Source organism: Aminobacter ciceronei (assembly GCF_014138625.1).
Lineage (GTDB): Bacteria > Pseudomonadota > Alphaproteobacteria > Rhizobiales > Rhizobiaceae > Aminobacter > Aminobacter ciceronei.
The window spans coordinates 1-101,651 of sequence record NZ_JACJHY010000019.1; the positions used below are offsets into that span (position 1 = coordinate 1).

General features: G+C 63.1%; 97 protein-coding genes and 1 pseudogene. 50 read left to right on the forward strand and 48 right to left on the reverse strand.

All coding sequences use genetic code 11. The features are described from left to right. Both HNQ95_RS19000 and HNQ95_RS19005 read left to right on the forward strand, forming a co-directional pair. The coding region (locus HNQ95_RS19000; RefSeq protein WP_182575092.1) for a glycine cleavage T C-terminal barrel domain-containing protein at positions 1-2,202 on the forward strand (2,202 nt) is incomplete at its 5' end. Then, complete coding sequence (locus HNQ95_RS19005) at positions 2,195-2,827, forward strand: sarcosine oxidase subunit gamma (protein ID WP_067967934.1); 633 nt, start codon at positions 2,195-2,197, stop codon at positions 2,825-2,827. The genes HNQ95_RS19000 and HNQ95_RS19005, both read left to right, overlap by 8 nt. A gap of 163 nt (positions 2,828-2,990) precedes the next feature. On the opposite strand, the gene HNQ95_RS19010 is transcribed toward HNQ95_RS19005, so the two are convergent. Next, positions 2,991-3,362: a BRA0787 family protein gene (locus tag HNQ95_RS19010; protein WP_067967937.1), complete on the reverse strand. Its 372-nt coding sequence runs from the start codon at positions 3,360-3,362 to the stop codon at positions 2,991-2,993. Positions 3,363-3,744: 382 nt separating this feature from the next. On the opposite strand from HNQ95_RS19010, the gene HNQ95_RS19015 reads away from it, so the two are divergent. From HNQ95_RS19015 to HNQ95_RS19025, 3 genes are all read left to right on the forward strand, one after another. After that, complete coding sequence (locus tag HNQ95_RS19015) at positions 3,745-6,438, forward strand: phosphoenolpyruvate carboxylase (protein ID WP_182575091.1); 2,694 nt, start codon at positions 3,745-3,747, stop codon at positions 6,436-6,438. Between the two features lie 40 nt (positions 6,439-6,478). Continuing rightward, positions 6,479-7,783, forward strand: coding sequence for a serine hydroxymethyltransferase (gene glyA, locus HNQ95_RS19020; protein ID WP_154384347.1), 1,305 nt, complete (start codon positions 6,479-6,481; stop codon positions 7,781-7,783). Between the two features lie 77 nt (positions 7,784-7,860). After that, a complete protein-coding gene (locus HNQ95_RS19025) occupies positions 7,861-8,508 on the forward strand; it encodes a LuxR C-terminal-related transcriptional regulator (protein WP_182575090.1) in 648 nt (215 codons plus the stop codon). Between the two features lie 6 nt (positions 8,509-8,514). On the opposite strand, the gene HNQ95_RS19030 is transcribed toward HNQ95_RS19025, so the two are convergent. Next, on the reverse strand, positions 8,515-9,300 hold the full coding sequence (locus HNQ95_RS19030; RefSeq protein WP_182575089.1) for an anti-sigma factor family protein: 786 nt from the start codon (positions 9,298-9,300) through the stop codon (positions 8,515-8,517). After that, positions 9,297-9,836 carry an RNA polymerase sigma factor gene (locus tag HNQ95_RS19035; protein ID WP_067967951.1) on the reverse strand — a complete coding sequence of 180 codons (540 nt, stop codon included), beginning with the start codon at positions 9,834-9,836 and terminating at the stop codon, positions 9,297-9,299. Before HNQ95_RS19035 ends, HNQ95_RS19030 begins: the two co-directional genes overlap by 4 nt. A 176-nt stretch (positions 9,837-10,012) precedes the next feature. On the opposite strand from HNQ95_RS19035, the gene HNQ95_RS19040 reads away from it, so the two are divergent. From HNQ95_RS19040 to HNQ95_RS19085, 10 genes are all read left to right on the forward strand, one after another. Continuing rightward, complete coding sequence (locus HNQ95_RS19040; RefSeq protein WP_083948836.1) at positions 10,013-11,374, forward strand: S8 family serine peptidase; 1,362 nt, start codon at positions 10,013-10,015, stop codon at positions 11,372-11,374. Positions 11,375-11,603: 229 nt separating this feature from the next. Beyond that, positions 11,604-12,188, forward strand: coding sequence for a DUF4956 domain-containing protein (locus tag HNQ95_RS19045; RefSeq protein ID WP_154384349.1), 585 nt, complete (start codon positions 11,604-11,606; stop codon positions 12,186-12,188). Continuing rightward, positions 12,166-12,978, forward strand: coding sequence for a polyphosphate polymerase domain-containing protein (locus HNQ95_RS19050; RefSeq protein ID WP_067967954.1), 813 nt, complete (start codon positions 12,166-12,168; stop codon positions 12,976-12,978). Before HNQ95_RS19045 ends, HNQ95_RS19050 begins: the two co-directional genes overlap by 23 nt. 11 nt (positions 12,979-12,989) lie before the next feature. Then, positions 12,990-13,916 (forward strand): esterase-like activity of phytase family protein, encoded by a 927-nt coding sequence (locus HNQ95_RS19055; protein ID WP_182575088.1) that lies wholly within the window; start codon positions 12,990-12,992, stop codon positions 13,914-13,916. Positions 13,917-14,299: 383 nt separating this feature from the next. Further along, entirely contained in the window at positions 14,300-14,617 is a 318-nt protein-coding gene (locus HNQ95_RS19060; protein WP_067967959.1) for a hypothetical protein, read from the forward strand. A gap of 10 nt (positions 14,618-14,627) precedes the next feature. After that, on the forward strand, positions 14,628-15,011 hold the full coding sequence (locus HNQ95_RS19065) for a hypothetical protein (RefSeq protein ID WP_067967963.1): 384 nt from the start codon (positions 14,628-14,630) through the stop codon (positions 15,009-15,011). 11 nt (positions 15,012-15,022) lie between these two features. Continuing rightward, positions 15,023-15,190, forward strand: a complete 168-nt coding sequence (locus HNQ95_RS19070; protein ID WP_154384350.1) for a hypothetical protein — start codon at positions 15,023-15,025, stop codon at positions 15,188-15,190. A gap of 10 nt (positions 15,191-15,200) precedes the next feature. Continuing rightward, positions 15,201-16,598 (forward strand): APC family permease, encoded by a 1,398-nt coding sequence (locus HNQ95_RS19075; protein ID WP_067967966.1) that lies wholly within the window; start codon positions 15,201-15,203, stop codon positions 16,596-16,598. Positions 16,599-16,656: 58 nt separating this feature from the next. Next, complete coding sequence (locus HNQ95_RS19080) at positions 16,657-17,355, forward strand: hypothetical protein (protein WP_067967970.1); 699 nt, start codon at positions 16,657-16,659, stop codon at positions 17,353-17,355. A 7-nt stretch (positions 17,356-17,362) separates the two neighbouring features. Then, positions 17,363-17,626: a hypothetical protein gene (locus tag HNQ95_RS19085; RefSeq protein WP_067967972.1), complete on the forward strand. Its 264-nt coding sequence runs from the start codon at positions 17,363-17,365 to the stop codon at positions 17,624-17,626. A 4-nt stretch (positions 17,627-17,630) separates the two neighbouring features. Here the strand turns inward: HNQ95_RS19085 and HNQ95_RS19090 are convergent, their stop codons facing one another. Both HNQ95_RS19090 and hppD read right to left on the reverse strand, forming a co-directional pair. After that, positions 17,631-18,053 (reverse strand): hypothetical protein, encoded by a 423-nt coding sequence (locus HNQ95_RS19090; RefSeq protein WP_067967975.1) that lies wholly within the window; start codon positions 18,051-18,053, stop codon positions 17,631-17,633. Between the two features lie 159 nt (positions 18,054-18,212). Beyond that, positions 18,213-19,322 carry a 4-hydroxyphenylpyruvate dioxygenase gene (hppD, locus tag HNQ95_RS19095; RefSeq protein WP_067967978.1) on the reverse strand — a complete coding sequence of 370 codons (1,110 nt, stop codon included), beginning with the start codon at positions 19,320-19,322 and terminating at the stop codon, positions 18,213-18,215. A 124-nt stretch (positions 19,323-19,446) separates the two neighbouring features. Between hppD and HNQ95_RS19100 the strand changes: the two genes are divergently transcribed. Continuing rightward, positions 19,447-19,914, forward strand: coding sequence for an Lrp/AsnC family transcriptional regulator (locus HNQ95_RS19100; protein ID WP_067968504.1), 468 nt, complete (start codon positions 19,447-19,449; stop codon positions 19,912-19,914). A 51-nt stretch (positions 19,915-19,965) separates the two neighbouring features. Here HNQ95_RS19100 and HNQ95_RS19105 read toward each other — a convergent pair whose 3' ends face one another. Then, positions 19,966-20,412: a MarR family winged helix-turn-helix transcriptional regulator gene (locus tag HNQ95_RS19105; RefSeq protein WP_067967980.1), complete on the reverse strand. Its 447-nt coding sequence runs from the start codon at positions 20,410-20,412 to the stop codon at positions 19,966-19,968. A gap of 83 nt (positions 20,413-20,495) precedes the next feature. Here HNQ95_RS19105 and hmgA point away from each other — a divergent pair, with 83 nt between their 5' ends. Genes hmgA through maiA form a run of 3 tightly spaced genes read left to right on the forward strand, consistent with a single transcriptional unit; the run spans position 20,496 to position 23,523 of the window. Continuing rightward, the gene (hmgA, locus tag HNQ95_RS19110) at positions 20,496-21,845 is read left to right on the forward strand and encodes a homogentisate 1,2-dioxygenase (protein WP_182575087.1); all 1,350 of its coding nucleotides are present in this window, start codon (positions 20,496-20,498) and stop codon (positions 21,843-21,845) included. A 20-nt stretch (positions 21,846-21,865) separates the two neighbouring features. Continuing rightward, on the forward strand, positions 21,866-22,882 hold the full coding sequence (locus HNQ95_RS19115) for a fumarylacetoacetate hydrolase family protein (protein WP_154384351.1): 1,017 nt from the start codon (positions 21,866-21,868) through the stop codon (positions 22,880-22,882). A gap of 5 nt (positions 22,883-22,887) precedes the next feature. Next, complete coding sequence (gene maiA / locus HNQ95_RS19120; protein ID WP_182575086.1) at positions 22,888-23,523, forward strand: maleylacetoacetate isomerase; 636 nt, start codon at positions 22,888-22,890, stop codon at positions 23,521-23,523. 3 nt (positions 23,524-23,526) lie between these two features. Here maiA and HNQ95_RS19125 read toward each other — a convergent pair whose 3' ends face one another. From HNQ95_RS19125 to HNQ95_RS19200, 16 genes and pseudogenes are all read right to left on the reverse strand, one after another. After that, positions 23,527-25,539, reverse strand: a complete 2,013-nt coding sequence (locus HNQ95_RS19125; protein ID WP_067967991.1) for a putative 2-aminoethylphosphonate ABC transporter permease subunit — start codon at positions 25,537-25,539, stop codon at positions 23,527-23,529. A 1-nt stretch (position 25,540) separates the two neighbouring features. Further along, on the reverse strand, positions 25,541-26,701 hold the full coding sequence (locus tag HNQ95_RS19130; protein WP_182575085.1) for a putative 2-aminoethylphosphonate ABC transporter ATP-binding protein: 1,161 nt from the start codon (positions 26,699-26,701) through the stop codon (positions 25,541-25,543). Positions 26,702-26,778: 77 nt separating this feature from the next. Continuing rightward, a complete protein-coding gene (locus HNQ95_RS19135; RefSeq protein ID WP_182575084.1) occupies positions 26,779-27,801 on the reverse strand; it encodes a putative 2-aminoethylphosphonate ABC transporter substrate-binding protein in 1,023 nt (340 codons plus the stop codon). A gap of 262 nt (positions 27,802-28,063) precedes the next feature. Next, positions 28,064-28,903 carry an EamA family transporter gene (locus tag HNQ95_RS19140; RefSeq protein ID WP_182575083.1) on the reverse strand — a complete coding sequence of 280 codons (840 nt, stop codon included), beginning with the start codon at positions 28,901-28,903 and terminating at the stop codon, positions 28,064-28,066. 151 nt (positions 28,904-29,054) lie between these two features. Beyond that, positions 29,055-29,285 (reverse strand): annotated as a pseudogene (locus tag HNQ95_RS19145) (aldehyde dehydrogenase family protein); the annotation flags it as partial. 220 nt (positions 29,286-29,505) lie between these two features. Next, complete coding sequence (locus HNQ95_RS19150) at positions 29,506-30,309, reverse strand: ABC transporter permease (protein ID WP_067968004.1); 804 nt, start codon at positions 30,307-30,309, stop codon at positions 29,506-29,508. Beyond that, positions 30,303-31,160 (reverse strand): ABC transporter permease, encoded by an 858-nt coding sequence (locus tag HNQ95_RS19155; RefSeq protein ID WP_182575082.1) that lies wholly within the window; start codon positions 31,158-31,160, stop codon positions 30,303-30,305. Before HNQ95_RS19155 ends, HNQ95_RS19150 begins: the two co-directional genes overlap by 7 nt. Before the next feature lie 57 nt (positions 31,161-31,217). Then, positions 31,218-32,378 carry an ABC transporter substrate-binding protein gene (locus tag HNQ95_RS19160; protein ID WP_246340893.1) on the reverse strand — a complete coding sequence of 387 codons (1,161 nt, stop codon included), beginning with the start codon at positions 32,376-32,378 and terminating at the stop codon, positions 31,218-31,220. A gap of 76 nt (positions 32,379-32,454) precedes the next feature. Continuing rightward, positions 32,455-33,525: an ABC transporter ATP-binding protein gene (locus HNQ95_RS19165; RefSeq protein ID WP_067968013.1), complete on the reverse strand. Its 1,071-nt coding sequence runs from the start codon at positions 33,523-33,525 to the stop codon at positions 32,455-32,457. A 3-nt stretch (positions 33,526-33,528) separates the two neighbouring features. Continuing rightward, entirely contained in the window at positions 33,529-35,583 is a 2,055-nt protein-coding gene (locus HNQ95_RS19170; RefSeq protein WP_182575080.1) for a hydantoinase/oxoprolinase family protein, read from the reverse strand. Then, positions 35,580-37,274, reverse strand: a complete 1,695-nt coding sequence (locus HNQ95_RS19175) for a hydantoinase B/oxoprolinase family protein (protein ID WP_182575079.1) — start codon at positions 37,272-37,274, stop codon at positions 35,580-35,582. The genes HNQ95_RS19170 and HNQ95_RS19175 overlap by 4 nt, the downstream gene beginning before the upstream one ends. A 123-nt stretch (positions 37,275-37,397) precedes the next feature. Continuing rightward, positions 37,398-40,097, reverse strand: coding sequence for a LuxR C-terminal-related transcriptional regulator (locus HNQ95_RS19180; protein ID WP_182575078.1), 2,700 nt, complete (start codon positions 40,095-40,097; stop codon positions 37,398-37,400). Positions 40,098-40,419: 322 nt separating this feature from the next. Continuing rightward, a complete protein-coding gene (gene phnY / locus HNQ95_RS19185; protein ID WP_182575077.1) occupies positions 40,420-41,874 on the reverse strand; it encodes a phosphonoacetaldehyde dehydrogenase in 1,455 nt (484 codons plus the stop codon). A gap of 13 nt (positions 41,875-41,887) precedes the next feature. Next, positions 41,888-43,144 (reverse strand): phosphonoacetate hydrolase, encoded by a 1,257-nt coding sequence (gene phnA, locus HNQ95_RS19190; RefSeq protein WP_182575076.1) that lies wholly within the window; start codon positions 43,142-43,144, stop codon positions 41,888-41,890. 30 nt (positions 43,145-43,174) lie between these two features. Continuing rightward, positions 43,175-44,395 (reverse strand): 2-aminoethylphosphonate--pyruvate transaminase, encoded by a 1,221-nt coding sequence (locus tag HNQ95_RS19195; protein ID WP_067968033.1) that lies wholly within the window; start codon positions 44,393-44,395, stop codon positions 43,175-43,177. Positions 44,396-44,528: 133 nt separating this feature from the next. Continuing rightward, positions 44,529-46,196, reverse strand: coding sequence for a Na/Pi cotransporter family protein (locus HNQ95_RS19200; RefSeq protein WP_182575075.1), 1,668 nt, complete (start codon positions 46,194-46,196; stop codon positions 44,529-44,531). A 142-nt stretch (positions 46,197-46,338) separates the two neighbouring features. On the opposite strand from HNQ95_RS19200, the gene HNQ95_RS19205 reads away from it, so the two are divergent. The 3 genes from HNQ95_RS19205 to HNQ95_RS19215 all read left to right on the forward strand — a co-directional run bounded on the left by HNQ95_RS19205 (position 46,339) and on the right by HNQ95_RS19215 (position 48,532). Then, complete coding sequence (locus tag HNQ95_RS19205; RefSeq protein WP_182575074.1) at positions 46,339-47,208, forward strand: LysR substrate-binding domain-containing protein; 870 nt, start codon at positions 46,339-46,341, stop codon at positions 47,206-47,208. Between the two features lie 59 nt (positions 47,209-47,267). Next, complete coding sequence (locus tag HNQ95_RS19210) at positions 47,268-48,251, forward strand: YeeE/YedE thiosulfate transporter family protein (RefSeq protein ID WP_182575073.1); 984 nt, start codon at positions 47,268-47,270, stop codon at positions 48,249-48,251. 113 nt (positions 48,252-48,364) lie between these two features. Further along, on the forward strand, positions 48,365-48,532 hold the full coding sequence (locus HNQ95_RS19215; RefSeq protein WP_169808396.1) for a hypothetical protein: 168 nt from the start codon (positions 48,365-48,367) through the stop codon (positions 48,530-48,532). Positions 48,533-48,556: 24 nt separating this feature from the next. On the opposite strand, the gene HNQ95_RS19220 is transcribed toward HNQ95_RS19215, so the two are convergent. Further along, positions 48,557-48,934, reverse strand: coding sequence for a YciI family protein (locus HNQ95_RS19220; protein WP_067968045.1), 378 nt, complete (start codon positions 48,932-48,934; stop codon positions 48,557-48,559). A 114-nt stretch (positions 48,935-49,048) separates the two neighbouring features. Next, positions 49,049-49,957 carry a LysR family transcriptional regulator gene (locus HNQ95_RS19225; protein WP_182575072.1) on the reverse strand — a complete coding sequence of 303 codons (909 nt, stop codon included), beginning with the start codon at positions 49,955-49,957 and terminating at the stop codon, positions 49,049-49,051. A 137-nt stretch (positions 49,958-50,094) separates the two neighbouring features. Between HNQ95_RS19225 and gstA the strand changes: the two genes are divergently transcribed. Both gstA and HNQ95_RS19235 read left to right on the forward strand, forming a co-directional pair. Further along, a complete protein-coding gene (gene gstA / locus HNQ95_RS19230; protein WP_154384357.1) occupies positions 50,095-50,721 on the forward strand; it encodes a glutathione transferase GstA in 627 nt (208 codons plus the stop codon). A gap of 2 nt (positions 50,722-50,723) precedes the next feature. Continuing rightward, the gene (locus HNQ95_RS19235; RefSeq protein WP_182575071.1) at positions 50,724-51,053 is read left to right on the forward strand and encodes a DMT family transporter; all 330 of its coding nucleotides are present in this window, start codon (positions 50,724-50,726) and stop codon (positions 51,051-51,053) included. Between the two features lie 60 nt (positions 51,054-51,113). Here HNQ95_RS19235 and HNQ95_RS19240 read toward each other — a convergent pair whose 3' ends face one another. After that, positions 51,114-53,591 (reverse strand): GcvT family protein, encoded by a 2,478-nt coding sequence (locus HNQ95_RS19240; RefSeq protein WP_182575070.1) that lies wholly within the window; start codon positions 53,589-53,591, stop codon positions 51,114-51,116. 218 nt (positions 53,592-53,809) lie between these two features. Between HNQ95_RS19240 and HNQ95_RS19245 the strand changes: the two genes are divergently transcribed. Continuing rightward, on the forward strand, positions 53,810-54,469 hold the full coding sequence (locus HNQ95_RS19245) for a dihydrofolate reductase family protein (protein ID WP_182575069.1): 660 nt from the start codon (positions 53,810-53,812) through the stop codon (positions 54,467-54,469). Between the two features lie 44 nt (positions 54,470-54,513). On the opposite strand, the gene HNQ95_RS19250 is transcribed toward HNQ95_RS19245, so the two are convergent. After that, positions 54,514-55,296 carry a DeoR/GlpR family DNA-binding transcription regulator gene (locus tag HNQ95_RS19250; protein WP_182575068.1) on the reverse strand — a complete coding sequence of 261 codons (783 nt, stop codon included), beginning with the start codon at positions 55,294-55,296 and terminating at the stop codon, positions 54,514-54,516. A gap of 119 nt (positions 55,297-55,415) precedes the next feature. Further along, positions 55,416-55,649 (reverse strand): hypothetical protein, encoded by a 234-nt coding sequence (locus HNQ95_RS19255; RefSeq protein ID WP_182575067.1) that lies wholly within the window; start codon positions 55,647-55,649, stop codon positions 55,416-55,418. A 107-nt stretch (positions 55,650-55,756) separates the two neighbouring features. Between HNQ95_RS19255 and HNQ95_RS19260 the strand changes: the two genes are divergently transcribed. The 4 genes from HNQ95_RS19260 (at position 55,757) to HNQ95_RS19275 (ending at position 59,578) form a co-directional block, all read left to right on the forward strand. After that, complete coding sequence (locus tag HNQ95_RS19260) at positions 55,757-56,815, forward strand: GlxA family transcriptional regulator (RefSeq protein ID WP_182575066.1); 1,059 nt, start codon at positions 55,757-55,759, stop codon at positions 56,813-56,815. Positions 56,816-57,105: 290 nt separating this feature from the next. Further along, positions 57,106-58,641 (forward strand): FAD-dependent oxidoreductase, encoded by a 1,536-nt coding sequence (locus HNQ95_RS19265; protein WP_182575065.1) that lies wholly within the window; start codon positions 57,106-57,108, stop codon positions 58,639-58,641. After that, positions 58,629-58,835, forward strand: coding sequence for a tautomerase family protein (locus HNQ95_RS19270; RefSeq protein WP_067968066.1), 207 nt, complete (start codon positions 58,629-58,631; stop codon positions 58,833-58,835). Before HNQ95_RS19265 ends, HNQ95_RS19270 begins: the two co-directional genes overlap by 13 nt. Before the next feature lie 53 nt (positions 58,836-58,888). Then, the gene (locus HNQ95_RS19275; protein ID WP_246340892.1) at positions 58,889-59,578 is read left to right on the forward strand and encodes an RraA family protein; all 690 of its coding nucleotides are present in this window, start codon (positions 58,889-58,891) and stop codon (positions 59,576-59,578) included. 31 nt (positions 59,579-59,609) lie between these two features. Here the strand turns inward: HNQ95_RS19275 and HNQ95_RS19280 are convergent, their stop codons facing one another. Further along, positions 59,610-60,575: a LysR family transcriptional regulator gene (locus HNQ95_RS19280; RefSeq protein WP_246340891.1), complete on the reverse strand. Its 966-nt coding sequence runs from the start codon at positions 60,573-60,575 to the stop codon at positions 59,610-59,612. Positions 60,576-60,778: 203 nt separating this feature from the next. On the opposite strand from HNQ95_RS19280, the gene HNQ95_RS19285 reads away from it, so the two are divergent. The 11 genes from HNQ95_RS19285 (at position 60,779) to dapA (ending at position 72,647) form a co-directional block, all read left to right on the forward strand. After that, positions 60,779-62,377 (forward strand): ABC transporter substrate-binding protein, encoded by a 1,599-nt coding sequence (locus HNQ95_RS19285; RefSeq protein ID WP_154384361.1) that lies wholly within the window; start codon positions 60,779-60,781, stop codon positions 62,375-62,377. A gap of 168 nt (positions 62,378-62,545) precedes the next feature. After that, positions 62,546-63,235: a maleate cis-trans isomerase family protein gene (locus HNQ95_RS19290; RefSeq protein ID WP_210283827.1), complete on the forward strand. Its 690-nt coding sequence runs from the start codon at positions 62,546-62,548 to the stop codon at positions 63,233-63,235. A gap of 22 nt (positions 63,236-63,257) precedes the next feature. Further along, positions 63,258-64,139 (forward strand): ABC transporter permease, encoded by an 882-nt coding sequence (locus HNQ95_RS19295; RefSeq protein WP_154384362.1) that lies wholly within the window; start codon positions 63,258-63,260, stop codon positions 64,137-64,139. A 15-nt stretch (positions 64,140-64,154) separates the two neighbouring features. Continuing rightward, a complete protein-coding gene (locus HNQ95_RS19300) occupies positions 64,155-65,099 on the forward strand; it encodes an ABC transporter permease (RefSeq protein ID WP_154384363.1) in 945 nt (314 codons plus the stop codon). 4 nt (positions 65,100-65,103) lie between these two features. Then, on the forward strand, positions 65,104-66,168 hold the full coding sequence (locus tag HNQ95_RS19305; protein ID WP_067968081.1) for an ABC transporter ATP-binding protein: 1,065 nt from the start codon (positions 65,104-65,106) through the stop codon (positions 66,166-66,168). Continuing rightward, positions 66,165-67,199, forward strand: a complete 1,035-nt coding sequence (locus tag HNQ95_RS19310; protein ID WP_154384364.1) for an ABC transporter ATP-binding protein — start codon at positions 66,165-66,167, stop codon at positions 67,197-67,199. The genes HNQ95_RS19305 and HNQ95_RS19310 overlap by 4 nt, the downstream gene beginning before the upstream one ends. Then, the gene (locus HNQ95_RS19315; protein WP_067968086.1) at positions 67,199-68,710 is read left to right on the forward strand and encodes an aldehyde dehydrogenase family protein; all 1,512 of its coding nucleotides are present in this window, start codon (positions 67,199-67,201) and stop codon (positions 68,708-68,710) included. Before HNQ95_RS19310 ends, HNQ95_RS19315 begins: the two co-directional genes overlap by 1 nt. A gap of 26 nt (positions 68,711-68,736) precedes the next feature. Beyond that, positions 68,737-69,747 (forward strand): membrane dipeptidase, encoded by a 1,011-nt coding sequence (locus HNQ95_RS19320; RefSeq protein ID WP_083948840.1) that lies wholly within the window; start codon positions 68,737-68,739, stop codon positions 69,745-69,747. Between the two features lie 4 nt (positions 69,748-69,751). Next, positions 69,752-71,392 carry a phytoene desaturase family protein gene (locus HNQ95_RS19325; protein ID WP_281381258.1) on the forward strand — a complete coding sequence of 547 codons (1,641 nt, stop codon included), beginning with the start codon at positions 69,752-69,754 and terminating at the stop codon, positions 71,390-71,392. Next, entirely contained in the window at positions 71,380-71,676 is a 297-nt protein-coding gene (locus HNQ95_RS19330) for a muconolactone Delta-isomerase (protein WP_067968089.1), read from the forward strand. The genes HNQ95_RS19325 and HNQ95_RS19330 overlap by 13 nt, the downstream gene beginning before the upstream one ends. Positions 71,677-71,744: 68 nt before the next feature. Further along, positions 71,745-72,647, forward strand: a complete 903-nt coding sequence (gene dapA / locus HNQ95_RS19335; protein WP_067968092.1) for a 4-hydroxy-tetrahydrodipicolinate synthase — start codon at positions 71,745-71,747, stop codon at positions 72,645-72,647. A gap of 29 nt (positions 72,648-72,676) precedes the next feature. Here dapA and HNQ95_RS19340 read toward each other — a convergent pair whose 3' ends face one another. Then, positions 72,677-73,423: an IclR family transcriptional regulator gene (locus HNQ95_RS19340; RefSeq protein ID WP_182575062.1), complete on the reverse strand. Its 747-nt coding sequence runs from the start codon at positions 73,421-73,423 to the stop codon at positions 72,677-72,679. A 149-nt stretch (positions 73,424-73,572) separates the two neighbouring features. Between HNQ95_RS19340 and HNQ95_RS19345 the strand changes: the two genes are divergently transcribed. The 7 genes from HNQ95_RS19345 to HNQ95_RS19375 all read left to right on the forward strand — a co-directional run bounded on the left by HNQ95_RS19345 (position 73,573) and on the right by HNQ95_RS19375 (position 81,114). After that, entirely contained in the window at positions 73,573-75,318 is a 1,746-nt protein-coding gene (locus HNQ95_RS19345; protein ID WP_182575061.1) for an ABC transporter substrate-binding protein, read from the forward strand. A gap of 67 nt (positions 75,319-75,385) precedes the next feature. Then, positions 75,386-76,345 (forward strand): aldo/keto reductase, encoded by a 960-nt coding sequence (locus HNQ95_RS19350; RefSeq protein ID WP_182575060.1) that lies wholly within the window; start codon positions 75,386-75,388, stop codon positions 76,343-76,345. Positions 76,346-76,381: 36 nt separating this feature from the next. Continuing rightward, positions 76,382-77,299 carry an ABC transporter permease gene (locus tag HNQ95_RS19355; protein WP_154384368.1) on the forward strand — a complete coding sequence of 306 codons (918 nt, stop codon included), beginning with the start codon at positions 76,382-76,384 and terminating at the stop codon, positions 77,297-77,299. Between the two features lie 8 nt (positions 77,300-77,307). Next, positions 77,308-78,270 carry an ABC transporter permease gene (locus tag HNQ95_RS19360; RefSeq protein ID WP_182575059.1) on the forward strand — a complete coding sequence of 321 codons (963 nt, stop codon included), beginning with the start codon at positions 77,308-77,310 and terminating at the stop codon, positions 78,268-78,270. A 65-nt stretch (positions 78,271-78,335) separates the two neighbouring features. Then, the gene (locus tag HNQ95_RS19365) at positions 78,336-79,058 is read left to right on the forward strand and encodes an arylmalonate decarboxylase (protein WP_210252503.1); all 723 of its coding nucleotides are present in this window, start codon (positions 78,336-78,338) and stop codon (positions 79,056-79,058) included. Between the two features lie 8 nt (positions 79,059-79,066). Next, on the forward strand, positions 79,067-80,092 hold the full coding sequence (locus HNQ95_RS19370; protein WP_154384369.1) for an ABC transporter ATP-binding protein: 1,026 nt from the start codon (positions 79,067-79,069) through the stop codon (positions 80,090-80,092). Continuing rightward, positions 80,089-81,114: an ABC transporter ATP-binding protein gene (locus HNQ95_RS19375; protein ID WP_154384370.1), complete on the forward strand. Its 1,026-nt coding sequence runs from the start codon at positions 80,089-80,091 to the stop codon at positions 81,112-81,114. Before HNQ95_RS19370 ends, HNQ95_RS19375 begins: the two co-directional genes overlap by 4 nt. A gap of 71 nt (positions 81,115-81,185) precedes the next feature. Here HNQ95_RS19375 and HNQ95_RS19380 read toward each other — a convergent pair whose 3' ends face one another. Continuing rightward, positions 81,186-81,698: a flavin reductase gene (locus HNQ95_RS19380; protein ID WP_067968116.1), complete on the reverse strand. Its 513-nt coding sequence runs from the start codon at positions 81,696-81,698 to the stop codon at positions 81,186-81,188. A gap of 22 nt (positions 81,699-81,720) precedes the next feature. Then, positions 81,721-83,256 (reverse strand): 4-hydroxyphenylacetate 3-hydroxylase family protein, encoded by a 1,536-nt coding sequence (locus HNQ95_RS19385; RefSeq protein ID WP_182575058.1) that lies wholly within the window; start codon positions 83,254-83,256, stop codon positions 81,721-81,723. Between the two features lie 90 nt (positions 83,257-83,346). Here HNQ95_RS19385 and HNQ95_RS19390 point away from each other — a divergent pair, with 90 nt between their 5' ends. Continuing rightward, a complete protein-coding gene (locus tag HNQ95_RS19390) occupies positions 83,347-84,219 on the forward strand; it encodes a helix-turn-helix domain-containing protein (protein ID WP_182575057.1) in 873 nt (290 codons plus the stop codon). A 153-nt stretch (positions 84,220-84,372) separates the two neighbouring features. Here the strand turns inward: HNQ95_RS19390 and HNQ95_RS19395 are convergent, their stop codons facing one another. The 11 genes from HNQ95_RS19395 to HNQ95_RS19445 form a co-directional block, all read right to left on the reverse strand. After that, positions 84,373-85,149: a ferredoxin--NADP reductase gene (locus HNQ95_RS19395; RefSeq protein WP_067968126.1), complete on the reverse strand. Its 777-nt coding sequence runs from the start codon at positions 85,147-85,149 to the stop codon at positions 84,373-84,375. A gap of 64 nt (positions 85,150-85,213) precedes the next feature. After that, positions 85,214-85,918 carry an ABC transporter ATP-binding protein gene (locus HNQ95_RS19400; protein ID WP_182575056.1) on the reverse strand — a complete coding sequence of 235 codons (705 nt, stop codon included), beginning with the start codon at positions 85,916-85,918 and terminating at the stop codon, positions 85,214-85,216. Then, positions 85,911-86,675, reverse strand: coding sequence for an ABC transporter ATP-binding protein (locus HNQ95_RS19405; protein WP_067968134.1), 765 nt, complete (start codon positions 86,673-86,675; stop codon positions 85,911-85,913). Before HNQ95_RS19405 ends, HNQ95_RS19400 begins: the two co-directional genes overlap by 8 nt. A gap of 5 nt (positions 86,676-86,680) precedes the next feature. Beyond that, entirely contained in the window at positions 86,681-87,688 is a 1,008-nt protein-coding gene (locus HNQ95_RS19410) for a branched-chain amino acid ABC transporter permease (RefSeq protein WP_182575055.1), read from the reverse strand. Further along, entirely contained in the window at positions 87,685-88,548 is an 864-nt protein-coding gene (locus HNQ95_RS19415; protein WP_067968139.1) for a branched-chain amino acid ABC transporter permease, read from the reverse strand. The genes HNQ95_RS19410 and HNQ95_RS19415 overlap by 4 nt, the downstream gene beginning before the upstream one ends. 14 nt (positions 88,549-88,562) lie before the next feature. After that, entirely contained in the window at positions 88,563-89,801 is a 1,239-nt protein-coding gene (locus HNQ95_RS19420) for an ABC transporter substrate-binding protein (protein ID WP_182575054.1), read from the reverse strand. Positions 89,802-89,855: 54 nt separating this feature from the next. Next, a complete protein-coding gene (locus HNQ95_RS19425; RefSeq protein ID WP_067968146.1) occupies positions 89,856-91,352 on the reverse strand; it encodes a class I adenylate-forming enzyme family protein in 1,497 nt (498 codons plus the stop codon). Then, positions 91,349-92,143, reverse strand: coding sequence for a thiamine pyrophosphate-dependent enzyme (locus HNQ95_RS19430; RefSeq protein WP_067968149.1), 795 nt, complete (start codon positions 92,141-92,143; stop codon positions 91,349-91,351). Before HNQ95_RS19430 ends, HNQ95_RS19425 begins: the two co-directional genes overlap by 4 nt. Beyond that, on the reverse strand, positions 92,140-93,216 hold the full coding sequence (locus HNQ95_RS19435; RefSeq protein ID WP_067968152.1) for a hypothetical protein: 1,077 nt from the start codon (positions 93,214-93,216) through the stop codon (positions 92,140-92,142). Before HNQ95_RS19435 ends, HNQ95_RS19430 begins: the two co-directional genes overlap by 4 nt. Continuing rightward, positions 93,216-93,473 carry a 4Fe-4S dicluster domain-containing protein gene (locus tag HNQ95_RS19440; RefSeq protein ID WP_067968154.1) on the reverse strand — a complete coding sequence of 86 codons (258 nt, stop codon included), beginning with the start codon at positions 93,471-93,473 and terminating at the stop codon, positions 93,216-93,218. The genes HNQ95_RS19435 and HNQ95_RS19440 overlap by 1 nt, the downstream gene beginning before the upstream one ends. Further along, positions 93,470-94,051, reverse strand: a complete 582-nt coding sequence (locus HNQ95_RS19445; RefSeq protein ID WP_182575053.1) for a 2-oxoacid:ferredoxin oxidoreductase subunit gamma family protein — start codon at positions 94,049-94,051, stop codon at positions 93,470-93,472. The genes HNQ95_RS19440 and HNQ95_RS19445 overlap by 4 nt, the downstream gene beginning before the upstream one ends. A 146-nt stretch (positions 94,052-94,197) precedes the next feature. Between HNQ95_RS19445 and fdxA the strand changes: the two genes are divergently transcribed. Next, positions 94,198-94,533 (forward strand): ferredoxin FdxA, encoded by a 336-nt coding sequence (fdxA, locus tag HNQ95_RS19450; protein WP_182575052.1) that lies wholly within the window; start codon positions 94,198-94,200, stop codon positions 94,531-94,533. 9 nt (positions 94,534-94,542) lie between these two features. Here fdxA and HNQ95_RS19455 read toward each other — a convergent pair whose 3' ends face one another. Beyond that, the gene (locus HNQ95_RS19455) at positions 94,543-95,229 is read right to left on the reverse strand and encodes a TetR/AcrR family transcriptional regulator (protein ID WP_182575051.1); all 687 of its coding nucleotides are present in this window, start codon (positions 95,227-95,229) and stop codon (positions 94,543-94,545) included. 144 nt (positions 95,230-95,373) lie between these two features. Here HNQ95_RS19455 and HNQ95_RS19460 point away from each other — a divergent pair, with 144 nt between their 5' ends. After that, positions 95,374-96,264, forward strand: coding sequence for an SDR family NAD(P)-dependent oxidoreductase (locus HNQ95_RS19460; protein WP_312870954.1), 891 nt, complete (start codon positions 95,374-95,376; stop codon positions 96,262-96,264). A 27-nt stretch (positions 96,265-96,291) separates the two neighbouring features. Here HNQ95_RS19460 and HNQ95_RS19465 read toward each other — a convergent pair whose 3' ends face one another. From HNQ95_RS19465 to HNQ95_RS19485, 5 genes are all read right to left on the reverse strand, one after another. Continuing rightward, a complete protein-coding gene (locus HNQ95_RS19465; RefSeq protein WP_182575097.1) occupies positions 96,292-97,500 on the reverse strand; it encodes an ABC transporter substrate-binding protein in 1,209 nt (402 codons plus the stop codon). 226 nt (positions 97,501-97,726) lie between these two features. After that, on the reverse strand, positions 97,727-98,473 hold the full coding sequence (locus HNQ95_RS19470; protein ID WP_182575050.1) for a lytic transglycosylase domain-containing protein: 747 nt from the start codon (positions 98,471-98,473) through the stop codon (positions 97,727-97,729). A gap of 57 nt (positions 98,474-98,530) precedes the next feature. Then, positions 98,531-98,902, reverse strand: coding sequence for a hypothetical protein (locus HNQ95_RS19475; RefSeq protein ID WP_067968175.1), 372 nt, complete (start codon positions 98,900-98,902; stop codon positions 98,531-98,533). 78 nt (positions 98,903-98,980) lie between these two features. Next, positions 98,981-99,355 (reverse strand): hypothetical protein, encoded by a 375-nt coding sequence (locus HNQ95_RS19480; protein ID WP_182585820.1) that lies wholly within the window; start codon positions 99,353-99,355, stop codon positions 98,981-98,983. Between the two features lie 48 nt (positions 99,356-99,403). Then, positions 99,404-101,651: beta strand repeat-containing protein (locus tag HNQ95_RS19485; protein ID WP_182585821.1), on the reverse strand; the 2,248-nt coding region annotated here is incomplete at its 5' end.

Here is a 101,651-nt window from a genome sequence, read left to right on the forward strand (position 1 = left end):
CGTGTCAACGACCATGTTCCGGTGCCGGGTCCGTATCAGGTCCGCCAGCGTGTCTGGCGCATCGTCGCCAAGCGTTCTGTGGTGACGGCAGGCGCCATCGAGCGGCCGATCGTTTTCCCGGGCAACGACCGTCCGGGCGTGATGATGGCATCCGCCGTGCGCACCTATGTCCACCGTTTCGCGGCGATGCCGGGTCGCAAGGTGGCGCTGTTCACCAACAATGACGACGGCTGGCGCACGGTCGAGGCAATCCAGCAGGCCGGCGGCGACATCGCTGCCGTGATCGATCCGCGCGGCAAGGTGCCGGCGGAATACCAGGCGCTTGCCGAGCTTTCTGACCTGCGCGTGCTTTCGGGCGGTGTCTCAGACGTCAAGGGTGGCGTCGACGGCGTGCGCGGTGTCGTCGTCACCGACGGCAATGGCCGTACGCAGCAGATCGACGCCGACTGCCTCGCCGTCTCCGGCGGCTGGAACCCGAATGTCGGGCTGTCCTGCTTCCATCGTGGCCGGCCGGTCTGGCGCGACGACATCGCCGCCTTCGTTCCCGGCGATTCGCCGAAGGGCATGACCACTGCCGGTGCCGCCAATGGCGAGTTCTCGCTCGGTGCCTGCCTGCGTGATGGTCATGCGGCAGGTGCAGCCGCCGCCGCCGAATGCGGCGCATCCGGCAATGCCGGCGAGGCGTCGGAAGCCGGCGACGAAGTCTATGCGATCTCGCCGCTCTGGCAGGTCAAGGCCAAGGGCAAGGCCTTCGTCGACTTCCAGCACGACGTCACCGCGTCGGACGTGACGCTGGCGCAGCGCGAAGGTTTCGAAAGCGTCGAGCATCTCAAGCGCTATACCACGCTCGGCATGGCGACCGACCAGGGCAAGACGTCGAACATCACCGGCCTCGCCATCATGGCCGAAGCCACCGGCCGCACCATCCCGCAGACCGGCACGACGATCTACCGTCCGCCCTATGCGCCGGTGGCGATCGGCGCGCTCGCCGGCCATCACCGTGACGAAAACTTCCATGCCTGGCGCCTGACGCCGTCGCATCACTGGGCTGCTGCCCGGGGCGCGGTTTTCGTCGACACCGGCCTTTGGAAGCGCGCGCAGTGGTATCCGCAGCCGGGCGAAAAGGACTGGCTGGAGTCGGTGACCCGCGAAGTGCTGGCCGTGCGCAACGGCGTCGGCTTCTGCGACGTCTCCACCCTCGGCAAGGTCGATGTCCGCGGTGCGGACGCCGGCACCTTCCTCGACCGCGTCTATATCAATGCCTTTTCGTCGCTTGCCGTGGGCAAGGCGCGTTACGGCCTGATGCTGCGCGAGGACGGCATTGTCATGGACGACGGCACGACCTCGCGTATCGCCGAAGACCACTACTTCCTAACCACGACCACGGCCAAGGCCGGCCCTGTGATGGCGCATCTCGAATTTTGCCGCCAGGTGCTCTGGCCTGAACTCGACGTGCAACTGTCGTCGGCTTCGGACCAGTGGGCGCAGTTCTCGATTGCTGGGCCCAACACCCGCAAGCTGCTCCAGGAACTTGTCGATCCGTCCGAGGACATGTCCAACGAAGGTTTCCCCTTCATGGGCGCCCGCGAGGTCAAGCTGCGCGGCGGCGTCACTGCCCGCTTGTTCCGCATCTCGTTCTCAGGTGAAATCGCCTTCGAAATTTCGGTCCCGGCTCGTTATGGCGCTGCCATGGCGCAGAACCTGATGATCGCCGGCCGCGACCTGGGCGTCACGCCCTACGGTACCGAAGCCCTGGGTGTGATGCGCATCGAAAAGGGCCACGTCGCCGGCCCCGAGCTCAACGGCACCACGACCGCCGACGATCTCGGCCTCGGCAAGATGATGTCGAAGAAGAAGGACTTCATCGGCCGCGTCATGGCCGGTCGCGAAGCACTGACGGCACCTGACCGCCAGGTCGTCGTCGGCATCAAGCCGCTCGACCAGAAGCGTCGCCTGCGCTCCGGCGCCCATGTCGTTCCCAAGGGCGCGATCCCCGGTCCGGAAACCGACCAGGGCTACGTCACCTCGGTCTGCTATTCGCCGATGCTGGAACAGTGGATCGGCCTTGGCCTGGTCGAACGCGGCCGCGAGCGTTTCGGCGAAGTCGTGCGCATCCACGACCCGTTGCGCAGCGAAGACTACGAAGCCGAAATCTGCAACCCAGTCTTCTACGATCCAGAAGGAGCGCGCCAGCGTGGTTGATTATCTCTGGAACACCCAATCGCCGTTGCAGAAGGCGCTTGTTCCCGGCCGCCATGGCGCCGCCGGCGCACATGCCGGCGTGACGCTCAATGAAGTGCGCGATATCGTGCTGGTGCAGGTCATGGCCCGGCGCGGCAAGGCAGCAGAGACGGCCAAAGCCGCCAAGAAGCTGTTCGGCATCGAGGCGCCGGCTACGCCCAAGGCTGTCACCGGCAAGACGGCGACGCTGATCTGGTCGGGCCCCGATCAGTTCACGGTCATTGCGCCCCGGACCGACGAGGCGTCGCAGCTTGCGGCCATGGTGCAGGTCTTTGCCGGATCAGCATCTTTGTCCGACCAGTCGGATGGCCGCTGCTTGATCCGGGTTTCAGGCCCACGTGGCCGCGACGCCATCGCCAAATTCTCGTCGCTCGATCTGCATGACCTGGCCTTTCCGGTCGGCGCAGCAGCGAACACGTCGGTCGACCACACGGCAGTCAACTTGTGGCGCGACGCAAATGGCGCTGACGGGCATCCTGTCTACAACATGCTGGTGTTCACCAGCTTTGCCGACAGCCTGTGGCACACCATCGTGGACTCGTCGCTGGAATATGGCGTCGAGGCGGCGAGCGCCCGGGCGGCCTGACGCGCCAAACGTTCCAGGAGATACAAAGCCCTGTTCCAGCGAGCGGGGCTTTTTTCGCTTGGCTCGCTGGTTCGCGAGGGCAGGCTGTAACTCAGTCGCGAAAAATGATGTTGCCGCAAACGCTGGAGCGTTCGCGGCAAAAGGTCGTTCGGAGAGGATTGGATCAGGCCTCGCAGGCCTTGCGCAGCTCGATCAACGAGGCTGTCGGACGCAGCAGCGACAGTGTCAGCCGCTCGACGCAGATCGGCATCACCAGCTTGGCGCCATCGGCATAAAGCGAGCCTCCCGAAGCGCGGAACGAACCCTTGTCGACGATGGTTTCGAGCACGTCGCGGGTGCGAAGCGGCAACAGGTCGGTGCACGCGCTCATGCGCGCGAAGATGTGGCTGATGGGGACGTTGTAGCCGTCGACGGCTACGAGAGGCTCTTCATTGCCTTCCTTCCATTCCTCAAGCGCTTCGAGCGCGTCATGGAACGCGTTGTGGAGGGTGATGGGCGCGTGGCCTTCATACAGTTCCGGCAGCACTTTCTGCATGTGCATGTTCCTCTTCAAGCTCTGTTGGATCGTGCTGCGGCGATGCGGATCAGGGTAGTGGACCTCACTTTCACGCGCCTCCCGTACTTGCCTTATATGCAACATATTTGCACATGAGTTAAATCGCGTCCACTGCAAAACGCGCTGGACCAATCCACGCCAACATCCTGATCGTGTGCTTGCGGCGATAGTCCAATCTGGGCTTGGAGATCATCGTTCGGCCAGTTTCGGCACCACCCGAACGAATGGGAAATCTACCCGTCCGGGGCGTTTTCAAGCCGGCACAAAAACTGTCTGCTGTCAGTTAGGAAAACTGCATCTTTCCCGACAGCCGGCTCAACGAAACGGCACGGGGAAACAACTCGAGATGAATGGGTGTCGCTTGGAGGAGAGCAGACCACTCAGCTTTCGCGAAGACGTGCGCAGCCTGCTGTTCAGGGTGCTGCTTTCAGTCGTCAGCGAACGCGAGCCCGATATGGCGGAGGTTCTTACCGGCCGCGTGAGCCTTGATGCGCTCGAAAGCGGGCAGCGCATTGCCGCGCTGCAGGCCACCGCCATCTGGTTCCAGCTTGTTGCCATCGCCAATGAACTTCTGGCGATGCGCTCGCGTCGCGAACTCGAACAGATGGGCGGGGCCGACGAGGTCATCGGCTCTTTTGCCAATGTGATGGGCGAAATAGCAGCCGGCGGCTACCCGGCCGAGCAGATCCAGACTACCCTCGAAGAGCTCTGCGTCGGCCCGACGATGACGGCGCATCCGACCGAGGCCAAGCGCGTCACGGTTCTCGAAATCCACCGCCGCATCTACCGCAAGCTGACCGAGCTCGAGCAGCAACGTTGGGCGCCGCGTGAACGCGAACAGCTGATCGACGATCTCAAGAGTGAGATCGAGCTGTTGTGGATGTCGGGCGAGCTGCGGCTCGAGCGCCCGTCGGTCGAGCGCGAGATCGCCTGGGGCCTGCACTTCTTCCGCGAAGTGATCTTCGAAGCGACGCCCAAGCTCTATGACAGCGTCGAAGAGGCGCTGGCCCGTCACTATCCCGAATACGATATCAAGGTGCCGTCCTTCATGCGGTACGCCTCGTGGATCGGTGGCGACCGCGACGGCAATCCGAACGTCACGGCAAAGATCACGGCCTATGCGCTCAACGAGTGCCGCCAGGCGATCGTCGGCTGGTACATCGGCCAGGTGCGCAAGCTGGTCACCGTGCTCAGCATCAGCGCCAATGTCGTCGACATTCCCGATACCTTCATCAAGGCGCTTGGGCATGCGCTGCATCGCTCCGGCAATGCCTCGGAGATCGTGGCGCGCAATCCCGACGAGCCGCTGCGCCAGTTCGCCGGTGCCATGCTCGACCGGCTGGAGGCAATGCGCGGCGCAGCCTCTGCCAAGCCTTATACCCGATCGGAAGGCTTCAAGACCGACCTGCGTGAGCTTGAAAACGTGCTGACCCAGCTTGGCGGCAAGCTGATTGCCAGACGCTTCGTCCGACCGCTGCGCCAGCAGGTGGAGACTTTCGGCTTCCGTACCGTTTCGCTCGACATCCGCCAGAATTCGACGGTGGTGAACCGTGTGCTGGCAGAGCTGTTCAAGCTCGCCGACCCGGCCGCGGCACCGGCACCCGACACGCCGCAATGGACGCAGCGTATCAGGGCGGCGCTCAACTCCGGCGAGCAGCTGGAGGTTGACAGGCTGGCGCTGTCGGAGGAAGCGCAGGAGCTGCTCGATCTGTTCGACGTCATCCGCAAGGCTTCGGCCGGCTTGAATGGTGGCGCTGTCGGTGCCTTCATCCTGTCGATGACCCGGTCGAGCGACGATCTGCTCGCCGTCTATCTGCTGGCACAATATTCCGGCCTTGCAACGGCCATGGATGGCAGTGGCACCATCGCGCTGCGTGTCGTTCCGCTGTTCGAAACCATCGCCGATCTGCGTGCCGCGCCAGACATTCTCGATCAGCTGTTCGGCGTCTCGATCGTTCGCCGGTCGGTTCGTGACTTCGGCAACCGCCAGGAGGTGATGCTCGGCTATTCCGACTCAAACAAGGACGGCGGGTTCCTCGCTTCCAACTGGGAGCTCAACAAGGCACAGCGGCGCATCACGGCACTTGGCATCAAGCGCAAGGTCAAGATCAGCTTCTTCCATGGCCGCGGCGGTTCGGTCAGCCGCGGCGGTGCGCCGACGGGCAGGGCGATCGCCGCCCAGCCGGCGGGGACCATTGGCGGCGCGATGCGCGTCACCGAGCAGGGCGAGGTGGTGTCGTCCAAGTTCGCCAATCGCGGCACCGGGCTCTATCAGCTCGAGATCCTCGCCGCGAGCGTCTTCGCCCACAGCGTCAAGTCGCAGAACGAGGCCGAACTTAAGGACATTCCGGAGTTCAGCGAGGCTCTGGAAGCGCTTACCGGCATGTCCCAGGCGTCCTATTCGGGGCTGATCAACGAGCCGGGCTTCATCGACTACTTCAATCAGGCGAGCCCGGTCGAGGAGCTGGCGCTGCTCAAGATCGGCTCGCGTCCAGCCCGCCGCTTCGGCGCCCGCGACATCTCCGATCTTCGCGCCATCCCTTGGGTGTTCGCCTGGAGCCAGAACCGCCACCTGCTGACCAACTGGTATGGCATCGGCAGTGCGCTGAACTCCTTCGTCAATGTCCGCGGCGATGCCGGCCTGGATCTGCTCAGGCAGATGTTCGAGCGCTCGCGCTTCTTCAGGCTGGTCATCGACGAGGTCGACAAGGGTCTCTACCAATCCGACATGGACATCGGAAAGCTCTATGCCGGGCTGGTCCAGGACCGCGAGGTCGGCGAGCGCATCTACGCCAAGATCTCGGCTGAGTATGCGCTGACTAGGCGGATGATCTCCGAGGTCAATGGCGGCCTGAAATTGTCTGAGCGCTTTCCGGCCTTCAAGCGCCATTTCGACCGCATCCGCCCGCAGATGGACTCGATCCATCGGCTGCAGGTGCAACTGCTGCGCGAGGTGCGCGCCCAGGACGACGCGACCGTCAACCCGAAGCGGGCCGTCAATGCGCTTCTGCTTTCCATCAATTGCATTTCCGCCGGTCTCGGCTGGACCGGATGACCCAGATTTCAGGCGTCTCAGGCGCCGCTAGGAGGAGCCCATGAATATCCCGACAAGACCCGGCATCGGCAGTGCCCGCAACTTCTTCCGCACGGGCGTCGCCCAGGCAGACCCCGCTGTCAGCGATGCGATGGGGCGCGAGCTTCAGCGCCAGCGCGACGAGATCGAACTGATCGCCTCGGAGAACATCGTCTCCAGGGCGGTGCTCGAAGCACAAGGCTCGGTGTTGACCAACAAATATGCCGAGGGTTATCCGGGCCGCCGCTACTATGGCGGCTGCCAGTATGTCGACGAGGTCGAGGATCTGGCGCGCGAACGCGCCAAGGCGATGTTCAACTGCAGTTTCGCCAACGTACAGCCCAACTCCGGCAGCCAGGCAAACCAGTCGGTGTTCATGGCCCTGATGCAGCCGGGCGATACATTCCTCGGCCTGAACCTCGCCGCTGGCGGTCACTTGACCCATGGCGCGCCGGTCAATCAGTCGGGCAAGTGGTTCAATGTCGTCTCCTATGGCGTTAAGACCGACACCCATCGCATCGACATGGATGAGGTCCGTGATCTCGCCAAGAAGCATCAGCCCAAGGTGATCCTCGCCGGCGGTTCTGCCTATCCGCGCATCATCGACTTCAAGGCATTCCGCGAGATCGCTGACGAGGTCGGCGCCAAGCTGTTCGTCGACATGGCGCATTTCGCTGGCCTGGTGGCCGGTGGCGTGCATCCCAACCCGCTCGAACACGCCCATGTCGTGACGACGACCACGCACAAGACGCTGCGCGGTCCGCGCGGCGGCATGGTGTTGTCCAATGACGAAGAGATCGGCAAGAAGATCAATTCGGCGGTGTTCCCGGGTCTCCAGGGCGGTCCGCTGATGCATGTCATCGCTGCCAAGGCGGTCGCCTTCGGCGAAGCGCTGACGCCTGATTTCAAGGTCTATGCCGCAAATGTCGTCTCGAACGCCAAGGCGCTGGCCGAAACGCTCCAGGACGGTGGCGTCGACATCGTCTCCGGTGGCACCGACACGCATCTGATGCTCGTCGATCTCAGGCGCAAGAACCTCACCGGCAAAGCGGTGGAAGCTGCTCTGGGTCGCGCCCACATCACCTGCAACAAGAACGGCATCCCGTTCGATCCGCAGGGGCCGATGGTCACGTCAGGCGTTCGCCTGGGCACACCGGCATGCACGACGCGCGGCTTCCTCAATGAGGAGTTCCGCCAGGTCGGCCGCATGACGATGGCCGTCATCGACGGGCTTGCGGCCAATGGCGAGGAAGGCAACGCCAAGATCGAAGCTGCCGTTCGTGAGGAAACGCACGATTTGGTCAGCCGATTCCGAATCTACGACTGAAATCTGTCGCTGCAGAGCGGGCGCACCTTGGCGAATTCGATTGGAATGCGCCAAGGTACGATGTCGATGGCTGGCTGATGGCGCAACACAAGAAGCTCAAAGTCCTGATCGCCGAGCGCAACCCGCTGGTGATTTCGGCTTTGCGCGACATGATCAGCCGCGACGAGCGCTTCGCCTTCGTCGAGGGGGTGCAGAGCGGCGATGCCTTCATCAGGGCGGTGGCCTCGGCTGAGCCGGCATTCGATGTCGCGATCGTTGCCTGGAAGCTGTCCGACATGGATGCCAGCGAGGTTCTCACCGAGTTGCAGCGCCGACAGCTCACCGCGCGCATGGTGATCTTTTCCAACGACCACGACGTCGGCATCCTGAAGCAATGTGTGCGCCTGGGCGTGCAGGGTTTCTGCTATCAGTTCGACGATCCCTGCATCCTGTTCGACACGCTGCTTGCGGTCGCCAATGGCCGCATCTGTATCCCCTACATCGATGTCGCCAAGATCAACGAGACGCCGCTGTCGCGACTGACGACGCGCGAACTCGAGCTGCTCGGCGTGCTGGCCGACGGCTGGACCAACCTGCAGATCGCGACGCGGACCGGAATCTCCGAGAACACGGTCAAGTATCACCTGAAGAATCTCTACGACAAGCTGGGCGTGCGCAACCGCGCCATGGCAGTCGCGCTTTATGCCAGCGAACGCAAGCGCGGCCCGCTGACGGGCACCCGATAGAGCCGTTCAGGGCAAGCCGAGGGCCTGTTTTTCTTCAGCCTCCGAGAGCGGCGCCCCGGCCTGGGTCGTGGACAGATAGGCATCGACAGTTTCCGAAGCCCCGGCCGGAGCATAGTCCTGTCCGGCAGCCGGTGCCGCCACGGCAAGCCTTACGTCCCACTGCTGGCCGGCGCGGCAAACGACCGAAACGAGGGACGAGCCTGACGCGCGGTGAAGCTCGAACTCGCGGCAGAGCGCGCCGGCGCCATCACGGAAACTGGAAACGAGCCGTACAGTCGTGTCGCCGACAGTCACATCGCTACCTGACGGCGTTGCATTGAGCGTTCTGATCATCGCCGGGTCGGTAATCCCAGCAAGGACAAGGCCGTCCGCAACTGGCATGCCTGCCTTGCCGGCGAGATAGCCGCCGGCGCCGACGATGACGGCGGCAAGCGATGCCGCGAGCGGCAGCGTCCAGCTCGAGCCGACCTTGCTCGGTGTTGCCTTCGGCTGGAAGGTCACGACGTTGTCTGTCGCAGGCTGCTGGATTGGTTCAGCAGTTGCGTTTTCGCGCACGCGCGCCTCATCGATCATCTTCTGCACCGACTGCGTCAGCGCCTCGGGAACCGGCTCGTCGATCAGCGGCTTCAGCGCCGCTGACGCTTTGGCGCGGCTTTCCAGGAAGGTGGCGATGCGGACAATGAGCGCATCGTCGCTGCCCATAGCCTCCTCGATCGCCGCCGTGGTTTCGGCGTCGAGTTCGCCGTCGGCGAAGGCCATCAGTGTTTCGTCGTCGAAATCGCGCCTGTTCATGCCTTCCCACCTTTACCCGGTGAACGGTCGGTTGCGGCGTTTATTCCAGCCGCCTCTGCAAGATTCTTGCGGGCCCGGGCAAGCCTGCTCATCACTGTACCAATGGGGATGCCCAGCACCTCGGCCGCCTCCTTGTAGGACAGGTCTTCGACGCAGACGAGCAGCAAGACCTCGCGCTGATCGTCAACAAGCTCGTCGATTGCCGCGGCCACGCTTTGCAGCGTCAGCCGGGCTTCGGCGTCATGCTCGCCGCTTACGCCGACGATGTCGTTGCGGTCGTCGATATCCTCGCGCGGGCCGGCGGTCTTGGTCCGGCGCACCTGGTCGATCCACAGGTTGCGCAGGATGCGGAACATCCATGCATCGAAGCGGGTGCCCGCTTCGAACCGGTCCTGGCTGGCGAGCGCTCGTTCGCATGCCGCCTGCACGAGGTCGTCGGCTAGATCACGCGACCGGCACAGCGAGATGGCGAACCGACGCAGATTGGGTAGGAAAGCGATCAGCCGATCGCTGACCGAAACATCGTCACCCTTCATGCAGTCCTATCCTGTCTCTCCCGCGGAAATCGGCGAGGTGATGGAATAAACCGGTCTCCCGTCCGTTGGGCTCAAAATGCACAAATGTAGTCAAAATGATATGGGATGACGAAAGGCTTATGTGGATCGCTAACAATTGCCATCAGCGCGCCATATCGCCGGGGAAAGGACAAACCATGAAGCTGAAGCGCCCGTCAGGTTCCCTTGCGCTTGTGTTCGCGGTGGCGCTGGGTGGCGCGACCTTTGGCGCGTCCGTGGTCACTCCCATGCGGGGAGAGGTTTTCGGCGGCGGGATTGCGCTGGCCGATGACGACGATGATGATGGCGGCGGAAGCCGCTCGGAGAGCAGGGATTCCAGCTCGCCGGGAACGGGGAAGGGGCGTAATCTCTCCGATCTCTTCGGCAAGCCTGAGCCACGACGCAAGGTGGTCCGTACAGCGCCCGCGCTTGTGCGCGAGGCGCCACGGGAGATCGTGGCAATCGGCCTCGATCAGGCCTCGATCACGCGCCTGACCGCCGCAGGCTACGGCATCAGCGACCGGGCCGATGTTCCGCTCGTTGGAGCCGAAATCGTCAAGCTCACTGTTCCCAACGGCACGACGCTCGAAGCGGCGCGTGCCGAGGTAGCGGCCACGGCACCCGATGCGGTCGTCGACTTCAACCATTTCTACCGCCCCGACCAGGACCGTGCCGAAGCTTGTGGCGCGGAACAATGCCTGGCGCGCCATGTCGTCGGCTGGCCGGAGGCATCTGACATGCCGGATCGCTGCACGGCATCGACGCGGATCGGCCTCATCGACACGGCGATCAATGAGGAACATCTCGCCTTTGCCGGCGGGCGGATCGAGACGATCCGACTGGCGGCTGGTGACCTGCCTGAGTCCGGGCGCCAGCACGGCACCGCGGTGGCAGCCCTTCTCGTAGGCTCGGCGGAAAGCCGAACGCCGGGCCTCGTGCCCGGCGGCGAACTCGTTGCGGTGGATGCTTTCCAGCGCAATGGCAATGACGACCGGTCCGCCGTCTACGATCTTGTGCGGGCGATCAACCTGCTGGCGGGCAAGGGGGTGCTCGTCATCAACATGAGCCTGACGGGTCCGGCTAACCTTCTGCTGGAACGAACGGTCGAAGCGGCGGCAATGCGCGACATCGTGCTGGTCGCAGCCGCCGGCAATGGCGGCCCGCGCGCCGCCCCGCTCTACCCCGGCGCCTACGAGCCTGTGATTGCCGTAACGGCGATCGACCGGCGCAAGAACCCCTACCGGCGGGCCGGAGCCGGCGATCATATCGACATCGCAGCACCCGGCGTTCAGGTCTGGACGGCGGCCTCGGTCAAGGGCGCCTCATCAAAGACCGGCACGTCCTTTGCCGCACCTTTTGTCACGGCGGCAGTGGCGATGGTCAAGGCCGCCAATCCTGAGCTCAAGGCCGGCGAGGTCGAGACGCTTTTGCGCCAGGGTGCCGAGGATCTCGGCAAGCCCGGCAAGGATCCGGTGTTTGGCTGGGGCCTGCTCAATGCGCGAACGATCTGTCGGAGCTGAGCCGCAGGCGACGCGCGAGAGGCGTCTCGTATCATACTGTTTTCATGCCGATTTGCAGGTTCCGCGCCGAGATTGAAAATAGTTTGCCGGCGATGGAATAGGTTCTCGCAACGCCCGTTCTTCCTGACGTAGCCGCTCGGCGGCGCAATTCAGGAGAACCGCAAATGCCAATCCCTTGCTCGCCTTGTCAGGCACTACGAAGGCCTTCTTCCACGACGGGGAGAGGGCAATGATCGCGCAGTTGCTACAGACGCCCTTCGCGGCCGAACTCGCTCGCTTCTGCATCAACCTGACCGGCATGTCGGCACTGCTGTTCGGCATGTATTACCGTCGCTATCGCGACAAGGAACTGGTCACCGCCGCGGCGCTATTCAACATCTTCGTCTTTGCCGTGCTGACCGTGCTGTCGACCGTGCAGTTTGGGGTTGCCGCCGGCTTCGGACTGTTCGCCATCCTGGCGCTGTTCACGCTCCGATCGGAGCCACTGTCGAAGACCGAAATGACCTACTTCTTCGGCAGCGTGGCGATTGCCGTCATCTGCTCGGTCCAGGGCACGACCTTGCCCTTCGTGGCGGTGACGGTTGCCTTGGTGCTCGTCGGTGCCTTCGTCGTCGATCATCCCCGCATGCTGCAGTCGGTCAGCGGTACCAAGGTGTCGCTCGACAAGATCAATGTCGCGCTGCTGTCGGACCCCGCTGCCATGCGCTGCGAGCTGTCCCAGCGGCTGGGCGTCGACGTGCTGTCCTACCAGGTGCTGCAGCTCGACTACATCACGGAAATGGCGAAGCTCAATGTCCATTATCGCAAGCACTGACGTGCTGATCGCAGGCGGCTTCGCGCCGATCAGCCTGAAGGCTCTGAACGGCAAGGCCGCCATGCTGGAGCGGCTGGACAACAAATATGTTGTCGACGGCACCGTGCTGATGCAGGCCGCCGGCACTTTCACCGAGGTCTTCGACATGTTGGAGATCGAAGGCCGGCGCGCCTTCACTTACGAGACCTGCTACTTCGACGACGCCGGGCGCCGCAGCTATTTCGACCACCACCAGGGCCGGCGGCAGCGGGCCAAGGTGCGCATCCGGCGCTATGTCGAGGCGGGGCTATGCTTTCTGGAAGTGAAGCTCAAGGACAAGCGCGGCATGACCGTCAAGAAGCGCCTCGACCTCGACGTCGAGAGCTTCGGCAAACTCGACGACGAGGCAGTGACCTTCATCGACAAGGTCTACCACGCGCAATACGGCCAGACCTTCCCACATCAACTGTCCCGTGTCCTCGACATGCGCTACCGCCGCATGACGCTGGTGGCCCGGCAGGGCGGCGAACGCATGACCATCGACACCGGTCTCGAGTTCTTTGCCGGCGGCGCGCGTCGTGCCGTCGACCCCAACCTGTTCATCCTCGAAACCAAGTCGGCAAATGGCAATGGCGTTGCCGACGGCATCCTCAGGGCGCTGCACCAGCACCCGACCAAGCGCTGCTCGAAATATTGCGTCGCCACCGCGCTGCTGAACCCCGGCACCAAGCACAACCGCTTCCTGCCGGCGCTGCGCAAGCTTGGCAGCGTGACCGATCGTCCAGCCCTGCACCAGCCAAACATCCAATAGGAGTGAGAGACATGATCAAGCACTTTACCGCCGCGCTGCTTGGCGCTTCAGCCCTCGTGCTCGCGGCCCCCGTCATGGCAGGTTCGTCCGAACTTGCAGTGCTGGACAGCAGGCCTGCTCCGGCAACCGCGCCGGACGGCCAATCGATCAACGAACTGTCCGGCCTTGCCTGGGATGCCGACGAGAAGCTGCTTTACGCCGTCTCCGACGACGGCGTGCTGCATCACTTCCGGCTCGAGATCGCGGACGGCAGGATCGCCAATCTGGAGCCCGTCCAGTCGGTGCCGTTGAGGGCAGGCGTGGCCCCACAGGTCGTCAACGCAGAGGGGCTGGCCGTCAGCAATGGCAACAACGGCAAGCAGGGCGACACCCAACTTCTCGTCGCCTTCGAGGATGGGCCGGCTATCCATCGGGTCAAGCCCGACGGCACCGTGCTCGGTGCGCTGCAACTGCCGGAAGCACTGGCCGATGCGGCAAAGTACAGCGAGGCCAACAGCCGCCTCGAAGCGGTGGCAATCGCGGGTTCGCTTGGTGTGGTCACTGCACCGGAGGAGGCGTTGCTGAGCGAGCCGGGCGACACCCACACCATCCATGGCCTCGACGGCAGGCGCTGGAGCTTCGCTACCTTCCAGCCCAAGCGCAGCAACCTCAAGGCAATCGAGCCGATGCCGGAAGGTCGCCTGCTGCTGATTGAACGGACGCGCCAACAGAAGGGCGCGCCAAGCATCGGCCGCCTCAGGGTTTTCGATCCGAATACATGCGGCGAGGCCAATGTTTGCGCTGTCGAAAATCTCGACCCGGGGGTCAGCCAGTTGCTCACTGACAACTTCGAAGGACTGACCGGCCTTGGTGGCGATCTCTATCTGCTGGTCACAGACAAGACGAAGAAGGAAGGGCCTGCAAGCTTCGTTCTGGTCTCGGTCAAATCAGGCGCCTGATCCCCACCTTCCCATAGTGATTGGCGGCAACCGGCTTCACATGCTGGCTGCCGCCGCTGGCGTTTGAGGTTGCCGCGAACGTCAGCCGACTCTCTTTGCCGCTCACTCTGCGAAAACATAACGTGCAGGGACGCTCCCGCCCGTTTGGGCAATGCGGACCGCCCGTTAGCGACCTCTGGCGTAAAATTTCCGACACCGCGTCGGGCCAACAAAATCCAATCGATTCAATGACATTGGGTTTCGTCGAAAGTCGTGGTGCGACAAGTGCGCGCGGTCGTCACTTGACAGGAAATTAACTTTGCCAGACATTCCTCAGGGGAAATTAATTTCCCGCAGAAGCAAACCAGAATGAAGCCGAAAACGGCCGTGGTGCAGGAGGAAAAATGGAAGCGACTTTAAGTCAGCAACGCGGGGACGCGACTCTCGAACAGCGCATCGACAAGATGCACGGGCGTGATCGAGCGGGCCTCGTGGCATTTGTCGTGGTGCTGTGGTGCACCATGTTGTTTGCCCTGTTCAGTGTGTGGTCCTACATCGCGCTGCCGGAAATCCGCATCATCCTGTCCATCGCCTGCGGGCTGGTCCTGATCTTCAACACGGCGGCCATCGTCGCCATGCTGCGCCACTATGTCGAAGACAAACACTTCATCTATGGCCTCGACCTCAAGCATCTCGACGAGATGCGTCGTCGGCGCGGCTGAGGAGCGCTCAATGGCTTACAAACCTCCGAAACAGAGTCTCGCCGGCCAGATTTTCGACGTCGTGACCTTGCTCGTCCTGACCATCGGCGCGCTCTACGTTCCGCTCTATCTGGGTCTGGCGGGCGCCGTCAAAGTGCCCAATCCGATCGCCAATCCGACCTGGGAAGCGCTCGGCCAGAACGCCGCCGAGCAGCAGCAATGGGCTGCCCTCGGCATCACCGATCCGGCGGCCGCCAATGACATCATCACCGCCCGCTTCGACTACAGCTTCAGCTGGAGCGCGCTGATCGTCATGGTCGTGCTGGTCATCGGTTACTTCGTCATGGTCGTGCGGTTGTCCGACAAGGAATACCGCGAAGTCATCGACGAGCGCTTCGGCGACAAGAAGCGCTAGGGGAGGCCACAATGGATATCTGGAACATTCTGGAATACGCGGCCTGGGCGCTCTCCGCGCTGTTTGGCGTCCTGATGCTCATCGACCTCGTCCGCATCGACAGCACCTATGACAACGAGCTGCTGATCTCCTCTCGCGAAGGCGAGATCGAGGCGACCGCAGAACGCCACGAGATCTGAGGGGACGACGATGGCAAATGTGACTTCAACCGCAGCCGAGCCCGAACGGCTCCAGCTGCTGCGCGTGCTCGGCCCCGCCCATATCTGGGCGCTGGGCGTCGGCATCGTTCTCGTCGGCGAATATATGGGCTGGAACTTCTCGGTCGGCAAAGGTGGCATGATCGCCGGCCTGATCGCCTGCTGGGTGGCCGGCCTGCTCTATACCTGCGTCGCCATGATCGACTCCGAGGTGACCTCGACGGTCGCCGCGGCCGGCGGCCAGTACGCGCAGGCCAAGCATATCGTCGGCCCGCTGATGGCCTTCAATGTAGGCCTGTTCCTGGTCATGGCCTACACCATGCTGGAAGCGGCCAACGCGATCACTGTCGGCTTCCTGCTCGACACGGTGGCCGGCATGCAGGGGCATAGTGGCCTCAACCAGCAACCCTTCATCATCCTCGCTATCATGTTTCTGGCATGGCTCAACTATCGCGGCGTGCTGGCGACGTTGACCTTCAACCTGATCATCACGGCGATTGCCTTCCTTGCGATCATCACGCTGTTCATCTCGGTACAGTTCGGCGCCTCCAGTGTGCCGCTCGACTTCTCGGCCGTGACCTCCGATCCGCTGCCTTACGGTTGGGTCGGCATCGTCGCGTCACTGCATTTCGGCCTCTGGTACTACCTCGGCATCGAAGGCACCTGCCAGGCCGCAGAGGAAGTGCGCTCGCCGGCGCGGTCGCTGCCTTACGGCACCATGGCCGGCATCATGACGCTGCTGATCGCCGCGACCATGACCTGGTATGTCTGCTCGGGCCTCATTCCGTGGGAATATCTCGGACAGGCCGGCACGCCGTTGTTCGATGCAGCGCGCGTCACCGGCAGCACTACACTGATGATCCTGCTGTTTGTCGGCACCACCTTTGCAACGCTTGCATCGGCAAACGGCTGCATCAACGATGCCTCGCGCGCCTGGTTCTCGATGGGCCGCGACCGCTACCTGCCGAGCTGGTTCGGTGCCGTGCACCCAGTCTACCGCACGCCTTACCGTTCCATCGTCTTCCTTGTTCCGATCGCGTTGATCTTCGCGCTCGGCGCACCGCTCGACCAGGTCGTGACCTTCTCGATCCTGTCGGGCCTGCTCGGCTACACCTTCATGACCTTCAACATGGTGATGTTCCGCAACAAGTGGCCGCTCGACACGATCAAGCGCGGTTATGTCCATCCGTTCCACCCGCTGCCGACCATCGTGCTCTTGATCCTGTGCTCGACGGCCTACTTCGCGGTGTTCCTCGGCTATGGCACGCAGCTCAGCGCGATGATGTGTTTCTACATCGTGGCGTCGCTCTGGTTCCATTTCCGGCGCTACCAGTTCGTGCGCCGCGGCGACCAGTTCACCATGCCCTGGCCGAAGCCGCAGGGTTACTGACCAGGCATGGCGGCGCGGATCTCCGCGCCGCCATCTTCCAAAAAACAAGGCGTTGCCGATGCTCACCACGCTTGCCTTCGCTGCCTTCGTCGCAGTTTCCTGCGGCTGGATCGGCACGCGCGCGGTCCGTGACCATCGCGGCGCCCTCGCCGAACGCAGGAGGCTGCTCGATGACGCGGCCAGGCTGCTCCAGAATTCGAAGGTTACCTTCGGCCACGACCAGTTCCCGGTCCTGGTCGGCGAGACCAGAGATGGCCGCCGGGCCAAGATCGAACTCATTGCCGACACGATGGTCACGCGGCGACTGCCGCAGCTGTGGCTCAGGGTGACGCTCAGCGAAAGCGGGGAGCGCAACAGGCCGACAATCGGCGCGCTCGCCCGGCCGACAGGCGCGGAATACTACTCTCTGGTCCATGACATGCCGGAATGGCTATCACCGGCGCAGACTGACGCCTCGCTGCTGATGCGCGGCGATGGCCGTGCAACGGCATGGCAGGTGGAGCGCGTCTCGGCGCTGTTCCGCAGCCTGTTTGCCGACCCGAAGGTCAAGGAAGCCGTCATCACGCCGCGTGGCACCCGTATCATCCGCCAGGCCGCACAGGGCGAGCCTGGTGCGCACAAGGTGCTGAGGCAGGTGCGTTTTCCGCTGACGGCGATTCCCGCTGACTTGGTGGCACTGGCCATCGACGAAGCTGAAACGCTGAGCGCCTTGCTGGTCGAAGACGACATCGTCGCTCCCGTCTATCAAGCGGCTTGAGGGTTCCATGACAAAAACGATCAATCCTTATGTCGTTCTGGCCTTGGCTGTCGTGCTGCCCGGTGCCGGCCACGTCGCGGTACGCGACGCGACGCGCGGGCTCGCCTTCGCCTTCTTTGTCGTTTTGTTTTCCGTGCTGTCCTACGTCACTACGACGCCGGAAACATCGTTCCTTGGCCGCCATGCCGGCGGCCTGTTCGTCTGGGCGCTGTCGATACCGGATGCCTATCGACGGGCGCGGATACGCTGGTTCATGGCTCCGAAGGTCTGACTCTTCAGCTCGCCAGCCTGCAATCGCCGCGGCCGGCCAAGGCGTCGAGATTGCCGGCGTTGGGGCAGAAATCCCGATAGGATGCCTCGAAATCTCTGGTTTCCAGCCGGTCGCTGCAGACGCGTCGTGCCGGGCACATCATGCAGGTCCGGCGCATGTCGCGGTTCCATTCCGGGTAGCGGTTCTCGAAAGTCTCTGCGTCGATACCCTTGGACTTGATGGCCTCGGGCAGCAGGATCTTTGAGGCGAAGGCAAGACGCATGGCCTGCCTGAAGTCCGACCGCGATAGCCCGCACTCTGCCAGCATGCGTTCGCCGTCATTGCCGAGTTGGCTGATCTCCAACACCGCGGCACGCCGCTGGCGCCAGTCCTTGAAGCGGAGCACGACTGTTCGCCAGAGCTCGTACGACTGCGGCATCGTATTCATTGCTGCTATCTCCCACATTCACGAGACACCCTCACCCTTTGCAACTGTTGCAGGCGGGGCGGCAGCGTTCCTTGCGCTGGATCAAGCTGGCGGCGAAAAAAAAAGGCGGGTTGCCCTGCGTGCAACCCGCCCCACCAGAGGCCTGTTTGAATCTGCCGGTCAGGCGGCAGATTGGGAGATCACGCCGCGGCGGATCTGGTCTTCCTCGATGGATTCGAACAGTGCGCGGAAGTTGCCTTCGCCGAAGCCCTCGTCGCCCTTGCGCTGGATGAACTCGAAGAAGATCGGCCCGATCACGGTCTTCGAGAAGATCTGCAGCAGAATCTTGGTCATGCCGCCGTCGACCACGCCTTCGCCGTCGATCAGGATGCCGTGCTTCTTCATCTTGTCGAGCGGCTCGTCATGGCCATGCACGCGGTTGCGCGACATCTCGTAATAGGTGTCGGGCGGGCCGGGCATGAATTTCAGGCCCTTGTCGGCGATCCGGTCGGTGGCGGCATAGATGTCGTCAGTGCCGACCGCGATGTGCTGGATGCCTTCGCCCTTGTACTTCCTCAGATATTCCTCGATCTGGCTGGTGTCGTCTTTCGACTCGTTCAGCGGAATGCGGATCTTGCCGCAGGGCGAGGTGATGGCACGGCTGACGAGACCGGTGATGCGGCCGTCGATGTTGAAGAAATGGATCTGCTTGAAGCCGAACAGCTCGCGGTAGAAGTCCCACCACTTGTCCATGTTGCCGCGATAGACATTGTGGGTCAGGTGGTCGAGGAAATAGAACCCGACGCCCGCAGGCTTCGGATCGGCTTCGCCGAGCCAGTCGAATTCAGCTTCATAGGCCGAGCCCTTGGTGCCGTATTTGTCGACGAAATAGAGCAGCGAGCCGCCGATGCCGACGATGGCCGGCACGTCGAGCGCCTTGTCCGTGCCGGTGTAGGGGGTAGCGCCCTTCGACACCGCGTGGTCGAAGGCGTGCTTGGCATCGACCACGCGCCAAGCCATCGAGGCAGCGCAGGGGCCGTGCTCATCGACGAAGCGCATGGCATGGCTGCCCGGCTCGGCGTTGATGATGTAGTTGATGTCGCCCTGGCGCCAGACGGTGATCTTCTTCGTCTTGTGGCGAGCCACAGGCTGGTAGCCCATGCGGGCGAAAAGCTCTTCCAGCTTCTCGGGTTCGGGATGGGCGAATTCGACGAATTCGAAGCCGTCGGTGCCGGCGGGGTTGTCGTCGCTGATCCTGGCCGGGGGCGCATCGTGCGGGAACGGACCCATAGAAATTCCTCCTCAAAACTCGGTAGTGCATATTGTGCCCTCGATTCCATGCAATGTGCTTGCATTCTGGCCTCCTATGGGTCGATCTATGCGCGGAACGTGCATGGATGTGGAGGTGTATGCAATGAATGAGGTGCTTGACCAATTCGACCTCAAGATCCTGCGCGCGCTGCAGCTCGACGGGCGGCTGACCAACAACGAACTGTCGGAGAAGATCGCGCTGTCAGCTTCGCAGTGCTCGCGTCGGCGTGCCCGGCTGGAGGCGGAGGGCTTCATCCGCGGCTATCAGGCCATGCTCGACCGCGAGCGACTGGGGCTCGATCTGCTGGTGGTGATCTCGGTGACGCTTGCTACCCACAATCGCGACAACGCCCAGCGTTTCGCCCGCCTGGTCAACGACCTGCCAGAGGTGCTCGAGGCCTATTCGCTGACCGGCGAGATGGACTACCACATCAAGGTCGTGGTGCGGGGATTGTCGGACCTGTCGCGCTTCGTCAACGAGGTTCTGTTGCCACATGATTCCGTACAGCATGTGAAGACAGCGATCGTGCTGAACACGCTGAAGCAGTTCGGGCCGCTGCCGATCGGGTAGGGCGCGCAAAGCGCGACGCGGGCGCCCTCCCGCCCCCTTGTGGGGAGCGGACTAACGCCGCTTGGCCAACAGCGCCCGCTCGACATCGGCCAGTCCTGCTTCGATGCGCTCGATGGCACCCGTGCCGAGCGCCTTTTCAAGGGTTGCCTGATAGGTGTGGGCGAGGTCAGCGATTTCGCGATAGGCTTTCTGGCCGGCTGCCGTCAGTTCCAAATGTTCGACCCGCCGGTCGGTCTCGTTCTCCCGGCGCTTCAGCCAGCGGCGCTCCTCGAGTGCGGCGACGGCGCGGCTGACCTTGGTCTTGTGCATGTTGGAATGCGTGCCAATCTCGGTCGCGGTCATGCTGCCGACGCTGCCCAAGGCGGCGAGCGCTCGCCATTCGGGCCGCGTCATCTGGAAGCGCTGCTTGTATTCCCTGGAAAAGCTCAGGCTGATCAGCTCCGCCGCCCGGTTCAGCCGATAGGGCAAAAAGCTCTCCAGATCGAATGCGTCCGGCATCTCAATCCTTTGATAGTTACAAAATCGACGGTTACACTTGCAACCATCTCGACGTTCTCACGTCCGCCAGGGAGGTGCAAGACATGCTGGACAAGGCCACCAAACAAGCGTCACTCGCGACTGCCACCGGCTATATGCCGGGCTTTGGCAATGATTTCGAGACCGAGGCATTGCCGGGCGCGCTGCCGCAAGGCCAGAACAGTCCGCAGAAGTGCAATTATGGCCTCTATGCCGAGCAGCTGTCGGGTTCGCCTTTCACCGCCCCGCGCGGCACCAACGAGCGTTCCTGGCTCTACCGCATCCGACCGAGCGTTCGGCACACCAAGCGCTTTTCCAATGCCAGCTATCCGCACTGGAAGACTGCACCTTGCCTCGACGACCATTCCTTGCCGCTCGGCCAGCTGCGCTGGAACCCATTGCCGGAGCCGAAGGACAAGCTGAACTTCATCGAAGGCATCCGCACCATGACGACGGCGGGTGATGCGATGACCCAGGTCGGCATGGCGGCGCATGCCTACATCTTCAACGGCGACATGGTCGACGACTACTTCTTCAACGCCGATGGCGAGCTGATGATCGTGCCGCAGGTGGGCACCATCCGCGTCTTTACCGAAATGGGCGTCATCGACGTCGAGCCGTCGGAGATCTGCCTCGTGCCGCGCGGCATGATGTTCAAGGTTTCGCGCCTGGGCGATGCCGCTTTCCACCGCGGCTACATGTGCGAAAACTATGGCGCCAAGTTCACGCTGCCGGACCGGGGCCCGATCGGCGCCAACTGCCTTGCCAACCCGCGCGATTTCAAGACGCCCGTCGCCGCCTATGAGGACAAGGAAACGCCCTGCCGCGTGCACGTCAAATGGTGCGGCAAGTTCTATATCACCGAGATCGGCCACTCGCCGCTCGACGTCGTCGCCTGGCACGGCAACTATGCGCCGTTCAAATACGACCTCAGGACATTCTCGCCTGTCGGCGCGATCCTGTTCGACCATCCGGACCCGTCAATCTTTACAGTGCTGACGGCGCCGACCGAAGAAGCAGGGACCGCCAATGTCGACTTCGTCATCTTCCCGCCGCGCTGGCTGGTGGCCGAGCACAGCTTCCGCCCGCCCTGGTATCATCGCAACATCATGAGCGAGTTCATGGGCCTCATTCATGGCCAGTACGACGCCAAGGAGGAAGGTTTCGTGCCCGGCGGCATGAGCCTGCACAACATGATGCTGCCGCATGGCCCTGATGCGATGGGTTTCGAGAAGGCGTCGAACGGCGAGCTCAAGCCGGTCAAGCTCGACCACACCATGGCCTTCATGTTCGAGACGCGTTTCCCCCAGCAGCTGACCAAGTTCGCCGCCGAACTGGAGACGCTGCAGGACAATTACATCGACTGCTGGGACGGTCTCGAGCGCAAGTTCGACGGCACGCCCGGTATCAAGTGAAGCATCAAGTGAGGACGTAGATGAAGCTCGCCACGCTGAAGGATTCCACCCGCGACGGCCGCCTTGTCGTGGTCTCCCGCGACCTGACACGCTGTTCGGAAGTCGGCCACATCGCCCGCACCTTGCAGGCGGCACTTGACGACTGGGCCCATGTCGGTCCGCGCCTCGCCAATGTCGCCGAGGGCATCGAGACCGGCTCGCAGCCGACCATGCGCTTTCATGAGCACGATGCCACCTCGCCGCTGCCGCGCGCCTATCAGTGGGCCGACGGCTCAGCCTATGTGAACCATGTCGAGCTGGTCAGGAAGGCGCGGGGCGCCGAGATGCCCGCGAGCTTCTGGACCGATCCCCTGATGTATCAGGGCGGCTCGGACTCGTTCCTCGGCCCACGCGACCCGATCGTCATGGCCGACGAAGCCTGGGGCATCGACTTCGAGGGCGAAATCGCAGTCATCGTCGACGACGTGGCGATGGGGGCAACATCAGATGAGGCGCGCGATGCCATCCGCCTGGTCATGCTGGTCAACGACGTGTCGCTGCGCGGCCTGATCCCTGCCGAGCTCGCCAAGGGCTTCGGCTTCTTCCAGTCCAAGCCGTCAACGGCGTTCTCGCCGGTCGCCGTTTCGCCCGATGAACTCGGCGACGCCTGGCGCGACGGCAAGCTGCACCTGCCGCTGCTGACCAGCATTAACGGGCAGCCGTTCGGCCGCGCCAATGCCGGCAAAGACATGACCTTCGACTTCGGCCAGCTGGTGGCGCATGCTGCCAAGACCAGGCCTCTGGTTGCGGGAACCATCATCGGTTCGGGCACCGTGTCAAACAAGCTCGACAGTGGACCGGGCAAGCCTGTCGCCGAAGGCGGCGCGGGTTATTCCTGCATCGCCGAGATCCGCACCATCGAAACCATCGACACGGGGGCGGCGAAGACGCCGTTCCTCAGGTTCGGCGACCAGGTCCGCATCGAGATGCACGACAAGACAGGTCACTCGATCTTTGGTGCCATCGAGCAGACCGTGACGAAATACGAAAAGGCCTGAGGTTGATGAGCGAGACAGTCCTGTTCGACTATTGGCGTTCGTCGGCGAGCTACCGGGTACGCATCGCGCTCAACATGCTGGGTCAGGCGTATCGCCCGGTATCGGTCGACCTGCTGGCCAAGGCGCAGAAGTCGCCCGAGCATCTGGCACGCAATCCGCAGGGGCTGGTGCCGGTGCTCGACATCGATGGCCACGCCTTCACCCAGTCGCTGGCGATCATCGAATATCTCGATGAGACCCGCCATGCCGGTTTCCTGCCCTCCGATCCGCTCGGCCGCCAGCGCGTGCGCCAGCTGTCCTTTGCCATCGCCATGGAAATCCACGCTGTCTGCAACACCGGTGTGATCGCCGAGCTGATGCGGTTGGTCCCGAATGGCGAGGCGGCGCGCGACGCCTGGATGCAGAAGTTCATCGGCGATGGTATGGCAGCCTTCGAAAAGCTGCTCGACCACCCGGCTACTGGCGCCTTCTGCCATGGCGATAATCCAACCATGGCTGACATCTGCTTGGTGCCGCAGGTCTACAATGCCCGGCGCTGGAACGTCGACATTTCGGGCCTGAAGCGGCTGCTGGAGATTTCCGCCCGCTGCGAAGGCCTCGAGGCCTTCGCCAAAGCCCATCCGGATCGCGCCAAAGGCTGAGGCTCAGCGCATCCGCCACGCCTGCGTCCGCTTGATCAGAACCCGCGACAGGAACAGGTGGATCAGGCGTGCGGCGGCATTGGTGTAGAAGATCATCATCGCCATCGCGGCCGCCGGTGCCACGTCGCCGGCGTCGTCCATGTTGAGCACCGCCACCGAAGCCAGTGTCGTGTCCTTGGAATAGAGGAACACCACCGCCGACACGGTCGTCATGGCGTTGACGAATATGTAGATCGAGATGTCGAGGATGGCCGGCAGGCAGACAGGCACGGTGACGCGCGCAAACAGCTTGTAGAAGGGCTGCTTGAGCGAAGCCGCCACCGGCTCGAACTCCTGGTCGATCTGCTTGAGCGCGGTCAGCGCGGTAAGGTGTCCCACCGTGTAGAAGTGGGTGATTGTACAGACCACCAGAATGGTCATGGTGCCGTAGATGGCATGCAGCGGGTTGGCCGGATCGTTGAAGAAGAAGATGTAGGCGAGGCCGAGCACCATGCCCGGCACCGCCATCGGCAGCATGGCGAGGAACTGGAACGCCGTGCGGCCGGCGCGGAAGCCGTCGGTCTTCTCGACCATATAGGCGCCGACGAAGATGATGACCGTTCCGATGACCGCCGTCAGCGCCGCCAGCCGGATCGAGTTGTAGTACGAACCCCAGCCGCCGCCATCCATGCGGTCGAAGGCGAAATGCTTGAGACCGAGGCTGAGGTCGTAGGGCCAGAGCTTGACCAGTGCCGCGAACTGGCTGGTCGCCATGATGCCGAGGATGAAGACGGCGATCAGCGAACACCAGGCGAGGCAAAGCGTGTCGAAGCCGCGGTTCGGCTTGGGCTGGTAGGGCACCGAGCGCGCTGACAGCAGCGCCACCTGCTTCTTGGTCACCATGCGGTCGACGATAAAGGCGGCGATGGCAGGGACGAGCAGGATGACCGAGACGACCGCGCCCATCTCGAAGTTTTGCTGGCCGATGACCTGCTTGTAGATGTCGACGGCAAGCACATTGTACTGACCGCCAATGACCTTGGGCAGGCCGAAATCGGTGATGACAAGGGTGAAGACGACGAAGGCTGCCGAGATCAGGCCGTAGCGGGCGCCGGGAATGGTCACCGTCCAGAAGGTGCGCCAACGACTGGCGCGCAGCGAGGCGGCCGCTTCGTAGTGGCGCTGGTCGGAGATCGCCAGCGCCGTCGAGATGATGATCATCGCATGCGGGAAGGCGAAGAAGATCGAGCCGACGACGATGCCGAGCGGGCCGTAGATCGAGGCCCCCATCAGCAGATCCTTGAGCATGCCCTGGTTGCCGAACAGGTAGATCAGGGCAATGCCGGGAAGCAGCGACGGCACCAGGATCGGCACCATGGCAACAAGCTTGAAAACACCCTTGAAGCGCATGCAGCTGCGGTTCAGCGCATAAGCGAAACCGAAGGCTAGCCCGACGGTGATGATGGTGCTGACGAGTGCGATGAACACCGAGTTCTCGATCGAGCGGAACAGCGTCGGCGTCGAGAAGTAGGCGGCGTAGTTCTCAAGTCCGAGCGCCCGTGACGGCCTGAGCATCACGCGGCGGAAGTCGTTGGAGGTGAGTTCCTGCCATTCCGTTCCGGTCTGCGGCTTGAGGCCGACGAGATAGGTTGCGTCAGAAGTCGTGCCACGAATCTTGTACTTCACCGGGCTGCGGAAGCTGAAGTCGGGGAAGAAGCTCGTCGCCTGCAGCCGCCCGTCGGAGTTGGTGGCGAGCTTGGCCGGCGGTACCGCATCGAGTTTCTCGTTCAGCGCTGCCGCGGTGACAGGTTGGCCCCAGTTGCCGTCCTTGTCGCTGACCTGGAACTCGAAATTGGCGAGGTTGAAGCTGTAGGTCGAGAACGATTTGGACAGCATGATCGCCAGGGGGGCTGCCAGCCCCACCACCAGATAAAGCGCGATCACGACCATCAGGCCGCGCTTGATCAACTCGTCGCGGTCGAGCCTGAGGCGGAGGCTGCGGCCGACGGGAAGGGCAGAGTCGAGAGCCATCGCCATGTCAGGCACCCCTGGGGTAGATCAGCAGCCGTTCGGCCGGCAGTTCGACCGTCAGCGCCACGCCTTGCACCAGCGACAGGCGGCGCGCGGCATTGATCGAGAAATCTGCAATCAACGTTTCGTTGCCGAGCGCGTGGCCGTGCAGCCGGGTGCGCCAGAACGACCCCAGGAATTCCATCTCGCTGATGGTGACGTCGATGGCGTTGGCGGTCGCACCGTTGGCGAGAGAGCCGCTGGCGTGGGGGATGATGTCTTCCGGCCGGATCGCGGCGATGACCGGCGTACCGTCGTCGAAATCATGGGCAGCGCAGCTGAAGCTCGCCGCGCCGATGCCGACGGCGTTGTTCGACGCCCTGGCCGCGAACTTGTTGGCCTCGCCGATGAAGTCGGCGACGAAGAGAGTCGCCGGGTGGCGGTAAATCTCGGTCGGCGTGCCGATCTGTTCGATGACGCCGTGGTTCATCACCACGATGCGGTCGGCCATCGACAGCGCCTCCTCCTGGTCATGGGTGACCATGATGGTGGTGACGCCGAGCTTGCGCTGCAATTCCTTGATCTCATGGCGCAGATGGGTGCGCACCTTGGCGTCGAGTGCCGACAGCGGCTCGTCGAGCAGCAGCAGGCCAGGTGAAATGGCAATCGCCCGGGCAAGTGCGATGCGCTGCTGCTGGCCGCCGGAAAGCTGGGCCGGGTACTTGTTGCCCTGGTCGGGCAGGCCGACAAGCTTGAGCAACTCGGTGACGCGAGCCTCGATCTCGGCACGCGGGCGCTTGGTGTTTTCGAGGCCGAAGGCGATATTCTTGGCGATCGTCAGGTTGGGGAACAGCGCGTAGGACTGGAAGACGATGCCGTAATCGCGCTGCGACGGCGGCAGGGTCGAGACGTCGCGCCCGCCCTGTTGGATCGAGCCGCGGGTCTGCAGGTCGAGGCCGGCGATGGCACGCAAAAGCGTGGTCTTGCCGCAACCCGACGGGCCGAGGAAGCAGACGAACTCTCCCTCGCTGATGTCGAGCGATATGTCCTTCAGCGCATGGAATTCGCCGAAGGCTTTCCAGACGTTTGCGATTCTGAGATAGGCAGGCTTCACGTTCGGGCTGGCGGCGGTCATGGCGCTCACTTCAGTCGGAATTCGCGGCTGCCCGGCGAGGGTTTCGTGTCTCATCGTAACCATCCGGCATGGGGGCAAGGGGCGGGCGCAGCCCGAGGCGACGCCCGCTTGTCGAGGGTGGCTGATGGAGGTCAGCTCTTCGGCTCGGACTTCGAGTCGTAGCGCTTGGTCCATTCCTCGAGGATGGCGTTGCGGTTGTTGGCCGCCCACTCGAAGTCGTTCTTGATCATCCTGGCCTCGATGTCGGCCGGCAGGTGCTCAACCGGCTTGGCGACGCCGGGCATGGCGACGACCGCATAGCCGACATTGTACATCTCGTTTGCCTTCTTCGAGACCGACCAGTCGAGCAAGGTCTTGGCAGCCTCTTCCTTGGACGTGCCGGCCACGATTGCCGACGCTTCCATGTCCCAGCCGATGCCTTCTTCGGGGATGATGATATCGATGGGCGCACCCTCTGCCTTCGACTTGGCGGCGCGGAACTCGAAGGAGATGCCGATTACCGTCTCGCCTGCGGCTGCCATCTTGCACGGCTTGGAGCCCGAATGCGTGTAGGCGGCAACGTTCTGGTGCAGGCCGTCCATATAGGTCCAGCCGTCCTTGTCGCCGAACAGCTGCAGCCAGCTCGATACGTCGAGGTAGCCGGTGCCTGATGACGCCGGGTTTGGCATCACCACGTGGCCTTTGTATTCAGGCTTGGTGAGGTCCTTCCAGCTCTTCGGCGCGGTCAGGCCAAGCTTCTGGCCTTCGATGGTGTTGAAGCAGATCGAGGCTGCCCAGGCGTCCATGCCGACCCAGCTCGGCGGATTGTCGCTGTCGACGAAATTGGGCTTCAGCTGGTCGGCTCCCTTGGGCGCGTAGGCTTCCAGCATGCCCTCGGACTTGAGAACCAGAAGCGAGGTGGCGGCGAGGCCCCAGACCACGTCGGCCTGCGGATTGTCCTTCTCAGCGAGCAGCTTGGCGGTGATGACGCCGGTGGAGTCGCGGATGAAGTTCAGCTTGATGTCGGGATGGTCCTGGTTGAACGTCTCGGCATAACGCTTGAGGTCTTCGGCCTCGATGGCCGTGTAGACTGTGAGCTCCGTCTCCGCCCAGGCCGCCGATGACATCAGCATCGTCGCAAAGGCGGCAAGCGCGCAGGTTTTCTTCTGGTTCATTGAAGTGGCTCCCATTTGAATCGCTTAGGCACGTTCTGATTGGGAGAGGTTTTGTCGGGCCGCGTTTTGGCTGTGCCCGTTTGCGCCTCGTCCATGGTCGATAGTGGGAACGGGCGGTCAATAAGTAAAATCTATTCTTTTTATGATCTGGTAGGCTGAGCTTATGTGATGCACAGGGTTGCTACAGGCATGTGACATGGCTGCCGCATGCTTGTGCACGGGCGTTGGTTTTTGCACCGAAACGCAAAAGCTTGCCGGCCTGTCAGCCTGAGAAGGCGAGTGCGATCACCCCGCCGGCAACGATGACGGCTGAAAAGATGCGGGCCTGCCACGGTCGCTCGCCGAATATGAACAGGCCGATGAGGGCTGCGATGATGACGCTCGATTCACGCACGGCCGAGACCGCGCCCAGGGGCGCGATCGTCTTGGCGTAGATGACGAGGCCGTAGGCGGAGACGGCGCCCAGGCCGCCGACGAGGCCGAGTGTGACGGTCTTGCGGTCGATCGTGCGTGTCGCCCCGCGCCGGCGGAACAGCACGAACAATGTTACCGGGAACTCGAGCAGGAACAGCCAGCCCATATAGCCGAACGGGCTGTCGGACAGGCGCACGCCGATGCCGTCGATGACCGAATAGGAGGCGATCAGCACGCCGTTGATGGTGGCTGCACCGACGGCGCGCGGATCGGCATGGGCTGCGCCGCGCTGGAAGGCGAGGAAGGCAATGCCGAAGGTAATCGCGCCAAGCCCGACCCAGCCTAAGGGCGGCAGAGTCTCGCCGATCATCACATAGGCACCGAAAGCGACAAGCGCCGGGGCCAGTCCGCGGGCGATGGGATAGACCTGGCTGAGATCACCCAGCCGGTACGACTGGAACAGGAAGACGTAGTAGCCGTAGTGGATGACCGTCGACAGGAAGATGTAGATCCAGCTCGCTTGCGACGGTGGCGTGGCGAAGAACGCCAACACGAGCCCGAGCGTGGCATGGGTGGCGGACACTGCTGCCAGGACGACGGCACGGTCGGTTGCGGCCTTGACGACGGCGTTCCAGCTCGCATGCAGCAAGGCTGCCACCAGCACGATGGTAAGGGCAAAGCCGGACATGCGTTCAGGCTTTCAGGAAGGTCGCAGGCAAGGGTAGTGTCCCGGTCGAGTACGAGCCGGCGTTAGGCAACAGCATTTCCCCTCCAAGCGCATGAGGGAGCACCAGGCTCCCTCATCGACACTCATCTGATTTGCCGGCTCAAGACAAGGCTCAGACCCAGGGCAAAGAGAAGGTCTTGACGTTGGTGAAGCTTTTCATCGCTTCGATGACGCCTTCCTTGTAGCCGTTGCCCGAGTCCTTGATCCCGCCAAATGGTGACATCTCGATGCGATATCCCGAGACTTCCCAGATATTCACCGTGCCAACCTGCAGGCCGGCGATGTATTTCTGCATGCGGCGGAAATCGTTGGTGCAGACGCCTGAGCAGAGGCCGAAGGTGGTGCAGCGATCGGCTCGTCGCCCGAGTTCTTGGTCGCGCCGGCGACAGCCGAATCGGCCGCCTTGGCGACATCGACATCGGACAGTTCGTTGAGGCTGATCGGTGGTAGTTACCGCCGAGTTCCTGCACCTTGCACCTGTAGCCGGCAGTGCGGGTCGGCTGGCGGCATCGATCGGTTCATCAACACAGCCAGTCTCCGCAAAGCGGCGGGCCGACCGTGCTCTACCGCAGTTTGCGATCCTTGGCTTGCGCTGCCAGCAGCACGAACGACACCGCCAATATCGAAGCCAGGAAGATCGAGCCCGACAGGGCATAGATCGTCGGCGAGGCGCCTGAGTTCATCTTGCCGAACATCGCCAATGGCAGCGTGTTCTGCCGTCCGACCAGATAGAAGGCCCGGCCGAATTCGTTCAGCGACAGCAGGAACGAGAAGATGAAGGCAGCCACCAGGCCTGGCTTGATCAGTGGCAATGTCACGTCGACCAGCTGCCGCCACCAGGAAGCGCCGAGATCGGACGCGGCAAGCAGGTAAGAACGCCTCACGGCTGCCATGCTGGTGAGGATGACGGTGAAGGCGAATGGCAGCGCCCATAACAGATGGCTCGCAGCCACCGTGCCCCAGAACGGCTTCAGTCCGATGCGCCCGAAGATCACCGAAAGCGACAGGCCCTGGATGATCCCTGGAACGAACATCGGCAACAGCACGAACATGAACCAGCGCGAGCGCCATTTGCCGAGATCCATATAGGCCAGAGCCGACAACAGCGCGAGACCGGTTGCCACCAGCGCGGTGATGGTCGCGACCAGAAGGGATTCCTGCAATGCGCTGATCAGGGTGCGTTCCTTGGCGAGCGCGAAATACCAGGTCAGGCTGATGTCGGACAGCGGCGGCAGAGCGGGCTGCAGCGCCGGATTGAACGACACCGCCACCAGGTAGAGCGGCGGCAGATAGATGATCGCCAGCCCTATGGCAGTCATCAGCCAGATGGCGGCCTTAAGCGGGCGGCTTTCGAAACCGGCTACCATGTGAATCCCTCGAACAGGCTGGTCAGCTTGAACAGTCGGTTGCCGATGAAAATCAGTCCGAACAGGATGATCAGCACCAGGGTCGAGATTGCGAAGGCCAGCGGGAAGTTCACAACCCGCATGACGTCGTTGATCATCACCGAGATCATCGATGCGGCCGCACCGCCGAGCATCTGCACTTCTGTGGCCGAGCCCGCCGCCATGACGAAGACGAAGAGGAACCCGGCAAATATGCCGGCTTGGGTCAGTGGCAGCAGGACGGAGCGGAAGGTCCGCCAGAAGCCGGCGCCGAGATCCTGGCTGGCGGCGAGCAGCGATGGCTCGACGCGTTGCATCGACAGGATCAGCGGAAAGATGACGAAGGGCAGATATGAGGCGACGAGGCCGACATTGACGGCAAAATTGGAGAACAGCAGCCAGTCCAGCGGCTGGTCGACGATCCCGAGATCCATCAGCCAGCCATTGATAAGGCCGTTGCGGCCGAGCACGAGCCGCCAGGAAAAGGCGCGGATCATGTATGAGGTGAAGAACGGAATGGTGAACAGCGCCATCAGCAGCAGCGCAGTCCGCCTGCTTGCCAGAAAATGCACTGCCATCGCGGCGGGATAGCCGATGACGACGCATATCGCGGCGGTCAGGAACGCCTTACCCAGCGATCCCAAGATGACGCTCCAGCGCCCGGCCTCGAGGATCGCTGCATAGCCGGCCAGACTGAACTCCGGCCTGATCCAGTAGGTCGCGGGATCCCAGGTCCAGAAACTCCAGACGAGGATGACGATCAGAGGCACGAAGCCCAGCAGCAGCACGATGAGTGCGGTGGGGAGTGCAAGTAGAAGGCCGGGCGATTTCATCTGGTTTCCAGAAAAAGGCGGGGGAGCGCGAACCGCTCCCGCCGCTGTTGGTCGCAATCAGGCGTTACGCAGCTTCTGCCACCATTCTTCGTAGAGCTGGAAATTGTCCGGGCGCGTGTTCTGCCAGGCTACCTTGCCGCTAAACTTAGCTTTGACGTGCTCGGCCAGTGCCTTGACCTTTGACGGGTCGAACTGGCTCGCATTTGCCTCGGCGTAGGCAACATTGCGATCGCTCGGCACGACGTAGCCGCGCTGTTCGCCAAGCGTGCAGCCATAGAAGCCGTCGAGCAGCCAATTGGCGAGCTTGTGGGCGTCGTCGCCAAGGCCGCGGTCGACCGCGCCTTTCAGCAGAACGAGGTTGTTGCCCCAGCCTTCGTAGCCTTCGACGGGTGCGGCGTACTCGACCTGCAGACCGCGCTTGCGACCTTCGTAGACGATGGGCTCCCACCCGGTCATGGCCAGCACCTCGCCATCGCCGACAAGCTGCACACCTTGCTCCCAGCCGCTCCAGAAGGTGCGGAACTGGCCATCCTTCTTGTGCTTGATGAGGAACTCCATCACCAGGCCAAGCTCGTCCGCGGTCAGGTTGCCCGGATTGCCGATCTTCTGGTTTTCCGTCTCTTTCAGGTACATGGCTGCAAAGACGGCGCTGTTGATCCAGGCGTCTTCCATTGCCACTTGGCCCTTCAGCTTCGGATCGAAGATGACGCCGTAGCTGTCGACCTTACCCAGCTTGTCGGGGCGATAGATGATCGAGTCGGCGTTGATGACGGCAGGCAGGCCGTACTGCTTTCCGTCATGGTGCAGGTAGGGGATGTCTTTTGCCCACTGCCAGACGCTTTCGTAGTTGGGGATCTTCGACAGGTCCCAGGGAACGATTGCGCCCTGGACAGCGAGTTCCTTCTCGGCGCCGCCCTGCAGGCCACCCATATCGAAGAGGTCGTTTGCGTTGCCGGCGACAAGTCGCGCGACGGCAGGGCCGGGGTCGTTGCCATTGTCTGTGAAGGCAACGTTCAGGCCCGCATCGTCAGCTGCCCGCGACCAGGCGTCGCCGACATCAAGCGTGCCGGTCGCCCAGAATGCCAGATCGCCCGCGGCCAGTGCCGACATCGGCTGAAACATGGATCCGGCCGCCAATGCCGCACCTCCCGCCCCGAGCGTCTTGAGCAATTGACGTCGGCTGATGTTGCTCGCCATCGCGCCGTTCAAGGAATTCATGCTGTTTGTCATCGCGTTACCCCTTCTTTTTATGAAGATCTTCTCAGGATGATCAGGTGTCACGGTTCGCCGCAGTTCAGGATGCGGGCACGGGCACCAAGGCACCTCCGGCGAATTCGAGCCGCACCGGATTGCCCGGTTCGGGCCAGGCGTCGGCGAACTCGACCGGGATTTCGGCGTCGAGCTTCTGGCCATCGCCGAGCTCAAGATAGAAGTCGAAGAACCGGCCGCGGAACTGGCGTCCGGCCACGGTCGCTGCAAGTGAGCTTCCGGGCGCTGCATGCACGTTCGCGAGCGAAATGCGGTCGGGACGAACCGCCAGGAGTCCCATTTCCCCGACGTCGCGAGCGCCTGGCAGAACCAGTCGCTCACCGGCTATGACAGCGACTGTGTCGCCGCCGCTGCGTTCGAGCCTTTCAGGCTTGAGGACGCGTTCCATGCCGACGAAGCGTGCGACGAAATCATTGGCGGGAGCGGCAAAGAAGTCGGCCGGCCGTCCGACCTGCTCGAGCCTGCCCTTATGCATGATGGCCATACGGTCGCTGAGGCTCAGCGCTTCGTCCTGATTGTGGGTGACCAGCACGAAGGTCGAACCGGTCCGCTTGTGCAGCCTGCCGAATTCGTCGCGCATCTGCTGGCGCAGTCTTTCGTCGAGTCCGGTCAAGGGCTCGTCGAGAAGCAGGATGCCCGGCTCCATGACGAGCGCGCGTGCCAGAGCGACCCGCTGCCGTTGCCCGCCAGAGAGCAGGTTGACGTTGCGTTCGGCAAATCCTGCCAGATCGACCAGGGCAAGCGTGCCGTCCACGCGTTTCTTGCGTTCAGCGGCAGCCACACCCTTCACCTTCAGCCCGTAGGCGACGTTGTCGCCCACGGTCATGTGGGGAAACAAAGCGAGGTCTTGGAAGACGGTATTTGACGGGCGGCGGTTGGCCGGCAGGTCGGTAACGTCCTGCCCATCAAACAGGACACGGCCGGTGGTGGGGCGATCAAACCCCCCGATCAGTTTAAGCAGCGTGCTTTTTCCCGAACCCGACGAGCCGAGCAATGTGAAGAATTCGCCGGCCTCGATCTTGAGACCCACGCGCTCCAGGGCTTTGACCGTGCCAAAGGTCCTGGTTACGTCGTCAATTCCAATCGAGATGGCCATGGACTAGCGGACCTCTTCGGTGATTACCATGATGCCCCGGTCGGTGACCTCCAGGACTTGCCCTGCATGCACGAGCGTTGTCGTGGTGGGCTCCTCGACAAGCAGCGGGCCACTCAGACGCTCACCGCAGGGCAGGCCGTTACGATCATAGACAGCGCATGATTTCCAGCCGCCATCGTTGCCGAAATAGACTTTGCGTTCGCCCTTTCGTGCCTTGGCGACAGTGCGGCCGTCATTGTCGATCGGCGGGCAGTCGATGACGTTGCCGGCGATCTCGGCCTGAAGATGCAGGTTCGTCACCTCGATGCGTGCATCGGGCAGGCGGAACGAATAGGCGGTCTCGTGAGCACTGTGGAAAGCCTCGGCGAAATCGACCAGTTGCATCGACGGTGTGAACCGGGTCGATACGCTGTGCTCCTGTCCGTGATAGCGCATTTCGACCGTGTAGCTGAAGGTGACGCCGTCCGTGTTGTCGCGGTCGAAATAGGAAAGCGCCTCGCCTTCCATGTCGGTGAAGAGCTTGGCCAGTTCGCCGAGCGACGAGGCGACGAGCGGCGAAAACCACGTCTTGCGAATGTCGGCGCGTGGATGCGCGGCCAGCATGCCCCAGGCCGAGAAGATGCCCGAATGCGGTGGTATGATGATCGACTTGGCGTTGAGTTCGCGACCAAGGCGAGCGCCCAACATCGGCCCGGCGCCGCCGCTGACGACCAGAGCAAGATCGCGTGGGTCGTGACCGCGCTGGACGGTAACCAGCTTCAGCGCATTGATCATGTTGGACTCGGCAACGTCGATGATGGCCTGGGCGACGTCGTCCACCGACAGGCCGAGCGGTCCGGCCAGCCCGGCGATTGCCTGCTGTGCGAGTTCGACGTCGAGGGTCATGGCGCCTTCGGCGAATGCGGCAGGGTCGAGCAGCCCGATGGCCACCTTGGCATCAGTGACAGTCGGCTCGGTTCCGCCTAGTCCGTAGCAGGCAGGTCCGGGCGCGGAGCCGGCACTTTTCGGGCCAACCCGCAGGCCGCCGGCAGCGTCGATCCAGGCGATCGAGCCTCCGCCCGAGCCTATCTCGACGATGTCGACCACCGGCACCTGGACCGGGTAGCCGGGGAAGGTACGGGCCCATTCGAGCTTGTATTCAGCATCGAGATTGGGCTTGCCGTCACGGATGAGCGTGCATTTTGCCGTGGTGCCGCCAACGTCGAGATAAAGCACATCCCTTTCGCCGAGGATCGCACCAATCCTTGCTGCGCCGGCCGCGCCGCCCGAAGGACCTGATTCGACGAGGGTCAGCGGACTGGCGACGGCTTGCGAGAACGTTGCGACCCCGCCATTCGACAGCATGGCATAATAGGCCGAATACACGCCCTTGGCGGCAAGCGCCTTTTCGAGGTTGGCGAAGTAGCGCTGGATGATCGGCTGCACATAAGCGTTGAGGGCAACCGTGTTGGTGCGCTCATACTCGCGCCATTGCCGCGAGATCTCGTAGCTGGCGCAGACGGTGACATCAGGCAGCAGGTCGCGCAACAGCTCGGCGCAGCGCTTCTCATGATCCGGATGGGCGTAGCTGTGCAGGAAGATGACCGCTACGGCCTCAACTCCCTCTTCAAGGAACAGGCGCGCAGCCTCGCGCACGTCGTCTTCATTGAGCGGTTCGATGACCCGTCCGTCCGCGCCAACCCGTTCGCGGACCTCGGTCCGCAGCTTCCTGGGGATGAACGGTTCGGGGCTGTGGAACTGCAGATTGTAGAGGTCCGGGCGGTTGCCTCGGCCGATCTCGAGCACGTCGCGGAACCCGGCTGTGGTGACGAGGGCGGTCCTGACGCCCTTGCGTTCGGTGATCGCGTTGATCACCGTCGTTCCGCCATGGGCGAAGAACCGGACCTTGTCTGTGTCCAGGCCGCTGGCACTCTCTGCGCGGTCGATCACGTCGAGCACGCCGATCGACTGGTCCTGCGGAGTGGTCAGGCTCTTTGAGGTGAAGACCTTGCCCGTCTTCTCGTCATATCCGACGAGATCGGTGAAGGTGCCGCCGACATCGGTTGCAAGTCTGATCATTTCGTCGCCGTGCCCCGGTGATTGTATTCCGATGCCGCTCGCTCTGCGCTGATGTAGCCCGAGCGGATGTCCTCGGCGATCGCGTCCCTGCTTCTCATGGCTGGATCGCCCCAGCCGCCGCCACCGCCGGTAGCGATGCGCAACAGGTCGCCCTTGACGACGCGGCGGTGGGACAGGCGGCCATAGGTGACGGTGTTCGCTGTCTCCTGGTCGACGACATCGAGCCGGTTGAGACTGCCGGAACCGCCGCCGTCCATGCCCCAGGGCGGCGTCCGCGAGCGGCCGAAGCCGCTGTGGATATCGGCCTCTCCGGACAGAATCTCGTATTCACGCACGACCCCGAAGCCACCGCGCCACTGACCTGCGCCGGCCCCGCCTTCGACATTGAGCGCATAGCGGCGGACGTGGAGCGGAAACTTGGCTTCGATCAACTCCACCGAGTAGTTGTAGGTATCGCCGTCGGTCAGGGCGATGACCGCGCTGGCGCCGTCGCGACCGGGCGCGCCGCCCCAACCGCCATGCTGTGGCTCGATGTGGATGAATTCTTCGCCGTCGGCGGTCCGGCCATTGATGTAGGTGACGCAGAGGCTGGAGTAAGAGCCGGCCGAGAAACGTTCAGGCATCAGCGGTGCGAGCGCCTTCCACACGAGTTCGGAGGCATGGACCGAGCCTTCGTAGTACCAACCTGTCGGCGAGGGCTTCTGCGCCGTGAACACCGTTCCGTCGGGAGCGATCACCGAGAGTGGCCGGAACCATCCTTCGTTGGACGGCTCCTGCGGTGCCACCAGCGCCTTGAAGATGGTCTTCACGGCCGAACTGAGCGCTCCGCGCGCGCAGTTGATCGGCCCTGCCGCGGCAGGCGGGCAGCCGGTGAAATCCACTTCCATGCGGCCACCCGCGATCCGGATGGCGACCTTCACCTCGATGGGATCGGTGGAAATACCATCGCCGTCGATGATGTCGGTCGCCTCGTAGGTGCCATCCGGCAGTGCCGTAATGACGTCTTGGCTGCGCCGCTCGCTGACGTCGAGGAGGTGATCAAATGCGTCCTGAACGGTAGCCGCACCGTATTTCTCGACCATCTCCAGGATGCGGCGCTCGGCGATGCGCACCGTGGCAAGCTGCGCATTGAGGTCGCCCAGCGCGACTTCCGGCAGACGGACATTCTCGCTGATGATGCGGACCATGTCGGGCAACAGCTTGTCGTCGCGCGCAATACGCACGCAAGGCAGGCGAAGGCCTTCCTGGAACACCGAACTGGCGTCCGGAGGCAGGCTGCCGGGCACCGCGCCGCCGACGTCCAGCCAGTGAGCGACATTGATGGCAAATGCGATGATGCGGCCTTCGGCAAAGATCGGGCGCATGATGGCCAGATCGCAGGAATGTGTGCCTCCGGCATAGGGATCGTTTGTGACCAGGACGTCGCCCGGCGCCATGTCGTCGGCGAACCTCTCGACCAGGCTGCGGACTTGGGTGGCGAATGTGCCCGTGAACAGTGTGATGCCGTTGGTCTGGGCAATCAGGTCGCAGTCGCGGGTGCAGATGCCGCAGGCGAAGTCTAGAACCTCATAGATGACGGGACTCATGCTGGTCCGCGCCATCACGATGCCCATCTCGTCGACCATCGACAGTAGCTTGCCCTGGATGATCTCCTGGGTCACGGGATCGACGGCTCGCACTTGCTGCTCCATTCCGCACCTTTATGACTGCAGCGCCTATCTGCTGCCCATGCGGAAAGGTTGCATCGTGGAAGAAGCTTGCCTACCCGACCAATCGGGTGGGCTGCCTGGTAAAGGCCCCACCCAAAATGACGGTTAGGCTAATAGTCCTAGCTCGCGCGCGACAGAAATGGCTGAGGTGCGCGAATGGACATTGAGCTTGGAGAAGACATTTCGGACGTGAAACTTCACCGTGTTTTCGCTGACGTCCATGTGCCGGGCTATCTCCTTGTTGGAGAAGCCGCCGCATATCAATGATACGACCTTTAGTTCTTGCTGGGTCAGCGTATGCGGTGCGCTTGCGGAATCGGGCGCCGTTTCGGATGTGCCTTGTCCGGGAGCGGACGCATCTGCCGGTGCAAATATCTGGCCGACGCGCCGGGCGATCAGGCTGTCAGGGCCGGCCTCCTGCGCGCGGCGCCGCAGCAAGGCGAGCATTTCGGGACCCTCTTCGAAAAAGGCCGCGCGGTAGGTTGCGCTGGGCAGCGTCAGCAGGATTTCGTCAAGCACCGAAGCTGCTCGCTCTGCCTTGCCGGCCTTCATGCCGGCCAGCACCGCCAGCAGGCGCATCCGGAGCATTCGAGGCACGCTGAAGGGACGCTCCTGCGCCACCTCCAGGCGTTGCAGCATGTCAAGCGCGCGTTCTGTCTGTCCTTCCTGTATCCAGACGCGAACCCACAGCGTTGCCGGCACTTCGCCGCGCAGCCGGAATGAAAGCCGGTTGCGCTCGACGTCGAACGCCGATTCCGGGCTGAGATCGAAACGGTCGGCAAAACGCTTGGCGCCCTGAATGTCGCCGAAATGGATGATCGCACGCATTTGCTCGCGTGCGACCAGCCTTTGCAGGCGAGGAAAACCACGGCGCTGTGCGGTGCGCCTTGCCTGTTCCAGCACGGCGTCGACGCCGTCGAAATCGTTGCGGACCGTCCGTGCGCGAATGCGGGACAGATAGGCTGCTGCCAGGAGGTCGAACCAGCAGTCGTTCTTTTCCAGATGTGGCAACGACCATTCCAGGATGCGCTCGGCGCCATCATGCAGGCCACGCTCCGACAGGGTCTCGGCCAGCAGGACCTGGGCGATCGCGTCGAGGTCGCAACCCTTGCCGATGGCGTTTTGCGCGTCGCTGGCCAGGCGCTCGTAGGCCGCACTCGCGCCTTCCATGTCGCCGCGAAAGAACTGTGCCTGCCCCACATGGGCGTAGAGGTGCATCGCTCCAAAATGCGCTCCCGCCTGGGTAAAGGACTGGATCGCCAGGTTGCCGTGGCGCTCGGCACGCTCGAATTCGCTGCGTTCCAGGTATTGGAAGCACAGCAGGTTATAGGTCAGCGCACGCTGTACCGGTTCCGTCAGCTCGAGCAGCGTCAGGTCGCGCTCGAGTAGTGACAGGTCGAGGGCTTCGATGCGGTCGTCCCGGTACAGCGCCATGAGTGCGCCGATCAGGCGAATTTCGTTGACAAGGACATTGTCGGTGCGGTCGATTTTCCGACTGACAAGCTCAAAATAATGAGTTGCCAGCGTCAGGTTGCCGCCTTTGGCGGCCGCGACGGCCAGCCCGAGAAAGCTGCGTGGGAACTTGGCGGCTTCCGGCTCCGGCAACACCGCTGCCAGTGCGTGAAACTGCTGCAGCAACCCGCGGGCGCCGGCATAGACCTGCCGCCACCCCCCGGCATTTTCGGAAAGTTCCCCGGCAAGGCCGAAGTCTTCGGCATGCAAGGCGTGGCGAATGGCATTGGCCCAGTCACGGCGAGCCGCATACCAGTGTGCGGCAGTGCGCCTGATCTGGTTGATATCGAGCCCACGCAAGAGGGCTTCATGCATCAGGTATTCCTGGAATACCTGATGCAGCTTGAACTGCTTGTGTCCATCGTCCAACGCCTCGATCGGCAGGCCGCCGACGGCGATGTCGGAGGTCAGTTCGGCGGCGGCCGATGGACTGACAACTGCGCTCGCCAACTCGGCACTGAAATAGGGCAGGGCAGCGACGCGGACTAGCGCCGATTGCATGGCGACCGAGAGCGAAGAAAAAACCTGTTCGGACAGATAGCGCGCCATGTCGAGCTGAGTGCCGCTGAATTCCAGCAGGTCGCTATCGGTCACGGCTCCGTCGCGCAAAAGCACGCGAGCCAGCTGCAGTGCCACGGCCCAGCCCTCTGTCTTGTGGACCAGTGCCTCGACCTGCGCTTTGTCGAGCTTGACCCCGGCCATGGCCAGCAGGTTTTGGGCCTCTCCGGCCGAGAAACGCAGGTCGGCGGCCTTCAGATAGGTGAGTTGACCATTCAGCTGCATGGCCGAAATCGCCAGTCTCGGCTCCGATCTCGAGATGATCAGCAGTCTGAGGTTTCGCGCCTGTGGCGAAAACAGCAGCCGCGCCAGCGTCGCATCGTTTTCCTCGCTCTGGGCGAAATGATAGTCGTCGAGGAACAGGTAGAGCGGACGGCGCAGTCGTTGCAGCTGGGTCAGGATGACCCCCAGAACATGCTGCTGCGACAGGCTGGAATAATCCTGAGCAGCCGCTGGGAAAATGTGGGCCGCAGTAAGAACACCGAGCAGTCCGAGCAGGAAATGGGTGCCGTCGCGATCGTCGCCATCGAGCGCTGCCCAGGCCGCCTGATGGCCTTGTTTGCGTAGATCCTTGTAGCGCTGGTTCATCAGGGAGGACTTGCCGAAACCGGCCGGCGCAACGACCAGTGTAAGGCGCCGGTCACCGGCATCGTCTAGCAGCCGCAGCGCGCGAACGCGCCTGACCTGCGCCATGCGCGCATCGGCGCCGCCTTCAGAGAAGTGTTCGGGCGACAACGCCACCATTCCTGCCAGCACCCAGCATCAACCAACGTTGCCGTTATGATGCGTAGCGGCAAGAATGTACACCTTATGGCGTCAAAGCCGTGAGGTGCTGATTGGCGATGGCGGCGTTGACAAAGCCTCTAGAGGGCAAAGCTCGTTGGCGCTGACAAGTCCGCAAGAAGGCTGCGTCAGCGCCAGCGTTCGCGACAGATGTCGGCGGCGGGGGCTGGCAATCAGTCCGGGCACCTGATCGGGCCTTCGTAGACCGGCAAAACGGCGAACATCCATCCTTGCATGCGGCCGCCGGTGGCTGCACCGGCGGCCGCATTTCAGGCTACCACGGCAAAGAGAAGGTCTTGACGTTGGTGAAGCTCTTCATCGCTTCGATGACGCCTTCCTTGTAGCCATTGCCCGAGTCCTTGATCCCGCCAAAGGGCGACATCTCGATGCGATATCCCGGGACCTCCCAGATATTCACCGTGCCGACCTGCAGGCCGGCGATGTATTTCTGCATGCGGCGGAAGTCGTTGGTGCAGACACCCGACGACAGGCCGAAGGCGGTGGAGTTGGACAGTGCGATCAACGCGTCGTCATTGTCGGGCGCGCGCACGATCGGGATGATCGGCCCGAAGGTCTCTTCCATGACCAGTTCCGACCTGTGCGGCACGCGGTCGACGACGATGGGCGGCAACAGCGCGCCCTTGCGGCCGGGGTCGTAGAGCACTTCAGCGCCCTGTTCGGCGGCCATGTAGACCCGGCTTTCGAAGAGTGCGGCGGCCTTCTCGTGCACCACGGTGCCGAGATCGGTCGAGCGGTCCATCGGATCGCCGAACCTGATCTTCTTCGCCCGCTCGAGCACCATCGGCACGAAGCGGTCGGCGACGCTTTCCTGGCACAGGATGCGCTTCACCGCCGTGCAGCGCTGGCCCGAGTTCTTGGTGGCACCTGCCACGGCGAGATCGGCCGCCTTGGCGAGATCGTCGTCCGACAGGTCGTTGAGGATGATCAGCGGGTCGTTGCCGCCGAGTTCCAGCACCTGGCGCTTGTAGCCGGCGGTGCGGGAGATCAGCTTGCCGACGGGCACGCCGCCGGTGAAGGTGATCAGCTCAATGTTGTCATTGGTGATCATCTCGGCGCCGATGTCGGCGGGCATGCCGGTCACGACAGACAGCATCTCAGGCGGCAGGCCGGCCTCGTAGAGGATGTCGGCGAGGATCAGCGCCGTCATCGGCGTGAGTTCCGTCGGCTTGACGACGACGCAGTTGTTGGTGGCGATTGCCGGTGCCACCTTGTGTGCCACCATGTTGAGCGGGTGGTTGAAGGGGGTGATCGCCGAGATCGCCCGCAGCGGCTCGCGGGTGGTGAAGATTTTCCGCGCTTTTCCATGTGGCGTCAGATCACAGGAAAAGATCTGGCCGTCATCCTGGATGCACATCTGCGCCGACAGCGTGAACACGTCATAGGCGCGGCCGACCTCATAGAGGGAGTCGGCCTTGGAGATGCCGAGCTCCAGCGTGATGATGTCGGAGATCTCTTCCTTGCGCGCGGCAAGCGCTTCGGCCGTGCGGAACAGGATCTGCTGACGCTCGTAGCGCGTCAGCTTCGGCTTGTAGTTGGCCGCGATTTCGAAGGCCTGGCGGGCGTGCTCGGCACGGCCCGCGGGTACCGTGCCGATGACGGCATCGGTGTAGGGATAGTGGACGTTGACGACGCCGTCGGCATCGACCTTGCGTCCGGCGATGCGCATCGGCTCGTGGCGCACCTTGAACGTCGTTTCAGCCTTGACCATGGTTGGTCCTCCCTCAGGCCTGTGCTGCGGCAAGCGCGGCATAATAGAACGCATCGAAGTTGCGCAGAACCGGCTCGTTGGGCAGCGTCTCAAGCTTGCGGTTGACGATGAACGGCACTGCCTGCTCGGTCAGGCCGCCATGCGATCGCAGCGGCTCGTTGAGGGCTGCGAGGTCGTGGCGGTGTTCGCTGGTGCCGATGGTCTTGTTTTCGGTGGACACCAGAACGATGTCGCCGATGCGGTCGGAGGGCAGTTCGAAGCGTTCGCAGGCCGTGGCGTTGTCGATGACGACGTCGATGCCCTCGATGGCGGCGAGGCGCTTCATGATGCCGGCCTGGTCTGCACCCTCGGGCAGGTAGGCGGTGGCAAACGAGCCGAGCGCGCCGTGATGGACGACATAAGGATCGGTGATCGGCAGGATGACGCGCGCTGCGTCCTTGCCGAGCCACTCGTCGAGCAGGTCCTGGACATAGACCACGTCAGGGGTGCCGTCGGCCTTGTGCTTGGGCTTCATGCCGTGATCGGCGGTGATGACGATGGCAGCACCGAGCGCGTCGAGTTCGCCGAGATACTTGTCGAACATCTCGTAGAAGGCGTTGGCCTGTGGCACGCCGGGTGCATATTTGTGCTGCACATAGTCGGTCGTTGTCAGGTACATCACGTCAGGCTTGAATTCCTTCAGCAGCTTGACGCCGGCGGCAAAGACGAACTCCGACAGTTCGGCCGAATAGACCTCAGGCACCGGCTTGCCGAGCCAGGCCGACGCATTGTCGATGCCGTGTTCGGCCTTTGTCGAGACATCGGACTTCTCAGACGAGAAGCAGATGGCGCGGCCGTCGTCGAACTTCAGGCCGCTGCCGAGAAGCGCCCGCAGCTTGTCCTTGGCGGTGACCACGGCGACGCGGGCGCCGGCATCGTAGAAGGCCTGGAAGACGGTCGGCGCGCGCAGGAAGCGCGGGTCGTTCATCATCACTTCCTTGCCGGTCTCGCGCTCGTAGAGATAGTTGCCGCAGATGCCGTGGACTGCAGGCGGTCGGCCGGTCGCAATCGACAGATTGTTGGGGTTGGTGAAGCTCGGAATGACGCTGTGGGCGGTACGCTCGGTGCCGTTGGCGCGGATCTTCACCAGGTTCGGCATCAGGCCCGCCTTGATCGCTTCGTCGAGATAGGCCGGCTCGCAGCCGTCGAGGCAGATGGCAATCGCCGGCACGCGCGGCCGCTCATAGGTGCGGCCGTTGGCGCTGACGTTGATCGTGGTCATCTTGTTCATTGGGAGGGGTCCTTTGTGATCTTCTTGTTGTCAGGCGGCGAGCTTGGCGCGCTCGGCGATGGCGGCTGCGGGGGGAGCAGCGGTGTCGACGCCCATCTGACGCAGGGACTGGCCGGCGGCCTCGACGACCTTGCGCATGACATGCTCGTCCATCCGCCCGATGCAGCCGACGCGGAAGCTGTCCACCACGGTCAGCTTGCCCGGATAGATGATGAAGCCCTTTTCCTTCATCAGCTCGTAGAAGCGGTCGAAGGCAAAGTCCGGATGGGCGGGGCAGAAGAAGGTGACGATGATCGGCGAGAGCCAGCGGTCCTTGAGCAGCGTCTCGAAGCCGAGCTCGCGCATGCCAGCCACCATGACGTCGCGATTCCTGGTGTAGCGGGCGCCGCGGCCGGCGACGCCGCCTTCGGCCTCGTGTTGGCGCAGCGCCTCGAGGAAGGCAGCAACCACATGCGTCGGCGGAGTGTAGCGCCACTGGCCGGTCTTGTTCATGTGCGCCCACTGGGCATGCACGTCGAGGCTGAGCGAGTGGCTGCGGCCCTTTGCGGCTTCGAGTTCACTCTTGCGGGCGATGATGAAGCCGAAGCCGGGTACGCCCTCGATGCATTTGTTGGCGGAAGACACCATGGCCTCGTAGCGCACGTCGCCGACTTCGAGCGGGATGGCACCAAAGGCGCTCATCGAGTCGACCAGGAACTTGCGGCCCTTGGCGTAGACGGTTTCGGAGATCTCGGCGACCGGGTTGAGGATGCCGGAGCTGGTCTCGCAGTGGACCAGGATGACGTGGGTGATGGCAGGGTCGGCGTCGAGGGCTGCAGCCACCTCATCACCGCGCGGCGGCATGTAGTCGCCCTTGTCGATGGCGACGTGGTCGCGGCCGAGATAGCCGAGGGTCTGGACGATGCGCTGGCCGTAGGCGCCATTGACCAGCACCAGCGCCTTGCCGTCACGCGGCACGAACGAGCCGAGCATCGCCTCGACGGCGAAGCTGCCCGAGCCTTGCATCGGTACGCAGTCGAATTCGTTGTTGGTATCGCCGAGCATGGCGAGCAGCCGCTGACGCATCTCTGATGTCATCGCCCGGAAGTCGCCGTCCCATGAACCCCAGTCGCGCAGCATCGCTTGCTTGACGGCATAGGAGGTGGTCAACGGCCCGGGGGTGAGCAAATAGGGCTCACCCAATGCCGGAGCAGGGAGGGGGGCCGGAGCAGGGAAGGGGGCCTGAGCCGCAAGCTTATGTTCGGACAGCATTTTCGTCTCCTCGCCGTCATCCTGAGATTGCCTATGGCTCACCTTGGAATCCCCTGATCCATATGTACAATCGTTATTTCGTATCCAATGATAAGTCTGGGTGATGATGTTTGGATGACACGGGCAAATTCGCTCAGGCCGTCTTGGCCAGCCGGCTTTCCAAGAGGTCGCCGCTCTGAGTCAGGATCGGGTAGGCGACGGATACCAGCAGCGAGTTGAATTCCTTCAGCGCCCGCACCGCTTCGAGATGGATGTCGCTGGTCTCGATGCTCTGCACCGTACCCGATTGCAGGCGCTTCAGGTGGCGTTCATGGCTGTCGCGCTCCAGCTTGCGCATGCGTTCCTTCTCGACCACCAGCTGGCGCGCTGCTTCGAGGTCGCCCGAGACAAGCACGTTCATGGCGATCTGCATGTTGGCGAGCACCCGGTCATGCAGGGCCGTCAGCTCCGACCAGCCTTCCCTCGAGAAGCTCAGCCTCTTGTCGCTCTTCTCTTCGGCCAGTACCAAAAGGTTCTTTGCGATGATGTCGCCGGCATGTTCGAGATTGATGGCGAGGTCGGTCAGTTCGATGCCGCGCCGCGCCTCGTCCTGGCTCATCGTGCCGCGATTGACCTCGGCGATGTAGAGCTTGATGTCGGTGTGGGCGCGGTTGACCTCCTCGTCGAGCCGACGCAACTGTGCCACGCGTGCCTTGTCGCCGCTTTCGAACAGCTCCATGACTGGCCGCAGCATGATCTCCACCGTTTCGGCCATGCGCAGCACCTCGCGGGTGGCGCTCGCCAGCGCCACGCCAGGCATCTTGATGACGGTGCGGTCGAGCGCGCTCTTGCGCCGCGACATCAGGTCGAATGTTTCTTCGCCTGCCGGCGCGTCAGGCAGGATCAACCGCGCGAGTCGTTCCATTGTCTCGGTGAAGGGCAGGCAGACGACCAGCAAAGTAAGGTTGAAGGCGAGATGCAAATTGACCACCTGCCGGGCGGCCGACTCGCCGAACCAGGATATCGGCAGGGTAGCCGCCTGCAGGCCAACCAGAATGGCGACTGCTGCCGTTGCCCGGAAGATCAGGTTGCCCAGCGGGATGCGTCTGGAATCGATTGCCTGGCCACGGGTCAAGCCGACAGCGACCAGTCCGGCGCCGAGATTGACGCCGAGGATCATCGGCAGCGCCACCTCTGCCGGCAGCACGCCCTGGGCCGCCATCGACATGAACAAAAGCACCGAGGCGACGCTGGAATGGATCAGCCATGTAAACAGTGCAGCTGCGCCGAAGGCCGTCACCGGATCGCCGCGCAGATAGTCGATCGCCATCGGCAGCAAGGCGCTGTGACGCATCGGTGCGGTCGCTTCGCCGACCATGCGCAGCGAGATCAGGATGAAGGCGATGCCGAGCAGCGTGCGCCCGGTCTGCTTGACGATCCGGGCCTCGACCTTGAGGAACATTGTGGCGCCGGCGAACAGCAGCAACGGCACCAGCCAGCTGAGGTCGAAAGACAGCGCCTGCACCACCAGCGCAGAGCCGACATCGGCGCCCAGCATGACGGCAAGCCCGCCGGAGACGGTCATCGCGCCGGTTGCAGCGAAACCCGCGGCGAGCACTGCAACGGCCGTCGCACTCTGCAACATGACGGCAAGCACGGTGCCGGCAGCCGCCGCACGCACCCGGCCTTTGGTGGCGCCACGCAGCGCCTCGCGCAACAATACGCCATGGGCGCGCTCGACGCCGGTGCGCACCATGCGCACGGCCCACAGCAGAAGCATGATGGCGCCTGCCAGCTGCAGCAGGATATACAGAAGATGCATGGTGCCGTGCCTCCCAACGCGCGGCGCGCAAGGGTGGCGCCTGCCCTATCCTCGGCATGTCAGGCCATAAATCAAATCGTTAGTTTCGATGTTTCTATCGCTCCAGTTTATTGCTAGTCTGATCTGATATCAGGGATCAGACATGCGCTACGTGCAGCTCAGGGCTTTCCACTATGTCGCGGTGTGCGGCGGTTTTTCACGCGCCGCCGAGATGCTGTTTCTCACCCAGCCGGCCATTTCCGACCAGGTGCGCAAGCTGGAGGAAGAGTATGACGTGCTGTTGTTCAACCGTCACAAGAAGCAGGTGACGCCGACGGCGTCGGGCCTGCAACTGCTCGAAATCACGCGGCGCATGTTCGACACGGAACAGCAGGCACTCGAGCTCTTGTCGGAATCCCGCGCGCTACGCTCAGGCACGCTGCGCATCGTCGCGGACGCCGCCCACCATCTGCTGCACATTCTCGGCCAATTCCGCCAGAAGTATCCCGGTATCCAGGTCTCGGTCCGCGCTGGCAATACCGAAACGGTCATTTCCAGCCTCTACAGCTACGAAGCCGATATCGGCGTGCTCGGCGAAATTCCGACCGGCCGCGATTTCGAGATCGTCAAGCTCAATTCGACGCCGATCATAGCATTCGTCTCGACCGATCATCCGCTGGCGACAGCCAAGTCGCTGTCGCTGCACGAACTGTCCTTGCTGCCGCTGGTGATGCGCGAACGCGGCTCGAAAACCCGCGCCAAGCTGGAGGACCTCGCTTCGAAGGAGGGTTACGAATTCAAGCCGGCGATCGAGGCGGAAGGCCGCGAGGCGGTGCGCGAGATCGTCGCCTCGGGCGCCGGTGTCGGCTTCGTATCGGCGGCAGAGTTCGGACAGGACGTCCGACTTGTCCAGATCCCGATCGCTGCGCCCGAAATGCTGATGGACGAAGCACTGATCTGCCTCAAGGAGCGCAGCGGCGGCAAGCTGGTGCGGGTCTTCCTCGATATCGCTAGGTCGATGGCTACGGGATGAGCATCGCTAGCGACCTGTGCTAGGCTGTCTTGCCCACCAGCCTGGGAGGCCTGCCCGTCTTGGAGATCATCGTCCTCTCGCTCCTGCTGCTCTCGCTGGCCTTTTCGCTCGGCTTTGTCCTCAACAGAAGCTCGACCTGCGCAGTGATCGCGATGACTGAGCTCCTGCAGGAGCGCAAGCCGGCGCGCTTCGTGGCATTCTTCGAGTGCACGCTCTGGGGCGCGCTCATCTACGCGGCCTGGCAAATGACGTCCGGACCGCAGGCGCATTGGTCGGCGTTGGCCTACACCGCCACCGGCGGCGTGATCTTCGGCGTCGGGGCTTTCGTGAACGGCGCCTGCGCTTTCGGCAGCGTCGGCCATCTTGGCAATGGCGATACCCAGTTCGGCTTCACATTCCTTGGCATGTATGCGGTCTCGACTGTAGCAAGCCTTGCAAAGGCTGTTGCCCGCAGTGATGACGTCGTCAATGTCTCTTCAGGTTGCCGCGCCAGTCACCCTGTCGATGCTGGTCGGATTTGCCCTCCTCCGTTTTGTGATCCAGCGAAACAACGTCACGGCATATCTCAAGATGACATGCGCCATGCTGGCCATTGGCGTGGCCTACGCCACGATCGTCTTGCTCAAACCTGGCTGGTCCATCGCGCTGTCGCATGCTCAATCGCTTCCATTGGCATCCATAGCCATTACCGTGGCAATGTTTGCCGGCAGCGTTGGCAGTCGCTGGTTGGAGAGAGGCCGCACCAGGATCAAATGGCCAAGCCTCCGCGGCGCGCTTCGCCGCCTCGTCGGAGGGACGCTGATGGGAAGCGGGGCAGTGCTTATCCCTGGCGGCAACGACACGCTGCTGCTGGTGGGGCTACCCATAGGCGCCCAGGAGGCGGCGCTTGCCTATCTGCTGTTTGCCATATCGGTTGCAGTTCTTGTTCGGACGATTGGCTCACCGGCCCAGGCATGGTCTTAGCGATCTGGCGGTTCCGGGTTCAACACTTTGCAAAAATTTTCTCTGGTGTGAAACAAGATTTCATGCTAGGAATTATCTGACTTCGGATCAGATCGGCAATCGGCCGCCATCCGAACATTCGCAGACCCAAGCAACCCAACCATGTGCCGAAGCCTCCGGGCTTCGGGCAGGTCGCTATTGACTGGCGATGGCTATGAAAACGGCATCAACCTTCCTCCAGCTTTTGGCCCTGAGCGCATGCCTCGTTGCCCGGGTCCTTGGCGCGGGAGACATGCAGACGCCGGGTGTGCGCCGTGCCCTGCAGACCATGGCGGGAGCCGGACGTCAGACGATCACCGAATGCCTGACAGCGCAGGCCTGAGGCGGAACCGGAGGAGAATGCCTGCTAGCCGTCGACGGCGATCGCAGCGCCGGGAACATAGAGCAAGATCGGCCGTATTTCGTAAACCGCGGTCGGGTTGGCGGAACGCAGCTCGCGTGCCGCGGCCACCGCGCCGTCCATGCTGGGATAGTCCACCACGTAGAAACCGAGAAGCTGCTCCTTCGTCTCGGCGAACGGACCGTCGGTGACCAGTCCCAGTCCCTTTCCCCGCAGCGTGACCGCGCTTTCGGTCGGCCCGAGGCGCGCTGCCGGTCCCAGATGCTTTTCGCCGACGAGACGATCATTGACCTCAAGCAGGTCCTCCATAAGTGCGGCGTCTTCTTCCTCGGTCCAGGATTCGACAACGCCCTCGGCGTGATAGGCCAGGATGGCATACAGCATGGTTGTTCCTCTCTTCTTCCGCACCTTCCGATTGCGGACAAGCGAGCCATTGTTTGGCGCTGACTGCAAGTGTCAAAAGCTGTCCGGTCGCCGTCTTGGCAGGACGGCAGCCGATCACATGCGTATGCCTTCGAAAAGCTCGTGCTCGCGAGCCAATCCCTCGCCGACGACGTCGAAGAAGGCACGGACACGCGCCGTGCCCTTCAGGTCCTGATGGGTGACGATCCAGAGCTCGCCGGCGAGTTCCTCGATCGGCCGCGCCAGCGCGCGCACCAACCCCGGCTCGCCGTCGCCGAGATAACAAGGCAGGAGTGCCAGGCCGATGCCGGCCCGGGCCGCCACCGACTGGTTGACCAGGCTGTTGGTGCGGTAGACGAAACGTTCGGCCGGAACGTTGCGGTCCAGCCAGTCTGCGGCCGTGATGCCACCCGCCGTCTCCTCCCAGCCGACAAGGGCATGCGGTCCGAGCGCCGCTGTGTCGCGGATCGCGCCATCATGGGCGTCGAGATAAGCCGGCGAGGCAAAGAAGGTCCAGGCGACGCCGGCAAGCTTGCGGCCCCAGAGGTCGCCTTCCCTGGGCCGGATCGGCCTGAGCGCCACGTCGGCCTCGCGACGCGACAGGCTGAGAACACGGTTCTCGATGGCCAGTTCGACAACGATGCCGGGATGCACGGCGCGGAACCCGGCCAGATGCTTGGTCAGCCTGGAGTAGGCGAGCGTTTCCGACGAGGTGACGCGCAGCCGCCCGGACAGGCGGCCATCGGCGCCAGCGATGTCGCGTGCCAGCGCCAGCGCCTCGTCCTCCATGCGCTCGGCAGCCGCCGCCATGCGCTCGCCTGCCGGTGTCAGTTGGTAGATGCCGCCGGGCAGGCGCTCGAACACCCGCACCGCCAGCTTCTGTTCGAGCCCGTTGAGCCTGCGAAACACCGTCGAGTGGTCGATGCCGAGCAATGCTGCGGCTGAGGTGAGGCTGCCAGCACGGGCCACGGCGAGCACCAGCCTGAGTTCATTCCAGTCTTCCATGCATACGTTTTAGCACGGCGTATCTTTGCAGTCATGCAAGCGTGGTTGGCGAAATGCCAATGAGCGTTGCCAGATCGCAAGCTCTAGATTGTCCCCTGAAGCAACGACCGTCAGGTCAGAACCCAAGAGGACAGACCATGAAACTCTACTATGCCACCGGGACCTGCTCGCTCTCGCCACACATCGTGGCGCTGGAGGCTGGCATTCCACTCGACATCGAGCGCGTCGACATCTTCAGGAAGCCGCATGTCACCGGCGCCGGAAATGACTTCACCACGGTGAACCCGAACGCCTATGTGCCGGTGCTCGAACTCGACGACGGCTCGCTCCTCACCGAGGGGGCAGCGATCGTGCAGTATCTTGCCGATCTTAAGCCGGAAATCGGGCTGGCACCGGCGGCCGGCACGCGCGAGCGTTACCAGTTGCAGTCCTGGCTCAACTTCGTCGCCACCGAACTGCACAAGATGTACAGCCCGTGGCTGTTCCACCCCGAATATGGCGTCCAGGCGCAGGAGGTGGCGCGCGGCAAGATCACCGAACGTCTGGCTTATGTCGAACGCCATCTGGAGCGCAGCGGCCTCTATCTGATGGGCGAGACCTTCACCGCCGCTGACGCCTATCTCTTCACCATTGTCGGCTGGTCCGCCTATGCCAAGGTCGACCTCTCCGCGTTCCCGCAACTGCGCGCCTACATGGATCGTGTCGGCGCGCGGCCCAAGGTGCGCGACGCGATGCGGGCCGAAGGCATGAAGCTCGCGGCCTGACCATGGGCCAGGGACTTGCCTGGGCGCTTCTGGTGGTGGCGGGCGTGCTCGACGTTGCCTGGGCGGTGTCGATGAAACATGCCGAAGGCTACACTCGGCCCGGTTGGACGGTGGTCTCGGTGCTTCTGCTGGCAGCCTTCGTCTATCTGCTTGGCAAGGTACTTCAGGTCCTGCCCGTCGGCACCGCCTATGCGGTGTGGACCGGTCTTGGCGCAGCCGGCACGGTCATTATGGGCGTCGTGTTGTTCGGCGAGACGCTTGGGCCGTTGAAGCTGGGTGGCGTCATTGTCGTGCTTGCCGGCATCGCCATGCTGAAGCTGGCGGAAGCCTGACGCAAAAGAAAAGCCCCTCCCGCGGCGGGAGGGGCAGTCGGGGGAGGGGTCTGGGAATGATCAGGCAGCTTCGTGCAGTTCCGTGCTGTCGGCCTTCACGCGCTCGGATTTGGGATCGTAGGGCGCCTTGAGATGAGCCGTTGCCGTGTAGCGTTCACCGGCAAGGTCGATCTCGAAGCGGCCGCTTTCGATGAAGTCCTTGTCGATGCCGGCCTCGTTGTGCAGCAGGCCGAGCGCCACCGAGCGGCCGAGCGTGTGGCCGTAAGCAGCCGAGCGCACTTCGCCGACTGGTTTGCCGTCGCGCAGGATCAGTTCACCGCCCCAGAGCATGGGTGCCGCATCGTCCACCGTGAATTGTACGATGCGGCGGGTGAGCTTGCCCTTGGCCTTGGCGGCGACCAGCGCCTCCTTGCCGATGAAGCCGTTAGGCTTGTCCATCGACACGGCGAAGGCGAGGCCGGCCTCGTACGGGGTGATATCGGGCGTCAGCTCGCGGCTCCAGGCGCGGAAGCCCTTCTCGATACGCAGCGCTTCCAGCGCATAGTAGCCGCAGTCGGCAAGGCCATGCTCGCGGCCCGCTTCGTGCAGCGCCTCATAGACGCCGATGGCGAATTCGGTCGGCACGATCAGCTCCCAGCCAAGCTCGCCGACATAGGTCATGCGGTTGGCGTAGGCGGTGGCATAGCCGATGTCGATCTCGCGGATGGTGGCAAAGGGGAAGCCGGTATTGGAGAGATCGGCCGAAGTCAGCTTGGCCAGGATGTCGCGCGAGCGTGGTCCCATCAGCGCCAGCACGGCATAAGACGAGGTGACGTCGGTCAGCGTTACATGCGCGTCCTCGGGGACGTTCTTTGAAATCCAGTCGGCATCGTGCACCGCCTGGGCCGAGCCGGTGACGAGCAAGAACTTGTCGCGGCCGAGACGCATCACGGTAAGATCGCTCTCATAGCCGCCGCGCTCGTTGAGCAGGCCGGTATAGATCGAGCGACCGATCTCGACGTCGATATCGGCTGCGCAGATGCGGTTGAGCACTCGCGCTGCGTCGCGGCCCTGCACCAAAATCTTGGCAAACGAGGTCTGGTCGAAAATGCCTGATGCCTCGCGGGTGGCCTTCATCTCGCGCTTCACCGCCTCATGCCAGTTCTGCTTGCCGAAGGCGTATTGCGTCTCGGGCTTCTCACCTTGGGCGGCGAACCAGTTGGCGCGCTCCCAGCCCATCTTGGAGCCGAAGCAGGCGCCCTTCGCGGCGAGCCGGTCGTACAGCGCGGAGCGACGGAAGGGACGGGCGGTGTCGAGCTCTCGGTTCGGCCAGGGCATGGCGTAGTGCAGGCCGAGCGTTTCCTTGACGCGGTCGTGCAGCCAGCGCGGATTGTTGTTGAAGCCGGCAAAGCGCCTGATATCGACCGGCCACAGGTCCATGGTCGCTGCACCATTGACGATCCACTCGGCCAGCGCCCGGCCGGCGCCGCCGGCACTGGCGATGCCCATCGAATTGAAACCGGCGCCAACGTAGAAATTCTTCAGTTCCGGTGCCTCGCCGAGGATGAAGTTGTTGTCGGCGGTGAAGCTTTCGGGCCCGTTGTAGAATTTCTTGACCTCTGAGGTTTCCAGCTGCGGCACGCGGACAAGCGCGTTCTGCATCAGGATCTCGAACTGGTCCCAGTCGTCGGGCAGAAGCGCGAACTCGAAACCGTCAGGAATGCCCTTCATGCCCCACGGCTTGGCCTCGGGTTCGAAGCCGCCCATGACCAGGCCGCCGACCTCTTCCTTGAAATAGATGTAGCCGTCGGGGTCACGCAGCACCGGCAGGTCCGGATGCACACCCTCGATCTTGCCAGTGACGATGTACATGTGCTCTGCCGAATGCAGCGGTACGGTCACGCCGCACATCGCGCCAACCTTGCGCGCCCACTGTCCGGCGCAGTTGACCACGATTTCGGCTGCGATGTCTCCCTTGTCGGTGGAAACACCTGTCGCCCGGCCGTCTTTGGTCTGGATGCCGGTGACGCGGACACGCTCGATGACCCGCGCACCGCGGTTGCGCGCGCCCTTGGCCAGCGACTGGGTCAGGTCGGTCGGGTTGGCCTTGCCGTCGCCCGGCAGCCAGACCGCGCCGACCAGATCGTCGATGGCCATCACCGGCCATTTCTCTTGCGCTTCCCTGGCCGAGATCACCTCGATGTCGACGCCCTGCGCGCGGGCCGATGCGGCGGTGCGCTTCAGCACGGTCATGCGGTCGGCGCTGCGTGCCACCGACAGCGAGCCGCAGTTTTTCCAGCCCGTCGCAAGCCCGGTCTCGGCCTCGAGCTCGCTGTAGAGCTGGGTCGAGTATTTGATCAGGCTGGTCATGTTGGCGTGGCTGCGCAGTTGCCCGACGAGGCCGGCGGCGTGCCAGGTGGTACCGCCACTGAGCTGGCCCTGCTCGAGCAGCACGACATCGGTCCAGCCGAGTTTTGTCAGGTGATAGGCGACCGAGCAGCCGATGATGCCACCGCCGATGATGACGACGCGTGCCTGCGTCGGGAATTGCTGCGCCATGATGAAAGAACCTCCCAAAGGTGATGCTTGTCACCATATCTTGGTTGCAACAAAATGCAACATAAAATGCAACAAATAATCACATCAGATCACGCACCTGATGGCGACCTTGCGGCGGCGTGGCGCGGCTGGCAGAAATTTTCGCGGCGCTGTCGGAACGCGCCGCCGCCGAACGTCTTCAAGACGTAGAGCCGGTTGGGGCGATGAAGGAGAATGACATGAGAAAGATCGTGGTGGGTGCATTCATGAGCCTCGACGGCATCATGCAGGCGCCGGGCGGACCGGACGAGGATCCGATCGGCGGCTTCACATTTGGCGGCTGGGCCGCGCCCTATTTCGACGAGACGATGACCGAGGCGGTGGGCGAAATGTTCGCGAGGCCCTTCGACCTTCTGCTCGGGCGCAAGACTTGGGACATCTTCGCAGCGCACTGGCCTTATGTCGACGCCGACGACCCGATCGGCCCGCTGTTCGACCGCATCAACAAATATGTCGCGACGCGCAATCCCGAGCTGAAGCTCGGCTGGCAGAACAGCCATTCGCTCGGGACCGATGTTGTCTCTGGCGTTCGCAAGCTGAAATCAGAGGATGGGCCGGACCTTCTCACCCAGGGTTCGACCGATTTCCTCAAGACGCTGCTCGCCAACGACCTCGTCGACGAGCTCAACATCTCGATCTTTCCGCTGGTGCTCGGCAAGGGCAAGCGGCTGTTCGGCGACGCGGCGCTGCCGTCGAAGCTGAAACTGGTGTCGTCCAAGGTTTCCGGCACGGGCGTGACCGTCAACAAATATGTCCGCGACGGCGATATCGTCACCGGCTCGTTCGAGTTCGAGACGCCGACAGAGGCGGAACTGGAGCGGCGGCGGAAGCTGACTTGACGTTCACGCAAAAGGCGGAGCGACGTGGCGCCGCGCTTCGCCATCTATTCCCCGACGATCACCTTCGGCCCCTTGCGCTCCAGCGCCTCGATCATCGCTGCGGGCGGAGGAGCGTCGACGATGACGCCGGCGGCGAGTTCGAAGCGCTGGATGCGCAGCGGCGTCAGCCGGCCAAACTTGGAGCTGTCGAGCACGAAATAGGCGCGGGCCGCGGTGGCTGCCATGCGCGAGCGCTGTTCGGCGCCGTTGCGGGTGAAGTCGGTGATCTCGCCGTCGGGCGACAACGCGCCGCCACCGAGAAAGGCGACGTCGATGCGGAAGCGGCCGATGGCTTCGAGCGCGTCGACGCCGACGGCAGCCTCCTCCGACGGGTCGATCTCGCCGCCCAGCATGTGCACGCGCACATGCGGCTGGCGGCACATGTGCAAAGCGATCGTCAGGCTGGTGGTGCAGATGGTCAGGTTCTGTTTGCATGTCAACGCATGGGCCACGGCGAGCGTGGTCGTGCCGGAATCGAGGAACACCACCATGCCGTCCTCGACCAGCGCTGCGGCAGCCCTGCCGATTGCCGCCTTGCCGGCGGCATTCTCCTGACTGCGCAGGGTCAGGGCCGGCTCGGTCGCCTCGAACAGGGTTGCGCCGCCATGGACGAGGTCGAGCTGGCCGCGCTCGGCCAGGAACTTCATGTCGCGCCTGATGGTCTCGCGCGACACGTCGAAGAAGGCGGCGAGCTCGGTGATGCCGACCGATCCGTCGGTGGCCAGCCGCCTCAGGATCTCATCGTGGCGGCGCGGCGCGAGCGCCCTGTGGTTCTGCGAGTCGGACATGCACTCTATGTGGCGGCATTGCTCCTGTTATGGCAAGCAGATGTTGCAATGTGTGGCATGTGGAGTGTGGCGCCACATCAGAACGCCGCATAGGTCTGTTCGGACGCGCGGCGCTCTGGCTAGTCGTAGGCGCAGCGCTCGACGACGGTTGCCCGGCTGCGGCGGCCGAAGGCCTTGACCTCGATTTCCTTGAGGTCCGCCTCCTCACCCTTGAGAATCCACTGGTTCCTTGCCACGCCGCAGAAAGCCAGGTCACCGAAGGTGACGGCTTTCCGTGACTGGCTGTTGAGCGTGACTGCGCCCGTGGCAGCTGTCGGGCAGTGAACCAGGACTTCCTGGAGTGACGCTGCCAAGAATCGCAATGTTGCATTTTGTGCTATTTTGCGCCAATTTGTGCCTCGACGGTTTTGGCCTGGGAAAAGTTGAGCTCCTGCCTTGCCGCATGCGCCGGGAGGGCCACATGAACGCGCCAAGCAAGCACACGGACTTCGATGTGGCAGCCCGCTGGCCGGGCGTGAGTTTCCAGCGCCCGGTGCCGCGATCCCAGGTGGCGCAGGCATCTGCCGCGTTCTCCATCCTGCTCTTGCGGGGCTTTTCCCAGCTCTGCCTGTCGTCACTGGTCGAACCGTTGCGGCTCGCGAATTCCCTCGCCGGTGCCGAGCTGTTCCGCTGGAAGCTCGTCAGCCTCGACGGCCGCTCGGTGGCGAGCGCCAGCGGCATTTCGGTTGAGGTTTCCGGCAGCTTCGCCGAGGCGGCCAGGGCGCTGCCGTTCGAGCCGCAGGCGGCATTGGCGATCTGCGCCGGGGAGGGTGTGGAACGGCACGGCTCGCAGGAACTGCGCGCCTGCCTGCGCCGTGTCGGCCGCGCCCAACTCCCGATCTATGCCTTGGGCACCGCAACCTGGCTGCTGGCCGACGCTGGATTGCTCGGTGACGCCCGTTGCACCATCCACTGGGGCAAGATGGCGGCGCTGTCCGAGACCTTTTACGACCTCGCCATCGACGATGCGCTGTTCGTGCGTGATGGCCAGATCATCACCTGCGCCGGTGAGTTGGCGGCCTTCGACCTCGCCATCGACATCGTGCAGGAGCGCTGCGGCACCGAGCTGGCGCGCAGCATCTGCCAACACGTCACAGCCGACCGCTGGCGTGATGGCGCGGCCTGCCAGTCGGTGCCACCCGGCCTGCGCTACGGCAACACCGGCAAGAAGCTGTTGCGCATCATCCAGCTTATGGAAAAGTACATCGAAGAGCCGCTGTCGCTCGAGGAGATCTCGGAGCGGGTTTCGCTGTCGCGCCGCCAGATCGAACGGCTGTTCGAACGCCATCTCGCGACAACGCCGTGGCAGCATTATCTCGGCCTGCGGCTTGCCAAGGCGCGCCAGCTGATCGAGCTGACGGCGATGCCGATCATGGACGTCGCGGTTGCCTGCGGCTTCGTTTCGTCATCGCATTTCTCGAAAAGCTTCCGCGATCACTTCAAGGTCCTGCCGAGCAAACTACGGGCGGCGGCAGCCTAGCCGTCCCGATCCAAGCCTCGACCGATCTTCTGGTCCGCGACAATCAGATTAATCAGGGTTCCTGATAAATAATCCAGAAATTGCTATTTGTCGATCAATCCCCAGCATTGCTAAGACTCTTTCACTGCATGAGGGGCGTGCGGTTGGCGGCAAGACAACCTGTGGGTGGCGCATGTTTCCCACGACCAGTTTTCATCACCTGAAAATTCTCAATCTCGCTGACGCGAGCGCTGCCAGCATGCCTCTGACGTGTTCGAAACAAGCGACCGGCGCTGGAAAGTTGGCGGACCATGAGCGAACCATCTGTCGAACTGCTCGAAGGGCGGAGCTTCGATGTCCTCATCGTCGGTGCCGGTGCCAATGGTTCGGCAACGGCGGAAGCGTTGGCGAGGGCCGGCTATCTGGTCTTGCTCGTTGACAAGTCGGATTTTGGCAGCGGCACCACCAGTCGCTCTAGCCGCATGCTGCACTGTGGCTTCCGATCGCTCGAAGGCGCTGCTGGCAAGTCCTTGTGGCAGCATCTGACCCAGTTGCCGGACCGGCTGAAGCTGTTGAAGAGTGCCCGCGAACAGCTTGCCGCACGTGCCGATTTCGCTTCGGTGATGCCTGCGCGGGTACGGCCGGTGACTATCGCCATGCCACTCTTTCGCGGCAGCGTCGGCGGGTGGCAGATAGACATGGCGGCGGTGCTGCTGTCACTGCTCGGAACGGGTGGCTTCCCGCTCAATTACAGGCGGCTGAAGGCCCATGAACTCGCGGACCTGCCGTTTGCCGATTGGCTGCGCCAGCGCCAAGACTTCACCGGTGCCGTGACCTTTTGTGATTATGTTTTCGACTGGCCGGAACGCATCTGCGTCGACCAGGCGATGGCGGCGGAACAACTGGGCGCCTGCGTTCGCAACTACACCGCCGTCGAAACCATGTTCCAGTCTTCAGACGGTGGCTGGACAGTGGCCCTGCGCGACGAGATTGACGGCACCAAGGCAACTGTTGCAGTCCGGCTCGTTCTCAATCTTGCCGGACCCTGGATCGACAAAGTCACGCAAACGGCATCTTCGACCGCCCCCCAGCGTATCGCGGCGAGCAAGGGTGTGCAGATCGCCGTTGCGCTGCCCGAACGCTTCCAGGACCACGGTTTGGTGGCGGCGACAGACAAGGGGGCATTTGTCTGCATCCCTAGCCAGGGGCTGCACCTGATCGGTGCAACCAACAGCAAATTCACCGGCGATCCCTCGGATGCCGTAGCGACTGAAGACGAAATTGAGAATCTGCTCGCGCGTACGAATGCGCTGTTGCCCGGCGCGGGCCTGGGCAGGGCCGATGTGCGCTATGCCATTGCGGGTGTCCGGCCGGGCAGCAGGGGTTCGCCCGGGCGAGTCATTCATGACCACGCGGCCGACGGCCTGCCCGGGCTTGTTTCGGTGACAGGCGGAACAGTCGCGACCTCGCGTCAGACCGCCCAATCCTTACGGAGGCTGGTTGCCAGGCGCTTCAAGGCATCTCGCCCGGCTAAAGGTGAGCGCCTCGACCTGCTTGATCCGAAACGTGGCGCTGCCGACGCCCCAAGATTTGCCGTGGAACATGCCAGAACCATCGCTGACGTGGTTTTCCGTCGTGGTGGGGAAGCGTGGACAACCCATTTCGACGCGCAAATGCTTCAGGCCACCGCCGATGCGCTCGGCCGCAGCAATGGCTGGGATCCGGCACGCACAGACCAGGCCATAGCCGCATTTCGTGCCGAACTGGACGAATACTACCGACGCGACCTCGGGTCGGCCCCCTCCGAACCATCTGAAATCAGCAGGAGTACAGCATGCCCTTCGTAAGAATAGAACTCTTTCCCGGCCGCACGCGTGATCAGAAGGCTGCCGCCGCCAAGGCGGTGACCGAGGCCTTGGTTAACACGCTCGGAACGGGGCCCCAGTCCGTCTATATCACCTTCTGGGAGATGCAGCGCGAGGACTGCGCGGTGGGCGGGTTTCTGAAGGACGAGCCTGCCGCGGCGTCGAAGGGGCCATAATCGGAAGAACAGAAAGCGCCGGCAGTGGCCGGCGTTTTTCTTGGGGGGAAAGAATGACCGAAGAGATGCGTGGTTGGGGGTTCAGGGTGCTGCAGCGCCGGCACAAGGTGGATGACGCAACGGTTGCGTTGTTCCGGAAGCTTCCGGTGGCAATCGTCAGCGATTGCATGTCGCGCATGGCAGCCGGCGGCAGCGGCATCAGGCCCATGCATGCCGGCGGCGGCTTCGCCGGTCCGGCGCTGACCGTGAAGACGCGACCGGGCGACAACCTCATGGTGCACAAGGCCATCGATCTTGCCGAGCCGGGTGACGTGCTGGTTGTCGACGCCGGCGGCGACCTGACCAACGCCATCATCGGCGAGATGATGGCAGCTCATGCAGCAAACCGGGGTGTCACCGGCATCATCATCAATGGCGCCATCCGCGACAGCAAGGCGATTGGCGAGGCCAGCTTTCCCATCCATGCGGCAGGCGTGACCCACCGCGGGCCCTATCGCAACGGCCCGGGCGAGATCAACGTCGAGGTTTCCATCGACGGCATGGTCGTTTGTCCGGGCGATCTCGTCATCGGCGACGATGACGGCATCCTCGCAGTACCGCATCGTGACGCCATCGCCATCCATGCCTTGGCAGCGGCAAAGAAGGCCGATGAGGATGCGGTCATGGCGAAAATACTGGCGGGAACGAACGATCGTTCCTGGGTCGACGCGGAATTGGCATGCACGGCCTGCCGCTTCGAATAGACAAAGCACTCACGTCCGAGGATTGACGGCGTTAAGCCGTGCCCTCATTTGCCGGTTCGATGATATTGTCCTTTGCGGCAGCGCGTAGCGCCGTCTTGATCATCCGGATGATCTCGATTGACGCCGGCGGCAAGATTCTGCCGCGGCGCTTGATGATGCTGACGTCGCGCCAGACCGTTGGCTCGACAAGCTGGCAGAAGCGCAGGGGGCTGTCGGCTTTCGGGGCGGACAGGGCAGGAGTTGTCGTAACGCCCAATCCCGTTTCGATCATCGCCCACAGCGTTGAATTGTTGGAAACCTCGTAGCGCGGCAGCCGGATCGTCTCGGGCAGCTCGGGTATCTGTTCGAGCAGCGGCGCGGTTGCCGTATCGATGGTCAAGCCGATGAAATCCCATCCGGCGAGGTCTGCCCATCGCACCGGGGCTCCTGTTTGCGCCAGGGGATGGTCGTAACGTGCCAGAAGCCCGAGCTGGTCGCGAAACAGCGGTGTGAATTCGAGCTCCGCGTCCTCGCGTTCCTTGCTGCCGACACCGAAGTCGACCTCATTCTGGCGCACCCTGCGGCGGACATCAGACGAGTTGCCGTCACGCACACGCACATGAATGTCTGGATTGCGGTCGGCCATATCCTTGACAATGTCCGGCAGCACTTTGGTGGCGATGGAGTAGACCGAGGCGATGGCAACACGCTGGCGGCGCTGGTGCGCCGTCGCCCGGATATCCTGGATGGCTATGTCGAAGTCGCCGACGATCTTCTCGGCGATGGGCAGGAAATCGCTCGCCTCTGGAGTCAGCGTCACATTGCGGGTCGTCCGGTCGAACAGGCTCGCGCCGACCATGTCTTCGAGCTGTCGTATCGCCATGGTCAGAGCCGGTTGCGAGACATGCAGGTCGACTGCGGCGCGAGTGAAGCTCTTGTACCTGCAGACGCTCAAGAAAGAGCGGATGTGCCGAATGCTGACTGTGTAGATGGGGGAATTTCGAGGCGGGCTGGCCATGCTGATTCGTCCATCCTGATAAATAAGTATTGCTAATCAATAGACGAGTTTTTCAGATTTGAATATCCAATCGCCCTGTTTGATAGTGGCCTTGGACTTGCAGGCAAAGACGCTTGGATCGGTCGGAAGGAGGCCGCGCCTGCGCTAACAACGACAAGAACAATCGAGCTGGGGAGACCGAGATGGAATTGGGGAGGAACAACATGTTTCGTTTGAAGAACAAGGCGCATGCGGCAGGCATTGCGCTGATCGCGCTGGGTGCAGCGATGGTGTCGGCCCAGGCGCCGGCCTTTGCAGCAACGGTTACCGTCGGATCGGAGGCTGCGCTGCCGCCGCTAGACCCGCAGCGCACCACCGGCAGTGTCGGGCTTCGGATTGCGGGCGCGATTTTTGATACGCTGATCCGGGAAGACCTGTCCAAGGGCGGCGCCGGCGTGCCTGATATCGCGTCCGGCTTGGCCGAGTCCTGGAGCGTTTCCGAAGATGGCCTGACCTATACCCTCAAGCTGCGCAAGGGCGTGACGTTCCACGATGGCACGCCGTTCGACGCGCAGGCCGTGCAGGCCAATTTTGACAGGCTTCTGAACAAGGAATCGCCTGTTTTCGACGAGCGCGCTTCCAGCACCATGGCGTTCCTGACGCGCTGGATCGCCAGCACCAAGGTGGTCGACGGCGAGACTTTCGCCCTGGTTCTGAAAGAGCCGTTTTCCGGGCTGCCGCGCCTGCTCAGCGATCGCAGCATGTCGATCATCTCGCCTGCCGCGATGGCAAAATACAAGGGTGACGAGCTCGGCTTCAATCCGGTCGGCACCGGCCCGTTCAAGTTGGGTACGCTGGACCAGGGCCAGGTCCTGACACTGGACAGGAATGATGCCTATTGGCGAGGTGTACCGAAGGTCGACAAGCTCGTCTTCAAGGCGGTGACCGATCCGACGGCACTCGCCATCGCCATGCAGACCGGTGTCGTCGACGTCATCCCGAGCGCCAGCGCCGAGCAGGTGACGCAGCTTTCGGCCGAGGCCGATCTCAAGGTGCAGTATACCGACGCAGCGAACTTCTATTTCATCCGTCTGAACATGAACGCCGAGCACACCAAGGACGTGCGCTTTCGCCAGGCCTTGAACTACGCCGTCAATCGCGACTTCATCGCCGCGTTGTTCGGTGGTCAGGCTGTGCCGCGTGGCGGGCCGGTGCCGACCGGCAACGAGATAACCGCGTTGGCGGCAGGCACCGTCAAGGAATACAATTACGACCCGGAAAAGGCGAAGGCACTGCTGGCCGAGATTGGCGTCAAGCAGCCCGTCACGCTCAAGGTGCTGGCCCCAAACAACGGACCGGGCTTCGGGCTGTCGCCGCAATTGATGGCGCTCGTCCAGCAGGATCTGGCCGCCGTCGGCGTCGACCTCCAGCCGCAGCTGCTCGAATTTACGACAATGATCTCGACCGAGCGGCCGGGTTACGCCAACGACGTGCACGGTTCCTACAATGGCTGGGTCACCGGTGCGGGTAGCGCCTATGTCTTCGAGCGCTTGTTTGCCAGTTCGCAGCAGCCGCCCAAGGGCGTCAATCGTGGCTGGTACAAGAACGACGACGTCGACGCCAAGCTGGCTGCCGCCCGCAGCGAGCGCGACGAGACCAAGCGTGCCGGCCTCTACGTCGATGCCGCCGCAAAGGTAGCGGAGGATGCCCCTTACGTGTTCCTCTACCAGGATCGTTTGCCGCGGGTCATCCGCAGCAACATCAAGGGTATCGAGCCTGCATCGTCGGTCTACATCGACTTCTCGCAGGTCTCGGTCGACTGAGCCCATCTCTGCCCCGACCACCAAGGGCGGGGCTCGAACCCATCTGTCGGGGCGCGACCCGGACATCATCACGAACCCGTTCCAGGGTCGCGCTTCGATTTCGGCACATTGAATTACCAAAGGGAGAGTTTTCACATGATGTTAGGTTGGCGAGCCAGGATTGGCCAGATGCGTCCCGCGACGTCCATTGAAGGGGCCGAAGAGTGGCGCTCGGTTGCACCTGTCGGTGTCGCCTTCGCCGATGCCCGCACCATCGTCCCACGCGTCGATGACGCCGGGTTGCGGGTGATGATGAGCCAGGTTCTGGAGGCATCGCGCCAGCTTGCGACCGCAAAGGTCGACCTGATCGTGCAGTGCGGCGCACCCGGCACCTTCTTGCGTGGCCCCGGTCATGACGAACAGGTCGTCGCAGAGATCGAGAAGGAAACTGGTATTCCGGCAATCACCATGATGGCATCGATGATGGACGCCCTCAAGGCGGTCAATTCCCGCAAGGTCGCCGTTGGAACCATCTATTCCGACGAGGTCAACGCGGCGATGACGAGCTATATGGAAGCACAGGGCTTTCAGGTCCGTGCCATGGGCGGTCTCCAGATCACCGATCCGTTCGAGGCTAGCCTTCACGATTCCGACAGCGCCTACCGCCTCGGCCGGCAAGTGTTCAAGGAAGCCGGCGACGCCGACGCGATCCTGATTTCCTGCGGTACCTACCGTACCTTCGAGATGATCCACTATCTTGAGATGGACACCGGCGTGCCGGTGATCTCCAGCAACCAGGCGACGCTGTGGCGTGCGCTGCGTTATCTCGGCCTTCGCGACCAGATTCCCAATCTCGGGAAGCTCTGGTCCGTCGCCTAGACAGCGCTTGGGGAGGATAGCGATGTCAGAGGCAGCAGCAACTGCAGGCGAGGACACCACGCGCTCGGCAGGCTTCGGCCGGCTGTTCCGGAACGGGACGCTGGTGACAGGCCTGGCCATACTGGGTGTCATGGTGTTCGTGGCCGTGTTCGCCGACCTCATTGCGCCGCATGACGCGTTCCGCGCCAATCCGATTGCGCGCTATCTTCCCCCGCTCTCGCCAGGATACCTCCTTGGCACCGACGAGCTCGGCCGCGACATATTGAGCCGGCTGATCTACGGCGCGAGGCTGGCATTGTTGGTCGCTGTCGTCCCCACAGTCATTGCGTTGGTCATCGGTGGTGCGGTCGGGCTGTTCGCCGGTTATGCCGGCGGTGTCTGGGACAGCATCGTCATGCGCATCTTCGACGTGATGTTCGCCTTCCCAGGCATTTTGCTGGCGCTGGGCATCAGTGCCGCGCTCGGGCCTGGCCTGTCCTCGATGATCATCGCGATGATCGTCGTCACCATCCCGGCCTTCGGCAGGATCGTTCGCGGCGTCGTCCTTGGCGTCAAGGAAGAGCTCTATGTCGAGGCGGCGACAGCGCTTGGCTATGGCCATCTCCGGATTGCCCTGCGCCACGTACTGCCAAACGTACTCGCTCCGGTGCTGATCTATGGCACGCTACAGACCGGGCGAAACGTCATTCTGGCAGCAAGCCTGAGCTTCCTTGGCCTCGGCCCTCAGCCGCCGACGCCCGACTGGGGACAGATGCTTGGCGGCGGCCGCATGGCGCTCGCCACTGCCGCCCACGTCGCCACAATCCCGGGCATTGCCATCGCCCTGCTTGCCATCGGCTTCAACCTTCTGGGCGACGCCGCAAGAGACCTGCTCGATCCGCGCATGAAGCGCGACCGCGACTGAGCTTAGGAAACCGAGATGCTGTCCTTTATCGCACGTCGCGCCTTGCAGACGATCCCCGTGATATTCGGTGTCACGCTGGCAACGTTCCTGCTGTCGCAGATCATTCCCGGTGACCCGACTGACATTTTGCTTGGGCCGGGTGCATCGGAGGAGGCGAGGGCGCAATTGCGCCAGGCGCTGGGTCTCGATCGCTCTGCGGTCGGCCAATACCTGCTCTACTTGCAGAACCTGGTGCAGGGTGATTTCGGCCAGTCGTTGACCTTCTCCAAGCCGGTTTCCGAGGTGCTTGCCTCGCGCATGATGAATACGGCATTGCTCGCCTTTGCGGCAATCGTGCTTGCCTCGGTGCTCGGCGTTGCCGCAGGCACGTTCGCGGCCCTCAAGCCCGGATCGCTGCGCGATCGCGCGCTGACTGTCGTCGTGCTGTTTCTCAACAGCATGCCGTCCTTCTGGCTTGGCCTGCTGCTGATCCTGGCCTTCGGTCTCCAGCTTCGGTTGCTGCCCGTCAGCGGCATGACCTCCGGTGACGGCGGTCTAGTCAATCTGCTTGCGCATATGCTGCTGCCGACGCTGACGCTTGCGGCCTGGTCTCTCGCCGCCATTGCCCGCATGACGAGGTCGTCACTGCTCGACGTCATTGGCAGCGACTATGTCCGCACTGCCCGCAGCCGTGGCATCGGCGAATGGCGCATCGTCTTCTTCCACGCCCTGCCCAACGCCATGCCGGCCGTCATCACGGTCATCGGAATGCAGATGGGCTTCCTGCTCAGCGGGGCGGTCATGACTGAGACCGTGTTCTCGTGGCCGGGAATCGGACTTGCCATGTACCAGGCGATCTCGACGCGGGACATCCCGCTGATCCAGGGCGGCATTCTCCTGCTCGCCGTCGCCTTCGTGCTGATCAATTTCACGATCGACATCCTGTACGCCTACTTCAACCCCAAGATCAAACTGGCTTGATCCGATGAACGCCATTTCAACGCCCATGGATGCACTACGCCCGGCGCCGGTGCTGGAGGTCAGCGACCTGCGCGTCAGCTACGGCAGCGCATCCCGCCCGATCCATGTCGTCAACGACGTCTCCTTTGCCGTCGGCCGCGGCGAAGCGCTCGGCATCGTCGGCGAATCCGGTTGCGGCAAGAGCCAGACTATGCTGGCGGTGCTTGGCCTGTTGCCGTCGAGCGGCCGCATCAGCGCCGGCAAGGTGACATTCGAGGGCCAGGACTTGGCCAGGCTGTCGGCACGCCAACTCCGCGGCCTACGCGGGAAGGGCATGGCGCTGATTTCCCAGGATGCGCTGTCGGCACTCAATCCGTCGATGACAATCGGCACCCAGATGGCCGAGCCGATGATCCATTATGACGGTATGAGCCGGGCGGCCGCGCGCGAGCGCTGCATCGAGCTGCTCGACCTCGTCGGCATTCCGGGCGCGGCAGCGCGGCTCGGCGCCTATCCGCACGAACTGTCGGGTGGCATGCGCCAGCGCGTGCTGATCGCAACGGCGATCAGCGGCAACCCGAAGGTGCTGATTGCCGACGAGCCGACCACAGCACTCGATGTCACCATCCAAGCCCAGATCCTGCGCCTGATCGACCGGCTGCGTCGCGACCTTGGCATGGCACTTGTCATCATCACCCATGATCTCGGCGTCGTTGCCGGCGTCGCCGACCAGGTGGCGGTGATGTATGCGGGGCGTGTCGTGGAGGCCGGGTCGACGGACGCGATCTTCAGCGAACCGCGCCATCCCTACACGCGTGCGTTGCTCGAGGCGATTCCCAAGCTCGACGAGCCGGCCGACAAGCGTCTGACACCGATTGCCGGGTTGCCGCCGGATCCTCGTCGCGCGCCGGCGGGCTGCGCTTTCCATCCGCGTTGCCGCCTTGTGCAGCCGCTTTGCCGCGAGCAACTGCCTGCACTCGAGGCCAAGGACGCGGGTGCTGGACATCTCATCCGCTGCTCTGTCGATCCATGGGCCAGGACCGCAACGCCTGAAGCACGCGGCGTCTCGGCATCGGGGGCGCTTTCATGAAAAGTCTCGTCACCAAGCCGGCCATCAGGGTCGAAGACCTCCGCGTCCAATTTCCGATCCGTGGCGGCTTCCTGCGACGGCCGACGGGCGCGATCCGCGCCGTCGATGGCGTGTCGTTCGAAATCCCTGCCGGCTCGACGGTTGGCCTTGTCGGTGAAAGCGGCAGCGGCAAGTCCACAACCGGGCGGGCGCTGCTCGGACTGGCACCGGCAACCAGCGGCTCGGTAAGCATCTTTGGCCGCGACCTGGCGGCGCTCAAGGCGGAACGAGGCGCATTGCCACGCGTCGGGCAACTCGTGTTCCAGGATCCCTACGCCAGCCTCAACCCGCGCATGACAATCGGCGCGACCTTGCGGGAGGCTCTTGTCTACCATCGCATCGCGTCCAAGGCGGACTGCGGCACGGTCGTCCGCGAGTTGCTCGACAGCGTTGGCCTGAGGCCGGAACTCGCCGCGCGCTATCCGCTCGAACTGTCGGGCGGGCAGCGGCAACGCGTGGCGATTGCCCGTGCGCTGGCCGTGCAGCCGGAGTTCATCGTGCTCGATGAGGTGGTGTCGGCGCTCGATGTCAGCATCCAGGGGCAGATCCTGAACCTGCTGATGGACTTGCAGAAGAAGCGCAACCTGACCTACCTGTTCATCACCCACGATCTCAGCGTCGTCCGCCACGTGTCGAACCAGGTCGTCGTCCTCTATGGCGGCAAGGTCATGGAAGTGGCGGGACGAGATCGCCTGTTTGCAGCGCCGCATCATCCCTACACCCATGCGCTGCTGTCGGCGGTGCCGGTTCCCAACCCGCGTGTCGAGCGCAACCGGGCGCGTGTCGAAATCCGCGCCGAACCGCCAAACCCGATCGCGCCGCCGAGTGGCTGCCGCTTCCACAAGTCGTGCCAGTTCGCGACCGAAGAGTGCCGCAGAACCGAACCACTGCTGCGTGAAGTGGAACACGGGCATCTCGCTGCCTGCCATCACATGCAGAGCATGACAGTCCGCCGCGCCCTTGGCGCCGGCATCGCAGGAGTGACCGCGTGATGGATACCAGGACAACAACTCATACCGAACAGGCAGCTTCGGCCATGCCGGTCTTTTACGCCTCCTTCGTCGATGGCAATTCGTTGTCGGCGGCCGCTACTTCACTGCCACTCGTCGATCCGGCCACAGGCCGGATTTGGGCTCACGCGCAGCTCGATCCAGCCGCTGCCGATGCTGCCATGGCGAGTGCAGTCGTGGCACGGGATTCGGGCCGCTGGGCGGACCTCACCGGTGCTGAACGGGCCGTAATGCTGCGCCGGCTGGGTGACCTCGTCGCCGCCCATGCCGAAGAGCTCGGCAGCCTTGAAAGCCTGGCCAATGGCAAGCCGCACCGGGCGACCTTTGGCGAGATGCGCGCGACGTCGCGCTGGTATCATTATTACGCCAGCCTCGCGGAGACGCATGACGGGCTGGTTCGGGAGATCGGCCGCAGCGTCGAGGCTCGCATCGAACGCGAGCCGCTGGGAATCGTCGTCGCGATCACGCCGTTCAACGGGGCGCTATCGCTGGGTTCGTGGAAGCTGGCGCCGGCACTTGCGGCAGGCAATGTCGTTATTCTCAAGCCACCGGCAGAAGCGCCGGCATCAAGCATACGTCTCGCCGCGCTGGCCATCGAGGCGGGCTTCCCAAAGGGCGTCGTCAACGTCGTGATCGGCGATGCCGCGATCGGCGAAGCGCTGGCCCTGCATCATGAGACGGCAATGGTCACCTTCACCGGCAGTACGGCAGCCGCGCGGCAGTTGGGTGGCAAGGTTGTCGGCGCGATGAAACAGTTCGTCTGCGAAGCTGGCGGCAAGTCGGCCCATATCGTGTTCGAGGACGCCGACATAGGTTCGGCCGTCGTTGCCGCAACCCAAGGCGCTTTCTCGGCAACAGGGCAGACCTGCGTCGCCGGCTCCCGTCTGCTGCTACACGCCTCGATCGCCGACGAGTTCCTCGAGCGCTACAAGGCCTCGATCGGGCGCCTGCGCATCGGCGATCCCAAGGTGGCGGACACACATGTGGGGCCTGTTGCCTCGGCACGGCATCTCGCTCGGATCGCAGGGTTTGTCAGCGGTGCTGTGGCCGAAGGCGGACGCGTGCTTGTCGGTGGCAAGTCGCCCGAGATGCCGGGCGACTTGGCGAACGGCTGCTGGTATGCGCCGACTGTCATCGTTGACGTGACACCAGACATGCGGGTCGTGCGCGAGGAGGTGTTCGGCCCCGTGGTCACCGTCCAGACCTTCAAGACGGAAGAGGAAGCGGTGGCACTCGCCAATAGCAGCGAGTTTGGTCTCGCAGCAGGCTTCTGGACCACCGATATGCGCCGCGCCAGACGGGTCAGCCGCAAGCTCAAGGCTGGGACGGTTTGGGTCAACACCTACCGTGCCATCGACGTCAAGATCCCGTTCGGCGGCTACAAGCAGTCAGGGCTTGGCCGGGAGAACGGGCCCGAAGCCCTTGATGAATTCACGCAGATCAAATCGGTCGTCACCGACTACGCAGCCGCGCTCGACCCCTTCGCCTACTAGAACAACGTCACTGAAAGGACAGCAAAATGGACCATCAGAGCGCGCGGCTTCGAGCCCCTATCATCGTCGACGCCTTGCAGTTCAACAAGCCGGAGCGCGCACGCTTTCTGGAGTGGCAAAAGGGCCGCGTCGGCTGCGTGCATGTGACGCTGGCGATCTGGGAATCTGCGCGCGAGACACTTTCGGCCATCGGCGAGTGGAACCGACTGCTCGAAAACAACGCCGACCTGATCGCCCTCGCGACGACCGCTGACGAAATCGAGGCCATTGCCGCATCGGGTCGCACGGCCATCGTCTACGGCTTCCAGGACACCTCGCCCTTCGAAGACGACATCGAGTTGATCGAGATTTTCCACAAGCTCGGTGTGCGCATCGCCCAGCTGACCTACAACGTGCAGAACCGTATCGCCTCGGGTTGCTGGGAGCCGGACGAAAACGGCGTCTCGCAGTTCTTCGGCCGAAACGTCATTGCCGAGATGAATCGCCTCGGCATGCTGATCGACGTGTCGCACTGCACCGAACGTTCGTCGCGCGATGCGATCGAATACTCCTCGCGCCCGATCGCCATTACCCATGCCAATCCCTCGGCCTTCGTCGGCACTGACATCGAGCTCAACCGTCGCAACAAGTCGACCGAGCTGATCAAGCGTCTTGCCGAGCGTAACGGCGTGCTCGGCCTGTCGATGTATCCGAAGATCATGCGTGACGGCTCGAACTGCACGCTCGAAACCTTCACCGAGATGGTCGCCTGGACTGTCGAAACCATCGGCGTCGACGCCGTCGGCATCGGTACCGATTTCTATGACGGCTGGCCGGTCAGCGAGATCAAGTGGTGGCGCGCCGGCCGCTGGGCCCGTGAAAGTGCTGTTCCGATCAAGGGGTTCTCGAGCTGGCCGGACTGGTTCAAGTCGCCGGTCGATTTCCCGGCCTTGATTGAGGCGCTGGAGAAGCGCGGCTTTTCGTCAGAGGAGGTCGCGAAGATCGCTGGAGGCAACTGGGTACGCCTCTTCCGCGAGAGCTTCTCGCCGCTGCAGTGAGGACATGATGGTTTCGAAGGATTCGGGCGCCGGTCTGGACGTCATCGTTGTTGGTGGAGGCCACAATGGCCTCGTCGCTGCCGGCTATCTGGCGAAGGCCGGCCTGAAGGTCGCGGTGCTTGAGGCAAGGCACATTCTTGGCGGTCCATGTGGCGCCATCGAGTTCCTGCCCGGCTATCGCAGCGCGATCACCAATTCGCCCGGATCCTTCGAGCCACGCATTCTCCGTGATCTCGACCTGGAAGGCCACGGACTGCGCTTTCATCGCACCGACCCGAATGTCGTCCATGTGTTTCCGGAAGGTTGCTTCATCGGCTGGCGCGACCGCGAGGCGGTCGCCACCCAGCTCGACGCTTTTGCTCCGGGCGATGCTGCTCGCTACAACAGCCTGCTGTCACGCCTCGAAGAGCTCGGGCGCCATCTCGGGGTTTCGGTGTTCGAGCCGTCGCGCAGCCTGGCAGAGGTGGCGCGTCATGTCCCGAAAGCACACGAGCGTCTGTTCGAGCAGGTGTTCCTCGGCAGCCTGCGTGAACTGCTTGATGAAAATCTCCGTTCCGAGCAGGCCAAAGCGCTGCTCGGCATGGTAGCGCTCAACGCCACATTGACGCCGCCATCTGCGCCGGGCACTGCGATCGGGCTGATGATGCGGCCGATCTCGCTTGCCTCTTCACCGGTGCTAGACGCCAACGATCCGAGGCGGACCGCGTTGCGCGGGTCTACCGGCCTGCCGATCGGCGGCATGGGCGCTATCATAGACGCTCTCCAAAGCGTGCTGCTTGCGCATGGGGGCGAGGTTCACACCAACACGCGGGTCGCCTCCGTGCTGCACGAGCATGGTCGTGCGGTCGGCGTCGTGACAAGTTCGGGGCGGGAGTTCCGCGCGCGACGGATCATCTCGGCAATCAATCCGCGGACGCTGTTTGCCGACATGCTGGATGACGATGCCGTCGGTGCCGAGATGCGGCGCGAGGTTGCGGCGGTGCCAATGCGCGGCTCCGCCTTCAAGATGTTCCTCGCGCTGGACGGTTTACCTCGCTATCGCGGCCTGCCGGATGGGATGAACTCGGCGCAGGTTGCCGGCACGCAGTTCCGCATCGCCTCGTCGCTTGCCCATATCGAGGACGCGGTACTCGACGGGCTGCGTGGCGTGCCGTCCGACGAGCCGATCATGTGGGGGCTGATGCCGACAGTTTCGTCGCCGGGCCTCGCACCGGCCGGAAAACACATCATGAGCGTAAATGTATGGCATGCGCCGCATGATCTGCGACAGGGCAGTTGGGACACCGAAAAGGAAGTCTTCGGCCGCCGCTGCATCGACGTGCTGGGCAGGCTGATGCCAGATCTTCAGGATCGGATCATCGGCCATCATTTCCTGAGCCCGGTCGATCTTGAGCACGAACTGGGTCTTGTCGGCGCCAACATCACGCACGGCGACATGCTGCCCAACAACCTGTTCGGCGCCCGCCCTCATGTCGCGGCCAATGATTACCGAACGCCGCTGGAAGGTCTCTATCTCAGTGCCTCGGGCACCTGGCCCGGCGGCTACGTAACCGGCATTCCCGGCCACAATACGGCCGCGGCCGTGCTTGCCGACATCGCCAACGCCACCCACAGACACGTCAGGGACGCTACATGGAATTCCTAGTCAATATCACGCTCAAATGGTCCGAGAACATGGAGCCCGAGCTCAGGGACCGGATTATCGTCGATGAACGGGCGCACGCCGCCGAGCTGATCAAGCAAGGCCACCTCGTGCGGATGTGGCGCGTGCCGGCGCGGTTCGAGAACTGGGGCTTGTGGCGGGCCAAGGATGCCACCGAGCTGCACGACATCATCTCCGGACTGCCGGCATTCCCCTGGATGATCCAGGTGAACGTGCATCCGCTGGCCCGCCACGCCGTGGATCCAGCACCCTACATCGCCGCCTAAGCTGCCGCGTCGCCCTTGAGTAGGCGGGTTCGCCCCCAGGCATTTGACTCTCGTCCAAGGCTCACTTCGTGCTCAACGCCTCCCGATTGAAAGGCATCCTGCCAGCCATTCCGACGCCGGTACGAGCGGACGGGAGCGTGGACGAGCAGGCCGCTGCAAAGCTTGTCGGCCATCTGCTGGCCGGAGGCGTCGACGGCCTGTTGCCCCTCGGCGGAACCGGGGAGTACGGGGCCTTGTCGCGCGCGGCGCGCATTCGCATTGCATCGGCCTGCGCCGAGTGCGTTGCGGGCAGGGTGCCTGTCATCGCCGGAGTGCTCGACCCCGGCTATCACGATGCTCTTGCGGCAGCGTACGACTTTGCCTCCGCCGGCGTCGATGCGCTTCTGGTCGTGACGCCCTATTACACCAATCCGACTCAGGCAGGCCTATGCGACTACTTCCTGCGTTTCGCGGATGAATCCCCGCTGCCGATCCTGCTATATGAGATTCCCTACCGCACCCGCATCGCGCTGGACCCCGAGGTGACGCATCTGCTGTCGCGGCATGAGCGCATCATCGGCATGAAGGTGTGCAACACCGACATGTATCATTTCTTGCGAGTGGTCGCCGGTGTCGACAAAGAGTTCGCCGTTCTCAGTGGCGAGGACAGCCTGTTTCCCTTGCATGTCGCGGCCGGGGCGAATGGCGGTATCGTCGTGACCGCAAGCCTTCTGCCGCGAACCTGGCGGCGGATGTTCGATCTCGTGTCCCAAGGCCGGACCCAAGAGGCACTACTGCTGCACCGGAAGCTCATTCCCCTGATCAACCTGGCTTTCGCCGAAACCAACCCCGGGCCACTGAAGTCGGTGCTCGATCTGGTCGGCGTCGATGCCCCCGAGGTGCTCGCTCCATTGGTCCAGCCCGCATTTGAATTGCAAGCCCGGCTACGATCGGAAGTGGAACATTTGCTCGGTGCCTACGAGAATGCATAACCCGATACGACTGAGCGCTGTCGCACATATCAGTTCAAATGCTCGGCGATCTGGCTGACGGCGGCGACGATAAGCTCGGCATGCGCTGTGCGGGCTTCGGCGGTGGCGCGGGCAGCCGGCGTTGAGATGCTGATCGCAGCAATAGGTCGCCGGTCCGGCCCGCTGATGGCGGCGCCCGTTGCAAACACGCCGTCGCGCCACGAGGCAGTGGTGGCGTAGCCGCGCGAGGCGATGCCGCGCAGTTCGACGAGCAGCTCGCCAAGCGGCAACGCGGCTGACACGGCACTTGCCTGGCTGTCTGCCTTGACCGCTTCGCCATAGATCCGTTCGATGTCCGCTTCCGGCATCTGCGCCAGCATGGCCTTGCCGGTTGCGGTGACCAGCACCGGAGCGCGACCGCCGAGCGGTTCGACATGGCGCACCGCATGCGGGCTTTCCAGACGCTCGATCAGCACGATTTCGGATTCGTCCAGAACCGCGAGATGGATGGTTTCGCCGGTTTCGCGCCGAAGCTGTTCCATCACCGGCAAGGCCGCTTCGCGCAGGCCGAAATGGTTGCCCGCCTTGCGGGCGAGGCGGCTGGCCCGGAACGTCAGTTCCCATCGTGTGCGCTCTCCACTGGCCGGCCGGATCCAAGCTGCCTCGTGCAACGTTTCAAGCGCGCGCTGAACCGATGATTTCGGCTGCTTGAGGTGGACGGCGAGTTCGCTGACTCCGACCGGCTGCAGGTCGGCAACGGTTTCCAGCACCACAAGAGCCTTCCTCACGCTGTTCATGCCTTGACATCCTCCCAAGCCTGAAATAGCAATCATGCCGTAATTTGGAACATCGTACCGAAATACGGCACATAAAGCAAACTCTAAATTCGCCGGAACAAGACGAATGCATCGTTGCCCGGCATGCTGACAGGGGAGGAAACATGAGGATGAAGATCGTATCAGCCGGCAGGTGGATGCTGGGTGCCGCTGCCGTGGCGCTCTGCCTGGCCGGCCAGGCCGTGGCCGCGGAGCCCAAGTCGGGCGGCACATTCAAGCTCGTTGGATCGGGTGACGTCGCCGGCTTCGATCCGGTATCCGCGCGCACGGCCGCCGTATTCCTGCACCGCGCCCTGACACGTACCCTCGTGGCGTTCCCGACCGATGCCGACCCGAAGGTTGCCGCGCAGCCGGTCGCCGATCTGGCCGAAGCCGTGCCGGTGGCCGAGGAAGGGGGTCTCGTCTATCGACTGACCATTCGCGAAGGTGCGACATGGAACACCGAGACGCCGCGCCAGATCACTGCAGCCGATGCAATCCGCGGCTTCAAGCGCCTGTGCAACCCGGTCCAGCCGACCGGCACGCCGACCTATTACATCGGCGTCATCAAGGGTTTCGCCGATTATTGCGCCGGCTTCGCCAAGGTGCCTGCCGATGTCGCGGCCATTCGCGACTATGTCGAGGGCACCGATGTCGAAGGGTTGACGGCCGAGGACGAACGCACGCTCAAGATCACGCTCGAACGGCCAACCGCCGACTTCGCCTCGATCCTGGCACTCGTCTCTTCTGCGCCGGTGGCTCTGGAGATGCTTGACCACCTGCCCAATTCGCCTGAGCTGCGCCGCAACTATGTCAGCTCCGGTCCCTATGTGATCGAAGACTACATCCTGAACGAGAGCATCTCGCTTGCGCGCAGCGAGAGCTGGAACGCGGCTGCCGATCCGATCCACAAGGCCTATGTCGACCGCATCGAAGTTGCTTTCGGGACACCCGATGCCGGCAAGACCCAGCGTATGATCGAAGCCGGCGATATCGATGGCTATTTCGACCTGTCGATCGCCACCGCCGACCTGACCCGCATCATGACCAATCCAGGCGATACGCAGTTGCTGCAGTTCGCCGACGGCGCGATCAATCCGGTCCTCGTCATCAACCTGGCATCGCCGAACAACAACAAGGCGCTGGCCGACATACGCGTTCGTCAGGCGCTGAATTACGCGGTCAACAAGTCGGCGATCGTCCAGGTCGGCGGCGGTCCAGCCGTCAAGCAGCCGATCGGTCAGCTTCTGACGGCGAACGTCATTGGTCACAAGCCGTATGACCCCTACCCGACTCCGGAAAGCAAGGGCGATCCCGAAAAGGCGAAGCAGCTGCTTGCCGAAGCGGGCTTCCCCAATGGCATCGAGCTCAAATACAGCTATGCCGCCGGCGGCCGCTACGATCTCTACTCCGCCGCGCTTCAAGCTGACCTCGCCAAGGCCGGCATCAAGCTGATCATGCAGCCGGGTCCGTCGCGCACGGTGATGTCGCAGATGTACCAGAACCGGCAGGCAACGAATGCCGGAGCCTGGGACCTTGGCATGACCTCGCTGCGCGCCGATTGGGTCGGCGATTCCGCCCGTACCATGATCGTGCCGATGTTCCATGGCGAGGCCTGCGAGAAGAGCACCAGCAACTGGACCTGCTACAACAATCCGGCGGTCAATGCGCTGATCGACAAGGCGCTGACAGCGACCGACGAAGCGGTCGCTGCCGAGTCTTGGGCACAGGCCGACCGCGCGATCATGGCGGATGCGCCCGTCGTGCCGCTGATCACCGGCAAGATCTCGCTCTACGCTTCCGAGCGCATGCGCGGCACCACCGTCAACCTGCTGTTCAACAACGTCGACCCGACCTTGGTCTGGATCGACGAATAAGCAAGCCTGCGCGGGCGGCGCCAACCGACGCCCCGTCCCCCTCTCATCCAAATGCCCGGAGCCTGAAGTGCAGTATCGTCAGATCGGAACATCGGACCTCAAGACCTCGGTCTTGTCGCTAGGGTCCTACCAAACCTATTCGCGGATGGAGTATCGCGACGTCGTCAATCTCGTGCGGCGTGCTGCGGAGCTCGGCATCAATCTCTTCGACGTCGCCCACTATCGCACGGCCCCGCACACCGAAGTGGTGCTCGCGCGCGCCCTGCGCGATGCCGGCCTGAAACGCGACCAGATCATGATCATGGACAAGGTCTGGTGGTACGACAATGACGAGCCGACGCTGGAGCACCAACTCGACGAGCTGCTGTTCCGCCTCGACACCGACTATCTCGACGTCATCATGTGCTACGGCATGCGTCCGGGCCGAGACGATCCGGCGGCAACGGCGCGTCTGAATGCCGGCTTCGTCACCTCGGGCAAAGCGCGCGCCTGGGGTGGCCTGAACTGGTCGGCCAAGGATCTGCGCATCGCGCACGAAACCTGCGTCGCCGAAGGCCTGCCGACACCACAAATCGTCCAGCTGAAATACAACATCGCCCGCCGCCACATCGTCGAGTCCGAGGAGTACACCCAGCTGCGTGCCGAGACTGGCATTTCGATCCACGCTTCCGACAGTCTCGAAGGCGGCATCCTGGCCGGCAACCTGGTCCGCGAGCGCGTGCTCGGGCGCGACCCAGGCAATGTCCGCGAAGAGATCATCGCGCTTGTGCCGAAGCTACGCGAGGTTGCGGAGGGCTTTGGCTGCTCCATGGCACAGCTGGCGATCGCCTTCTGCATCGCCAACCCGCAGACGGCGTCGCTGCTGTTCGGTGCCAGCCGCATCGGCCAGCTCGAGGACAATGTCGGCGCTGTGGCGCTGGTCGAAAAGCATGGCGAGGCCATCGTCGCGGCGCTCGCCGGTTTTGGCGTCGCCGGCCATGAGTTCGATCTGCCGCCGAACCACGCCACGCCCCTGACCAGGGACTGAACCGCCAAGGACTGACCCGTCTCGTTGGAAATGCCCATGTCCGATACCACAGCCACATCGCGGCCGCCGGCCGCGCCAGTGCTCAGCACACGGCAGCGCGTCATGCGACAGTTGCTGCGCGACAAGGCTGCGATGGCGGCAAGTGCCGTTATCCTGCTGCTTGTGCTGATGGCCGTTTTCGCGCCACTGATCGTGGCCCTGGTCGGACATGGGCCCAACGAACAGTTCCGCGACACGGGCCTGACCGCCGGCGGGGTGCCTCTGCCGCCGGGGTCGCTCTTCCTGCTCGGCACCGACGTCGTCGGCCGGGACCTGTTCGTTCGGCTGGTGGTCGGCACCCAGGTGACCGTCTTCGTCGCCATCGCCTGCGCGCTGACAGCCATCGTCATCGGCGTGGTCATCGGCATGCTGGCGGGTTATCGCGGGGGCCTCATCGACACGCTCTTGTCCGGCTTCGTCGACGTGGTCCTCGGCCTGCCGTTGCTCATCACCGCGGTGGCGCTTGTCTCCGTCTATGGCGCGAGCTTCGGCATCATGATGGGCACCATCGTCTTCTTCACCTGGGGGCCAGTGGCGCGCGTCGTGCGCAACCTCGTGGTGGCGACCAAGAGCGGCGAATTTGTCGACGCGGCACGCATGCTCGGCGCCTCCGACACCCACATCATGGTGCGCGAGATCCTGCCCAACATCGCAGGCCAGGTCATCGTCTATGGCAGCCTGCTGATCCCGCAGGTCATCGTGCTCGAGGCGTCCCTGAGTTTCCTCGGCCTCGGCGTGCCGCCGCCGACGGCCACCTGGGGCGGCATCATTGCCGAAAACCAGACCAACTATGCTGTTGCCTGGTGGTCGATCCTGTTTCCGAGCCTGTTCCTGCTCGCCGCGACGCTGGCTTTCAACGTCCTGGGCGACGGCCTGCGCGACGCGCTCGACCCGACGGCCCAGCGCAGCAGATAGGATTTGTCATGTTGAGGTTCTTGCTGCGCCGGCTCCTGTTCGGATTGCTTACGCTCTGGCTGATCACGCTCGCCGTCTTCATCCTGTTTTTCCTGGCCACGCCGGGCGACCCCGCGCTCAACTTCGCCGGCGAGTTCGCCACAGCCGACCAGGTTGCCATGGTCCGTGCCCGGCTCGGGCTCGATCAGCCGGTCTACGTGCAATATCTGCGCTACATGTGGGCGCTGCTCCACTTCGATCTCGGCATGTCCTTCGTCAATCAGGAGGAGGTGTTGGCAACCATCGTACGGCGCATGCCTGCCACCATCTCGCTTGCGCTGGGCTCGGTTGCCGTCTGGCTTATGATCGCCATTCCGGCTGGCATCTTCTCGGCTCGGCGTTCCGGCCAGGCCGCCGACCGCCTGATCACCATTGCGGCACTTGCCGGCATGTCGTTTCCGACCTTCGTGGTCGGCACGCTGTTGTTCTATGTCCTGTTCTTCCAGCTCACCAATGCAGGATTTCCGCTCTTTCCCTTGGGTGGGTTCGTTCCGATCACCCGCGATCCGCTGGAATGGCTGCGCCACATGATCCTGCCATGGGCAACCCTGGCGGTCGTCGGCACCGGTACCTACACCCGAATTGCCCGCGGCTCGATGCTTGAGACGCTCAATCAGGACTATGTCCGCACGGCGCGGGCCAAGGGCCTCGGCGAACAGCGCGTCATGTACAAGCACGCTTTGCCGCCGGCGATGACACCCGTGATGACGCTTGTCGGTCTCGATCTCGGCGGCCTGCTCGGCGGCACGATCATCACCGAGCGCATCTGGGGTCTCAACGGCGTCGGCTCGCTTGCCGTGCAGGCGGTCGAGAGCGGCGACCTTCCAGTCATCATGGGCACCGTGCTGATCGCCGCGTTCTTCGTCGTCGTTGCCAATCTGTGCGTCGACATCCTTCAGGCCGTGCGCGACCCCCGCGTCCGCCTCGGCTGACATCATCCAGTGGAGTTGTTCATGTTTCTGGTATTGCGCGACATTCGCGGTCTCTCGGGGCGGTCATGCTGAACCGCCCGCAACTCGGCCTGATCGTCCCGCCGGCGTCCGGTGCCGTGCCGCCCGATGCGGCCACGATCTACCCACAATACAGTTTCCTGGCCGAAGGGCTTGGCCTCACCGAACTGTCCAGCAACGGCTACGACTCGGTCATCGAGACGGTCGGCGCTGCTGCCGTGCGCCTTGCGGCCCGTGGCGCAAGTGTGGTCTCGCTGATGGGCACCTCGCTCAGCTTTTATCGCGGCCCCGATTTCAACGCGGTGCTGGAAAACGAGATCGCGGTGCGCGCCGGCGTTCCTGCGCTGACCATGAGCACCGCAATTCTGGAAGCGGCGACGGCCCTTGGCGTACGTCGGCTCGCGGTCGCCACTGCATATCGCGATGACGTCAATGCTTCACTGCAGCGCTTCCTGGAAGCGGCGGGAATTGAAGTGTTGTCGCTGGAGCACCTTGGCATCGCGTCGGTCGATGCGGTTCACCAGGTGCCGGAGGACGACGTCACGGATCTCGGACGCCGCGCCTTTGCATCCGCGCCCGACGCCGAGGCAGTGTTGATTTCGTGTGGCGGGCTCGCGACCCGTGCTGCGGTACGCACAATCGAGGCTGAAGCTGGCATTCCCGTCATCACCTCGCCGCTGGCCGGCTTGTGGGCGACTGTCAGTCGCGCCGGGGTTGATCCCCGTGCCGAAGGCGCAGGGCGCTTGTTCCAAACCACACTGGAGCAATAGAGGACGACATGTTCGTTTCTGTTCGCGATTTGAAGGTGCATTTCCCGGCGGAGGAGGGCTTGGTCCGCGCCGTCGATGGACTGTCCTTCTCGATCGAGCGCGGCAAGACGCTTGCCATCGTTGGCGAGTCCGGATCGGGTAAGACGGCGGCAAGCCTTGCCATGCTTGGCCTGCACGGCAAGGCAGCGCGCATCAGCGGCGAGATCGCCATTGGCGATGCCCAGGTGGTGGGCGCTTCGGAATCGACGCTGCGACGGCTGCGCGGCAACCGTATGGCGATGATCTTCCAGGATCCGCTGACCGCTATGCACCCCTATCACAAGGTCGGCGAACAGATAGTCGAGGCCTATCGCACGCATCGCAGTGTGACGCGCAAAGCAGCCCGGCAGCGCACACTCGACATGCTGGCGCGTGTCGGCATGGCCGATACCCAACGCGCCTTCGACAGCTATCCGCACCAGCTTTCCGGCGGCCAGCGCCAGCGCGTTATGATTGCCATGGCCTTGTGCTGTGACCCCGAATTGCTGATAGCCGACGAGCCGACGACGGCACTCGACGTCACCGTTCAGGCCCAGATCCTCGATCTGCTCAAGGATCTCCAGCGCGAGTTCGGGTCGGCGATCATCATGATCACCCACGATCTGGGTGTTGTCGCGGAAGTCGCCGACGAGGTGGTGGTGATGTATGCCGGACGCGCCGTCGAAACCGGCACAGTGCGCGACGTCTTCTATCGGCCTTCGCACCCCTACACCTGGGGTCTGCTCGAATCCATTCCACGGCTGGACCACCAGCGCGACCGGCTGACGGCGATCCCGGGGTCGCCGCCCTCGCTTGCCGGCCTTGCCGAAGGCTGTGCTTTCCGGAAGCGATGTGGCCATGCAGCCTCTGTGCCTGACGGGCTGTGCGCCAGCCAGGCGCCATTGCCGACCGACATCGCTGCCGGCCATTCCATCCGCTGCCATCTTACGGATACCGGCCGGGCCGCCGCCCGTTCCAATCCACGCCAGCCCTCAGCATCCGAGGTCCAGCCATGAACGCGCCATCGTCAGCGTCGCAACACGCTGCCCCTTTGCTCAAGGTCGAAAAGCTGAGCAAGCACTTTCCGCTGTCCACCGGTCTGTTCGGCGGGCAGGCGCGATCGGTCCGCGCTGTCGACGGCGTGTCCTTCGATGTCGCGCCGGGCGAAACGCTTAGCCTCGTCGGCGAATCCGGCTGCGGCAAGTCGACGACGGGACGCCTGATCGCCCGGCTGCTCGATGTCTCCAGCGGCCGGGTCAGCTTTCAGGGCCGCGACATGTCGCACATCCAGGGGGCCGATCTGCGCGCGCTGCGGCGCGACATCCAGATGGTGTTCCAGGATCCGTATTCGTCGCTCAATCCACGGCAGACGGTCGGCGATATAATCGGCGCGCCGTTCCTGATCCAGGGCATGACACCGGCCGAAGGCCGTCAAGCCGCGGTTCAGGAGCTGATGCGCCGGGTCGGGCTCAACCCGGAGCACTACTACTGTTACCCCCGCGAGTTTTCCGGTGGGCAGCGTCAACGCATCAGCATCGCGCGGGCGCTCGCATTGCGGCCGAAGCTGATCATCTGCGACGAACCGGTGTCGGCGCTCGACGTTTCGGTGCAGGCCCAGGTCATCAATCTCCTGCAGGACCTGCAGCGCGATCTCGGCCTGTCCTATCTGTTCATCGCCCATGACTTGTCGGTGGTTCGCCATATCTCGCACCGCGTCGCGGTGATGTATCTCGGACGTATCGTCGAGATCGCGGGGGTCGGCCCGCTCTACGAGCGGCCGTTGCATCCCTATACGCTGGCGCTGCTCTCATCTGCGCCCGATCCCGATCCTGACCGCGCGGCGTCCCGCAAGCGTTTCGTGCTCAAAGGCGAGTTGCCCAGTCCGGTCAATCCGCCAGACGGTTGCCTTTTCCACACGCGCTGCCCGATGGCGCAGGACAAGTGCCGCAGTGAAGTGCCCGCACTCCGGCAGGTAGCGGCTGGCCGCCAGTCGGCTTGTCACTACGCCGATCAGGTTCCGGCGATCGCTGCCGGATAGTCTGGCGACCGAAAGCCGGCAGCAGAAAGGGCGGCCTTGAGCCGCCCTTTCTTCATTTCCATACGATCGGCTCAGCCGCCGAAACTGCCGAGAGGCGCCGATGGGTGGGCATAGTTGCGATCGACATAGAGCAGCGCGTTGCCGTCGTTGCGCTGCCGAACCTCGGTCACGCGCCCGATCATCACGTTGTGGGTGCCGACGCGGTGCACAGTCTCCAGTTCACAGTCGAGATTGACGATGGCGTCGGTCAGCGCCGGCGAACCGGAGCCCATGACGAGCCAGTCGGCGGCGGCGTAACGTTCATCCATGTCCTGTGTCGTGCCCGCGAATTTGCCGGCCAGGTGTGCATGTTCCTGCGTAAGCACATTGATGCAGAAGCGCCGGTTGGTGAGGAACATGTCGCACTGTGCCGAACGCCCGTTCATGCAGACCAGAATGGTCGGCGGCTCGTCAGAAACGCTGCACATGGCAGTTGCGGTGAAGCCACCGCGACCGGCTTCACCGTCGGTGGAGACGATGTTGACCGGGGCGCAGACCCTGGCCATGGCGTTGCGGAACTCGACCTTCGTGAGAACGTCCGGCATGGCTTTTCTCCTCCCTTGGCCGTCAGCCGCGAAGCGGCGGCAGCCAGGTATCACCGGTCCAGCCGTTCTGGTCGTAGTCGGCCATGCAGGTGTCGACGAGTTCTTCCATCGCCTTCAGGCGACCGCCGCGCTCGGCACCCTTCAGCACCTGCAGACGGACCTCTTCGGGCGCGCCGGCGTAGTTCAGCTCGTAGAGCGCGTGACGGCCGCCGAACTCGGTACCGGTCGCATCCCACAGAAGCTTCATGATCTTGATCCGCTCGACATGGCCCATGTCGTTGGAGCCGCGAACATACTTGGCGAGGTAGGGATTGATGTCGGGATTGTCGAAATCGGCGGCGGAGGAGGGGAGGTAAATCAGGCCCGAGGCGATGACCTTGCGGACCGTCTCGATCACGCGTGGATAGGCCTCCGACATGAAGGTCCGGTAGGATAGCGCGGCCTCGAGATTGGGAAGCACGGCACCATTCGCCCATGGGATCGGGTTGTAGGCCATGGCATTTGAGAAGCTCCAGAACATGTGCCTGAGCGCGATGACCTCGCCCAGCGCTGCCTGGTTGCCGCGGAAGGCATCGCCGCCGGTGGCGCGCAGCGCCTTGGCCAGCAGGCCGGCGAGGAAATCGAGCTTGACGGCAAAGCGCGTGCAACCCTGGAAGCAGTAGCCATGCATGAAGCCGGAAGCGGGATGGAACGACAGAATCTTCGGTGCGTCGCGCAGCACCAGCACGTCCTCCCAGGGGATGAAGACATTGTCCAGCACCAGGATCGCGTCGTTCTCGTCGAAGCGCGACGACAGCGGATAGTCGAAGGGTGTACCGACTGTGTTGGCCGTCTGCTCGTAGGAGACACGGCAGAACATCTTGATGCCGGGCGCGTTCATCGGAACGATGAACATCACCGACAGCGAAGGATCCTCGGTGACCGTGGCCGAACTCTGGGCCAGGAAATTGTAATGCGTCAGTGCCGACGATGTCGCCACCACCTTGGCGCCCGAGACATAGATGCCGGCGTCGGTTTCCCTGGTGATGTGCACGAACACATCCTTGACCGCGTCGGCCGGTTTGTGGCGGTCGATCGGCGGGTTGACGATGGCGTGGTTCATGAACAGGACGGATTCCTGCGCTCGCTTATGCCACGACAGTGCGTTGTCCTTGAACGGGCCGTACCAGTCGGCATTGGCGCCGAGCGTGTTCATCAACGCCGCCTTGTAGTCGGCAGTCCGCCCCATCCAGCCATAAGACATGCGCGCCCATTCGGCGATCGCGCCCTGCTGGGCGACAAGTTCCTGCGACGAGCGCGCGACGCGGAAGTATTTGTGGGTGAAGCCGCCCGAACCGGTGTCGGTCGGCGACGTCAGGCTGTCCTTGCGCTTGGAGTCGTGCAGCGCATCATAGAGCCGGGCCAGCGAGCGGGCCGAGTTGCGCATCGCCGGATGCGAGGTGACGTCGGCCACGCGTTCGCCATTGATATAGACCTCGCGCCCGTCCTTCAGGCTTTCGAGATATTCAGCGCCTGTGAATGGCCTGGTCTTGTCTTGGCGGAAATCTTCGGAACGCACGCTGTCCTCCCCTGATGATACCCGAACCTAGCGCGAAAGGAGCGGGCAGGGGATGGACAGGTTGCCAAATTCGCTTGTACTTTTTCCGGAATGCAATCCGATCCCAACATTCCGAGCTTTTTCGTCTATGGCGAGCCGAGCCGCCTCCTCGAAGTCGGCTTTCTCCATGTCGAGGCTGTAAGCGACAGAAAAGACATCCATTTCGGCAAGGTTCGAGCGCATCGACACCCGCATATGGGCCAGATCACATTGTGGACCCAGGGTAGTGGCCACTACCGGATCGAAGACACGTCATGGGACTTTTCCGCGCCAGCGGTCAGTTTCGTTCCCAGCAGTATCGTCCATGGTTTCGACGTCGAGCCTGATGCCGACGCGACAGTGGTTTCCATAGCCGACGACATGCTCAAGGATCTGGCACGGCAGCTTCAGCTGTCGCTCGACACGCCGGTTTTCGTCGCCGGCCAGGGCGAAAGCGACAGCTGGCGCCGGCTTGCAACGGTCGTCGAAACATTGGCCTCCGAGTATCGCGACGACGCGCCACTGGCCGGAAAGCTGATGCCTGAACTGGCGGCCTCAGCGCTGTGTTACATCGCGCGGCTCAACCACAGTCAGCCGCAGGCGGTAGGATCACCCGCTGTCGTTCTTGCGACGGCGTTGCGCGGAGCCGTCGAAGCGCATTATCGCGAAGCCTGGCTTGTCGACGACTATGTCGCGGCACTGGCGACGACCCCGCACCTGCTCGACAAGGCCGCGCGCCAGGTGCTGGGCATGTCGGTCAAGGACGTGGTGCTGGAGCGGCGTTTGCTCGAAGCCAAGCGGCTCTTGATGTTCACCATCCGGCCGGTCGAGGACATCGCCTTTGAGACCGGCTTCGGCGACCCGGCTTATTTCTCGCGCTTTTTCCGCCGCCGCTGCGGCGAAGCGCCTTCAACTTGGCGTAGACGCCAGATCGAGGCGCAGTAGAGATGCCGGGGCGGACAACCGGGCGAAATCGACGAGGTACTGTTACACCTGCCCTCATTCCTGCGGGGGCGTGCATCCCTTATGATCGTCGAGAACTCCATTTCTCGACCGTTGAGGCAGCGACTGTCTCGCTGCCGCCGCATCGCAGCCCAACTAAGCTCTCTCTGCAAAAGCCTTCTCGACGACGTAGTCGCCAGGTATCGAGCTGTTGCCCTCACGCATACCGAGCCCTTCGAGGATCTCGCGCATGTCAGCGATGAAAGCAGGGCTGCCGCAAAGCATTGCTCGGTCATTTTCTGCTGAAATCTCCGGCAGGCCGATGTCTGACACAAGTGTGCTCGCGCGGACGAGGTCAGTGATCCGGCCGCGGTTGCGGAAGGGTTCCCGCGTCACGGTGGGGTAGTAGATCAGCTTTTCCGACAGCAATTCGCCGAAATACTCGTTGGCCGGGAATTCCTCGGTGATCTGTTGTTTGTAGGCCAGTTCGTCTGTTTGCCGGCAACCATGCACCAGCACGACATGCTCATAGCGTTCAAAGGTTTCAGGGTCGCGGATGAGGCTCATGAAAGGAGCCAGCCCCGTGCCCGTACCGAACAAGTAGAGATTGCGGCCTGGCGTGAGATTGGCAAGCAGCAGCGTACCTGTCGCCTTGCGGCCGACCACGATGCTGTCGCCAACAGTGAGGTGCTGGAGCCGCGAGGTCAGCGGGCCATTCTGCACCTTGATCGACAGGAACTCGAGCGTTTCGTCATGATTTGGGCTGACCACGCTGTAGGCCCGCAGCAGCGGCTTGCCATCCACCTCCAGCCCGATCATGGCGAACTGGCCATTCTCGAAGCGGAACGCCGGATCGCGTGTCGTGGTGAAGGAGAAAAGTGTGTCGGTCCAGTGATGCACGCTCAACACCTGCTGTTGGGTAAGGTTGCTCATTCCCCGTGCTCCTCGCTAAGGGTTCAGGTCCGTTTGGACGGTGGACGTGTGGGTGGGTACTCGGCTAGACGGCCAGGTGCCGTTGCTTGATGTCAGGGTCGGCGTCAAACTCCTGCCAACTGCCGCGGAAGGCGATGCGGCCGGTGTCCATCACCAGCACCGTGTCGGTTGTCTGCCTGGCAAACCAGATGTTCTGTTCGCACAACAGCAGCGCTGCCTGCTCGGCCTCGCACAGTTCATGCACGCTGATGGCAAGCTGCTCGACGATCGCCGGTGCCAGCCCCTCGGTCGGCTCGTCCAGCAGAAGCAACCGCGGGCGGCAGGCGATTGCCCTGGCAATCGCCACCATCTGCTGCTGGCCGCCGCTGATCTGGCCGCCGCCGCGTTCGCTGATCGGCTGCAGCATCGGGAAGCGGTCGACGATCTCCTGAGCAGGAATGGGCGTACGGCCGGGCGCGGTTGCATAGGCAGCCATCCTGATGTTCTCGCGCACCGTCAGATGCTGGTAGATACGTCGGTCCTCCGGTACCAGCTGCAGGCCGAGCCGTGCCCGCATGAACGCCGGCAGGCCCTTGAGCGACCGGCCCTCCCAGCGGACCTCGCCGTCGACGGTCGGGCCGGCATTCATGATCGACTTCAAGAGCGTCGACTTGCCCGCGCCATTGCGGCCGATCACGGCCACCCGGCCGAGGACGGGAACATCGAGGTCGACGCCGTGCAGGATGTGGCTGCTGCCATAGAAGGCGTTAATACGGTTCGCCTCAAGCATGATGCGCCTCCTTGCCGAGGTAGACGTCGCGCACCACAGGGTCGGCGCGGATATCATCGATGCTGCCTTCCGCGATCTTGCGGCCCTGGTTCATCACCATGATACGGTCGGCCAGCCCGAAGATGACGCCCATGTCGTGCTCGGTCATGATGACGGTCAGGCCGCTGCCCTTGCCACTGATGCTGCGGATCAGCTCGGTCACGCCAACGCGTTCGCTGGGCGACATGCCTGCGGTGGGTTCGTCGAGCATCAGAACCTTGGGCCGCCCGGCGAGCGTGATGCCAAGTTCCAGGCGCTTCTTGTCGCCATGCGACAGTTGGGCGGCGGCAATCCTTGCCTTGCGCTCGAGCGACAGCCTGGCCAGGATTTCACCGGCCTCGTCCACGGTCGCGCGCGACGGTCTGACCTGATACCAGGGGGTGTCCCGCTGTCCCATGTTCTTGGCGCGCGCCTCGATGGCAACGACGATGTTCTCCTCAGCAGTCATTTCCTTGAAGATGCGCGCCATCTGGAAGGTGCGGCCCATGCCCGCGCGTGTGCGGCGGTATGCCGGTTCCTTCGTTACATCCTTGCCGAGGAACTCGACGGTGCCCGCCTCGCAGCCGACTTCGCCGGTCATGACCTTGAACAGCGTCGTCTTGCCGGCGCCATTGGGGCCGATGATGGCGAAGGTCTCACCTTCCAGAATCTCCGCCTCGATGCCGTGCAGTACCTTGAGCGCGCCGTAACTCTTGTCGACGGAATGCAGCCGGATCATAACGCCTACTCCTTCACCGGCCGGAGGGTCGTCGCTTTGGCCTTCGCCTCGGCCCGATATGGATCAGCAAGACGGGCGACCAGCGCGTTCCAGGCACCGGCCACGCCAGTGGGAAACAGCAGTACGACACCAAGCAGGATGCCGCCGGTGATGATCTCCTGGATGCCGACCAGGGTGCGCGTCGAGAACTCGATTGCGGAGAACAGGAAGGCACCGATCATCGGCCCCCAGAAGGACGAAGCACCGCCAAGAAGGGTGAACAGTATCGGTTGCGTCGAGCGCATCATGTTGCCGATGTCAGGCGTGACGATCTGGGCCCAGGGCGCGAAGAGCGAGCCCGCACAGGCGGCAATCGCACCCGAAATGGTGAATGCGACCAGGCGGTAGCGATGGGTGTCGACGCCCATGAACGCGGCGCGTTCGGTGTCCAGCCGGATCGTGCGCAACGTGCGACCGAAGCGGCCGTGGGCGATCCACCAGCACAGGGCCACCAGAAGAGCGCAGGCGACGCACAGGAACCAGTAGTAGTGGTTGCCTTGGGCGAGATCGACAGTAGCAACGCCGATGGAGGCCTTCGGCCGGACAATGCTCGGGATGCCGTCCTCCGCACCCAGCCAATGGATCTTGGCGAGCGTGATGCGCAGCAGCTCGGCCAGCGCCAGCGTCAGGATGGCCAGGAAGATGCCGGTCGACCGCCTGAGCGCCACGACACCGATGGCAAACGCCACCGCTCCGCCAATGGCCGTCGACAGGGCGATCAGCAGCAGGAACTGCCCTTCATACCCGCCGCGCAGTGTCACTGCCATCGTATAGGCGCCGATGGAAAACAGCCCACCGCTGCCGAAGCTGGCCAGGCCGGCATAACCGAACAGCAGGTTCCAGGAGAGTGCGAAGACGGCGACAACCATCGTCGTGCCAGCGAGGAACACAAGCCCGGAATTGGCCCAGAAGGGCAGAAGGACAAGCGCTGCCGCAAGGACAGCGAGCAGAGCGCCCGAAATGGTGCGGTTCATAGCCGGCTCTCCCCGAGTATGCCGTTCGGCCACATCAGCAGGAAGGCGACCATGCCGACATAGACGGCAACGCCCGGATAGGCCGGCAGGAACATTGTGTTGAGGCCGTCGATCAGGCCGAGCAGGATGGCGGCGATAAAGGCGCCGCGGACATTGCCCAGCCCGCCGATGACAACGGTGATGAAGGCGAGCAGCAGGAAGGTGTCACCGAGCGCCGGCGACAGCGTCTGATTGGGCAGCAGCAGTCCGCCGGCAAGCCCGGCAAGGGCAAAGCTGCCGCCAACCGCCGCCATGATGCCCGCCGGAACGTTGATGCCCAGCAATTCGGCCATCCAGCCGTCACGGGCGATCGCGGTGATCATCTTGCCGGCCCAGGCCCGATGGATGACGAAGTCGAGTACCAGGAAAACGACGATGCCGGAGCCGATGATGAACAGCGAAAAGGACGGCACGAACAGACCGAAGATGTCGACACCGGTATCGATGCCGGGCGGCGGATCGACCGACAGGAATTCCAGTCCCCAGACAAGCTTCACGAAGCCCACACAGACAAGCATCACCGCGAAGGTAGCGATCAGCATGTAGTGTTCGTCGACATGCTGAATGCGCCGAAGGACGAAACGCTGGACAACGATCCCGAGGACGCCCACCACCAGCGCCGCAACGACGGCCGCGGCAACCAGCGCCAGGACCGAACGCGGAGCCGAGCCGACGAGCGAGCTCGCGACATAGGCGCCGATCATGAAGAAGGCGCCATGGGCGAAGTTGAGGATGCGCATGATCCCGAAGACGAGGGTCAGACCCGCGGCGACGAGGAACACGGCCATCCCGGTCGTGAGACCGTTGACCAGCGTGAACATCTGATTTTCCGCCTCTAGTTGAGCTTGGAGCCAGGAGTTGCCTTCTCCAGGAACTCCGCGCCCGGAAGCTGCGCCGTCTCGAACACGCTCCAGCCATTGGCATTCTTGTCGTCGCGGCCGAAGCGGATGTAGGTCAGGTCACCGGCAAAGCCGTGGTCTTCCTTGCGGAACTGGATCTTGCCCAGCGCCCCTTGCGGCGTCTCGGTCTCGATGGTCGGGATCAGCTTGGCCGCGTCGAGCGAACCCGCCTTGGCGACGGCATTAGCGATCGTCAGGATGCTGTCGTGCGAAACGCCGATGTACCAGTTCGGATATTCGTCGCCGCGCAGCTTGATGTAGGCCTTGTGGACCTCGTCGCTGACCGGATTGCCCTTGTTGGCAGCCGGATACCAGCCGGTCCAGCTCCACAGCGACGCAGGCGTGTTGGCGCCCATGGCTTTGGCGATGGCGAACTCGTTGGCACTGTCGCACAGCACCTTGAACTTCTCGTCGAGACCGAAGGTGCGAGCCTGCTTGTAGTAGCTGATGGCGTCGGCGCCCTGCAGGACGTTGAACAGCCCCGGCGCGCCCGACCCGATGATGTTGGAAATCTGGTTGCGGAAGTCGGCCCCGCCATAGGGCACCAACACGGGGTCGAGCACCTCGACCTTGCGACCGGCTTTTTCGGTTTCTGCCTTCAGCCCCTTGGTGAAGGCGTTGGTGATGTCGGCAAGCGCGGTGACGTCGGAGCGCAGCGTCGCCCACTTCTCGATCTCCGGGTGCTTCTGGGCCATCAGGGTGCCATAGCCGCCGAAGCACATCGGCGACGAAAAGCCGAGGCGGAAGGCGCGCGGATTGAAGGCTTCATGGGTCAGTGCAAGCGCCGATGCCCCGACCATCACCATGGTGACGTCAGCTTCCTCGAGCAGCGGCAAGGTGCCGAGCAGGTTGGCGGTGAAGGTGCCCTGGGCGAACAGCTTGATGCCGTTGCCGGTCAGTTCGCGGAAAGCAGTGACGGCACCTTCGGGCGAGTTCTTGTCGTCACGCACCACCAGCTCGATCTTCGCGCCATTGACGCCGCCGGCAGCATTGAGGCGCTCGACCGCAATCTCGCAACCATCCTTGATATAGTTGCCGTAGAGCTGGCCCGGGCCGCTCAACGTGGTGATCAGGCCTATGCGTACAGCTTCTCCCTGCTGCGCGCGCAAGATGCCAGGCATAGCCAGCGCGCCGACGCCCGCTGCCGAGGTCGTCAGAAAATGTCTTCTGTTCAATCGCATGTCTTCCTCCCAAAAGACCGGGGCTTCCTCCTCCCCGGATGAATGCGGTCAGTGGATCTGCAGAACCAACTCCCTCACGCGCGAGCGCATGATCTGTCCGGTGGCCGGCGTCTTTGGCAGTTCGTCGACAGCCACGATGCGGCGCGGATGCTTGAAGGTCGCCAGCGACTGGCCGAGATGGCTGCGCACGGCCTCCAGGCTCGGGCATTCGCCCGGGCGGTCGAGTACGACGGCAGCACAGACCAGTTCGCCCCATACGGGGTCCGGCAAACCAACAACGGCGACCGAACGGATGCCCGGGCAGCCGGCGAGCGCGAGCTCCACCTCGGCAGGTGCAACCGTCTCGCCACCCGAGCGGATGACCTCGCGGCGGCGACCCGTGATGGTCAGGAAGCCTTCGTCATCCGTCTCGGCGACATCGCCGCTGCGATACCAGCCGTCGACGAACACCTCGGCAGTCTGATCGGGCAATTCGAAATAGCCGTCCATCATGCTGAGTGAGCGCAATTGCAACTCGCCATCGACAATGCGCGTCTCGTTGCCAGGCAGGGGCAGGCCTACACTGCCGGGCTTGCGATCGATCTCGGAATCGTTGAGGCCAAGTGCCGCGCCAAACTCGGTGGAGCCGTACATTGCAGCGCGATAGGCGCGCGGAAAGCGGGCACGGATGCGGTCCATCAGCACGGGGTCGAAGCGCGACGTGCCTGACGCCGCCGAGCGCACCACCGTAGCGTCGAAAGCGACGTTGGAGGCGAGCAGCCGCTCCCAGACAGCCGGAATGCAGTAGAGAAAAGCCGGTTTCCAGCGGTCTATGGCGCGGGCAAGCATGTCGCCTTCGGGACGGCTGACGAAGTGCACAGCGCGCCGATGCGCCCAGTTCTCCATCAGGTAGTTCCAGCCGGCCCAATGGAACATCGGGAACGTCATCAGTTCGCCACGGCCACCTGACGTGACGAAACGCGAAGCGCCGAGATAGGAGCGCAGCCAACTTGCCTTATGTGACAGCACCACGCCCTTCGGCCGGCCCGTGCTGCCGCTGGTCAGGAAGATCGCGTGGCTGTCCTCTTCCTCGACGCCAAGGTCGGGAAGTCGGTCGCAACTGGCCCTGCTGGCGAGAGCATCAAGGTTCACGCCCGCAGTTGCCGCGGCGCCAGCGCCGAGGATCGCCACCGGAACATCGGCGCAGGCTGAGGAGAAGCGATGGCCGTGCTGCCGCAACGGATCGAGCACGAGAAGGTCTGGCCGGATATAGTCGGCAATCGGCAACAGCTCATCTTGCGACAGCGCCGGGTTCAGCGGCACGAAGGCGGCCCCCAGTCGCTGGCTGGCGAAATAAAAAGCCAGATGATCGAGTGTCATTTCGGCCTGAAACAGAATGCGGCTGCCACGCTTGATGCCGAGGGATTGGAGGACCCTTGCCATCGCATTGGCAGCGCCATCGACCTCGGCGAACGTGACAGTGTGTTCATCGAGCGACGCTGCGAGCGCATTCGGCGTCGAGCTGACAGCAAGATCGAGTATGCGATGGACGTGCCGTTGCATCATGCCTGTTCCGTAGCCGCAATGTCCTTGATTTCGCCCAGCGGGTAGGTCTTGCCGAGCGACTCCATCATGTAGTCCGCGCCACCAGATGCCGGCACGAACCAGCCGGTCGGGCACATGGTCAGGATCTCGACGAGGCTGAGCCCCTTCTTTTCCATCTGTCGCTGGAAGCCCTTGCGGATCAGTCGCCGCGTCGCCGCGATCGAGGCGGCGTTGTGCACCGAGCCGCGCGCCACGAAGGCCGATCCCGGCATCGCCGCCACCATATCGCCGATGACGATGGGATAGCCGTGATAGGCGGCATCGCGGCCTTCGAGCGTGTTCTTGGTGCGCTGGCCGATGACGGAGGATGCCGTCATCTGGCCGCCGGTGTCGCCGAACACGCCGTTGTTCAGCAGGATGCAGGTGATGTTTTCACCGCGTGCCGTCGCATGCAGTATTTCGGCGAGACCCTCGCTGGTCATGTCGCCATCGCCTTGCAACGTCCATACGGCGACCTCCGGACGCATGCGCTTGAGGCCGGTCGCAACCGCGGGTGCGCGTCCGTGCAGGCAAAGCGTGGAGTCGACATCCATCGTCATGATGAACGAGCCGTAACAACCATGGCCGATGATCGATACGTTCTTTTGAGCTAGGCCGAGTTCCTCGATGACCTCGAGCACCAGGCGGATGGCCACCGGCTCGCCGCAGCCTGGGCAAAGATGATGTTCCTCGGTCTGCAGCAGCGTCGGCTTGAACGAAGCCACCTTGTTGCTGGGCGCCTCGGGCGGGCGCGTGGTCATGACGATGCTCATTTGCTGGCTCCGTGGATGGCTAGCTCGATGCGCTCGCGGATCACGGTCGCATCCATGAGGGGGCCGAGGTTCAGGCCGGACTCATCGAAGCTGACGCCGCCGATAGCCTTGACCAGCTTGCGGTCGTGCACGTTGAGCCTGACGTCATCGATCATCTGGCCGGCATTGAGCTCGAACACCAGCACGCGCTTGCAGCCCTGCGACGCCCGCTCGAGCGCTTCTCCCGGATAAGGCCACAGTGTAACAGGGCGGAAGTAGCCCACCTTGTGGCCGTCGGCGCGCATCTCGCGCACCACATGCTCGACGAACTTGCCGCCAGAGCCGAAGGCGACGACGAGCGTTTCAGCGTCGTCCGTGAAGCCCTCTTCATAGCGCGCTTCGACTTCGGCGATGGCGTCGAACTTGGCGGCGATGCGCTCCCAGTGCTTGCTCGGGCCGGGACCGGGGTCGTTGGTCTTGCCACAACCGAAGGTCCAGATCTGGCGCGACTTGCCGGTGCCACCCGAAGTGCCGTCGAGCTGCCAGTCCTTGGGCGGCAGCGGCGCGAGGTCAAGCTGCGGCAGCGTCGTTCCCATCTGGGTGCGGGCGAGCAGATTGTCGCCCATGAAGATGACAGGCACGCGGTACTTGTCGGCGAGGTGGAAGGCGAGTTGCGCGTGCTCGACCGCCTCATGCAGATCCTTTGGCGCCAGCGTGATGGTGCGGTAGTCACCCCAACCGCCGCCGCGTGTCGCTTGGAAATAATCCTGCTGGTTGCGGGCCATGTTGAAGATGACGATCGGCGTCTCGTTGAGCGCGGCCTCCGCGATCGCCTCCTGCATCAGCGCCAGGCCCTGGCCGCAGGAGCCGCTGGCGGCGCGAAAACCACCGGCTGCAGCACCCAGCGCCATGTTGATGCCTTCTATCTCCGTCGCCGCATTGATGCAGACCCCTTCATGGTGCGGCAGTTTCTCGGCCATGTATTCGAGCAGCTCGGTCGCCGGCGACATCGGATAGCCAGCATAAAAGCGCAGGCCAGCCTGGATCGCCGCCTCGACGATCGCCTCGCTTCCATCCATCAGGCGCATCGTCATCACTGCATCCTTTCGGCGTCGGAGCCCGAAACGATCGGCTCGTGGTACTTGTAGACTTCGAAGACAAAATCGGGGCACACCTGCTGACAGGCGGTGCAGCCGGTGCAACCGGGTGCAAGTTCGGGATAGAGATAGCCGGTGGCGTTACCTGTCCTGGACATGGTCAGGACCCTCGGCGGACAGGCAACGATACAGAGTTCGCAACCTTTGCAGCGGTCGGCATCGATGACGAGCGTGCCGCGCGTGACCTGTCTCATGCGACCTCCCGTGCGTCGAGGTCGACGGCGAAGGCCATCGGCGTGACTGAGGCTGCACCAGCACGTATCGCCCGCTCGTTGGCTTCGATGTGCTGGCGGCGATAGGATGGGATCTGTTCGGCCATTGCAGCCACAGCGCTGTCGATTTCCACGGCACCGGTGAGCGCCGCGAAGGCGCCGAGCATCACCATGCCGGCGGCCATGCGGCTTCCCAGCTCGGTGGCGATCGCCGTGGCAGGCAGCTTCACAAGCCTGTGCTGTTCCATATCGGGCAGGTCGGCCGCGACGGTCTCTTCGGCCAGCACGAACGAACCCGGCCGCAGACGCGAACCGACGCGCTCCCAGAACAGATGCGACATTGCGATGGCCGAGCCGGCATGCGGAAGGATAGGCAGCGCCTTCAAGGGCTTCGCGCCGATGACGACGGTGCCGATCGAACTGCCGCCGCGCATGTGGCCGCCATACTCGCCGGCAAGCATCACATGCCGGCTATCCTTGATGGCAGCGAGTGCCAGCGACTTGCCGATGAGCTGGATGCCCTGCCCGCCAATGCCGGAAATGAAAAGATCGAGTTCCAAGTAACCCCTCCCGGTTGCTGGTGGCCCTAGAGCTACGGGCTTCCGGTTTGGAGTGCAAGACATTTTTTCTCCTCGAACATGAAATTTCATGTTGAAGTACAAAAAATGTTCGCTAGCTTCCCGCCACGGCTTTGGAGAGACGAAAAATGACTTATGTGGTGACCGACGCCTGCGTACGGTGCAAATTCACCGACTGTGTGGCTGTCTGCCCGGTGGACTGCTTCCACGAAGGCGAAAACATGCTGGTGATCGACCCAGAGGTTTGCATCGACTGCGGGGTATGCGAACCGGAGTGCCCGGCCGATGCGATCCTCGCCGATACCAACCCGCTGGCGGAAAAGTGGCTGGCGCTAAACAGGCAGTATTCAGCGAAATGGCCTGTCATCTCGGCCCAGTTGCCGCCACCTCAGGATGCACAAGCCTTCAAGGGGCTCGATGGCAAGTTCGAAACCCATTTCTCCCCAGAGGCCGCTGCACGTTGACAGCAGTGCCTAACGCGGCGCGATGCCATCGAACAGGATATCGAGGATCTGCACGGCGAGCTCGGTCGGCGTGAGCCCCCCCGGCCGGTACCATTCGCGGGTCCAGATCAGTGTTCCCTGCAGCACCTGGTTGGCGAGCGACACATTGATGCCTGGCCTGAGTTCGCCTGCCTCGGAAGCGGCCGCCATCAGGTCGCGCCAGATCCTGTTGGTCTCGTTCAACAGCCCGAAATGCCGCTCGCGCACATCCTCTGGAACCTGATTGATGACATTGCCATGCGCAGCGATGTAGTCGAGCTTCTGCAGCGTCGTGTTGAGATAGGTGATCGCCGCTGCCTCGATGCGCGCGCGATAGCACGTTTCCGGCGGCAGTTGCTGCAGCGTGGCCAGGAGTCTCAAATGCAGCTCCCGGGTCAGGCTGTTGATCATTTCCTCGACCAGCACGTCCTTTGTCGGGAAGTGATAACGCAGCGCCGTCACATGAAGATCGATCGCGTCGGAAATTTCACTGAGCTTGGTGAGCTGATAACCCTTCTGGGCAAACACCTTGGCGGCAGCGTCGAGGATCTTTTCCTGCACGCCTTCGGTCTTGCGGCTCGGCTTGCGGCCCGAAGCCCTGCGCGCAGTCCGATTGATTTCGCGAACAGCCCCATCGGCTTCAAGTGTCGCCAGCTCTTCCGGTTCTTTGGTGGTCATTTTCCGCATGTCCGAATTTGCCAGCTCGCCTGTTCCACTGTTGTTGTTTCCACACATTCGCAAGGCGCCTCCGTGCCATCACACCACAGCTTTCCCTTCCGTGGCTGGCCATCGCGCAACCTCGGCAGATCGCCGAAGCTGGTGGTGCAATATGGCTTCGTCGGGCATGCACACCCGCCCCAGCATGGCGATGCCAAGGGATCATGCAAGGAAATTTTCTCCTTGAGCATGAAATTATTGCAGATAAGTTCGCGGGCGAGAACGCGGGGAGGGTATCAGATGTTCGAGCTCGATCTCAGAGGGCGCCATGTCGTCATCGCCGGCGGCAGCAGAGGGCTTGGCCTCCATGTCGCGCTTGCATTCGCCGAGGCTGGGGCCTCGGTATCCATCTGCGCCCGCGGCAAAAGCGACCTTGAAGCTGCCGGAGAAAGGATCGCAATGCACGGTGTCGTCGCCCACGCGGCCTGTTGTGAGCTCGCCGAGCACGCCTCGATCAAGGCGTATGTCGAGGAAGCCGCTACCAGGCTTGGCGGCATCGACATCCTGGTCAACAACGCCACCGGCAAGGCCAGTTCCGACACCGAACAGGACTGGGCCGCAAGCCTCAGTGTGGACGTACTCGCCACCGTTCGTGCATCATCGGCCGCGCAACCCTACCTGGAAAACGGGACCAACCCGGCGATCATCAACATCTCCTCGCGCACTGCTTTCGCACCCGCCCCGACGACACCGGCCTATGGGGCGGCAAAGGCGGCGATCATGCATTTCACCCGGTCGCAGGCCGCAGCCCTTGCCGGCAAGGGCATTCGCGTCAACTGCGTTGCCCCGGGCTCTCTGGAATTTCCTGGCGGATGGTGGGACAAATGCCGGATTCAGAACCCGGCGCTCTACGACAGGACGCAGGCGAGTTTTCCCTTTGGCCGCTTCGGCACGCCCGGAGACATCGCAAACGTAGTCCTGTTCCTCGCCTCGCCATTGAGCGGGTGGATCACCGGCCAGACCCTGCTCGCCGACGGCGGCCAGACACTGCAATAGGAGCTCGTGCCTGCATCGAATGAGCTGTCAGAACCCTGACGTCGATTTCTCGATCTGCTTCAGCTTGCCGTTTTCGATCCGAAAGAAGGGCATTGCCCGTTCGCCGGCGCCGTCGTCGCGGAAGCGGAAGATGCCGGTCGATCCACGGAAGCCGGTCGGGTTTTCGATCACCTTCTTGGTGAAGCCCTTCGGACCCATGGCGCTGGCAATGCCGGCGGCCAGGGCAACCGTGTCGTAGCCATAGGCGACGTTGATGTCAGGTTCGTAATTGTAGGTCTTGCGGAAGCGGTCGGCGATCGGCCCGATCTCGGCCGCGTCGAGGGTGGCGATGTGGGCGCCCTGCAGTGCCGGGTCGCTTATGCCGTGCTCGAGCCAGCGGGTGGAGCCGACCAGCGCAACGTTCTTGCCGAGCACGCCCTTGGCCTTCAGCGCCGAGACAAGAGGCGCCGGATTGGCGCTGCCGCTGGCGATGACGATGGCCTGTGGATCGTCGACAAGTGCCATCATGTCTGCAACTGCCTTGTCCGAACCGCCACCGGCTGGACCGAAAGGCAGCGCTACCGCCAGTGACGCACCATAGATGCTGAGACTGTTCGCAACGCGTTTTTCGATAACCTTGCCGGCATCGCCTTCAGCCATGAACAGCACGAACTTGCGCGCGCCCTTGGCGGCAATGGCCGCTGCACCAGCCGCAGCGCTGTCGGCCTCGTTGAGCCGCACCGAATAGACGCCCGGTGCGCCGGCGTAGTTGTCGGCGAGCGCCAGCACGAGCGGCCTGTTGGCGCCCGAGACGGCTGCCAGCTGGCGCACCGCGCCGTGCTCGGAGGGACCGATGACCAGCTTGGCACCCGAAGCAAGCGCCCCCGTCGTCAGGGTCCGAGCACGCGTTTCGTCGCCACCGGTATCCTCGATGTTCAAGGTCAATAGGTCATTGCCGAGGTCGGCCATGGCCAGCGCAGCGGCGTCGCGCATCTTGCGGCCGCGGTCGCCGGCGGTCCCGCCTGCCGACAAGGGCAGCAGCATCGACACCTTGATCGGTCCCTTGCCCAGGCTTTCGCCCGATTTCGCAGGTCCTGATTTTGCAACTGAAGTATTTTGCGGGCCGATCTGGCCGTCCGACGCGGAGCCGAGGACGTCTTCGGTGCTGGTGTCGGATTGGCATGCGCCAAGGCCGAGCGGCAGCGCCAAGGCGAACGCCAGCAATGCGGCACGCCCCAGCCGTTTAGGTTCCCTCATCATTCCTCCCCAGGAGCGCAAACTCGCACCCCGACCATCAACCTGCTTATCGCGTGGGGGAATGTCCACGTCATTTCGCGAGGGACCGTTGAACAGACCAGCAATTGTTCCGCCACCTGTTGCAAAATTGACCAGTCAGTTGGACGGGTGGACAAGCGTCCGATCACCGTGGCCGTGTTGGGCACAAACTGACACTCCTGCAGCCTTCCGAGGTGTGCCATCGGTTTTAGCCACCGAACAACTTGGCGCGCAGGCTACGGATGTGGCGCGCCTGCGCTGCCGGTCGGTACTCGACGCAGCGCATGTAGCGCGGGCCAGGCACGAAGGACCTTCTGACGCAGACGCCTTTGGGCGCAGCCGAACCCTTGGCGTTGACCTCGCCCAGGCCAGCCACGGCGGCAAAGCCGAACGTCGCCTCCGGCACCGTGCCGGTGACCTTGAAACCGTCCCGTTCGAGAATCGCCCGGGCGCGGAGGCAATAGCGCACCGAGAGGGCTGAAAACCGCGTTTCGGCGTGGCCGGCACGGTATTTCATCACTGTCGTGCAGAGATCGCCTTCTGCCAGCCGAAACGCACCGGCGAGATAGCGCACGCCAAGGGCTATGTTGGTCCGGGGATCGGCCAGCTCATCGAGCGTGCCGCGGAACCCCATCAGGCGGGCGGTCGCCGGCATGACCTGCATGAGCCCTACCTCGCCATCGCCGCCGCGCGCCTCGGGATCGTAGAAGCTCTCGATCTCCATCACCGCAAGAGCGAACTCTTCCGGCAATTCCTTGGCGCGGGCCTCGCAGGCGGCGAGGGCACGGAACGCTTCCCTGTCTGCCTCGTTGCCGGGCCCATCACAGGCCGCGGCGCGCGCGTGGACTACCCTTTCAGCTTGTGGCCGTACCTGCTCCAGAACCACAGCCGAGGCCGCAGCCGAAAACGTCAGGCTGGCGGCCAGGAGTGCCGGGGCGACATGCTTTGTCATCATGCGGAGCCGGGGCTCATCAAGCGACCGCTACGAAGGGCGGGCCCGGTCGCCGCTCAACTAGTTCATGTACTCCACCATGCGGCTGTGGAAACACTCGCATTTGTTGAGGTAATCCTCGTCGCGATAATTGGTCTTGAGGTAACCATAGGCCTTGCCGCAGGCGACCTTGGCTTCCGACGCCCAGACGAACACCGGGCGCGAGGAATCGAGCCACTGCGAGCTGTTTGCGGCAGCCACAGCCTCGTCCATCATGCGCACCACCTCGGTCTTCACCTCGCCGATGTTTTCGTTCAGCGCTAGGTCCGACGTCGTCGCCAGGCGGCAGTAGCTTGCCGTCGGCACGTCGATGAGGTCCGCCGCCGCCACCTGCCCGGCAAAGGCGAGTACGCACAGGCCGCCAATGGCCGACCGCTTCAGTCCGTCAAGCATCGATAGTCCCTCTCTTTACTGGGAGTAGTTCTCGCCAGCGTCCCACTGTCAAAACGGCAATCCAACCCTAAGCTGCTGTCACGCATCAGTATGCACCTTGGCGCCATCGTCGAACAATGGCACCAAGGCAACTGCCGAAGTAAAAAAGCCGCCCGGAAGGTCGATCAGGTCGCCGACCACGCTGACCGCATCCAGTCGCTGCCCTTCGACAGCGACCATCTCCGGAGCCAGTGTCGTTTCGAATATGCCTGGCAGCATGTCCGAGATGTCGACGACGTCACCAATAACTGCATCGGCCAGTATCTCGCCGAGCGCCACAGGTTCGACCGCAGGCGTGGCCAGCAGCGCAAGCAAGACTCCGGCATCAAGCAGAACTTCTTCCTGCGCAGCCCCCACGTCTTGAAGGGGTGTCGGCAAGATCGCACCTACGCCCTTGTCATTGTTGTCGGCCATCGCCTTTGTCATCGGGACATCGACCAAATCATTCGCACCTGATCACGCTTATACGTTATCCGTGTGCTTGGTGCCCGAATTATCTTCGAACAGTATCTTCACCGTGTCAGTTGTTGCGCTGTTGTAGGTCAAGTTCTGCAGCTCGGCGACGGCCTGATAGGAATTGCCACCACCATCGACGTCGACGCTGACGGTCGAAGTATTGACTCCGGTTTGCTCGATCTTGACATACCCCCCCGCTTCCAGATCGGTGCCGGCGGCAAGCCCTTTCAACAGCTCGCTCAGATCGATTTGATCGCCCTGGGCAATCGTGAAGTCTGAGATGATGTCATTGATCGATCCACCGATCGCATCCGCGCTGACGACAAAGGTGTCGGCCCCTGCTCCGCCGGTCATGGTGTCTTGACCACTGCCGCCGTTCAGAATGTCGTTGCCGTTCTCGCCGAACAGAAAATCATCGCCACCAAGCCCCATCAAGACATTCGACGAACTATTGCCGGCGAGATAGTCACCTGCGGAGCCGCCGGTGAGGTTTTCTATACCGATCAAGTCATCACCGAATGCAGCACCGCCAACTTCACCATTAGCAGGGGTCAAACTGGCGGTATCGGTCGCCGCATTGCCGCTGTCGTCCAGATTAATGCGAACTGGTGTGGCGCTGTCAGAATAGGAGGCGGTATCGCTACCAGTTCCTCCATTCAGAACGTCGTTGCCGGTACCGCCGATCAGCACGTCATTGCCCGCGCCGCCGTTGAGAGTGTCGTTGCCCGCGCCGCCGGAGACCTGATCGTTGGAACTGCCGGTTGTGATATTGTCGTCGCCGCTGGTACCGGCCATGACTGTCACCGTAAACGCATCCGACGCTTTGTCGCCGTCTGCGTCTGTGCCAGTGAGCTGGAAGTTCAGGAGTTGGTCGGCAGGGTTGATGGTCGTGGTGTATGAAAGCGCCACGCCCGTAATTTTCATGTTGCTGTCAACCGGATCGATCGTGACATAGTCGACGGTCTTTGACGCGTTAAAGCCGTCGACAACAAGTTGCATGCTGCCTCCAGGGCCCGCCGTTACCTCTTCGTTGAACGTCTGCGTTGTGCCATCTGTGTATCGTACGGTGATCGAAACGTCGTCGCCAGCCGCTATACCGGCTGACGCGACCGAGAACGTCATGGTGCTCAGCGTACTCGTCTCATAGCCTGCCTGCTGCAGCAGATCGAATTTCAGGACGTCGCCGTTCTTGTGCACGACATTGTCGCCGACGCCAAGGTCGGTTGACGAAATCGTTAGCGTATCCGCGTTGCCGTTATTGGTGCCGGTTATGACAATACTAAAGGCGCCGCCGAACGTGCTGGCCGGAATAGTATAGCTCGGCAGACCGCTGCCTCCCGAAATCCCGCTCAACAGGTTGCCGCTCGGCACGGAGACTGAGGGCGCTGCATCTACCAGATTGAAGTCGTACGTACCATCAGCTTTGATTGTGATTTCAAAGTAGGTTTTCGTGACGCCATCTTCCACGAACTGCGCCTGATAGGTCGCCGTTGTGCCAGGCTTGAGGGCGAATGTGTAGCCATCTGGGACGTTGGTCCACGTCAGCGCCGGCGCGGCGAAGGATTGTGGGAACGGAGCATTGTCAGCGCCGACATCGAAATCGTAATTGCCCGATGTGACGCCGGTCACCCTGTAAACTGCCAGGTCTTGCGCAATTAACTCCGGAATGTCGTTCTCGATGGTCACGCTCGCCCCGGCATTGATGACGATCGCATCGCCATCGCTGTCGGTTGCCGTGAACACATTGGCAAGGCTCAGGCTCGTCGTCTCGGCGTCGCCGCCGCCGACATCCAGCGCACCATGGTCGACATTGTCCTTCAGCGTGAAGGTGAAGTCGCTGCCGTTCGGCGCAATGGTGAACACCACGCCGCCGGCATTCGGGCCGTCGGCCACAACGCCGTTGATGACGCCGCTGTTGGCGTCATAGACGAAGTTGATGGCATGGCCATCCTGGGTCAGGCCGCTCGGGCCCGACACCGCAGCGTTCAGCGCGATCGCCACCGGCGCATCGGCGCCCGCCGTCACCAGGGCGGCGATCTGGGCCGCGGTGATCGACGCCGTCACCGTCTGGCCGCCTTCGCTGTTGCCAACGGCACCTGCCGTGTTCAGCGCATCTTCATGCACCGTGCCGAGGTTGACCGTCGCGGCATTGTTGACGGGAATGTCGTTCTCGATGGTCACGCTCGCCCCGGCATTGATGACGATCGCATCGCCATCGCTGTCGGTTGCCGTGAACACATTGGCAAGGCTCAGG

Coding starts and splice junctions, on each gene's coding strand:
- HNQ95_RS19010 (WP_067967937.1), bottom strand. CDS start 3,362: ATGCAGAAAGTGCTGCCGGAACTGTATGAAGGCCACGCGCCCATCACC.
- glyA (WP_154384347.1), top strand. CDS start 6,479: ATGAATATCCCGACAAGACCCGGCATCGGCAGTGCCCGCAACTTCTTC.
- HNQ95_RS19025 (WP_182575090.1), top strand. CDS start 7,861: ATGGCGCAACACAAGAAGCTCAAAGTCCTGATCGCCGAGCGCAACCCG.
- HNQ95_RS19030 (WP_182575089.1), bottom strand. CDS start 9,300: ATGAACAGGCGCGATTTCGACGACGAAACACTGATGGCCTTCGCCGAC.
- HNQ95_RS19035 (WP_067967951.1), bottom strand. CDS start 9,836: ATGAAGGGTGACGATGTTTCGGTCAGCGATCGGCTGATCGCTTTCCTA.
- HNQ95_RS19040 (WP_083948836.1), top strand. CDS start 10,013: ATGAAGCTGAAGCGCCCGTCAGGTTCCCTTGCGCTTGTGTTCGCGGTG.
- HNQ95_RS19045 (WP_154384349.1), top strand. CDS start 11,604: ATGATCGCGCAGTTGCTACAGACGCCCTTCGCGGCCGAACTCGCTCGC.
- HNQ95_RS19050 (WP_067967954.1), top strand. CDS start 12,166: ATGTCCATTATCGCAAGCACTGACGTGCTGATCGCAGGCGGCTTCGCG.
- HNQ95_RS19055 (WP_182575088.1), top strand. CDS start 12,990: ATGATCAAGCACTTTACCGCCGCGCTGCTTGGCGCTTCAGCCCTCGTG.
- HNQ95_RS19060 (WP_067967959.1), top strand. CDS start 14,300: ATGGAAGCGACTTTAAGTCAGCAACGCGGGGACGCGACTCTCGAACAG.
- HNQ95_RS19065 (WP_067967963.1), top strand. CDS start 14,628: ATGGCTTACAAACCTCCGAAACAGAGTCTCGCCGGCCAGATTTTCGAC.
- HNQ95_RS19070 (WP_154384350.1), top strand. CDS start 15,023: ATGGATATCTGGAACATTCTGGAATACGCGGCCTGGGCGCTCTCCGCG.
- HNQ95_RS19075 (WP_067967966.1), top strand. CDS start 15,201: ATGGCAAATGTGACTTCAACCGCAGCCGAGCCCGAACGGCTCCAGCTG.
- HNQ95_RS19080 (WP_067967970.1), top strand. CDS start 16,657: ATGCTCACCACGCTTGCCTTCGCTGCCTTCGTCGCAGTTTCCTGCGGC.
- HNQ95_RS19085 (WP_067967972.1), top strand. CDS start 17,363: ATGACAAAAACGATCAATCCTTATGTCGTTCTGGCCTTGGCTGTCGTG.
- HNQ95_RS19090 (WP_067967975.1), bottom strand. CDS start 18,053: ATGAATACGATGCCGCAGTCGTACGAGCTCTGGCGAACAGTCGTGCTC.
- hppD (WP_067967978.1), bottom strand. CDS start 19,322: ATGGGTCCGTTCCCGCACGATGCGCCCCCGGCCAGGATCAGCGACGAC.
- HNQ95_RS19100 (WP_067968504.1), top strand. CDS start 19,447: ATGAATGAGGTGCTTGACCAATTCGACCTCAAGATCCTGCGCGCGCTG.
- HNQ95_RS19105 (WP_067967980.1), bottom strand. CDS start 20,412: ATGCCGGACGCATTCGATCTGGAGAGCTTTTTGCCCTATCGGCTGAAC.
- hmgA (WP_182575087.1), top strand. CDS start 20,496: ATGCTGGACAAGGCCACCAAACAAGCGTCACTCGCGACTGCCACCGGC.
- HNQ95_RS19115 (WP_154384351.1), top strand. CDS start 21,866: ATGAAGCTCGCCACGCTGAAGGATTCCACCCGCGACGGCCGCCTTGTC.
- maiA (WP_182575086.1), top strand. CDS start 22,888: ATGAGCGAGACAGTCCTGTTCGACTATTGGCGTTCGTCGGCGAGCTAC.
- HNQ95_RS19125 (WP_067967991.1), bottom strand. CDS start 25,539: ATGGCGATGGCTCTCGACTCTGCCCTTCCCGTCGGCCGCAGCCTCCGC.
- HNQ95_RS19130 (WP_182575085.1), bottom strand. CDS start 26,701: ATGAGACACGAAACCCTCGCCGGGCAGCCGCGAATTCCGACTGAAGTG.
- HNQ95_RS19135 (WP_182575084.1), bottom strand. CDS start 27,801: ATGAACCAGAAGAAAACCTGCGCGCTTGCCGCCTTTGCGACGATGCTG.
- HNQ95_RS19140 (WP_182575083.1), bottom strand. CDS start 28,903: ATGTCCGGCTTTGCCCTTACCATCGTGCTGGTGGCAGCCTTGCTGCAT.
- HNQ95_RS19150 (WP_067968004.1), bottom strand. CDS start 30,309: ATGGTAGCCGGTTTCGAAAGCCGCCCGCTTAAGGCCGCCATCTGGCTG.
- HNQ95_RS19155 (WP_182575082.1), bottom strand. CDS start 31,160: ATGAAATCGCCCGGCCTTCTACTTGCACTCCCCACCGCACTCATCGTG.
- HNQ95_RS19160 (WP_246340893.1), bottom strand. CDS start 32,378: ATGAATTCCTTGAACGGCGCGATGGCGAGCAACATCAGCCGACGTCAA.
- HNQ95_RS19165 (WP_067968013.1), bottom strand. CDS start 33,525: ATGGCCATCTCGATTGGAATTGACGACGTAACCAGGACCTTTGGCACG.
- HNQ95_RS19170 (WP_182575080.1), bottom strand. CDS start 35,583: ATGATCAGACTTGCAACCGATGTCGGCGGCACCTTCACCGATCTCGTC.
- HNQ95_RS19175 (WP_182575079.1), bottom strand. CDS start 37,274: ATGGAGCAGCAAGTGCGAGCCGTCGATCCCGTGACCCAGGAGATCATC.
- phnY (WP_182575077.1), bottom strand. CDS start 41,874: ATGGTCAAGGCTGAAACGACGTTCAAGGTGCGCCACGAGCCGATGCGC.
- phnA (WP_182575076.1), bottom strand. CDS start 43,144: ATGAACAAGATGACCACGATCAACGTCAGCGCCAACGGCCGCACCTAT.
- HNQ95_RS19195 (WP_067968033.1), bottom strand. CDS start 44,395: ATGCTGTCCGAACATAAGCTTGCGGCTCAGGCCCCCTTCCCTGCTCCG.
- HNQ95_RS19200 (WP_182575075.1), bottom strand. CDS start 46,196: ATGCATCTTCTGTATATCCTGCTGCAGCTGGCAGGCGCCATCATGCTT.
- HNQ95_RS19205 (WP_182575074.1), top strand. CDS start 46,339: ATGCGCTACGTGCAGCTCAGGGCTTTCCACTATGTCGCGGTGTGCGGC.
- HNQ95_RS19215 (WP_169808396.1), top strand. CDS start 48,365: ATGAAAACGGCATCAACCTTCCTCCAGCTTTTGGCCCTGAGCGCATGC.
- HNQ95_RS19220 (WP_067968045.1), bottom strand. CDS start 48,934: ATGCTGTATGCCATCCTGGCCTATCACGCCGAGGGCGTTGTCGAATCC.
- HNQ95_RS19225 (WP_182575072.1), bottom strand. CDS start 49,957: ATGGAAGACTGGAATGAACTCAGGCTGGTGCTCGCCGTGGCCCGTGCT.
- gstA (WP_154384357.1), top strand. CDS start 50,095: ATGAAACTCTACTATGCCACCGGGACCTGCTCGCTCTCGCCACACATC.
- HNQ95_RS19235 (WP_182575071.1), top strand. CDS start 50,724: ATGGGCCAGGGACTTGCCTGGGCGCTTCTGGTGGTGGCGGGCGTGCTC.
- HNQ95_RS19240 (WP_182575070.1), bottom strand. CDS start 53,591: ATGGCGCAGCAATTCCCGACGCAGGCACGCGTCGTCATCATCGGCGGT.
- HNQ95_RS19245 (WP_182575069.1), top strand. CDS start 53,810: ATGAGAAAGATCGTGGTGGGTGCATTCATGAGCCTCGACGGCATCATG.
- HNQ95_RS19250 (WP_182575068.1), bottom strand. CDS start 55,296: ATGTCCGACTCGCAGAACCACAGGGCGCTCGCGCCGCGCCGCCACGAT.
- HNQ95_RS19260 (WP_182575066.1), top strand. CDS start 55,757: ATGAACGCGCCAAGCAAGCACACGGACTTCGATGTGGCAGCCCGCTGG.
- HNQ95_RS19265 (WP_182575065.1), top strand. CDS start 57,106: ATGAGCGAACCATCTGTCGAACTGCTCGAAGGGCGGAGCTTCGATGTC.
- HNQ95_RS19270 (WP_067968066.1), top strand. CDS start 58,629: ATGCCCTTCGTAAGAATAGAACTCTTTCCCGGCCGCACGCGTGATCAG.
- HNQ95_RS19275 (WP_246340892.1), top strand. CDS start 58,889: ATGACCGAAGAGATGCGTGGTTGGGGGTTCAGGGTGCTGCAGCGCCGG.
- HNQ95_RS19280 (WP_246340891.1), bottom strand. CDS start 60,575: ATGGCCAGCCCGCCTCGAAATTCCCCCATCTACACAGTCAGCATTCGG.
- HNQ95_RS19285 (WP_154384361.1), top strand. CDS start 60,779: ATGTTTCGTTTGAAGAACAAGGCGCATGCGGCAGGCATTGCGCTGATC.
- HNQ95_RS19290 (WP_210283827.1), top strand. CDS start 62,546: ATGCGTCCCGCGACGTCCATTGAAGGGGCCGAAGAGTGGCGCTCGGTT.
- HNQ95_RS19295 (WP_154384362.1), top strand. CDS start 63,258: ATGTCAGAGGCAGCAGCAACTGCAGGCGAGGACACCACGCGCTCGGCA.
- HNQ95_RS19300 (WP_154384363.1), top strand. CDS start 64,155: ATGCTGTCCTTTATCGCACGTCGCGCCTTGCAGACGATCCCCGTGATA.
- HNQ95_RS19305 (WP_067968081.1), top strand. CDS start 65,104: ATGAACGCCATTTCAACGCCCATGGATGCACTACGCCCGGCGCCGGTG.
- HNQ95_RS19310 (WP_154384364.1), top strand. CDS start 66,165: ATGAAAAGTCTCGTCACCAAGCCGGCCATCAGGGTCGAAGACCTCCGC.
- HNQ95_RS19315 (WP_067968086.1), top strand. CDS start 67,199: ATGGATACCAGGACAACAACTCATACCGAACAGGCAGCTTCGGCCATG.
- HNQ95_RS19320 (WP_083948840.1), top strand. CDS start 68,737: ATGGACCATCAGAGCGCGCGGCTTCGAGCCCCTATCATCGTCGACGCC.
- HNQ95_RS19325 (WP_281381258.1), top strand. CDS start 69,752: ATGATGGTTTCGAAGGATTCGGGCGCCGGTCTGGACGTCATCGTTGTT.
- HNQ95_RS19330 (WP_067968089.1), top strand. CDS start 71,380: ATGGAATTCCTAGTCAATATCACGCTCAAATGGTCCGAGAACATGGAG.
- HNQ95_RS19340 (WP_182575062.1), bottom strand. CDS start 73,423: ATGAACAGCGTGAGGAAGGCTCTTGTGGTGCTGGAAACCGTTGCCGAC.
- HNQ95_RS19345 (WP_182575061.1), top strand. CDS start 73,573: ATGAAGATCGTATCAGCCGGCAGGTGGATGCTGGGTGCCGCTGCCGTG.
- HNQ95_RS19355 (WP_154384368.1), top strand. CDS start 76,382: ATGTCCGATACCACAGCCACATCGCGGCCGCCGGCCGCGCCAGTGCTC.
- HNQ95_RS19360 (WP_182575059.1), top strand. CDS start 77,308: ATGTTGAGGTTCTTGCTGCGCCGGCTCCTGTTCGGATTGCTTACGCTC.
- HNQ95_RS19365 (WP_210252503.1), top strand. CDS start 78,336: ATGCTGAACCGCCCGCAACTCGGCCTGATCGTCCCGCCGGCGTCCGGT.
- HNQ95_RS19370 (WP_154384369.1), top strand. CDS start 79,067: ATGTTCGTTTCTGTTCGCGATTTGAAGGTGCATTTCCCGGCGGAGGAG.
- HNQ95_RS19375 (WP_154384370.1), top strand. CDS start 80,089: ATGAACGCGCCATCGTCAGCGTCGCAACACGCTGCCCCTTTGCTCAAG.
- HNQ95_RS19380 (WP_067968116.1), bottom strand. CDS start 81,698: ATGCCGGACGTTCTCACGAAGGTCGAGTTCCGCAACGCCATGGCCAGG.
- HNQ95_RS19390 (WP_182575057.1), top strand. CDS start 83,347: ATGCAATCCGATCCCAACATTCCGAGCTTTTTCGTCTATGGCGAGCCG.
- HNQ95_RS19395 (WP_067968126.1), bottom strand. CDS start 85,149: ATGAGCAACCTTACCCAACAGCAGGTGTTGAGCGTGCATCACTGGACC.
- HNQ95_RS19400 (WP_182575056.1), bottom strand. CDS start 85,918: ATGCTTGAGGCGAACCGTATTAACGCCTTCTATGGCAGCAGCCACATC.
- HNQ95_RS19405 (WP_067968134.1), bottom strand. CDS start 86,675: ATGATCCGGCTGCATTCCGTCGACAAGAGTTACGGCGCGCTCAAGGTA.
- HNQ95_RS19410 (WP_182575055.1), bottom strand. CDS start 87,688: ATGAACCGCACCATTTCGGGCGCTCTGCTCGCTGTCCTTGCGGCAGCG.
- HNQ95_RS19415 (WP_067968139.1), bottom strand. CDS start 88,548: ATGTTCACGCTGGTCAACGGTCTCACGACCGGGATGGCCGTGTTCCTC.
- HNQ95_RS19425 (WP_067968146.1), bottom strand. CDS start 91,352: ATGATGCAACGGCACGTCCATCGCATACTCGATCTTGCTGTCAGCTCG.
- HNQ95_RS19430 (WP_067968149.1), bottom strand. CDS start 92,143: ATGAGCATCGTCATGACCACGCGCCCGCCCGAGGCGCCCAGCAACAAG.
- HNQ95_RS19435 (WP_067968152.1), bottom strand. CDS start 93,216: ATGACGATGCGCCTGATGGATGGAAGCGAGGCGATCGTCGAGGCGGCG.
- HNQ95_RS19440 (WP_067968154.1), bottom strand. CDS start 93,473: ATGAGACAGGTCACGCGCGGCACGCTCGTCATCGATGCCGACCGCTGC.
- fdxA (WP_182575052.1), top strand. CDS start 94,198: ATGACTTATGTGGTGACCGACGCCTGCGTACGGTGCAAATTCACCGAC.
- HNQ95_RS19455 (WP_182575051.1), bottom strand. CDS start 95,229: ATGACCACCAAAGAACCGGAAGAGCTGGCGACACTTGAAGCCGATGGG.
- HNQ95_RS19465 (WP_182575097.1), bottom strand. CDS start 97,500: ATGAGGGAACCTAAACGGCTGGGGCGTGCCGCATTGCTGGCGTTCGCC.
- HNQ95_RS19470 (WP_182575050.1), bottom strand. CDS start 98,473: ATGATGACAAAGCATGTCGCCCCGGCACTCCTGGCCGCCAGCCTGACG.
- HNQ95_RS19475 (WP_067968175.1), bottom strand. CDS start 98,902: ATGCTTGACGGACTGAAGCGGTCGGCCATTGGCGGCCTGTGCGTACTC.
- HNQ95_RS19480 (WP_182585820.1), bottom strand. CDS start 99,355: ATGGCCGACAACAATGACAAGGGCGTAGGTGCGATCTTGCCGACACCC.